This is a genomic window from Rhodococcus sp. HNM0563, from assembly GCF_012726195.1.
GTDB lineage: Bacteria > Actinomycetota > Actinomycetes > Mycobacteriales > Mycobacteriaceae > Rhodococcus.
Window position 1 is genome coordinate 1 of record NZ_JAASAF010000003.1, and the last position, 115343, is coordinate 115343.

Here is a 115343-nt window from a genome sequence, read left to right on the forward strand (position 1 = left end):
GACGACGTGATGACCGCGGCAGGGTACGACGCGGCACACAAAGAGTTCGCGGACATGCCGATGGGGTCGTACACGTTTCTGGGGTGCTCGTACGAGGGAACCATCAGTGTGCCCGGTGCCTTAGCTCGATACGACTTGAATGTCATGGCCGGCAATGTCTCCCTCGACGAGGGTTGGAGAAGAACGGCCATGTGGCGGCGGCAACCACAATCAATGGACGGTCCGCGCTAGTCGAGGTTGACCCGAACACACTTGACACGTGCAGATACGCGCTCCAAACCGATTTCGGAGTGGTCATCTTCAGCAGGATTTATCAGAAGGACCACACCGGTCCAGTACCTCAAGACAAGTGGTGTTCAGGGTTCGAGAGCTTCATCACTTCTGTTGAACCCCTGTTGAAGCGTTGAACCGAGAATTGCGGACTATCTCGCCATCGGACACAACTTCGGCGACTTCGAGTCCGCCAAGCAACTCGCCGCCGGCTACGCCCGGAAAGGCGCCGGCACACCCGAGTCCGCCCGCGAGCGCGTCGAGCAGTTCATCGACGCCCTCACCCAACTACGCGACGCATTCGCTTCAGGCGGCGAAGCGTTCCTCGGCACCGAATTCGACTGGGTACGACAGCTTCAGTCGATCGACGTCGACACGTAACCGACCCGCCCTTCCCGCGCGAAAGCCTGCTTCCCACAGCAACAACTGCTGCTGTGGGAAGCCGGAACCGTCGCGGGAATCATGTTGTGCTGAGACCTATCCGGAAGATCAGGTGTTACGACCACCGTTCACGCCGATGACCTGGCCCGTGATGTAGCCGGCCCCCTCCGAACACAGAAATGAGCACGCCGCCGCGATGTCTTCGGGCTTGCCGGGTCGCCGGACGGGGGTTCGGTCGGCGTGTTCGTCGACGCTGCCACCGAGCAGGCCATCACGTTCCGAGCCTCGTAGCATCGGGGTGTCCACGAAACCGGGCGGGATGGTGTTGACGGTGATGCCTTCCGGGCCCAGCTCCAATGCGAGCGATTTCGTGAAGCCGACGAGTCCGGCCTTCGACGCCACATAGTGCGTCATGAACTGCTGGCCGCCTTGGGCGCTGGACGACGAGATGTTGACGATCCTCCCCCACCCGGCCTTCGTCATGTCGGGCACCACGGCCTGGCACGCGTAGAACGGGCCGGACAGATTGATCGCGAGGGTGCGTTCCCACACTTCGTCGGTGATGTGTCCGAACTTCTTGAAGCCGGTGATACCTGCGTTGTTGACGAGAACCGATACCGACCCGAGGCTTTCCCCCACGCTTTCGACAGCCGCGTCCACCTGAGATCGGTCCGACACGTCGACGTCACCGAATGCTGCTGCAGTGTGGCCTTTCTCGAGAATTTCCTCCACAACCGTCTTGGCCGATGCGGCATTCAGGTCGAGGACAGCCACCGAAAAGCCATCCGCGGCGAGCCGGTGCGAGATGGCCCGGCCGATGCCGGAACCACCACCCGTCACGAGTGCAACCTTGGTGGTCATTGCACGACCTCCTCACCGACGAGTGATGTGCGGAGCATCAGACGTGCCGACTGCTCTCCGTACGGGCAGGCGCGGTGCAGCATGCCGGTGTTGTCCCAGATGACGACGTCGCCCACCCGCCACTTGCGCCGGAGTGTGAAGCGATCCTGCGTCGACCACTCCAGAAGCCGCGTCAGCAGTTCTTTGCTTTCGTCCTCCGATCTGCCGACGACCCGCTCGGCGGTGGACCCGAGCACCATGGACTTCTTCCCGGACCCTCGGGTCCAGACCAGCGGGTGCTCACGCGAGGGATTGCGGTCCCACGCCGCCCGTTCCTTCGGATCGGGATCGGGGTACACGAGCAGCTGAGATGCCGCGAAGCTGTGCACGACGCGCACACCCTCGAGCTCCGCCTTGTCATCGCTCGGCAGTTCCTCGTATGCAGCGTAGGTGTTCGCGAATTCGGTGTCGCCGGTGTCGTCGTCGGACACCTGCCGCGCCATCAGAACCGTCGCTTTGGCAGCAAAGGCGGGCCAGCAATCCGGAAGCTCGTCGAATCGAACCCGGACAACTGTATGGGTGGCGGCAGCCTCGAGGCAGGGCCCCTGACCGGTCCGGTATTGGTCGACACCGATCTCGACCACGCGCGGGTCGGTGTACGCGGGAGTGGTCGCGGTGCCGTCCGCATCAACAAGCGTGATACCTGCCATGTCAGCACCGGGAACCGTATCGACTGCCCACCGACACAGCTGCTCGAGAAACGCGGTGGTAGTGGGCTGTCCGGCGCCGAAGCGCCCTCGCAACTCATCCAGAGCTGTCGCGACGGCGTCGACTCTGGCGATCACATCGAGATCGTCAAGCGAGGAGTTCTGGGGCATCGGCGGGCTCTTTCTCGAGGGTGCATGCAGGCACACCTCACCTGCCGCGAAGGTGGCAGGTTTCTCTACCGCAGTAATCGAGCCGATCCTACCCATGTGGTCGGCTTCAGCTGATGCCGGGGCGCAGTGCTCGGGGTGGGGTCTCCAAGCACGATGAACACGTCTGCCGGGCAGTGGCACTCGCATCGTCGCCGGGTTGTGACCGCCGGCATTACACGAGAATCGTCACGGACAACCGGACCGACCGCTCGATCCCGGTTGCCGGCGGCCGACCTGATGCTCACGGCCGCGCACGGACACGACCTGAACGACGACAGTCGGCACGTGCTCCGACGACGGGCTACGCGAGGGTCGCAGAAGATGATCCCGCCTCGGCCCCGCGTCCACGGCGGGCCCTCGGCCCCAACGAATCCGACGTGCAGCCGTCCGAGTAGCGCCGACCGACTCGGTGCGGTAGAAAGGTCTCACCATCTGGTGACATGCATCACATCCCGCACCGAATGGTTTGCGCTCTGGAAGGACGATCCGATGACTCTCAACGTCGCCCTGTTGCTGCTCATTCTCCTGGGAGGACTCAGCTCCGTCGCCGTCATGCAGGTCGCGCTCCACCAACCCACCGACCGGTCCGGCCACAGGCACGGCAGAATCTGATATCGAACTGCACCCGCTTTTTCCACGACGCCTGCACCCCCACCAGCCTGCCTCTGTGAAGTTGTCGAGCAGAGTAAAGTTGTCGAACAGAATCGACATGTTCACCTTCGTTTCGCGAGCCCTCGACGGTCGCTGCGGTACTCGGATTCGACGCGGTCGGCCAGTTCACGCGAGCACCAGCAACTGGAAAAACAGCTTCGGAGTGCCCTTCAGCGTGCTTCCGGAGGCGTCCGTGTAGGTACGTCCGGCGGGGTCGAGCAGCTTCCTCACAACATCCATCAGGACCTTCCCGATCGAAGCACTTTGATGTGCGGTACCCACTGACCGCTCCGAGAGCACCTCTACTGCGCCTGCTTCCGATATGTCCGGGTGAGCTACTGCCGATCGTCGCTGAACGCGCCGGCAGATACAGCTAAGAACGCACCCCTGCGGCAGTGAGTCTCTCCCCCAGCTCAGCACACCGTGCCGCGAGTTCCGGAGGCTCGAGGACGTCGAACTCGTGTCCCAACGTGAGCACGTGCCACAGAACGATATCGAGATTGTCTGCACCACTGATCAGTTCACAGGTGTCACGATCCCGAGGTTTCACCACCGCCGCAGACGCCGAGATCTGGCGGCGCACCGTCTCGGCCGGTGCACGGACCAGGAACCGCGCTTGCTGCCGATACACCCGACTCGCGACACCTTCCTGCACGTAGGTCGCCGCGTCGGGTGCTGCGCGCGGACGGAACCGCCACGTCCGTAGCATCACCGTAGACATCCGGTCGACGCGGAAGCTACGCCAGTCGTCGCGGTCGAGGTCGTATGCGAGCAGGTACCAGCGTCGATCGGAGGCGACGAGGCGGTAGGGCTCGATCCGTCGCGGCGTCGAGCGATAATCGAATCCGATCTCCACCTCGTCGCGGCAGGCCCGCGCGAGTGTCATGAGCGCCTCGGGGTCGACGGGGTCGCGACCTCCACCGAAGGACTCCACCGACACCGACAGGGCACGCACCTCGTGTCGCAAACGGGCAGGAAGCACCTGGTCGAGCTTGGTCAGGGCTCTGAGCGCCGCGTCGCCGCCACTCGCGATCGCGCCACCCGCACCGGCGAGCAGAGCAACCGCGGTGACGATCGCTTCGTCGTCGTCGAGGAGTAACGGGGGCAGATCCTGACCGGGTCCGAGCTGGTAGCCGCCACCGATGCCCTTGCTGGCATGCACCGGGTATCCGAGGTTGCGCAGCCGCTCGACGTCGCGCCGGATGGTGCGGGGCGTGACGCCGAGCCGATCAGCGAGCTCGGGGCCGGTCCAGACCTGTCGCTGTTGCAGCAGACCGAGCAAGGTCAGTACCCGCTCGGTGGTGTCGTCCATAAGTTTCAGAGTGCCAGATGCAGCGGACCGATCCTGTCCTCTTGTGGTGCCACAGTATCTCCATGGCTACCGAATTCGACTGGAACAATTCTCTGCTCGAGCAGTGGGAGTGGCACTGGAACAATCAGATCCGCGCCCGACTCCAGGGTCTCACGGACGACGAGTACTTCTGGTCTCCAGTGCCGGACCCTTGGAATGTCCGGCCTCGGGGCGCCTCGACCGCGCCCCTGCAGGCCGGCGCAGGCGATTTCACCATCGACTTCGCCTTCCCGCAGCCGGACCCTGCACCGTTCACCACGATCGCGTGGCGGCTCGGACACGTGATCGTCGGTGTGCTGGCCGGACGCAACGCATCGCATTTCGGCGCACCTCCGGCGTCGTACGAGTCCTGGGAGTATGCGGGCACCGCACGAGAAGCGCTCGACCAACTCGAAACCCAGCTCGACGTATGGGTGAAAGGCGTCCGCAGCCTCAGCTACACCGAACTGATCGCCCCGGTCGGCGACAAGGAGCCCTACCCCGAGCTCGCGGTGGCCGACCTCGTGCTGCACATCCACCGCGAACTGATCCACCACCTGTCCGAGGTCTCGCTCCTGCGCGACCTGTACGTACACACCCCGAGAGAAGGTAAGAAATCATGATCACACTGGTCGATCCCGACGAGCTCGCCTACAGCCCCGCTTTCGCTCAGGGGGTGATCGCACCGGCCGGCAAGACGGTCTATGTCGGTGGTCAGCTCGGCACCGACGGCTCCGGAGCCATGCTCGACGGCATCGAAGCGCAAACCGTGCAAGCTATGAAGAACGTCTTAGCTGTGCTGGCCGCTGCGGGGTCGGGCCCGGATCATGTGGTCAAGCTCGACATCTACATGGTCGACGGGGTAGATGCGCAGGTCGGATACGCGGCGTCGAGGTCGGTGTGGGGTGATCGACGTACGGCCATCACCGTCGTCACTACTGCGGGGCACGCCCGGCCTGGGGCGCTGGTCGAGATCGACGCGATCGCGGTGGTCCCCGAGTAGACCGCTCGGAGCGATAGTCTGCTGCCGACGCCGATTTCGGAGGAGCAGCATGACAGATCTCGCCCGAACACTGTCCGAGTTGACGCTCGAGGAGAAAGCAGGCCTGACCAGCGGGTTGAACTTCTGGTTCACGAAACCTGTTTCGCGGGTGGGTATTCCATCGATAATGCTGACCGATGGCCCCCACGGTGTCCGCAAACAGGTCGAGGGTGGCGATCACCTCGGTCTCGCCGACTCGGTGCCCGCCACCTGCTTTCCGCCTGCCGTTGCGATGGGATGCTCGTTCGACCCCGAACTGCTCGAACGGGTCGGTGCCGCGCTCGGTGTCGAGGCCCGTGCGTCGCAGGTGAGTGTGCTGCTCGGCCCCGGAATCAACATCAAACGGTCGCCGCTGTGTGGACGCAACTTCGAGTACCTGTCCGAGGATCCGTTGTTGTCGGGTGCGCTCGGCGCCGCACTCGTTCGCGGGATCCAATCACAGGGCGTCGGGGCGTCGCTGAAGCATTTCGCAGCCAACAATCAGGAAACCGACCGGATGCGGGTCTCCGCGGATATCGACCCGCGTCCGCTTCGGGAGATCTACCTGCGCGGGTTCCAGCGCGTGGTCGAAGACGCTCAACCGTGGACGGTGATGTGCTCGTACAACCGGATCAACGGCGTGTACGCGTCGCAGAACCGCTGGCTGCTCACCGAGGTTCTGCGAGGCGAGTGGAGTTTCGACGGCGTCGTCGTCAGCGACTGGGGTGCCGTATCCGACCGCGTCGCAGCGCTGGAGGCAGGCCTCGACCTGGAGATGCCGTCCACGGGTGGACGGACCGATCAGGAAATCGTCGACGCGGTGCGGGCGGGGGAACTCGACGAGTCCGTGGTCGATATTGCCGCGGGGCGGGTGACCGATCTCGTCGGAACGGCGGCGATCGACCCCGACGCCGTATTCGATGCCGATGAACACCACGCGCTTGCCCGCCGGGTCGCCGCGGAGTGCGTGGTGCTGTTGAAGAACAACGAGGTCCTGCCGCTTGCGACCGAGACGAGGGTTGCCGTGATCGGCGAGCTGGCCCGTACCCCGCGGTATCAGGGTGCCGGGTCGTCACGGATCAACCCGACTCGCCTCGACAACGCGCTCGACGAGATCCAGGCGTTGGCCTCGGTGGATGTCGCGTTCGCTCCCGGCTATCTCGACGACGGCAAGACCACCGACGAGTTGCGCGCCGCCGCGACCGATGCGGCGCGTGCCTCCGACGTTGCCGTGGTGTTCGTCGGTGTACCCGCCGCGCTCGAATCCGAAGGTTTCGACCGCACCGATCTCGAACTGCCCTCGGAACAGACCGAGCTGCTCGACGCCGTGGCCGCGGCGAATCCGAACACCGTGGTCGTGCTGTCGAACGGCGGTGTCGTGCGCTTGTCCGGTTTCGCCGATCGCGTACCCGCGATCATCGAGGGCTGGCTGCTCGGGCAAGCCGGTGGCGGTGCGGTCGCCGACGTGCTGTATGGGCTGGCCGATCCTGCGGGCCGGCTCGCCGAGACTATTCCTGTGCGACTCGAGGACACACCGTCGTACACCGATTTTCCGGGCGAGCACGGGCACGTCCGCTACGGCGAAGGCCTGTTCGTCGGATACCGCGGTTTCGATGCCAGAGAAACCGACGTGTCGTTTCCCTTCGGACACGGTCTGTCGTATACGACATTCGAGTACTCCGACGCAACGGTGACCGTGGGTGACGACCTGACCGTGACCGTGACCGTCACCAACACCGGTGAGCGGCCGGGTTCCGACGTCGTCCAGGTGTACGTCGGGATGCCCGACTCCGCCGTAGCCCGCGCACCCCGTGAGTTGAAGGGATTCGCGAAGGTACGCCTCGATGCCGGAGAATCACGAAAGGTCGAGATACCTGTTCGCCGCACAGACCTCGCGTACTGGGATACCCGCGTCGATGGGTGGGTGGTCGAAGGTGGCACCTACCGTGTCGACATCGGTGCTTCGAGTCGCGACATCCGAGCCACATGCACCGTCGGCATCGACGGTGACGACGTTTCCGTCCCGTTGACCCTGGAGTCGTCGATCGGAGAGATTCTCTCCAACCCTGAGGCAGCAGCAGTTCTTTCGAGTATCTTTGCCGCATCCGACGGCCAGGCTCCGGCCCTCGACCCGGCGGTCCTCGAGATGGCGGCGTCGATGCCGCTCGGAAGAGTGCTGAGCTTCGGGAACTTCGGTATCGGCGTCGAGGAGATCCAGCAGCAACTGGATGTCGTGAACGGACGGTCGAAATGACCATGCGCATCGCAACATTCAACATCAATGGGATTCGCGCGGCACAACGTCGCGGGTTCGAGAAATGGTTGCGGGAGCGAGACCCCGACGTGGTGGCGTTGCAGGAGCTCCGCGCCCCCGCATCGGCGATTCCGGACGGCGTGTTCGGCGACCACCACATCACCTACGACGAGGGGACGCTGCCCGGTCGCAACGGCGTCGCAATCCTGACCCGCAAGGAACCGAGCGCGGTGCGCACCTGGAGCGGCACAGCGCTCTTACGACATCCCGGCGACGACCACATCGAGACGGTCGACGTGGAACCCACTCCCGTTGCCCGAGGTCTGCGCGAGTTCGCCGACCAGGGAAGATACGTCGAGGTCGACCTCGCGGACGCACCCATCACGGTGGCGTCGCTGTATCTGCCGAAAGGCGGCCTGCCCGCCCACCTGCAGAAACCCGGACGGATGCGGGAGGCACCGGACGGTGGCGCACGCTACGACCGCAAGATGCGCTTCCTCGACGCGTTCGCCCGTCAGCTCACGAGATCACGGCGCACAGCCCGCGCGGCTGGTCGCGAGTTGCTGTTGATGGGCGACCTCAACATCGCGCACACCCGGTACGACGTCCGGAACTGGCGGCGCAGCAATCAAGCCGAGGGCTTCCTCCCGGAGGAACGCGAGTGGTTCGATTCGATCCTCTCTCCGCGCACCCTCGTCGATGTGGTGCGCAGGCACCATCCGGACGTCGACGGCCCGTATTCGTGGTGGTCGTGGCTCGGGCAGTCCTTCGCGAACGACGTCGGCTGGCGTATCGACTACCACCTCGCCACCCCCGCGCTCGCGCGTTCCGCAGTGTCCGCGGGCACCGATCGCGATCCGGCCCCCGATCGTCGGATCAGCGATCACGCACCTGTCGTCGTCGACTACGACCTTGCTGCTTTCCACGACACCGGAAGTAAGCAGCCCTGATGTGAACCTCGCAGCCCTGGCAGTAAGCCAGCAGGGCTGCGAGGTTCACATTTGCCCTGCTAGCTTCGGCGACCCCGTTCGATCTGCTAGCGTCTCCCCCGGTATTCAGCGGATCGGGGGGTCGCGTGGGCGGGTGGAAACGTGTCGCGGGGAGCATCGCTCTCATCGCAGCAACAACGGCATGCGGGACCGACGCACCACCCGAGGAGCAACCGAGCGCAGCCGAGACCATCACCTCGACGACACGCACGCCCCGCGTCGTCGACGAGTCCGGCCGGCCGGCGATCACTTTCGACCCCTGCCTCGACATCCCCGACGACGTGCTCGTCGACGCCCGATACGACCCGAAGTCGAAGCACGCCACGCAACACCCGATGGAGTCCTACAGCTTCCTCGGCTGCCGATTCAAAGGCACAACCTCCGACTCCGGCGACGATCGACTTAGCGTCCTGGCAGGAAACGTCACGCTGGAAGAGGAATGGGACAAGAACGGCCACATTTCCAGCCATACCAGCGTCAGCGGACGAGACGCCCTCCTCCAACTCGACCCACACAACAAAAACACTTGCGCGATCACCTTGCGTGCCGACTTCGGCATCGTGATCTTCAGCCGAACCCGCTTCCCCGATGACGCGCGCAAACTACCGCTCGACGAATGGTGCGCAGGTCTCGAAAAGGCCGTTGCCCTGTTCGAGCCCCATCTGGACCGCTGAACCGCCACACCGGAGCCAGTCGAGAAAGAGAGCCCACATGAGCGAGTTCGTCCGACTCGAACCACATGTCATCGAGGAGATCGTCGCGATCTGCCAGACGGCGCTCGACGCCCTGAAGGACGCGAAAATTATCGCGAACGAACTCACCCGTACACACGGCTTCGGGGAGTTCGAGTCGGCAAAACAACTCGCCGCCGGCTACGCCCGAAAGGCAGCCGGGACCCCAGAATCGGCCCAAGAACGGGTCGACCAATTCATCGAAGCCTTCACACAACTGCAGGATGCCTTCGCCTCCGGCGGCGAAGCGTTCCTCGAGGCCGAGTTCGACTGGGTCCGCCGGCTTCAGGCGATCGATTCTGGTTCCGAGGTCTGACCGAACAGCATCGAGTCGATCACGCCCCGCGTGTCATCACCGGGGGCAATGACATTCTCGTGGCAGGCTGACCTGCATGCATGCGTACGACGAAGGGTTCGAGCCCCCGACAGCCTGCGCCGACTGGTGCCGTCTTCGCATGTACGACCTGCAGGTCCTCGATGACGGCGTGACCGTCGATCTGAAGTGGTGGAACGACCACCTCGAGGACGCCGGACACGACATTCGGCTGCGTGGACGCAATCTCGATGGGCGCGTCGTCACCAGTGGCAAGGCCGTCGTCCCCCGCAACGACCTGCGTCTGGGCAGTGAGCTCGTCCAGACCGATCACGACGGTCTGGGGCTGCTGTTCCTGTGCGCGGCCTGGCGCAGCGCGCACCCCCGCCGACGCTCGGCGCGCCGGTTCCCGAATGTCTTCGACGCCCACGCGCCGTCCGGACGCGACCCCCTCGGCAAGATCAAAGGCGTCCTCGATTACTGCGCGAAGACGAAGTCGCTGCCCGACAACTCCCGACTCACGTGGTTGGGATGGCCCGACACCCCCGGCGTGGGGGTTCCGCTGTTCGCAACATATCTGTGGGCCGTCGATGTCCATACCGATGCCGGTCCCGCGCAGTTGCTCGATCAGCACGGTGTGTCGACACTTGTGCACGAGGGCTGGTTGGAGGATCCGGCGGTCGCCGATTTCACGTTGCGCCGATATTTCCGCTACGTGGGGCTCCTCAGCGGGTGGGCCGAAAAGATCAGGACTCGGCCGGAGCTGGTGGAGATGTGGCTCGTCGAACGGTGGGATGCCCGCATGGCCGAGGTGCGCGACGGCTCGCACGCGACCCCGCGCCTGTTCTGAAGTTGTCCACAGGCGCACATTTCATCCACAGATTCGGCCACAACGCGACTTTCGATGCCACACGCGGCTCGTCGAGCGGGAGTATCCGCTCATGTACGAACCACGGGGACTCACCAGGAAATCACTCGCCGCGTCGGGTATGTCCGAGCACCACATCAGTAAGGCGTTGCGCTCGGGCGAGCTCGCCGGCATCGCTCACGGACTGTATCTGTGGCGCAAGGACTTCGATGCGCTCGGACCGGTCGGACGTCACCGCGTGCACGCGCGACACATCGCTTCCGGCCTGGACACCGACGAGGCGATCAGCCACATCTCGGCCGCGGTACTCCACGGCATCGACGTGTGGGACGTGCCGCTGCGCCGCGTCCACGTCTCGCGTCCTCCCAGCCGCAGTGGCCGTGTGACGTCCGGTCTGCACGCACACACCACGAACTGGGACGATGGAGAGATCACGCAGGTGCTCGGCGTTCCGGTGACGTCGGTTGCTCGCACCGTCGTCGACCTCGCCCGGACTCTCCCCCGCGACCAGGCCATCGCCGTCGGAGATGCGGCTTTGCGTTCCGACCCGAGCGCAGCAACACAGATACCCCGTGTGCTCGAGGCATCCCGCTGTCGCTACGGGCTGGTGTCGGCGTCGTCGGTGTTGCAATTCCTCGACGGCCGTAGCGAGAGTGTCGGTGAGTCGCTGTCGAGGATCCGGATACTCGAGTACGGCCTGCCCGCCCCCGACCTCCAACGCGAACTCGTCACTGTCGACGGTCGACGTGTTCGGGTCGATTTCTACTGGGAAGACCTCGGGGTTGTCGGAGAGTTCGACGGCCACGAGAAGTTCACCGAGCCACAAGACCTCATCGACGAGAGGCGCTGGGAGGACGGGCTGCGCGACCTGGGTCTCGAGGTCGTCCGCTGGGATCCGGAGGAGCTGAAGAACTTCGAGGTGGTTGCGCGGCGGTTCGAGCGCGCAGTCGCGCGGCACCGGATGTGGGCACTCGATCGAGCGCACTGACGCCACCGTTTCGGCCTACAGTCGAGGGGGCGACGGGAACCCGATGGATACGAGAATGATTCGCACGCGGTGGTGGCCGTTCGCGGCGACCACGGTGCTGGTCGTGCTCCTGGCCTGGACGGGAGTGATCCCCACCTGGCCGGGTCTGGTGCACCTGGTGGCGTTGCCTCCTCTGGATATGTTCGCTGATCTGCGGGTGCTGCTCGTGGCCACCGATTCGTGGCCCCAGTTCCTCTTCCTGCTCACGGTTGTCGGTGCGTGCAGGATCGCGCTGCTGGCGTGGCTGATGGGCGGAATGCACCGCTGGCGTGTCGCGATGGCCTTCTATGCGATCGCGTTCGCACCGACCGCCCTCGCTGCGTTCTCCGCCACTGCGTCGTACTCGGTGCTCTACTCGCGGATCTTCTGGCCTGCCGTCACCCTGATCGCGGCGATGGTCCTGATCGTCGGCCCGGTGCCGTGGCAGGGCGCCGACACCCTGCGGTCGTCGATGACCCTGGCATGGCGACGCGGACTGCGGGTCGAGGTGATGATTCCGTACGGCGCGGCGATCGTCCTGCTCGGAGCAGTCGCCGACACGTGGTCGGCGATCCCGCTGGTGCCTGTCTCTGCACTGGTCACAGGCATCGCGATACGCATGATGGAGCGTCCACCGGTTCGCCGGCCTCTCGTGGCGCTCGCGGCAACCGTCGCGGTGTTCGCGGCGTCGTGGACCGTCTTCGTCGCCACCCGCAGCTACGACACACCGGAGCCGGGTCCGAGGCAGGCCGGGTCGTTGCTGATTCTGTCGGGCATCAACTCGAAATCCGGGCGTGGTGCGATCCACGCGACGGACGTCCATCGGCTCGGATTCACCTGCGATCAGGTGTATTACTTCTCGTATGCCGGGCCGGGTGACGGACAACCGCAACGCGACGCGACGTGCCCGATCCGGACGGGCGCACCGTATGAGCCGGACGACACCCAGGTGGCGTTCGCACAGCAGGTCGACCTGTTCGTCGAGCAGGCCGAACCGCTGCCACGACCCCTCGTCGTCGCAGCGCATTCGCATGCGGCGTGGGTGGTGTGGGATGCCGTCGCGGCTGGACGGGTCGAGGTGGATGGACTTCTGCTCGTGGGACCGTTTGCGAGTACACCGCTCGGCTATCCGCCGCCGGGGTTGCGCGCGCCGAAAGCAGTACTCGGGGATCTGCTGCGCTGGGCCGCACCGATCACCGACCTCGTCGACTTCAACTTCGACCCGGACTCTCCTGCTGCCCGCGACCTGCTGGCGACGCCGGGGGCTGCAGAGTCGATCTTCGCGCAACAGATGGAAGCCCGTGCGTTGTCGTTGACGTCGACCACCGACCTGCCGCTCATGCCTCACGGTTGGCACTTGGACGTCGAACGCGATGGGTGCCCTGCACGGGTCGCGCACCCGTACCTGCCGAAGTCGCCGCAGTTCGAGGACGCCGCAATCCGGTTCTTGAACCACCGGGCGCCCCCACCGTGCCCGGTCTGGCGCGACTGGGGTGCGGTGCTCGCGCACTCGTTCGGACCGCCGACCGCACCCCACGCCGACATGGCAAGCGAACCCGCTACGACGAGGCCGTGAGCAACACCTTGAGCGCACCGGTCTCACCGGCACGGGAGAACACGTCGTAGGCCTCCTCGAACTGATCCAGCACGAAGCGGTGCGTGATCATCGACGACGTGTCGAGCCTGCCACTGTCCACCAGACCGATCAGGGTCGGTGTCGAGTAAGTGTCGACAAGGCCCGTGGTGATGGTGAGGTTCTTGATCCAGATGTCCTCGAGATGCAGGGTCGCGGGCTTTCCGTGCACCCCGATGTTGGCGACGTGCCCACCGGGCCGCACCAGCGCGACCGCCTGCTCGAACGTGGCCGGGATCCCGACGGCTTCCATGGTGACATCGGCACCGAGACCTCCGGTGAGGTCGCGGACGATCGCGGCGACGTCGTCGCGACCGCTGTTGACGACGACGTCGGCGCCGAACGCCTTCGCCGCGTCGAGCCTGCTGTCGGCGAGGTCGACGGCGACAATGTGACTGGGACTCATCAGCTTTGCCGCGAGGATCGCGGCGAGCCCGATGGGTCCGGCGCCGATGATGACGACGATGTCCGCCGGTTTCACCCGTCCGTTCAGCACCCCGACCTCGTAGGAGGTCGGAAGGATGTCGGCGAGCATGAGCATCTGTTCGTCGCTCACCCCGTCGGGAACGCGGTGGGTGGAGTTGTCGGCGAACGGCACGCGCACCTGCTCGGCCTGGGTGCCGTCGATGAGATGCCCGAGTATCCAGCCGCCACCGCCCAGGCACTGGCCGTAGCTGGTGTCGCGGCAGTAGCGGCAGCGTCCGCACGCGGTGACGCACGAGACCAGTACCCGGTCGCCGGGTGACAGGGTCTGCACGCCGGGGCCTACCTCGACGACCGTACCGACGGCTTCGTGGCCGAGGATGCGGCCGTCCGTCACCTCGGGGACGTCGCCACCGAGAATGTGCAGGTCGGTTCCGCAGATGGTGACAGCATCGACGCGCACGATCGCGTCGGTCGGGTCTTGGAGGTGTGGGTCGGGGACGTCTTCCCAGACTCGCTTGCCCGGTCCGTGGAACACCAGTGCCTTCATGTATCGGCCCTCCGCCGAGTAGGTCTCCGGTCCGCGGACAAGCGTTGCACGGAATCGACCGGCGCGATACCGCCGTTGGTCCCGAACCGTGCGATCCCACCCGCATGTGTCGGTGAGCTGTGCCAGCATGGGCGCGACCGCCGAGAGGAACCTTGTGGCCACAGCCGACCTACATCGACTCAATCGCCTGCAGCGTGAGCATGCGGCGTGGGCGCTGCTGCGTGCCGACAATGCGGCGCTGGTGCTGTCGCTGTTGGGTGCGCATTTCGATCACGGCACACGGCGACTCCCGGCGCCCGAACTGTTCGCGTTGCTCGACGCCGACCTGCAGTCGATTCGCGACGAAGGATTCGACGTGCCCCGCACCGGGCAGGCCTACTGCGCCGACTGGGTGCGCGGCGGGTACCTGCTCCGCCGTGCGGATACGGAGTCGCGGGAGGAAACCCTCGAGCCCAGCGAGTCGACGTTCGCCGCGCTCACGTTCGTGGCGGGCCTGACGAGTGCCACCAGTTCCGTCACCGAATCCCGCCTCACCACACTTGCGGGCCAACTCCGCGATCTCGCCCGCGACTCCGATCCACGCAGCGAAACCCGGCTCGCGGCGTTGCGCGCCGAACGCGACGCGCTGGACCGTGAGATCGCGGCCGTCGAATCGGGGGACTTCTCGGTCCTCGACGAGACTCGGGCTGTCGAGCGGATTCGCGAGATTCTCGCGTTGGCCGGGGAGATCCCCGGCGATTTCGCCCGGGTTCGCGCTGAACTCGAGGCACTCAACCGCGAGCTCCGCGCTCGCATCCTCGACGACGACGGCGATCGCGGCAACACGCTCGGCGAGGTATTTCGCGGGGTCGACCTGATCGGCAGCTCCGACGCCGGCAGGAGCTTCACCAATTTCTACGACATGATCATCGACCCCGAACGGTCGTCGCAGATCGACGAGTGGATCGAGACGGTGCTTCAGCGGTCCTTCTCGTACGACCTCGATCCCGACCAGCGGCGCCGGTTCCGCGCGTTGCTCACCGAGATGGAGCGATCGGGCAGCGAGGTTCACGCGACCATGACGTCGCTGTCGCGGTCTCTGCGGCATTTCGTGCAGTCGCGGCACTACGAGGAGCACCGTCGTCTGCAGCGGCTCCTGCGGTCCGCTCAGCAGCAGGCAGTGAAAGCCGCGCCGCTGCGCAGACCGTACGACGTTCTCGATGTGGAACTGGTTCGGATCGGTATGTCCATCGATTCCGTAGCGGCGCTGCACCTGCACAATCCCGCCGACGATCTCGTCACCGAACCGGTGCAGGCGAACGAGATCGGCGAAGTCGACCTCGCCGGCCTCCGGCGGATCGTCCGCGAATCAGAGATCGACATGGACGAACTCGCCGACAACATCACCTCCACGTTGCGTGTGCGAGGCAGCGCAACGATCGCCGACGTCCTTCGAGACCACCCCGCCACGCAGGGCCTCGCCAGCGCTGTCGGGCTACTCGTGCTCGCAGCCGAGCACGGACACCTCGTCGACGGCATCGAGGACATCGGGTGGACAGCACCGGACGGTCGGCTCCGTGTCGCGATGGTCCGTCGGCGCCGCTACGACCCCACCGACCCAGTATTCTCCACCGAGGAATCCTCATGACCGACACCGCAGGCCTGTACCCGGGCGACACCGGCGAGCTGGGCCTCGACACACGACGGGCACTCGTGCAGTTGCTGAAGGGGCCGTTGATCACCGCCGACAAGCATCCCGAAGTGTGGCGCACCGTCATCCGAGACGAAAAGGTGCTTCGCTCGCGCCTCGCCGACGTGTTCCTCGACCTCGTCGTCGACGAGGACGAACTTCTCGCATTCACCCGGCCGGCGGACACCGGCGATCACAAGACGCCGAGGGTACTGCGCACCCAGCGCCTCACGTTCATGGACACCGTGATGATCCTCGCGTTGCGGCACCGGTTGCTGCGTGCGCAACCCGGCGAACGCGTCATCGTGGGCTTCGACGAGGTCGGCGAACAACTCGAGGTGTATCGGGCAGCGACGAGCACCGATCCCGCGGGTTTCCGCAAACGCGTCAACTCGTCGTGGACCAAACTCAAGGAGTACTCGCTGCTGGTTCCCACGACCACCGAGGGCCGAATGGAGGTCTCGCCGGTGCTGCGGCAATTGTTCGACGCCGACCAGGTCGCCGCAGTGGAGGCGGAGTTCGGTAGCATCCTCGAGGAGAACCCGAGGTGAGTACGTCACCGATCCATCCGGCACAGTTCCGGCTCGCGCGCGTCCAGGTCGTCAACTGGGGAACCCTCCACGGATTCCACGATGTCCCCGTGGCACGCAAAGGTTTCCTCATCACAGGTGCGTCAGGGTCGGGAAAATCGACACTCATCGACGCGATCTCCACGGTGCTGATGCCCGGTGGCAGCGTCAGATTCAACGCAGCCGCACAGGAGTCGACGACCGGCGCGGGCCGCAACTTCGTCAGCTACATCCGCGGTGCATGGCGACGTGAGGCCGACGCCGACACCGACGCGCTCACGTCGTCCTACCTGCGGACGGGCGCAACATGGAGCGCCGTCGCCCTCACCTACCGCACCGGCGACGACACCTCGCCGGTCACCCTGATCAAACTCATGTATCTCAAACGCGGCGCGAACACGAACAGCGACGTGTCGGTACTGCATCTGATCCTCGATGCCGACGTCCGCCTCACCGAGTTCGAACCGTTCGTCTCCCGCGGCATCGATACCCGAGCGATCCGCAAGAACTGGCCCGACGCCACCGTCAACCCGAGCTACTCGCCGTTCGCACGCGCTTTCCGCAACAAGCTCGGAATCTCGTCGGAAGCCGCGCAGCATCTGCTCCACCGCACGCTGTCGGCGAAGAGTCTGGGCAGCCTCGACCAGCTCCTGCGCGACTACATGCTCGACGAACCCGGCACGTTCGACATCGCGCGGCGCGCCACCGAACAGTTCCGCGATCTGAACGAGGCCCACCGCGTGGTAATCGACGCGCGACGCCAGGTGGAGACGCTCGATCCGCTCGTCGCCCTCGCCAACACCCGCACACTCGGTCTGCACACACAGCGCGACCTGCAGGACGAAGCCGATCACCTCGACGCCGTGCACACCGAGATGACCGTGCGACTGCTCACCGAACGCGTCGAGGAGGCGACCGCACAGACCTCGCTGCTCGAGGCCGCGGCCGACAAGACCGCCGACGAGGCGAAATGCGCCTCCGAACACACCGTGGAGCTCAGGGCACGGCTCGAAGGCGCCGGAGACGGCCAACTCGCCACACTCCGGCTGCGACGCAACACCGCCGAGGAGACACGCGAGCGGATCTCTCGGCAACTCCGAACCCTCGAACAAGCGCTCACAGTGTGGGATGCGCAGACACCGACGACCGCCGCCGAATTCGCGCATCTCCGCGCCCAGATCGACACCGAACTGCGCGACCTCGACGCCCGCGCCGGCGAGCGCCGCACGCAGCTGCATTCGGTCATCGCCGACGTCTCCGAACGTCAAGCGCTGCTACGCACGCTCGTCGCCGACCGAGAGACGCTCGCGAAGCGCCGGTCGAATCTCGACACCCAATTGCTCCGTGCTCGCGAACTGATCTGCGCTGCAGCAGGACTGACCGAAGATGCACTTCCGTTCGCAGGCGAGTCGATCGAGGTACTTCCGGAACACGCCGAATGGACCGGGGCGATCGAGCGAGTGCTCGGGGGGTTCGGCCGCACCCTCCTCGTGCCCGACGAGCTACATCCGCGGGTCGCGGCCGCGATCGACGCGCAGCATCTCGGCGCGCGACTGGTGTATCGGCGGGTGCGTCTCGGCGCGACACCGAAGGATGCGCCGAGTACGTCGAACGAGTCGCTCGTTCGCAAACTCGACGTGCAGGCCGGTTCGTTCACGACGTGGATCCGGCATCATCTGGCCGACCGGTTCGACTACGCATGTGTCGACACCGCCGACGATCTGCGGCGAGTCACGCGCGGTGTCACCCGCGCGGGCCAGGTCAAACACGGTGGCGACCGGTTCGAGAAGGACGACCGGTTCCGGGTCGACGACCGGAGCCGCTGGGTGCTCGGTTTCGACAACGAGGCGAAGCTCGTGGCGTTGCGCGACCGCATCGTCGCCGTCGAATCGGAGGTCGGGGAGCTCGCGAGGCGCCGCGACCGGTTCGAGCACGACGACACGGTGATCCAGCAGCGCCGCCACGCGGCAGGCACGGTGCACGATACTGCGTGGGCAGACGTCGATATCGCCACCGCGGACGCGAGCCTCGCGACGATCGACGAACGTCTGCAGGAGTGGCTGCGCGGCAACACCGAGTATTCGGTCCTCACCGCTGCTCTCGAACGCGCCGAGACCGAGGCGCAGGGTGCGCAGGACGCTCAGGTGGCGGCTCGGTCTGCGCTCGAGTCACATCGGAACGAGCTCACCGCGCTCACCGCGCGGCTCGACGAGGTCCGCGCGGAAGTGGTCGTCGATGCACCCGCAGAAGTGGCCAGGCGCATTCGCGACCGTTTCCAGGCGGTGGCGCGCCGCGTCACCCACGACAACATCGACCGTGCCCTGCACACTGTGGGGAAGGCCATCGGAGACGAGCAGCGGCGTGCGGCCGGCGCGATCAGCGACGCCGAGCGGGACATCACCCGCATCCTCACCGCGTATCTCGCCGAATGGGAGGCGCGACGCGCCGAGATGCGCGCGGACGCCGAGTTCGTCGACGAGGCGCTGGCGGTGCTCTCGCGGCTGCGCACCGACGGTCTGCCCGCCTACGAGGACGAATTCTTCCGACTGCTCAGCGATCAGTCGCACCGCAACATCGGTGAGCTCACGCGGGCGATCCAGCGTGCGCCGGGTGAGATCCGGTCGCGTATCGATCCGGTCAACGAATCACTGCGGCACTCGCCGTTCGACACCGATCGGATACTGCGGATCGATGTGAAGGACCGCCGGTCGGCCACCGCATCCGAGTTCCTCGCCGAACTCGTCTCGCTGATGAGCGGGTCGTGGAAGGAAGAAGACCGCACCGACGCCGAGCGGCGTTTCGAACGGATGGCGGCTGTTCTCGAGCGTCTCGACTCCGGGGAGCCCGCGGACGTGCGGTGGAGACGCCTCGTGCTCGATACCCGCCTGCACGTCGGGTTCATCGGCGTCGAGGTCGATCTCGAGGGCAACGACACCAACTTCCACGATTCGAGTTCCGGACTATCGGGTGGTCAGGCACAGAAACTCGTGTTCTTCTGTCTTGCAGCAGCATTGCGATACCAGTTGGCACCGGCCGATGCGGAACTCCCGCGGTACGGCACAGTGATCCTCGACGAGGCGTTCGACCGCGCCGACCCCGCGTACACGCGCCGTGCACTGGACGTGTTCACGCAGTTCGGGTTTCACATGGTGCTCGCGACCCCACTGAAGTTGCTGCAGACGCTCGACGACTATGTGGACGGGGTTGCGGCCGTGAGTATCCGCGACAAGAAGTACTCGCAGTTGGCTCTGCTACCGATCCGTGACGGCGAGAGCGAGGATCCGACGTGAAAGCCGTGTCCTCCGCTGCGGTGGGCGACAAGGCCCGCACCGCTTACCGAAGCCGGCGAAGCCGCTGGATAAGCGACCCGGATGCCGCGTCCGTCGACACGGTGACGGTCGCGTTGCATCCACCGTCGGAGACGGCAGTCGCCGCCGACCCCGACGCGGCCGTGAGCTGGGTGCGCAGCTGGCATTCGTACGCTGGGTGCGGCTCCGTCTCCTGGGAAACTCGCAGGTGGCGCAGCTTCGGGACCCAGGACGTTCCGGTGCGCATCACATTGTCGGGCGCCGCCGAGATCGCCGCCGCCGCGGGACGCGCCGCCGAATGGCGGACGCTCATCGCCCGTCGCCAACGGCTGATCGACGAACTGGGTCCGGGCACTGCAGGACTGTCCGCGGCCGTAGCGTCCACTCACACCCGGTGGCTCGGCCTCGACGACGAGGATTTCGCGCGCCTCGTCGGGGTCGTCGGTTGGCTCGCCGCCCATCCGCGGTCGGGGCTGCTCGTACGTCAACTGCCGATACCGGGCGTCGATACGAAATGGGTGTCGCGGCATCGCGGCACGGTCGAGGCGCTGCTCGAGGGGGTGCGCGGCGATCGCGACCTCGGAGTGCGGGCCTTGCCCCGGATGTGCGAGGTGGCAGTGTGCGACCGGTTGCTGCTGCCGTCGGCTCCCCGAATCTTCGCGACGTCCATCGACGAGTTGTCCTCCCTGCCCGTGAATCCTTCGACCACATTGGTGCTGGAGAACAAGGAAGGTCTGCACGCTCTGCCCCACCTGCCGTCTGCGGTAGCAGTGCACGGAGGCGGGTACTCGGTGCACGAACTGGCCACCGTGCCGTGGCTTGCGGCCTCGGACGTGGTGTATTGGGGTGATCTCGACACGCACGGCTTCGCGATACTCGATCGCTTCCGACAACATCTGCCGCACGTACGCAGTCTGCTGATGGATGTCGACACCGCGACACAGTGGCGTGATCTGACCGTTCCGGAGCCGACGCCGGCGGGGCACGTCCCGGAGCATCTCACCACCACCGAGCGAGCCGCGTTCGAGTTCGTGCGCGACGGACGACTCCGACTCGAGCAGGAGCGTATTCCCTGGCCGTACGTGGTCGAGCACCTTTCTGCCATCTGACCTTTTCAGGTCACACGAAGCCGAACATCGGCGGAACCGCGACGACCACCAGCGTGGCCCACGCTCCGTACACGGGCAGATACTGCATCTGCCACCGTTCGACAGCACCGAATCCGCACCGCCCACGGATGAAGCGGATGCCCAGCCACGCCGCCCAGGACAGGTTGACGAGCAGGACCAGATTCAATCCGAGTGCGACTACCTTGTTCGCGGTGAAGCCGAACTCCACGATGCGAGTGAGCATGGCGACGAGCATCAGGACGTTGACGGCCAGCGCAGCCACCACGAGGACCATCTGAGCCACGTCGAACACATCGGGCTCCGTGTGGGGATCGCGGGCGGAGATGGCATACAGCAGTAGTCCCAGAACGAGGACGAGGATCAGGTCCATCAGGATGAGCAGGTCCCGGTCGACGTCGAGAACGCTCCGAGACGAGCCGAACGCGACGACGAATGCTGCGAACAGCGCGAGCAGCATGAGGATCGTCAGCGGCGTGAAGACACGGGTGAGTACGGGCGCGATGTTCTCGATCACCGCTTGCTTCGCTTCGACGAGCCACGCCGCCACCACCATCGCGCCCACCGGCGCGAACGGGAGGACCCATGCTTCGAAGAACCACTCGATGTCGATGTCCAGCGCCGCGAACGTTCCTGCGGTAAGGCCCATGAGCGCTCCCCCACCGAGCGCGAGCAGAACCATGTAGACGATCCATTCGCCGGTGAACCGGACGAAGTCCATGCGGCGGTGGTCCGAACGCCAATCGCCGCCGACGTATGCTGCACCGACCACGAGCCACAGAACGATCGGGGCGTGAATCGCCGCGATGATCTCGGTGGCTCCGCCAGTGTCGAACGGGTAGACGTTCAGCACCAGTGCGGCCAGCACGAACGGAGCTGCCAGTGCCGCGATACCCGGAAGGGTCATGCTCCGCTTCCACGCGAAGTACGCAACGAGGAACGCAGCACCAGAATGCTCAGGCTGCGCACGAGAACCTGTTCGGGAAGCCAGTCGGCCCCGGCCTTGACCACCGGACCAGCGGCAACGGCCAGAGCGAGAACCACACCGAGTTCACGCGGCCTGCGCCGGGCTCCGCCATCTGGATCGGCCGAGACCAGCACGAGCTGTTTCCACAGCCGGTCGGAGTGTTCTCGCGCGAATTCGCGGGAGATGTCGTCGACGCTACCCATCCGCCCCACCGCGACGAGGAATGCTTCACTCGACGTGAGTCCCGCAGTCGACAGATCCGAAACCTGTTCACGCAGGTGCTCTTCCAGTTCATCCACATCGGACGGCGCGATCACCCGATGCCCCGAGACATACCCTCGCCACTGCGCGATCTGAGATTCGAGTTGTGTGTCGACGTCCATCACGCCCATCCCTGCGCTGCCGGTGGACCAGGATGCCGAGATGCAGCCGGCGCGCTCGAGCCGGTGCAGCAGCGGATACAGCATTCCGTCGGTCCATTGCATGCGACCGTCCGACAGTTCGTTGACACGTTTGATGATCGCGTAGCCGTAGGACTCGCCCTCGGCGAGAATCCCGAGCACCAAGGGCGTGGCCGACGCGGCCACGAGGTCCTTGTCGATGAACATGACCCTCCTATACCTGGCACTTCTAGGGGTGGAGGTGGCCCTAGCAGATCTAGGTACATAGGTCTGCTAGGTATGTGGGTCCGGTTCAGCGCAGGCGTTCGCGACGCCCCACGGTGCTACGGAGCCCTTCGGCCGCTGCGCGCACAGCGGCGACGTGGGCCTCCGGAGTGAATCGGCCGGTCGGGCCGGTGACGCTGATCGCCGCAACCACTTCGTCGTCGATTCCGAACACCGGCGCCGCCACACACGTGATGCCCAGCGCCGATTCCTCCCGCTCGAATGCGACACCGGTTTCGACGACCCGTTCGAGTTGCATGCGCAGAATGCCGGGAGCGACGATCGTGTGCGGCGTGCGCCGGACCTTGGGCATCGTCAGTGCCTCGTGGACGAGTTCGGCGTCCGCATGGGCCAGCAACGCTTTACCGATTGCGGTGCAGTACCACGGATTTCGACCACCGGTCCGTGACGGCGACTTCGCCTGACGGTGGCCGCCCAGCTTCACCACGTAGACGACATCGAGTCCGTCGCGCACCCCCAGATGCACGGTTTCGTGAGTGCGCTCGTAGAGATCCTGCAGGAACGGCATCGCCATCTCGAGCAGGCTGCGCTCGACGGAGGCCCGCATCCCCAGTTCGAACAACCCCCCACTGAGGCGGTATCCGCCGTCGACCCGATCGAGCAATCGGTTCGCGACCAGTTCCCCGGCGAGACGGTGCACGGTCGCCTTGTGGAGTTCGGTGCGCCGGACGATCTCGGCCAGCGGGAGAACATTGTCGTCGGGGCGGAAGGCACGGAGGATCGTCACCGCCTTGCCGAGCACGGTGTCCAGATTGGGCGTCACGAGAAACAGCGTATCGCTCAGTGAGACGAACCATTGTTGCCCGCGGCCTCGACGCAGGACAGTAGAGGTCATGAGCAACCCCACGAACACCACCGCGGTCAGCGAGGCGGATATCGCCGCCGCAGCGGACCGCCTCGTGTCCGCTGCCGCGAGCGGCACCCCGACCGCCCCGATCCGCGACCTGATCGGCGAGAGCGATCTCGTCGCGGCCTACGCGGTACAGCAGCGTTTCAACGACGGCCGCACGCAGGCCGGCGCCGTCGTCGTGGGCCGCAAGATCGGCCTGACGTCGAAGGCCGTGCAGGAACAGCTCGGGGTCGGCCAGCCCGACCTCGGTGTGCTGTTCGACAGCATGGCGTTCGACAACGGCGCCGACATTCCGATGGACCTGCTGATCCAGCCGAAGGTGGAGGGGGAGGTCGGGTTCGTGCTCGGCGCCGACCTGGTCGACGGCCCGCTCGACACCGCCCAGGTGCGGGGGGCCATCGAGTACGCCGTCGCCGCTCTCGAGATTTGCGACAGCCGGATCGCCAACTGGGACATCAAGTTCGGCGACACCGTGGCCGACAACGCCTCCTCCGGCGTATACGTTCTCGGCACCGAGCGCCGCACCCTCGACGAGGTCGAACCCGTCGAGGTCACCATGTCGATGGAGATCGACGGCACCGAGGTCTCCACCGGAAACGGTGCCGCGTGCCTCGGCGACCCGATCCAAGCCGTGGTCTGGCTCGCACAGACCGCCCGCGAACTCGGCCAGCCCCTGAAGGCCGGCCAGGTGATCCTCTCGGGTGCTCTCGGCCCGATGGCGTCCGTCTCCGCAGGCAGCACCGTCTCCGTCACCGTGTCCGGCCTGGGCACCGTGACAGCCCGTTTCGTGGAAGGAAAGCAAGCATGAGCAAGACCAAGGTTGCGATCATCGGATCGGGCAACATCGGCACCGATCTCATGATCAAGGTTCTGCGCACCTCCGAGGTTCTCGAAATGGGTGCCATGGTCGGCATCGACCCCGAGTCGGACGGCCTCGCCCGGGCAGCGCGCCTGAAGGTGCCCACCACCGCAGAAGGCGTCGAAGGCCTCGTGAACCTGCCGAACTTCGACGAGATCGAGATCGTGTTCGACGCGACCTCCGCGAAGGCGCACGTCGCGAACAACGAGCGTCTCGCACCGCTGGGTAAGCGTCTGATCGACCTCACGCCCGCCGCGATCGGCCCGTTCGTGGTTCCCGCCGTCAACGGCGACGAGCACCTCGACGCGCAGAACGTGAACATGGTGACGTGCGGCGGTCAGGCCACCATCCCGATGGTCGCGGCCGTGTCCCGCGTCGTGCCGGTCGCGTATGCCGAGATCGTCGCGTCGATCGCGTCGAAGTCGGCCGGCCCCGGTACCCGCGCGAACATCGACGAGTTCACCGAGACCACGTCGTCGGCAATCGAGACGGTCGGCGGCGCCCGTCGCGGCAAGGCCATCATCATCCTGAACCCGGCCGAGCCGCCGCTGATCATGCGCGACACGGTGTTCTGCCTCGTCGACGCACCGGATCCGGCCACCCACGACGAGATTCGTCAGTCGATCGAGAAGATGGTCGGCGACGTCGCGGCGTATGTGCCGGGCTACCGCCTCAAGCAGCAGGTGCAGATCACCGAGATCCCCGAGGACCAGCCGGTCGAGACGCTGCTCGTCGACGGCAACCGCCCGACCCACCAGGTCTCGATCTTCCTCGAGGTCGAGGGCGCTGCCCACTACCTGCCCGCCTACGCAGGCAACCTGGACATCATGACCTCCGCCGGACTCCAGATCGCTGAGCGGATCGCACAGAAGAAGGACAACGCCTGATGAGCAACACCACCGTCTTCGTTCAGGACGTCACACTCCGCGACGGCATGCACGCAGTGCGTCACCGGATCACCCCCGCCGACGTCAAGCGCATCGTTTCCGCACTGGAGGACGCTGGCGTCGACGCCATCGAGGTCGCTCACGGCGACGGCCTCGCAGGCGGTTCCGTGAACTACGGCCCGGGCTCGAACACCGACTGGGAGTGGATCGAGGCCGCAGCCGAGGTGCTGCAGAACGCCCGCCTGACCACTCTGCTGCTGCCCGGTGTCGGTACCGTCCACGATCTGCAGCGCGCCTGGGATCTCGGTGTCCGCTCGGTCCGCATCGCGACGCACTGCACGGAGGCCGACGTCTCCGCGCAGCACATCGCGACCGCCCGCGAGATCGGCATGGATGTCTCGGGCTTCCTGATGATGAGCCATATGGCCCCGGCCGAGGAGCTCGCCGAGCAGGCCAAGATGATGGAATCGTATGGCGCACACTGCGTCTACGTCACCGATTCCGGCGGACGCCTCACCCTCGGCGGTGTGCGCGACCGCGTCCGTGCCTACCGCGAGATCCTGAACGAGGGCACCGAGATCGGTATCCACGCCCACGAGAATCTGTCGCTGTCGGTGGCGAACAGTGTCATCGCGGTGGAGGAGGGCGTCTACCGCGTCGATGCGTCGCTCGCCGGGCACGGCGCCGGTGCGGGCAACTGCCCGATCGAGGCGTTCATCGCGGTCGCAGACCTGTACGAGTGGAAGCACGGCTGCGACGTGTTCAAACTGCAGGACGCAGCCGACGACATCGTCCGTCCGCTGCAGGACCGCCCGGTGCGCGTCGACCGTGAAACCCTCACCCTCGGTTACGCCGGCGTGTACTCGAGCTTCCTGCGTCACGCGGAGGCGGCGTCGGCACGCTACGACATCGACGTGCGCACGCTGCTCCTCGAAGCGGGCAAGCGCAAGCTGGTCGGCGGTCAGGAAGACATGATCGTCGACATCGCGCTCAACCTCGTCGCCGAGCGCGAGGCCGCGTCCGCCTGACACTCAACACACTCGTGCGCGGTTCCGGTGATCCTGACCACCGGAACCGCGCACGAAGTTGTCTGCGGGCTACACCGACAGCGGGACCTTGACCGGCTCGGTCACGGGAACGGTCGGGTCCGGAGCCGGGTGCGGCATCCTGCGGCGCACCATCGCAACACCCACGTACACCAACAGCGAGACGATCACGGCGAGGAACGTCGTCCACCCATCGACGTCGGCCGTCACGAGATCGTTCGGGATGTACAGCAGGGTGTTGTCGACGCCGTAGATCGTGGGCGTGAGGACGAAGAACCCGACGCGCACCCCGATACCGGCGACCGCGGCGGCGGCGACGGCAACGCCGTCACCGCGCGTCCAGAACAGACCCAGGATGAACGGCACCACCAGCGACGCAAGCAGCAGGTCGAAGGTGAGGGTGAGCAGAATGCCGGTCTGCGGGACCCGCAGTGCGACGATCGCACCGAGCGCCGCCATCGGGAGCATCGCCCAGCGAGTCGCCTTCATGACGTCCGACGACATCCCGGCGTGCTCACCACCGACCCGGAAGATGTTGCGCACCAGCACGGTCGCGGTGGACAGCAGGATTCCGCTGATCGTCGTCAGCGACGCGGTGACGAGACCCGACAGAACGAGGATCGACAGCCACTGCGGCGTGTACTGGCCGAGCAGCACGTACAGGATCGGGGCGTCGGCGGCGCTGTCCCCCACGATGGAGACCGCGGCGAGTGCGACGAACGACAACGGGACGCACAGCAGCAGGATGCCCGTCGCTGCGGAGAAACACGCGCGTTGTGCGGCATGCGGGGACTTGGCGGAGAACACGCGCTGCATCAGGTCGATCGCGACGAGGTTGCCGAGTCCGAGCGCGACGATCGTCGCCCAGTTGATCGCCGCGCCCTGCGCGGGGTCGGTGAGCTGACCCAGGTTTCCGATGCCGAGCCCCTCGGGGCTGGAGAACCCGGGTCCGGCCGCGACCCACAGGAGGAGCGAGATGATCCCGACCACCATGACGCCGAACTGCACCATGCCGGTGTAGACGCTGGCGAACATCCCACCGGCCATGGTGTAGGCGAGCACGAACGGGATGATCACCAGCACTGCCATCGTGTAGTTCAGGCCCAGGAAGTATTCGAGCAGGTAGCCCAGCGCGACCAGGTTGCCCGCGAGCAGGATCCCGAAGCTCACCACCGTAAGGACCGACGCGGTGATCTCGGTGCCTCGCCCGAACCGCTGCCCGAAGTATTCGGGAAGGGTCACCACTCCGGTAGCGCGTAGCTTCTTCGCGAAGAACAGGCCCACGAGGAGCACGCTCACTGCAATACCCAGTGGCATCGCAGCGCCGGCCCAGAAACCGAATGCGGCGGACAGGTCTGCGCTGCCGAGGGTCGCGTTGGAGTCGATGACCTGCGACATGAGCAGGACCGCGATGACGGGCGCGCCCAGTGAGCGGCCGGCCAAGAGGAAGTTCCCGGTATCTCCGCGAACTTTGCGAGTGGAATAGAAACCGGCCCCGAGCAGAACTACGAGGCACACGGCGACACCGGTGATGATCATGACAGCTCCATCGAGAGGGTCAGACGGCAGGAGCGCTGCGTTGGGCTTCGCGTCCGAGCGAGTAGAGAGGGCGTGCATTGTCAGGAAGAGCGATCTCACCATCAGCGAGACGGCGACGGAGATAGACGAAACTCTGGGCGGTCTGCGCGAACAGGTGCTCGCCCGCTCTTACACCGTCGTACAGCGGACCGTCTCCACCGACGAATCGATCCAGGGGTTCGACCCACGTGTCGTAGTCGACATTGAAGAAGAGCGGGAACGAGTAACGCTCTTCGGCTACCTTACGCACCCGATGTGACGTCGCTGTAAATATCCCGTTGGTCCAAATCTCCAGTAGGTCACCGATGTTCAGTACGAATGCGTCGTCGCGGTACGGAACGTCGATCCAGGTGCCCTCGGCGTTGACGACCTGGAGTCCCGGCGCCGTGGGCAACAGGAGCGTAAACACCTCGTAGTCGGTGTGGGCACCGATACCCGGCCGGTCGTCGGCACTCGGGTCGTGCGGATAGTGGATCATCCTCAGCTGTGCGGGTGGGGTGGTGACATATCGATCGAAGAGATCCGCCGGCTCACCCAAAGTTTCGGCGAAGGCGCGCAGGATGACTCGGCCGAGACCGAAGATCGCGTCGTAGTAGGCGGTGACGGGGCCGGCGAAGTTGTCGAGCGCGGGCCACTGGTTGGGTCCGAGCAACGGATTGCCCGCAAGATAATCCGGGTCGTCGGCCGGGAGATCGATCGAGAGGTCGTAGGCCTCTTTGTGGTCGGGGGTGGCTCCCGCGAACACCTCCTCCCCTGCCGGGACATATCCACGATGATTGGTGGAATTGCCGATGTACACGGACATTTTCGTGTCGTCCGGTTCTGCGAAGAATCGCTCGGCTGCGCCCTTCAGCTCGTCGATCAGGGTGCGATCGATTCCGTGACCGATGATCTGAGCGAAGCCCACCTCGCGGGCTGCTCGGCCGAGTTCGTCGACGACGGCGTCGCGTTCCTCCGCGCCGACGATGAGAGCGGTGACGTCGATGACCGGAATACTGGTGAAGGTCACGGGATTCTCCTGGAGTCGGGGTCGAGTCGCTGCCAGTTCCGCACGACGGGATTCCCGTCGAGGTCGTGGTCGCGAGTGCCGACCCGGTCGCCGAACACCGGATTCAGGTGTGCACCGACCCGATACGGGAGGCTGGAGGCGGTGATGATCCACTGCTCGTCGCGCACAACGCCGAGCGCGATCTCACAGTCCAAGAGCTCTTGTACCGCGCGCAGACCGGCGGCTCCGCGGATCTGCTCGAGCAAGGGACCGTCGAGCACGCGGGTACGGCCCCGGGCGAATGCGAAGTCACCGCCCACGCGCACGAGGACTCCGGGTGCACCGGTGTCGAGGTCCTCGAGCAGGTACTCGTCGATGTCCTGTGAGGTGGCCGCGATCCGCCAGTGTTCGATGTAGTCCTCGAACATGCCTTGCTCGACGAGGGTGCCGTGGTCGAGCGCATTCAGAGCGCCGGCGTCCGGTGTCGGGCCTGCCGGGTGCAGCGCGACCGTGCGGCCCCATTCGACGTGGTCGCCGTTGTCGAACAGTGGGCCGGCGAATCCGTCCTGCTCGGCCAGCACGAGGAGGTCGCCGACACCCAGGGCACGAAGCGCGGGTGCGTCGATCTTCGGTAGCGCAGCGGGCTGTCGAAGATCGCAGTACAATGCGCGTCCTTGCAGCCAGGTGACGCGAGTCGTCGTGTCGTCCGGATGCTCCGGTCTGCTCAGCAGGGTGCGCTCGAAACGGGTTCCCGAGAGCGACGTAGCGACTGTCACGCGCCGCCTTCCTTCCACCGTGCACGCTCCTGCGCGAACGCCACGGACTGGATTCGCCGGAAGGCGTCGATCGATTCGGTGTTGTCCACCAGGAACTTCCGGTGTTCGGCGAGAGAGAATGTGCCGGCGGTGATCTCCACTCCCCCACCGCGACCCGCGGCGAGGTCGGCGCGCAGGTCGAGCAATTCTTCGGGATCGACGGGGTACCAGGAGATCCGGTCGAAGAAGCGTAGAAGCCACGGTGTGCCGTCCTCGAACGGACCGGCCTGTTGTGGATGCCGGTGGTTCCACACCTGCGTGGTGCGTCCGACGAACTGGTAGCCGCCCGGGCCTTCCATTCCGTAGATGCACAGATATGCACCACCGATCCCGACCGCATTCTCCGGAGTCCAGGTGCGTGCGGGGTTGTACTTCGTGGTGACAAGTCGGTGCCGCGGGTCGAGCGGCGTCGCGACAGGTGCGCCGAGGTAGACGTCGCCGAGCCCGAGCACCATGTACTCGGCGGCGAAGACGGTGTCGAACACGTCGGCGACGGAGTCGAGGCCATTCATTCGGCGGATGAACTCGATGTTCCACGGGCACCACGGCGCATCGGAACGCACCCCGTGCATGTAGCGCTGAATGGCTTCACGCGTCGCGGGATCGTCCCACGACAGCGGCAGCCGCACATGCCTGCTGGGAACCTCGAGTTCATCGCTGTCGCCGAGAGTGTCCTCGACGTCCGCGAGGTGCCCGAGCAAGGCCTTGACGGGCAGCAGGTCGGGGTCGACCTTGACCTGCAGAGACCGGATGCCCGGGGTGAGTTCGAGCAGGCCGCGGGGGCGATCGGCGTCGAGTCGCTGGTGCAGTGCGTGGACGCGGGCGCGCAGACCGAGGTCGAGGGCCATGTCGCCGTATTCGACGAGCACGTTGTCGTCGCCGCTGCGCCGGTAGGTGACGGCGGTGTGGCCGTCGCGACGGGCGAGCACGCCATCGTCGCCATCTCCGCCGTTGGAGGTGACCAGCGACAACCCTGCGCGACGCGCGGTTCCGAGTGCACGGCGGGATGCGACGTGCTCCGCCCGCACCGGCACGAACCGGATCGTGTTGCCGGGGGCGAGCTGACCCAGCTTCCAACGGTCGGCGGACGCCACGGTCACCGGGCAAACGAAGCCGCCGAGGCTCGGGCCGTCGGGTCCGAGGAGGATCGGGGTGTCGCCGGTGAAGTCCAGTGCGCCGACAGAGTAGGCGTTGTCGTGGATGTTCGAGGGGTGCAGTCCGGCCTCGCCGCCGTCGGTGCGGGCCCATTCCGGTACCGGGCCGACGAGCCGGACGCCGGTGCGGTCGGAGTTGAAGTGCACCTCGTAGTCGGTGGCGTAGAGGGTGTCGATGTCGGCGCGGGTGAAGAACTCGGGTGCGCCGTGCGGGCCCTCGGTGACGGCGATCCGCCAGTGCGTCGTGAGGGCGGGGATGTGCTCGGAGGGCACTGCAGCGCTCCGTCCCGACGGAATGTCGCCGACGACCAGCACGTCTCCGTCGCGGAGTGCGCGCCCCTCGTGACCACCGAATGTCCCGAGAGTGAAGGTGGCTGTGCTGCCCAGGAATTCAGGGACATCGAGGCCGCCGGCCACCAGTACGTACACACGCAGGCCTGGCCCCTCGATCGTTCCGACGTCGAGCAGTCCGCCCGCCGGGACCGTGACGGGCCGCCACTGCGGCACGATCTCACCGTCGATGCGCACCGTGACCGGGGCGCCCGTCACGCACACCACAGCGTCCTCGGTGAATCGCAGGGCCGGACCGACCATTGCGGATTCGAGGCCGGATACGCCCTCGTCGTTTCCGAGAGCGATGTTGCCGAGGCGGAACGACAAGTCGTCCATCGGACCGGACGGCGGCACACCGATCTGCCAGTAGCCGGCGCGACCCGGGTAGTCCTGGACGGTGGTGAGCATTCCCGGGCGTTCGACGGTGATCTTCGTGGTCATGGCGAACTCACACCTCCTGTGTGCGTGTGACGATCATCCGCACGGGTGTGGGATCGAAACCGTTGCACGGGTTGTTGATCTGCGGGCAGTTGGAGACGAGCACCAACACGTCGCGGTCGGCCCGGATGGCGAGACGCTTGCCGGGTGCGGAGAGCCCGTCGACGATGCCGAGGGTGCCGTCGGCCTCGACGGGCACGTTCATGAAGAAGTTGATGTTGGAGACCAGATCCCGCTTGCCGAGGCCCCACTCGGCACCTTCGATCAGGAAGTTCTCGACACAGGCGTGCTGGTGTTTGGTGTGGTGTCCGTAGCGGAGGGTGTTGGATTCCTGCGAGCAGGCACCGCCGACGGTGTCGTGGTTGCCGACCTCGTCGCCGACCAACGTCATGAGAGGTTCGCCCTCGGCGTCGCGGAGTACCGATCCGGTGGTGAGGAACAGGTTACCCTGCCCCGCAACAGTTGCGGGCGCGCTGTACCGCGAGGTGGTGTCGTGGGCGTCGTAGATGAGGGTGTCGACGGCCTGGTTTCCATGGAGGTCGACGATGGTCAGCACGTCACCTGCGGCAACGACCGTCGACCACGGACCACGGAGTGCGACGGTGTCGTCGAGCACGACGGTTCCGGGGACGAGTGCAGCAGTATCGAGGGTTGCGGTCATGGGTCAGTTCTCCATTCCGGATTCAGCAGCGGCCCAGGCGTCTTCGGTGTTGAGCACCGCGCGGTGGTACTCGGGTTCGGTGGTATCGACCGACTCGAGTTCGCCGGGTGCGCGCCATGCGGTCACTTCGAGTGGGGTCGTGACGAACTCAGGGTGGGGATCGAGAGGGTGCGCGGTGTTGGCGATGAGCGCGATGACCGGGAGGTGGACGAGCAGATCCACATACACGCCGGCGCCGGCGGTTCCGGTGCTGGTGAGCGCACCGTCATCCTCGACGCGGATGCCGTGGAAGAACGACAGCGACGGCGGGAGGTCGCGGGGCTGCAGATCGTGCTTGGCGGCGGCGACCTTGAACAGTTCACGTCCCGCAGGGGACGACGAATGCAGCGCACCGGCGCCGTATCGCGCGGTGTTTCCTGCCGCGTGGCTCGTGCCGCACAGAGCGTCGTGGTGGCCCGAGGTGTCGGCGACGACGGTCGCGAGTACGCGTCCTTGATCCGAGAGCAGCGGATGCCCGGTGCCGAGGTAGGCCTGCCACGGCACCTTGACGGTGTCGGCGACGTTGAGCCTCTCGTGGGGTGCGTCGGCGCGGAAGAGCAGTAGATGAGCACACGCGGCGCCCTCGAGATCCCGCAGACGCAGCCGGGTGCCGCGGGCAAGTACCTTGCTCGTGTAGCGGCCGCCGGGCACGGTCTCGGCCCAGGTCATCGATACACGGCGCCCGTTGGGCGGGGTAGGCCACGCAGACGCAGGCACGACCGGCATGCCGTCGGAGACGGTTCCGGCCTGGGCACGTGCATGGGTTCGGGCGGCGTGCGTCGTGGCTGTCGCGAGGGTCTCGGTCATGGCGCTCCGATTCGTGGCGGCGGGAAACTGTCGGTTGACAGTTTTCAAGGCCCGCATCTTCGGAGGATGTCCCCGGCGTAACGAGTATGTGGCCGATGTTTCGGCTGGATGACGCAATGTTCACACTCTGATCCGGTTGGGTGGCACAGTAACTCGCTGTGCCATGGTGTTGATGTGACCAGAGCAGGGCCGGGCCGACCCCGACTGACGAACCCCAGACGTCCCGGCAACACTGCCCGCGCGGAAATCCTCGACGCCGCCGCAGAACTGTTCAGTACGCGAGGTTTCGCAACCACCACGACGCGACAGATCGCCGATGCCGTCGGAATGAGGCAGGCCTCGCTCTACAACCATTTCGCGACGAAGAACGACATCCTCGCCACGCTCCTCGATGCCACGATTGCTCCGACCGTCGAGTTCGACGAGAGCCTCGACGACTCCACGCCGGCCGCAGTGCTGTTGTGCGCACTCGCATGGTTCGACGCCGCGCAGCTGTGCGCTGGACGGTGGAATCTCGGCGCGCTGTACATGCTTCCGGAGGTCCGCAGCGAATCGTTCGAGACCTTCCGGCAGAGCCGTCTACGACTTGCACGTCGCTATCGCGACCTCGCCGTCGAGGTGCTGGGCGGAGGAGCTGACGCTGCCTGCGATCCACGCGTCGAGCTACCGTTCCGGCTCGTGGAGTCGATCATCGACATCCGCGCCGACCGGCAGGTCGACACGGCGATCGACGCGCAGCTTCCCGAAACTCTGGCGACCGCCGCACTGACCGTGCTCGGGCAGCCCACTGAGGACGTGATGGATCAGGCGTGGGCGCTCATGATCGGCGGCGATTCCGACTCGTTCGGCACGTGGGGCGTCCGGTAATAACTCAATGCCGGTCGTACGAGGCGTCGGGCGGTGTGCGATCGGCGCCCTCGAGCACCGCCACGTTGTGTTTGTGCGAACCCGGACCGACATGGGACTCCGCCCGCATCCGATCCGACATGTGCGGGTAGTGCAGTTCGAACGCCGGGCGTTCCGACCGGATACGCGGTAGTTCCGTGAAGTTGTGGCGCGGCGGCGGGCACGTCGTGGCCCATTCGAGTGAATTGCCGTAACCCCACGGGTCGTCGACGGTGACGACCTGCCCGTAGCGGTAGCTCTTGAACACGTTCCACACGAACGGCAGCGTCGACGCACCGAGGACGAATGCGCCGATTGTGGAGATCGTGTTGAGTGTCGTGAACCCGTCGGACGGTAGGTAATCGGCGTACCTGCGGGGCATGCCCTCGTTACCGAGCCAGTGCTGCACCAGGAAGGTGGTGTGGAAGCCGATGAACGTCAGCCAGAAGTGCCACTTACCGAGCCGCTCGTCCATCATCCGGCCCGTCATCTTCGGGAACCAGAAGTAGATACCGGCATACGTCGCGAACACGATGGTGCCGAACAGCACGTAGTGGAAGTGCGCCACCACGAAGTAGGTGTCGTGGACGTGGAAATCGAGCGGTGGGCTTGCAAGGATGACGCCGGTCAGGCCTCCGAACAGGAACGTGATGAGGAAGCCCACGGAGAACAACATGGGAGTCTCGAAGGTGACCTGACCTTTCCACATCGTGCCGATCCAGTTGAAGAACTTCACGCCGGTGGGGATCGCGATCAGGAACGTCATGAACGAGAAGAACGGCAGCAGCACCGCGCCGGTCGCGTACATGTGGTGGGCCCACACCGCAGACGACAGCGCGGCGATCGCGATCGTCGCATAGACCAGGCCCGAGTATCCGAAGACCGGTTTACGGCTGAAGACCGGGAAGATCTCCGAGACGATCCCGAAGAACGGAATGGCGACGACATACACCTCGGGATGCCCGAAGAACCAGAACAGGTGCTGGTAGAGCAGCACACCGCCGGTCGCGGGGTCGTAGACGTGCGCGCCGAGGATGCGGTCGGCCAATGCCCCCATGAATGCGGCCGCGAGCAGCGGGAACACCAACAGCACCAGGATCATGGTGATGAAGATGTTCCAGGTGAAGATAGGCATCCGGAACATCGTCATGCCGGGGGCCCGCATACAGACGACGGTGGTGATCATGTTGACACCACCGAGGATCGTGCCGAGACCTGCGATCACAAGACCGGCGAACCACAGATTTGCACCGATCCCGGGTGCATGGATCGCATTGGCGAGCGGCATATAGGAGGTCCAGCCGAAGTCGGCACCTCCACCCGGTGTGATCAGGCTGGACAGGACAATCAGTCCGCCGAACAGGAACAGCCAGTAACTGAACGCATTCAGCCGCGGGAAAGCAACGTCGGGAGCCCCGATCTGCAGCGGAAGTATGTAGTTGGCGAAGCCGAACACGATGGGCGTCGCGTAGAGCAGCAACATCACGCCGCCGTGCATGGTGAAAAGCTGGTTGTACTGCTCGTTCGACAGGAACTGCATGCCCGGCAACGCGAGCTCGGTGCGCATCAGCATCGCCATCAGCCCACCCGCCATGAAGAAGGTGAACGCCGTGACGATGTACATGATCCCGAGCGTTTTCGGGTCGGTCGTCGTGATGAGTTTGTAGAGCACCGCCCCCTTGCGGGCGCGGCGCTCGGGATATGGCCTTACTGCTCGAGCCTCCACCACCACCGGATTCATGGACGAACCTCCGAGACGACCGCGGCGCCGACGTGCGGCATTTCCCCGGCACCCGCCCTCGGCACGCCTGGTTCTCCGGGACAGGCCGGTAGCCACGAGCGTAGACCTCGCTGCCGGAACTGGGGTGGGAATGATGGTTGGTGGTCGACATTTCGATACACCAACCATCCTCTCGGGCAACGACGTCAGGCGTGCTCGAATCCCGGGAGGCGCGACGGCGTCTCGACCACCGAGTACTCCGACGCGTCCCACTGCACTACGCGACTCCCGGTTCCGTCGACCCCCACCGGCAAGTCGCCCGCGAGCGTGATGCGGTGCAGGCGACGGGTGTGATCGCCGAAGTCGGCGATTCCGTAGTGCTGCGTGGCACGGTTGTCCCAGATCGCGACATCGCCCGGAGACCAGGCCCAGCGGAAGGTGTTCTCGAGTTTCGTAACTCGTGCTTGCAAGAGCTGCAGGAGTGCGGCCGTCTCGGATGACTTCAACCCCACGAACTCCTTGACGAAGTGTCCGAGGAGCAACGAGCGTTCCCCGGTCTGCGGGTGGACACGGACGACGGGATGGATCGTCTCGTAGGTGTTGCGCCGGAACTCCTCCTGATACCGGCTGCGCTCATCGACAGGTGTCGAACTTCCGGCGTCGAATTTCTCCGCATAGTCGTACAGGTTTGTGTGCAGTGCCCACAGATTGTCGACCAGCGACCTGAGAGCGTCAGGAAGCTGTTCGTAGGCGGCGGTCGTCGACGCCCACGTCGTTGCACCTCCGTACGGCGGGATGGTGACAGCTCTCAGGATCGAGGCCTTCGGGATTCGATCGACGAAGCTGACGTCGGTATGCCAACTGTTCGCGGCGCCTTCGATGGGGAGCAGGCGCGTCCCCTTCGAATGGACCGTCGGGTGCGACTGCGTCTGTGTGCCGAGGAGTCCCGCGAATGCCCACTGGGACTCGTCGTCGAGATGTTGCTGCTCCTGGAAGACGATCGTTTTGTTCGCGGCCAGTGCGTACCGGATGGCCTCGACCGTTTCCGGCGACAGGGCGCCGGAAAGTTTCACGCCATCGATCCGGGCGCCGATGTGCTCTCCGAGCTTGGTGACCACGATGCCGCCCGCGCTGTAGGTTCTCGGATTCGGTGTCAGTTTCTCAATTTCATGTCAGTCGCCTGTCAGCGGCGTGTCGGTTTCTCAAATTCGTGTCAGTAGCGGGACCCTGAAAAAGTGCCCCGGACCAGCGAGGTTGAGGTCAGGTACGTGCAGGAATCAGGTGATCCTGTCGCGACGACCCTCGCTGCGGCAGATCCCTATCGGATGATCCTGGGCCTGCCGGTACGGAAAGTCCGCAGTCACCCCCATCAGCGCCACTATTCCGGGATGTTCTGGTCGGCCACCAACCGTGGCCACGTCCTCTACGAGAGCCGACTCGAACTGGACCGGTTGTGGCTGGCGGACTACGCACCGGAAGTGGTGCGGATCGCCGCACAGCCGATGTGGCTGTGCGGCCCGGACGGGAAGACCATGCGTCGGCATGCGCCCGATCTGCTGCTCCAACGCACAGACGGCGGATTCACGGTCGTCGACGTCAAACCCGCCGAGTTCGCCCGTCGCGACGCAGTTGCGCAGGTGTTCGCCTGGACCGAACGACTGTGTTCGAGTCGGGGCTGGTCGTATGAAGTGTGGACCGGTGCAAACCCAGTAGTGCTGGCGAACCTCCGAATCCTCGGGGGCGCTCGTCGTAGCGAGTGGATCGACCCCGCGGTGATGAGGGCACTCGACAGCGTCGCAGTGCCCGGGATGACCCTCGACGACCTCGCCGCATCGGTGAACAGGCCCGGCTCGCGAATCGCGGTGCTGGCGAAGCTGTGGTCCGGTCTGTGGTCGGTGGACCTGACGGTGCCGCTGTCCGGACAGTCGCAGGTGTCCGGTGTAAGGAGCACGCCGTGACCAACATCGTCGAACTACGTGCAGGAATCAAGGTCTGGCTCGACGGCTGCTCATGGGAAGTCGTGGCGCTGCAGGGACACGATGTCACCCTCCGGTCCGGAGAGCGGATGCAGCGTGTCGCGGTCACCGAGATCGCGGCACGGGGAACAGCGATCTCACCGCCGGACGACACCGCCTCCGCTGACCCTGCTGCCGTAGTGCTCTCCTCGCTGACCGCAACCCAGATTCAGGAACTGGAAACACGAGCCGAACACGTCCGCGGCATCCTGACCGAGGTTGCGACCTCCGGCGCCGAACTCGAATCGGTGTTGGCCACCAGAGCGGCGGAACTTCACGTCTCTGTGCGCACCCTGTACCGCTGGATCGCCGGATACCGCGCGGCAGGAGTTGCCGGACTCACGGACAGTCGGATCCGTAGCCGCTACGCCACCAGTGTCGATCACCGGTGGGACGCAGCATGTGTGCGGGTGCTCGATAGGTACGTCACCGTCTCGACCCCGACGATCGGCGCGGTCATCGATGCCGTTGCCAAGGACCTGGAAGCAGAATTCGGGCCGGGCATGGTGCCGTTGCCCTCCCTGAGCACGGCATACCGGCGGGTGAAGACCTTGTCGAAGGGGCGGCACGCGTTCGGTAGCGCGAAAGGCCGGCGGTCGGTGGCGGACCGGCCCCGCGGTGTCCTCGGCCGACTGCGCGCGACCCGTCCGGGGGAGTACGTGGTGCTCGATACCACCGCGCTGGATGTGTTCGCGATGGAACCGGTCACCATGCGCTGGGTTGGGGTGGAGTTGACCGTGGCGATGGACCTGTTCACCCGCTGCATCCTCGGACTGCGCCTGACACCGCTATCGACGCGGTCCCAGGACGTGGCGAATGTGCTGTACCAGTGCATCACTCCCGCCCGCGACACCGACCCGACTGCGGATCAACTCTGGCCGTATCACGGGGTGCCGCGAAACCTGCTCGTCGGCACCGAGTCCCCGGACGGGATCTCCCAGCGACGCGTCGGGGATCTACCGGCATGTCTGCCCGAGGCGATCGTCGTCGATCACGGCAAGCAGTACCTGTCCTCTCATGTGATCGGAGTCTGCGCCCGACTGGGTATCACCGTTCAGCCGGCGATCCCGCACAAGCCCACCGACAAACCCACCGTCGAACGCTTCTTCCGCACCCTGCGCGAATCACTGCTACAGCACCTGCCCGCCTACAAGGGCCCGGACGTGTACTCACGGGGCAAAGACGTCGAAGACGCCGCGTTCTACTACGCCAGCGAACTCGAGCAGATCATCCGGGAATGGGTGGGCCGGGTCTATCACCACACCCGACATGACGGGCTGTGCGTGCCGGAACTGCCGCGGGTGGGGTTTTCGCCGAGCGAGATGTTCGAGATCGGGGTCGCCAAATCGGGTGGTCTGCTGTTGCCGGCGAATCCGGATCTGGCGTATGAGTTCCTCGATGTGCGTTGGCGTACGATCCAGCACTACGGCGTCGAGGTCGACGGACTGCGTTACGACGGATCCGGGCTCACCTTGTATCGCACCACCCGTTCGCCGTATGGCGGTGTGCACGCCGGCAAGTGGCCGATCTTCGTCGACAATCACGACATCCGGCACGCCTGGTTCCAGGACCCGGACAGCCACCGTTGGCATCAGTTGGTGTGGGAGCACGGCGCTTGCCTGAACCAGCCGTTCAGCAGGGACGCCGCCGACTACGCCAAACGCATCGCCGTGCGCGAGCATCGCCACTTCGATCCCGCCGCCGCGGTACGGGATCTGCTGCTCGCGTGGAGCCGAGACGACGTCGCGACACGCCGCGACCGCGCCCTGGCCCGCCGACTCAGTGCCCACCGCCCGCATCCGGAAACCGAAGGACAGCAGTCCGGTATCGACGACGAACGCGACACTGCGTCCGTGCCGGGCGTCGCCGAGCTGCTCGACGAACTCGCCACCAGTCGAACTCAACGGTTGGAGGTGGTCGACGACGTCGACGTATTCGACCGGTACTACGCGGAGCATCCCGACGAAGACGTGTTCGAGGTGTTCGACGAATGAACCCCTGGGCCACCTGGCTGGCAACGTATGGCACTGTCCGCTACCAGCTCTCCCGCAAACAGGGCTGGCACGCCTTCGTCACCGCCCCACCGCGTGAACCGTTCGAGGTCCTCTCCCGCACCGCGATGTCCCGACTGTCGCAGGAGGAGCTCGAGGACTACAACGAAGCCCGGATGGTGTGGAACGCGAACCTGCCGACGATCAAGACCAGCCAACTCGCCGCCGCCTACGGGATCTGCGATCAGGTGATGGCCTCGGCGTATCGGGACGGCGACAAGCTGCGCGGCTCGGTGGTCATCGACGCCGAACCCGGCCTCGGCAAGACCACCATCGCCACCCGCTATGCCCGCGACGTCCACCGGCGAGTTCTGCGCCGCGACGGACCCCTCACCGTGGAGGGGCATCAACGGTGGCCGGTGGCGTTCATCCCGCTCAGCGCCGGGGTCACCCTCAAAGGCCTCAATCAGCAGATCCTGCGGTTCTACGGCCATCCGGCCGTGGACCGTGCCTCCACCTCGAAACTCGGGGCCTTGGCGGTGGACTGTGTCACCTCCTGCGGTACCCGGTTGATCGTGCTCGACGATCTGCACTTCGTCGACTTCCGGCACCGCAACGGCCTGGAGGTATCGAACCATCTCAAGGGTTTGGCCAACGACATGGCCGCTACCTTCATTTACGTCGGGGTGAATCTGACCGCCAAACGCTTCTTCGACGAAGGCCTGCTCGGCGAGCACACCGTCTACGCCCAGACCAGCCGCCGCGCCACCCGCTGCCCGGTTGCCCCGTTCAGCATCGACACCGACACCGGGATGCGCGGCTGGCTCGCGCTGCTGCGCACCGCCGAAGAACACCTCACCCTCGCCGGCAGCCATGACGGGATGCTGTGCGAGCATGCTCGGCTGCTGCACCGCCGCACCCAGGGGCGGATCGCGTCGTTGACGAATCTGCTCGACCGGATCTCGTATCTCGCGATCGTCACCGGCGTCGAAGCCGTCACTGCTGAGTTGATTACGACCGCGACCGTCGACAATGCCAGCGAATCCGCCGCCCGCACCGGCTGATACCGGCTGGTCCCGCCCTGGCCGGCTCAGTGGTTGGGGAACCACTATGGCCACGATAAGAGTCGACCGGTGGCCGATCACCGTGCAACTACATCCCGCCGAGTATCTGCCGGGCTGGCTGATGCGCGTCGGCTGTCGCTACCAACTGACCCCGATCCAGATTTTGCGCGAGCTCCGTGTGCCGCGGAGCCCGACCGGATATCACCTCGTTCTCGAGCACCTGAGCCTGCACGCTCGGTGGATCGCCGCTCACCTCGGTGTCCCTGCCGGTGACCTGCGCGCCGCCCTGTGGGGCCGGCCGATCGATGCCGCCGCGGCACGGTACCTGGTGCACCACCGCCACATTCGGCCCGACCGGGGAGGATCGCGTTTCTGTGCCCGATGCCTGGCCGAACCCGATCCGTGGTGGCATGCAGGCTGGGCCAATCCGCTGCTGCCGCTCTGTGTACGCCACCAGGTGTATCTGCAGTCGACATGCGAAGGCTGCGGTCAGGTGCCGTGGACAGGAACGGCGTGGATGAGCGCTCTGGCCCCGCCGTGGCAGTGCCCGCAGCGCCATGCTCGCGAACCGCAACGCCCGGGGCGTGTGAGACCGTTCTGCCGATACGACCTGCGTGACGCTGCTGTCCTCGCTGCACCGGCGAAGCTGTGTCATGCCCAGCAGAATCTGATCGAGTTCGCTGCCCTCGCCGACCTTCAGCCGAGCCGACAGTTGCGCTACGGCACCACCGACATGCCCATCACCGAGGTGCTCGACGAGCTGTGCCGTCGATTCGTCGACACGATCGGCTCTCCCGTGCGAGGACCTGGCGACCGGCCTGGACAGTCTGAGCAAGGCGATCCTCCCGCGAGGCAGAACTGGCATGCGACCCGTTGGCCGTTCCAGGCTGGGAGCCAGCCGGCCAGTCTGTGAACGTCCCTTGAGTCGTGACGAGCCGGTCCGAGAATCCGCCAGCCGTCATCATTCGCGACCGTTGTCGGAGTCCGCACTGGCGGAGTAGAACGCGCGTTGTCCCGCTCCCTCCGCTTGATTAATCATGTTTCCTCAATATCATCGTTTTATGACGATGAATGAGCGAGCGACGACCTGCTTCGGTGAAAGTCTCGACTCTGCAGCAGCGTTGTTCCACAGTCTCTCCGACGGCACCCGCCTGGCCATCGTGCGCCGCCTCGCCGCCGGGGAATCCCGAGTAGCGGACCTGGTCGGCGAGCTGGGATTGGCGCAATCGACAGTGTCGGCGCACGTGGCATGCCTGCGGGACTGCGGCCTGGTGCAAGGCCGCCCGCAGGGCCGGCAGGTGTTCTACTCGCTGACCCGACCGGAATTGCTCGACCTGCTCGCCTCGGCCGAAACCCTGCTCGCCGCCACCGGCAACGCCGTCGCGCTGTGCCCCAACTACGGCAGCGACACCGGAGAAAAGCCATGAGTGACGCGTGCGGCTGCGGCCCCGACGAACCCCGCCCCGAGGGCGAGGACGACCACGAGCCCGACAAGTGGTGGCAGGTCACCGAGATCCGAGCCGCCGCCATCGCGGGCCTCCTGCTGATCGCAGCCCTGACCGTCCACGTGACCGGTGGGCCCGATGCTCTCGGAACGGGCCTCGAAGCGGTGGCGCTGATCGTCGCCGGCTACACCTTCGTCCCCGCCACATTGATGCGTCTGGCCCGCGGCAAGATCGGGGTCGGCACCTTGATGACGATCGCCGCAGTCGGCGCCGTGTTGCTCGGCGAGGTCGGCGAAGCCGCGATGCTCGCCTTCCTGTTCGCCATCAGCGAGGGTCTCGAAGAGTACGCGGTCGCCCGCACCCGCCGCGGCCTGCGCGCCCTGCTGAATCTGGTCCCGGACACCGCCACCGTCCTGCGCGGTGGCCGCGAACAGACCGTTCCCCCAGCGGAGTTGGTGCTCGGGGAGATCATGATCGTCAAACCCGGGGAGCGGCTCGCCACCGACGGCACCATCCGCACCGGGCGCACCGCCCTGGACACCTCCGCAATCACGGGGGAATCGGTCCCGGTCGAGGCCGGACCGGGCGCCGAGGTGTTCGCCGGCTCGATCAACGGCACCGGAGTGCTCGAGGTCGAGGTCACCGCCCGGGCGGAGGACAACTCGCTGGCCAAGATCGTGAAGATCGTCGAGGCCGAGCAGTCCCGCAAGGGCGAGGCCCAACGTCTGGCCGACAAGATCGCCACACCCCTGGTCCCGGGGGTGATGGTCGCCGCGGCGCTGATTGCCGCGATCGGCAGCGTGTTCGGTGATCCGCTGGTGTGGATCGAACGCGCCCTGGTGGTGCTGGTTGCCGCGTCCCCGTGTGCGCTGGCCATCGCGATCCCGGTGACCGTGGTCGCCGCGATCGGCGCCGCCTCCAAGCTCGGTGTCCTGGTCAAGGGCGGGGCCGCCCTCGAAGCGTTGGGCCGTATCCGCACCGTCGCGCTGGACAAGACCGGCACCCTGACCCGCAACCGACCCGAGGTCATCGACGTCGCCACCACCGGCGACGCCACCCGCGCCGACGTCATGAACGTCGCCGCCGCACTCGAGGCCCGCAGCGAACACCCCCTCGCCACAGCGATCCTCGCCGCCGTCGACGACTACACACCAGCCGAGGACGTCGATGCGGTCCCCGGCGCCGGACTGACCGGACACCTCGACGGCACCCCCGCCCGTCTGGGCCGGCCGGGGTGGATCGACCCCGGCCCCCTCGCCGCCGATATCGAGCGGATGCAGCACGCCGGAGCCACCGCGGTGCTCATCGAACGCGGCGGCACCCTGATCGGGGCGATCTCGGTGCGCGACGAACTGCGCCCCGAGGCCCGCGACGTGGTTGCTGGGCTACGCCGCGACGGTTACACCGTGGCGATGCTCACCGGCGACAACGAGCGCACCGCACGCGCGTTGGCCGCCGACGTCGGTATCGACGAGGTGCACGCGGACCTGCGTCCGGAGGACAAGGCCCGCATCGTGCACACCCTCCGCAAGACGCGGCCGACGGCGATGGTCGGCGACGGTGTCAACGACGCCCCCGCCTTGGCGACCGCCGATCTGGGGATCGCGATGGGCGCGATGGGCACCGACGTGGCCATCGAGACCGCCGACGTCGCTTTGATGGGTGAGGACCTGCGGCACCTGCCGCAAGCCCTGCAGCATGCCCGGCGGTCACGGACGATCATGTTGCAGAACGTCGGCCTCTCGCTGGCGATCATCACCGTCCTGATGCCGCTGGCGCTGTTCGGGGTACTCGGCCTGGCGGCGGTTGTCCTGGTTCACGAGGTCGCCGAGATCATCGTGATCGCCAACGGGGTCCGCGCCGGACGCGCTCGCCCCCTGACAATCTCCGGATCGGCGGCACCTGCGTCGAATCCTGGGGTACGAGAATCCTTTTCTTCCTGAAGGGCCTTCCATGAGTCCAATGCCTGCAACTGTCCGAGCCTGGTATGCCGCGGAGATGACCGCCGCTCGACACACTCACACTGCAGCCGAGCGGTGGACCCATCTCGAACGCGCGCACATCCTGTCGCAGCCCTACCCGTGGCCGCACACTCGCAATCACCTCGCCATGCTCGGTCTCGCGGTGCGTCAACGCGACCGTCGCGAAGCCCTTGGGCAGATCATCCGGATCATGGTTGCTGCCCCCGGTTCCGCGCTCGGGGGTTACCCCGAAGGCAACACCGGCCGCGTCGCTGCAGGGTTGATGACCCCCATGCCGATTCCCGCCGATCTGACCGACGTCCTCACTGGCACAGCGTGATCCGAATCGTGGCTTCAGGCATGTCTCACACGAACGACATGAGTGGACGACCCGGCCCGGTGCTGGCGGATCAACGCACCGGTGCCGGATGCCGTTCGGCCAGCTGTCCCAACGCGGTGATTCCGACCGGTTCGCTGACGGCCAGCGGAATCACCGCGCACCGATTGGCGAGTTCGTCCCGGACCGTGTCGATCTGCTCGAGTTCGGCAACCGCTCGCTGCCGCAGCAGCGGCGCGGTGGGCGCCGCCGCGGCCAGGGAATTGTTGACCACCCACCCCCACGGCTCGATACCAGCGCGCCGCAGATCATCCTGCAAACCGGCCGCCTCGAGCACCGGGGTGGTCTCGGCAAGAGTGACCAGCACAATCTTGGTCTGCGCCGGGTCCTGCAGCCGCATCAGCGGGGTGATGAAGCGCCCGCCATCGCCCATCTGCCGGGCGATCTCCCGGTGATACGAGCCGGTCGCATCGAGCAACAGCAGAGTATGCCCGGTCGGGGCGGTATCGACGACGACGAACTTGCGGCGTGATTCGTGGATGACCTTCGAAAAGGCCTGGAACACCGCGACTTCCTCGGTGCACGGGGACTGCAGATCTTCGGCGAGGGTGGCGCGGCCGGCGTCGTCGAGTTCGGCGCCCTTGGTGGCCAGGACCCGGTTGCGGTAGGTCTCGCTCGCCTCGTGCGGATCGATGCGGGAGACCTCGAGGTGATCGAGTTCCCCGGCGAGAGTGTCGGTCAGATGTGCGGCGGGGTCGGTGGTGGTCAGGTGCACGTCATGACCACGGCGGGCCAGCGCCACCGCGATCGCGGCGGCAATGGTGGTCTTGCCGACTCCACCTTTGCCCATGCACATCACCAGCCCGTGGCCATCAGCCTCGATCGCATCGACCAGATCCGCCAGTGAAGCATCGGCGACCGCGGCGACACCCGGTTCGGTGTCGTCGACACTCACAGCGGTGGTGGTGGTGGTGTCGAACAGGGTGCTCAAAGCATCGAGACCGACCATGTTGACCGGCTTGAGCTCCACCAGATCGGTGGGCAGCGCGACGATCGCGGCGCCGCGACCCGCCAATGCTGCCTGCTCACGCTGGTACACGGCGGTAGCCAGCGGGTCGGTGTCATCGGCCGGGTCGGGCAGCACGCCGTTGACGACCACATGCTGTCTCGTCATGCCGATCGCGGCGAGTTCGCTGTGGGTGCGGGCGATCTCGGCCAGAGCGGCACGGTTCGCGCGTGCCACGAGCACCAGGCGGGTACGGCCGGGATCCGACAACGCCTCGACCGCGCCGGCGTACATGGCTTTCTGCTTGTCGAGCCCGGCCAGCGGACCGAGGCAGGACGCGTCGCCCTTGCCGTGGTCGAGGAATTCGGTCCAGTTACCGGGCAGTTGCAGCAGCCGGATGGTATGGCCGGTGGGGGCGGTGTCGAACAGCACGTGATCGAACCCGGCGACCCGGTCGTCGGGATCGGTGAGCAGAGAAGTGAATTCGTCGAACGACGCGACTTCGGTGGTGCACGAGCCGGACAACTGCTCGGTGATCGACGCGATCTCCGCTGCGGGCAACAACCCGCGGACGGGACCGACGATGCGTTCGCGGTAGGCGGCGGCGGCCTCCTCGGGGTCGATCTCGAGCGCGCAGAGCCCCGCCGCCGCGGGGACCTCGGTGATCGTGTTGCCGATGCTCAGACCGAAGACCTGCCCGACATTGGAGGCGGGGTCGGTCGAGACGAGCAGCACCTTCTTTCCGGCCCGGGCCAGGCGCACCGCTGACGCGCACGCGATGGAGGTCTTACCGACCCCACCTTTACCGGTGAAGAACACGAACCGGGGCGGGTCGGTCAGAAACGTCGGGTCGGCGGCAGCCATGAAAGCAGGTACTCCTCGTCGGATGGGTATCGGCGGGCGGGGTGCGGATCTACATGGTCAGCAGCAGGTGGACTCGCCCGGGGTGCAGCAGGAGTCGCTGTCGTCCGCGAGCCCGAGCATGGTCACCCCGGACGGCGGCGCGGGTACCTCGAGGCCGGCCCAGGTGGCGAGCTCGGTGCGGGTCGGGTAGCGCCCGGTAGCGACGGTGACGTCGTCGACGAGCACGAGCGGCAGCCCGTCCGATCCGGCGAGTTCGAGGAATTTCTTGACGGTCTCGTTGTGGGCGAACGCGAGCGGGTCGTTGGCCAGGTTGTGGCGGGTGATGGCGGCGCCCTGCTCGGTCAGCGCGGCCATGTCGGCGGTGAAGGTGACCAGGTTCTGGTCGAGGTCCTCGCCGCACACGCCGGTGTTGCAGCACAGGGCCGGTTCGAAGACTGCGATGGTGCTCATAGGTATCAGGTATTCCTTCAGTGCTCGAGGGCGAACAGAGTTTCCGGGACGAACTCGGTTATCGGGCGTCGGCGTCGGAAAGCAGCCGGGTAGCGAGCTCCTCGACGCGGACAGCGATGTCATCGCGCACCAGGCGCATCCGCTCGATGCCGTCGATGCCGCGCTCGGACGGCTCATCGGTGTCCCAGTTCTCGACGACCACCCCGGCGGGCGCATCGACGTGGGCTTCGCCGCCGAGGGTGACCACCAGGTCGACTTCGGTGAGGAGTTGCGGATCGATCGGCTTGGGGCGCTCACCGTCGATGGAGGCGCCTACCTCGTGGAGGACCTGCACCGACAGAGCATTAAGGGACGCCCCTGGGGCGGTACCGGCCGAATGGACGGTGACGCGGTCGCCGGCTGTCTTGCGCATCAACGCTGCGGCCATCTGGGATTTTCCGCCGTTCTTCACACACACGAACAGCACCGAAGCAGTGGGCACGTGGAGGTCCCTTCCCGTTTGACGACTGGATTGATAACAGTCAATATAGACGCATGTCGAATCAGCTGTCGAGTGAGGCCGAACCGTGCTGCCCGCCGCTCGCCCGTGAGCCCCTGACCTCGGATTGGGCCACCGACCTGGCCCGCATGTTCAAGGCCCTCGGTGATCCGGTGCGGCTGCGCATGCTCAGCATGATCGCCAGCCACCAGGGCGGGGAGAGCTGTGTGTGCGACATCAGCCCCGCGTTCGACCTGTCGCAACCGACCATCTCGCACCACCTCAAGGTGCTGCGCGAAGCCGGACTTCTCGACTGTGAGCGCCGCGGCACCTGGGTGTACTACCGGGTGATCCCCGCCGCCCTCGAGCAACTGTCCGCGGTGCTCGCCACCGAATCCGGGGTCCTGCCCGGATCGGCCTGCACCTGCACCTGCGCCCCGACTGAAGCCCTTCAGGAGATCGTCTCGTGACCACCACTGAACACCGGTCCGTCGCCGGCAAGATGTCGGTCCTCGACCGGTTCCTGGCCGTGTGGATCGGCATCGCCATGGTCGCCGGTCTGCTGCTCGGCCGCCTCATTCCCGGGCTCGGGGACGCGTTGAGCGTCATCGAGATCGACAACATCTCTCTGCCGATCGCGCTCGGTCTGTTGATCATGATGTACCCGGTGCTTGCGAAGGTGCGCTACGACCGCCTCGACACCGTCACGGGCGATCGCAAGCTGTTGATCTCCTCGCTCATTCTCAACTGGGTGCTCGGCCCGGCGCTGATGTTCGCCCTCGCCTGGCTGCTGCTGCCCGACCTGCCCGAGTACCGCACCGGCCTGATCATCGTCGGCCTGGCTCGCTGCATCGCGATGGTCATCATCTGGAACGACCTCGCCTGCGGCGACCGCGAAGCCGCCGCAGTACTGGTTGCGATCAACTCGGTTTTCCAGGTGATCATGTTCGCTGTGCTCGGCTGGTTCTACCTGTCGATCCTGCCCGGCTGGCTCGGGCTCGAACAGACCACCCTCGATGTCTCCCCGTGGCAGATCGCCAAATCGGTGCTGATCTTCCTCGGTATCCCCCTCGTCGCCGGCTTCTTGACCCGCCATTTCGGTGAAAAAGCCAAGGGACGTGAGTGGTACGAGGACACGTTCTTGCCGAAGATCGGCCCGTGGGCGCTCTACGGGCTGCTGTTCACGATCGTGATCCTGTTCGCCCTGCAGGGCGAGCAGATCACCTCGCAGCCGTGGGACGTGGTGCGGATCGCGTTGCCGCTGCTCGCGTACTTCATCCTCATGTGGGGTGGTGGGTTCCTGTTCGGTGCGGCAGTGGGGCTCGGTTACGAGCGCACCACGACGCTGGCGTTCACCGCCGCCGGAAACAACTTCGAGCTCGCCATCGCGGTGGCGATCGGCACCTTCGGTGTCACCTCCGGCCAGGCTTTGGCCGGGGTGGTGGGTCCGCTCATCGAGGTGCCCGTCCTGGTTGCTCTGATCTACGTCTCGCTCGCCCTGCGTAAGCGTTTCACCAGTTCTCCCGCCCCCACTGTGTCGTAAGGATCGGCCACGTCAGGAGATGTCGATGTCCCAGCACGCTGCTCAGCCAGAATTACTGATGCCTCAGGCGGTGCTGCACCGCAGTGCCGAACATCTCGCCGAGAAGTACGCCGGGGTGTTCTCGGCGCAGACCGTCGAGCGGATGGTCTTCGAGTCGTATGCGGCGCTGCGGCGCACCGCCAAGATCCATACCCATTTGCCCTCGCTGGCCACCCGCTTCGCGGGCGAACGCCTCACTGCTCTGGCGCAGGCCGAGGGCGCTATACCGAAGGATGTGCCGGAGGTGCTGTTCGTGTGCGTGCGTAACAGCGGACGTTCGCAGATGGCCGCGGCACTGCTGGCTCATCACGGCGCGGGACGGGTGCACGTGCGCTCCGCCGGATCGGCTCCTGCAGCGGCGATTCATCCTGTCGTGGTCGAGGCGATGGCCGAGATCGGGCTCGATCTCGGCGGCGAATATCCCAAACCCCTGACCGACGATGTGGTGGCAGCCGCCGATGTGGTGATCACCATGGGGTGCGGTGATGCGTGCGCGGTGTATCCGGGTAAGCGCTACCTCGATTGGTCGTTGATCGATCCGGACGACGAGTCGCTGGGCACGGTGCGCGCCGTCCGCGACGATATCGACACTCGCGTGCGGGCTTTGCTGGCCGAACTCGACACCGTTTCTGCCTGAATTCTCTTCGAAAGGACGTCTGTTTTCATGACAACTGATTCCTCGACCGATCGCACACCCTCGGTGTTGTTCGTGTGTGTGCACAACGCGGGCCGTTCCCAGATGGCCGCGGGATTCCTCACTGCGCTGGCCGGCGACCGGGTCGAGGTCCGTTCCGCGGGCTCCGCTCCGGCCGAGCAGGTCAACCCGGCCGCGGTCGCGGCGATGGCCGAAGTCGGTATCGACATCTCCGCGCAGAACCCGAAGATCCTCACCATCGACGCGGTGCAGGCCTCCGATGTGGTGATCACCATGGGGTGCGGCGACACGTGCCCGGTGTTTCCGGGCACGTCGTATCGGGATTGGGTGCTCGAGGATCCGGCCGGGCAAGAGGTGGAGGCGGTGCGTCCGATCCGCGACGAGATCAAAGCCAAGGTCGAGGCGCTGATCGCCGAGCTCGTTCCAGACGGCGCCCAAGCCTGACAGGGGTGGGCGCCGATGACAACAAACATGACGGAGGCGTTCAGTCCCTCGAGTCGAGGGTCCGCGCTCGAAGGTCGTGAGTCCACGGATTGAGATGTGCCGGATACGGCAACACCGAAGCAGGCTCCGAGGTCAGACTGCAATGACGGGCAGTTCGATCGTAAAGCGTGCCCCACGGCCCGGCCCGTCACTGTGTGCTCGGATGCGCCCGTGGTGGGCTTCGACGAGGGCACGGGTGATGGTCAGGCCGATACCGCTGCCGCCGTGTCGGCGATCACGGGCTGTATCGGCGCGGTAGAACCGGTCGAAGAGGTGGTCGAGGTGCTCGGGAGCAATGCCCTCGCCGGTGTCGGCCACCGTGATCTCCACCCGATCGCGGTTCGCTCGTCTGCTGGTGACCGTGACCGTGCCGCCACAGGCGGTGTGGCGCAGGGCATTGTCGAGCAGATTGCCCAGGACCTGGCCGAGCCGGTCGGGGTCGACCGATACGACCAGGGAGTCGTCGAGACGGCTGTGCAATTCGACGCCTGTGTTCTCGTACCGTTCGCGCACCGCATCGACCGCGGCGGTGACCAAGACGCCGGTGGTGGTGGGCACCGGCCGGATGCGGGTGAGATGTTCTTCGGCGCGCGAGACCGCGGTGATGTCCTGGGCGAGACGCCCCAGCCGGTGGGTGGCATCGCGCAAAACTTGTCGGGTGTCGTCGTCGAGGGTGCGGACGCCGTCGTCGAGGGCTTCGAGATAAGAGTCGAGGGTCGCAATCGGGGTGCGCATCTCGTGGCCGAGGTCGGTGAGCATCCGGCGGCGGGTACTTTCGGTGGCGTCGAGACGGCGGGCGAGTTCGTTAACGGTGACGGCGAGCTCGTCGAATTCGCGGCCGAGACCGGGGCTGGACACGCGAGTGTCGTACCGGCCGCCTGCGATCCGGGCGGTCGAGGTGGTCACCGCGGTCAACGAGCGTTGAACACGGCGGGTGATGTACCAGCTCACCGCCAATGCCAGCAGCACCGCGACCGCGACCGCCAGACCCCATGCAAGGACGATCGACCAGGCGAACGCCTCTTCGACGTGCGCGGCCTGACTCGAGTTGTGGTCGATGCCGGCCTGGCCGAGGTGGTCATGGAAGATCCCGGGCGCGAGGGCGGAGGCGACGAGCCAGGCGCTGGCGGCGCAGCCGACCACCACCACGGTCAAGGCGAGGAACAGCCGGGTGCCGAAACTCGATCCCGCCAGTGCCTGCTGGGGCGATGCAGCTGAACCTCGTCTGCGGTGGGGGCGCCGGGCCGTCATTGTCCGGCGCCCATCTTGTAGCCGACCCCACGCACGGTGCGCACATAGCGGCCGCGGACAGCATCGTCGCCGAGTTTGCGGCGCAGATGACCGACGTGCACATCGACCAGATGCGCGTCGCCGGTCCAGCTCGGTCCCCACACCGCCTCGATCAGCTGAGCCCGGGTGAGCACCACGCCGGGATCGCGGGCCAGCGCGGCCAGGACGTCGAACTCGGTGCGGGTCAAGGCCACCGGCCTCCCGGCGACGGTGACTTCCCGGCCGTCGACATCGAGGGCCAGGTCCCCGGCGCGGCGGATCAGGCCGGTGGCGGCGGTCTCGGCCGGTCTGGGTGCGGCGACGTGGGCGCGGGGACGGCGCAGCATGGCCTGGATGCGGGCCATCAATTCGCGGGGGCTGAACGGTTTGCTCATGTAGTCATCTGCGCCGACGGACAGCCCGATGAGGGTGTCGATCTCTTCGGTGCGGGCGGTGAGCATCACGACATAGGCGTCGGAGAACGTCCGCAGTTGCCGGCACACCTCGACCCCGTCCAGATGGGGCAGGCCGAGATCGAGGACCACGACGTCGGGGTCGACCTGTCGGGCGAGGGTGACGGCGTCGGCGCCGTCACCGGTGATCGCGGTCTCGAACCCGTCGCGTTCGAGATACGAGCCGATCAGGTTCGCCAACGGTGCCTCGTCCTCGACGACCATCGCCCGCAACCCGGTCGACGGGCGCGGCGGCGCCGCAGAGTCGCTGGTCGCGGTGGGGGTGCGAGCGGAGGAGTCCATGGCGTCCATCTTCACCAGCGGACACCGCTGTCGACGAGGCGGTGTGGCTTCTTGAGCAAATCTTCATACGACCTCCACAGGAATCCACGGGTAGGCACACCAGGCTGGAAGCACGAACCGGTGAAAGGAGGCGACCATGATGGGCTGGGCAGGTGAGCTGACCTGGACCGGATGGATCGTCATGGCCGTGTGCATGTTCGCGTTCTGGGCGGTGGTGATCTATCTGATGGCCATGATGTTCCGCACCGACCGTGCGAACGGACCCGGCCGCACCAGCCAGGAGTCCGATCCGCTTCGGCTGCTCGAGACGCGTTTCGCCCGCGGTGACATCGACTCCGATGAATTCGTGGCCCGTCGGCAGGTGCTGATGCACCCCGGCGACACCACGAAGGTCGAGCACCGGCAGGGGCATGTTCATGGCTGAGCTGGTCCGTCGATCCTTCCTTCTCGGATCAATACTTGCCGGGGCCGGAGTCCTGATGGCCTGTTCCGGGTCGGGCTCACCGACCGGTGCCCCCGTGCAGGCCTCGTCGACTGCGGTGCGCCGTCTCGAACAGCAACGCCGCATCCCGGGTCAGCAGGTGGTCTCGGCGCGGTTGACGCCGCGTCCGGTCGAGGTGGACCTTGGCGGGCGCATCGTGTCGACCTGGGGGTACGACGAGCAGCTACCGGGGCCGCTGCTGCGAGCCCGCGCCGGGGATCTGCTGCGGGTGGAGGTGGACAACCAGCTGCCGGCGGAGACGAGTGTGCACTGGCACGGGCTGGCGTTGAGCAACGACATGGACGGTGTGCCCGGGCTGACCCAGGATCCGATCGTGGCCGGCGGCCGGTTCGCCTACGAGTTCACGGTCCCGGATCCGGGCACGTACTTCTACCACTCGCATTCGGGATTGCAGCTCGATCGCGGCCTGTACGGGCCGTTGGTCATCGACGATCCGAACGAGCCCGGCGACTACGACCACGAGTGGATCGTGGTGCTCGACGACTGGCTCGACGGCACCGGCCGCACCCCCGACGACGTGGCCCGCGACCTCGGCATCGGCGCCGCCACCGGTGCCAGTGGCGACGGCGGGATGGGCGGAATGGACCACGGCGCCATGGACATGGACGGAATGGACACGGGTGAGGAGACCATGCTCTCCCCGCTGCTCGGCGGCGCCGGAGACGTGAGCTACCCGCATTTCCTGGTCGGCGGGCGCGTCCCCGAGGACCCGATCGTGTTCACCGCGACACCCGGACAGCGGGCGCGGATCCGGTTCGTCAACGCCGGCGCCGACACTGCGTTCCGCGTCGCCCTCGGTGGGCACCGGATGACCGTCACCCACACCGACGGCTTCCCGGTCGTGCCGCAGGACACCGATGCGCTGCTGATCGGGATGGGCGAGCGTGTCGATGTGCTCGTCACTCTCGGCGACGGCGTGTTCCCGTTGTTCGCGCAGGCGGAAGGCAAGACCGGGCACGGGCAGGCCCTGGTGCGCACCGCCGTCGGCGAGTTGCCCGCACAGTCGCGACCCGGCGAGCTGGACCGGCAGGTACTACTGGGCACCGATCTGGCGCCTCGGGAGTATGTGCGTCTGGCCGAGAGGGAGCACGATGTGTATCACAGCGTGGATATGGGCGGGACCATGTCGCCGTACCGGTGGACTCTTAATGGCCGCGCTCATCCCGATATCCCACCGCTGAACGTGGCCGAAGGGCAGCGGGTGCGGATGCGGATGCGGAACATGTCGGACATGTTCCATCCGATGCATCTGCACGGACACACCTTCGCGCTCACCGACACCGGCCTGCGCAAGGACACTGTCACGATCGGGCCGATGCGCACCGTGGAGATCGAATTCGACACCGACAACCCGGGCCAGTGGGCGCTGCACTGCCACAACGCGTATCACCAGGAAGCCGGGATGATGACCACCGTGTCCTACCTGGCCTGATCCCCGCATGCGGACCGGCCGTGTCCGGACTTCGGTGCCATGGCGGTCTGTGACCGTTCGAGAAAGGACCACATCCCATGAACAACAAGAAGTTTCTCGCCGTCGGCGCCACCGCCCTGGCGGTGGTGTTCGCCGCGGCTGCGTGCAGCGACACCGGGACCGGCACCACCGTCGCGACCTCGCCGGCCACGACCTCGGCCACCGCCACCTCGGCAGCCGACGAGGCCGCGGCGCACAACGACGCCGACGTGATGTTCGCGCAGATGATGTTGCCGCACCACAGTCAGGCGATCGAGATGAGCGACATGCTGCTGGCCAAGCAGGACATTCCCGCGGACGTGACCGCCCTGGCCGAGCAGATCAAGGCCGCTCAAGGCCCGGAGATCGAGCAGCTCGAGTCCTGGCTCGAGCAGTGGGGTGAGCCCACCGCGATGCCCGAGACAGGCCACGACATGCCCGGCATGGACGAGGGCATGGACGGTATGGAGGGGATGGAGGGGATGGAGATGGAAGGGATGATGAGCGAGGAGGACATGCAGGCGCTGTCCGAGGCACAGGGCGCCGACGCCGCTCGCCTGTTCCTCGAGCAGATGATCGCCCACCACGAAGGCGCAGTCGACATGGCGCAGACCGAGATCGAGGACGGACAGTTCCCCGACGCGGTAGAGATGGCCCGCACCATCGGCGACACGCAGCAGCAGGAGATCGAGACCATGCGGCAGCTGCTGACCACCCTGTAACCGGGCGCCGCCCGGTTCCTCTCGGCCCGTTCGCCATCCCAGGAGGCTTTCGATGTCGCACCCGCAGCACGGACACCCCCACCCGGACCCGTCGCCCGCCGGACACAATGACGGCGCCGAGGTCCAGAGCCCGCCACCCGACGAGCATGATGCGCACGCCGGGCACGGCGAGCACCTCGCCCACGTCGGTCACGACACCCACCCTGAGCACGACGCTCATGGCGGCCATGGTGGGCACGATCGGCATGCCGGGCACGGGGCACACGGGGAGATGTTCCGCCGCCGGTTCTGGGTGTCACTGGTGCTGGCGATACCGGTGGTGTTCTTCAGCCACATGGTCGCCGACCTGCTCGGCTACACCATGCCCGACTTCCCCGGCGCCATGTGGATTCCCCCGGTACTGGGCACGGTGATCTTCGTCTACGGCGGCACCCCGTTCCTCACCGGCGGCTGGGCCGAACTACGCTCTCGCCGGCCCGGGATGATGCTGCTGATCGCCATGGCGATCACCGTTGCGTTCCTCGCGTCCTGGGTCACCACCTTGGGTCTCGGCGGGTTCGACCTGGACTTCTGGTGGGAACTCGCGCTGCTGATCGTGATCATGCTGCTCGGGCACTGGCTCGAGATGCGCGCTCTCGGCTCGGCGTCGGGCGCCCTCGACGCGCTCGCGGCGATGCTGCCGGACACCGCAGAGAAGATCACCGATACCGGCACCGCCGACGTTCCCTTGTCGGAACTGGCGCTCGGGGATCTGGTACTCGTGCGGGCCGGGGCGCGGGTGCCCGCCGACGGCACCGTCACCGACGGCCGTGCCGAGGTCGACGAATCGATGATCACCGGCGAATCCAAGGCCGTCACCCGGCAGGTAGGCGACACCGTGGTCGCCGGCACCGTCGCGACCGACAGCGCCCTGCGGGTGCAGATCACCGCCGTCGGCGAGAACACGGCCCTGGCCGGTATCCAACGGATGGTCGCCGACGCCCAGGCCTCCTCGTCCCGTGCCCAGGCGCTGGCGGACAAAGCCGCAGCGTTCCTGTTCTACTTCGCCACCGTCGCCGGCATCCTCACCTTCACGATCTGGACACTGCTCGTCGGCAACGTCGACGAAGCGGTGGTCCGCACCGTCACTGTGCTCGTCATCGCCTGCCCCCACGCACTCGGGTTGGCGATCCCGCTGGTGATCGCGATCTCCACCGAACGCGCCGCCAGATCCGGGGTGCTGGTCAAAGACCGGCTCGCGCTCGAACGCATGCGCACCGTCGACGTGGTCCTGTTCGACAAGACCGGCACCCTGACCCAGGGCCGGCACCAGGTCACCGGCATCGCCACCGCCCACCAAGTCACCGACGAGCATCTGCTGGCGCTGGCGGCGGCGGCCGAAGCCGACAGCGAGCACCCCGTCGCCCGGGCCATTGTCGCCGCCGCCGACGATCGGGTGCCGGCCAGTAAGCGGATCGTCGCCACCGATTTCCGGTCGCTGCCCGGCCGCGGGGTGCGCGCGCTCGTCGACGGCGCCGAAATCACTGTCGGCGGCCCGGCGATGCTGGCCGATCTGCGGTTGTCGGTGCCCACCGACGTCACCGCCGTGACCCAGCAGTGGGTAGCGCGCGGGGCGTCGGTGCTGCACATCGCCGAAGGCGACCGCGTCCTCGGGGCCGTGGCGCTCGAGGACGCCGTGCGCGAGGAATCCCGTCAGGCCATCGACGCCCTGCACGCCCGCGGGGTGAAGGTCGCGATGATCACCGGCGATGCGCGGCAGGTCGCCGACGCGGTAGCCGCCGACCTCGGGATCGACGAGGTCTTCGCCGAGGTACTACCCGAACACAAGGACGCCAAGGTCACCGAGCTGCAGAATCGTGGGCACACGGTCGCGATGGTCGGCGACGGTGTCAACGACGCCCCGGCTCTGGCCCGGGCTGATGTCGGTGTCGCGATCGGCGCCGGCACCGACGTCGCCATCGAATCCGCCGGGGTCGTGCTGGCGGCGAACGATCCGCGGGCGGTGCTGTCGATCATCGCGCTCTCGCACGCCAGCTACCGCAAGATGTGGCAGAACCTGGTGTGGGCCACCGGCTACAACATCATCGCCGTGCCACTCGCCGCGGGTGTGCTCGCATTCGCCGGCGTCGCGATCTCCCCGGCGGTCGCCGCGATCCTCATGTCCGTCTCGACCATCGTCGTGGCGCTCAACGCCCAGCTGTTGCGGCGCCTCGACCTCGACCCCACCCGCCTGGCTCACACCTGAGCCGGCACCCGATCGATCCGAAACGAGTTTCTGCTTCTCATGTCGAGTTTTCCCCCGCGCCGGTGGGCGCGTGTCCTGGTGCCTGTTGCTGCGGTGGCTGTGCTCGCCGCTTGTGCGACCGGTGAACAATCCACCACGACCACCGAGTCGGGGGTCGCATCGGAGGTGCCTGGCACAGCGTTGGAACCGGCCCTGGATCATCTGCACGGTCTGCACCTCGATTCCGGCGGTGTGGTGCTGGCCGGTACCCACACCGGTCTCGTCGAGATCGCCGACAGCGGGCGCACCACCCGCGTCGGCGTATCCGACGACGACTTCATGGGACTGACCGGCGCTCCGGGAACTGACCGTCTCTTCGCGTCCGGGCATCCGGGACCGTCGAGTTCGGCGCCGAATCCGTTGGGGCTGATCGACAGCACCGATGGCGGCCGCACCTGGACGCCGACATCCTTGAGCAGCGAGGTGGATTTTCACGCTCTTGCTACGGACGGTGCGCTGTTGGTCGGCTTCGATGGCGTGACCGGATTGCTGATCTCCACCGACGGTGGCAGCAGCTGGACCGCGGGCGCTCCGGTGGCTGCGGCCGCGCTCGCCGTCACCGACGCCGGGGTGTGGGCGACCACCACCGCCGGACTCCAGCACAGCACCGACGCCGGACTCACCTTCACCGTGGTGCCCGACGCCCCACCGCTGGCGTTGCTGTCCGCCGCGCAGGACGGCTCAGTGTGGGGTATCGACACCGCCGGCACCGCGTGGCGCAGCCGCACCGGCCAGGCCTGGGAGCAGCACGCGGTGGTCGGGCCGGTCGAGGCAGTGCTCGCCGTCGACTTCGACACCGCCTACGCCGCGACCGCCCAGATGCTCTATCCGCTGAACTGACCCCGGAGGAGCACTGGTCCGGATCCTGCGGAACTGCAGAGGAATCCAGTGGTGACCACGCTGTCCAGCGTGGTCCTCTCCGATTCCGATGTGTCAGGCAGCGATCGGCAGCAACTGCGGCCCCGAGACTGCGCCCAGAGTGGACTCAATTCCTTTTCCGTTCAGTAAGCGATCGCGTGGCGGGTGTGCGGGATCGGACGCGCCGAGTGGGCTGCCCGTGACAAACGGGTACGGGGTATAGCAAGCCCAAGGGCAAAGTGGTGGCCGGGACACCGGTGTGTTCGGCGAACTGGGAGATCAGCATCGTGCTCACTCCTCGACGGTAAACCTTCGAGTCGACTCGAAGGTCAAGCCGATGCCAGGTCTACCGGTGTTCGGCGTGCCGCAGCACGGTGATCAGATCGGCGGTGCTCGGAGCACCGTCGAGCCCGTCGGCGGTGCGGTAGACGCGGCAGGTCAACCCGACGCCCTCGGTGAGGCCGAACGGATCGGTCCCGTCGATGCGGATGGTCGGGGATCCGGGGAAGGCGACGCGTTCGGCGGCCTCCGGGGTCTCGATACGGCGCAGCCGGATCGGGGTACCGGCGTTGCCGGTCGCTGCCAGGGCCTCGGCGAGGCGGCCTCGCGCCTCCTCCCAGTTCGGGCAGCCGTCGAAGTACAGCAGTTCGATGTCCATCGTCACCCGCGTCGCTCTCACTCGTGCGCGGCGGCGGGAACTGTCTCGGAGCGGCGTTCGAGCAACACGGTGTCGCGCCAGATGCCGTCGAGCCGGCCGATGCGTTCGCGCACCCCCACGGTGCGGAAACCCGCCGAATGATGCAGCGCCAGGCTGGCCCGGTTCTCCGGGAAAATCGAGGTCTGCAGCGTCCACAATCCGCCCTGATCGGCGGCGATGACCTGAGTACGCAACAGCGCCTTGCCGACGCCGCGCCCGCGCATCCCGTCGCCGACATACACCGAGTTCTCGGCCACCCCGCGGTAGCACTCGCGGTTCGACACCGGGCTCAACGCTGCCCAGCCGACCACCTGACCGTCGATCTCGGCGACCCAGCGATGCTCGGGCAACCACTGGCTCTCGAGGTGGTCGCGGCTGGGGACCTCGGTGGTGAACGTCGCGGCGCCGGTGGCGATGCCGTCGGCGTAGATGCGGCGCACCGCCTCCCAATCCCGGTCGTCGAGCGGGCGCACTGCCACGTCGGCGGGGACGTCCTCGGGGCAGCACGGGCGGGCGGTGAGCACCCCCATGACCGCGTCGGCAGCACTGGGCAGGTCGCTGCAGCAGCTCGGGTTGATCCGCACCACGGTGCTGGTGCCCTGTTTGCCGGTGGTGACGAAGCCGACGTCGGCGAGTTTGCGGACGTGATGGGAGATGGTGGGCTGGCCGATCCCGAGCCTGTCGGCGAGCTCGCCGACGGTGATGCCGGACGGATGGGCGGCGACGTGGTGCAGCAGCCGCACCCGCGTGGGTTCGGCCAGGCAGGCGAACCATCCGGCGTAGGTGGCCGCGTCCTGCGGGCTCAGGGCGTCGAGGTCCACCTCCGCGCCGGGGGTCACCGTGATCGGTAGGCCGAGTGCTGTCATACCCCCACTATATCGATCAGCATCGATGGTTGCATACATCGACGACCATCGATACTCTGACAGCAGCTTAGATCGATACCCATCGATGAAAGGATCTGTCATGAGCGAGTTGCCCATCGTCGTCGTCGGAGCCGGACCGATCGGCCTGGCCGCCGCCGCCCACCTGCGCGAACGCGGCCTCGAACCGCTGGTACTCGAACGCGGCGACGTCGTCGGAGCCGCCATCACGCAATGGCACAGCGTCCGCACCTTCTCCCGCTGGGCCGAACTGATCGACCCCGCCGCCCGCCGCCTCCTCGACACCACCGGCTGGAAGGCCCCCGACGACGACGCCTACCCCACCGGCCAGGACTGGACCGGGCAGTACCTGAGCCCGCTGGCCACCGCCCTCGGCGACGCGGTCCGCCTCGATCACGAGGTCGTCGGCATCGCCCGCCGCGGCCGCGACCGCATCGTCGACGCCGGCCGCGACACCGAACCACTGTCGGTGCACATCCGCCACCGCGACGGCACCGACACCCGCCTGCTCGCCCGCGCCGTCATCGATGCCTCCGGCACCTGGAGCACTCCCAACCCCCTCGGCGGCGAAGGCCTGCCCGCCCTCGGTGAACGCGCCGCAGCCGAGACCATCACCTACCGCGTCCCCGACCTGGGCGACGATGCGGTGCGCACCCGCTACGCCGGCCGCCACACCGTCATCGCCGGCAGCGGCCACTCGGCACTCAACGCAATCGTGGCGCTGGCCGAGCTCGCCCGCACCGCCTCCGGCACCCGCCTGACCTGGGCGGTGCGCCGCGGCGAGGTCGGCGCCGCGTTCGGCGGCGGCCAGGACGACCAACTGCCTGCCCGCGGCGCCCTGGGACTGCGCGCGAAAAAGGCCGTCGACGACGGGCTGCTCACCGTGGTCACCGGGTTCCGCACCGCCGCCGTCGAACCCGCCACCGACGGTCAGGTCGCGGTGGTCTCCGATACCGGAGCCCGCCTCGAGGCGGTGGACGAGATCATCGCCTCCACCGGCTTCCGGCCGGACCTGTCGTGGCTCTCGGAAATCCGTCTCGACCTCGACCCGGTGCTGCAGGCCCCGACCGCGCTCGCCCCGCTGATCGACCCGAACGTGCACTCGTGCGGGACCGTCTACCCGCACGGCGTCGCCGAGCTCACCCACCCCGAACCCGGCTTCTATGTGGTCGGGATGAAGAGCTACGGTCGGGCCCCGACGTTCCTGGCGATGACCGGCTACGAGCAGGTCCGCAGCATCGCCGCCGCCCTCGCCGGTGATCATGATGCCGCCGCCCGCGTCGAGCTGACCCTGCCCGAGACCGGAGTGTGCGGCGGCGCCGGAGTGTTCGACGACCCCGCCGCCGACACCGCCGACGCGGGTGGGTGCTGCGGCCCCGCGGAGCCGGCGTTGGTCACCCTCTCCGCCCGCGCCGGCGGATAACGCCGGTGACCGACACCTCGATCCGCCCGCAGCCCGGTGCCCTCACCGGGGCCGGGCTGCGGCGGGTGCTGGCGGTGCTGTGCCTGACCGAGATCACCAGCTGGGGCATCCTGTACTACGCGTTCCCGGTCCTGTCGGTCTCGATCTCTACCGAGACCGGCTGGTCGCCCACGGCGATCACCGCGGCGTTCTCGCTCGGTCAGCTCGCCACCGCGCTCGCGGGTATCCCGGTCGGGCGCATCCTCGACCGGGTCGGACCGCGCACGATCATGACCGCCGGCTCGGTCCTCGCCGTCCCCGCGCTGGTCCTGATCGCGCTCGCCCCCACGCTGCCGGTGTTCTACGCCGGGTGGCTGCTGGCCGGCACCGCGATGGGCGCGGTGCTCTACCCACCGGCGTTCGCGGCGCTGACCCGCTGGTACGGCGACCGCTCCGTCCACGCCCTGATGATCCTGACCCTCGCCGCGGGGTTGGCCAGCACCATCTTCGCCCCGTTGACCTCGGTCGTGGATCAGCAGTCGGACTGGCGCACCACCTACCTGGTTCTGGCGGTGATCCTCGCCGCGATCACCATCCCCGGGCATTGGTGGGGACTATGCGGATCCTGGCCCGCCGCGACCCCGCCGGCGAACGGCGCGGACCTAGGGCACCGGGAGATCGCCCGCAGCCCCGCGTTCCTCGCGCTGGTGGGCGCGTTGGCTCTCGGTGCGTTCACCGCCTTCGCCGGGGTCTTCAATCTGGTGCCGTTGCTGCTCGAACAGGGCTTCTCCCCGTCGGTGGCGGCGGTGACGCTCGGGCTCGGCGGCGCCGGACAGGTCCTCGGCCGCCTCGGCTATCTGACCCTGGTCGCCCGTACCAGCGTCCGCAGCCGCATCGTGGTGATCCTGGCCGGGACTGCGGCAACCACCGCGCTGCTCGGGGCGGTGACCACGGCCGCGGCGTTGATCGGCGCGGCGATCGGCGCGGGACTGGTGCGCGGATTGTTCACCTTGATCCAGGCCACCGCCATCACCGACCGGTGGGGCTCGACCCACTACGGGCGGCTCGGGGGGCTGATGTCCGCCCCGATCGTCCTGGTCATGGCGTTGGCGCCGTGGGCGGGAACCGCCCTGGCCGGCGCGACCGGCAGCTACGCCACCGCTTACCTCGTCCTCGCAGTCGTTGCCGTGATCGCCGCGCTCCTCGCGGTCGCGTCCGTGCCGCGGCTGACCCCCACCGACACCCTCGAAGGAACACCATGACCGACTATGACGCTCTCGTCGTCGGCGGCGGCCAGTCCGGCCTCGCCGCCGCCCACGCCCTGTCTGCTCGAGGCCTGCGCACCGGACTGCTCGAAGCCGGCGACGAGCCGGTCGGGGCCTGGCCGCACTACTACGACAGCCTGACCCTGTTCTCCCCGGCGAAATACAGCGCCCTGCCCGGCCTGGCGTTTCCCGGCGATCCGGACCGCTATCCGCGGCGCGACGAGGTGATCGACTATCTGCGCCGCTACGCCGCCGGACTCGACGTCGACATTGTGACCGGCTCCCGCGTCGAGACCGTCACCTGCGAGCGGGGCGTCTACACCGCCCACACCGCTGTCGGCGGCAGTGTCACCGCGCCGATTCTGATCGCGGCCACCGGCTATCTCGGGTCCCCGAATATCCCACCGCTGCCGGGGCTGGACACGTTCGGCGGCACGGTGCTGCACACCGGCGACTACCGCGACCCCGCTGCACTCACGGGCCAGAACGTGGTGGTGGTCGGTGCCGGTAACTCGGCGGTGCAGATCGCCACCGAACTCGCCGAGGTCGCTACTGTGACTCTGGCCAGCCGCCGACCGCCGAAGTTCCTGCCGCAGCGGATCTTCGGCCGTGATGTGCACTTCTGGCTCACGGTCACCGGAGTCGACCGCGCCCCCTTGGGGCCGTGGCTGCCTGCGTCGCCGACCCAGCAGGTCCTCGATACCGGCCGCTACCGGCGTGCCCTGGCCAGCGGCAACCCGCAGCCGCGGCCGCTGTTCACCGGCCTCGACGACCGCCGGGTGTTCTGGCCCGACGGCGCCGCCACCACCGCCGACACCGTGCTGTTGGGTACCGGTTATCGCCCGCACCTGCCCTATCTGACCGGTCTCGGCGCTCTCGACGAGACGGGCCGGCCCCGGCACCGGCAGGGTCTCTCCACCACTCATCTGGGGCTGGGGTATGTCGGTCTCGAATGGCAGCGCAGCCTGTCGTCGGCGTCGTTGCGCGGGGTCGGCCGCGACGCCGGCCGGGTCGCCGATCGTGTGGTCGCCGCCGCCCGGTCCCGCCGCGCACTGCCTATCCGTCCCTGACCGGCGCTGCGTCCATAGATGTTCACGGAAACGGTGACACCATGGACGGCACACCGCCCGTCCCCTCGGGGGCGGGTTTACCTATCTCTCGTGCGATCCGTCGCCGATTCGAGACGGTGGGCGGCATGTCTGCCGCCGCATGCCCGCATCCGCGTTTACCATCTGTCTCAATGAGAACCCGCGTCGTCGAACGGGTTCCGGCCGACACGACCGCGGGAGCGGCGCTGATGGACATGGACGAACAGTTGCACCAGCTGGCGTGGCAACTCCAGCACAACGGACACGACTGGAGTGAAGTCGCCGCCGAGCTCGGCTGCGACGAAACCGTCGCCCGGGCCATGGCCGACCGATACCTCGCCGACTCCGAGACTCGAGCACAGAAGGACCAATTCTCGCTGTTCGATCTCTGAGCGGCGCACGTCATCCCGCGCTGCTGCTGTTACGCCAGCCGTCCGGCGGTCACGACACGGCGATCCGCGCCGCGCCACTGCGGCAGGTACGTCCGACGTGGCATCCGAGGGTCGACGGGGGCGCTATATCGATTCGCGACATGAGACTGAATTCGGCCGGCAGTTGTGGAGGCCGCCCGGGAGGGGGAAGTCTGGTATCGACGGCCATCGAGTGCCGTCGGCTCCCTGGACAGGTGGTGGATCATGGGCCATTCCGAGCGGGTGGACAGGGCCGCTATCGCCGGCGAGCTCGAACGCACCCGTGTGCATCTGCACCGGCTCCTCGCCGACGCTTCCGACACCTCGTTGCGGAGTCGATCGGCGGGGACGCGGTGGACCAACGAGCAACTGTTGTTCCACATGGTCTTCGGGTACATGGTGGTGGCGGCGCTGCTGCCCTTGGTGCGGATGGTCAGCCGGCTGCCCGCCGGAGTGGAGCGTCGATTCGCCCAGGTCCTCGATGCCGGTACGCGGCCTTTTGACGTGGTGAATTACTACGGTTCATGCGCTGCAGCCCTGGTGTTTGACCGGAACCGGATGGGCACGAAAGCCGACCGGGTCATCGGTGCGCTGAGCCGCCGACTGCAACGCGAATCGGAGCAGGCGTTGGGACGGGGAATGTTCTTCCCGGTGCGCTGGGACCCGTTCTTCACCGATTACATGACCATTGGTGAGCTGTACCGATATCCCGTCAGACATTTCGATTTCCACGAACGACAGCTCACTCTCGATCGTCCGCATTGAGTCAGAACTCAGGCTTCGAGGCAGCAGACTCTTCGATTCGGTTCTCGCGGCTTGGGCACAGGACCGAAACATCGTCCGGGATGCCTGAGGATTCCGACAAGATCGTGAGAATCCCTGACTGACACGAAATTGGAAAGCCGCAGGCCCGTGCGCCGCACTACTGACACCTCCGGCGGGAACCTACACGCGCGATAGATGTCGTCCGGTGTGGCTGTCCGGCGTTCGAGTTCATTGAGGGTCATGCAGGGCTCCTGGGTTGCAGTCGAATGTCTGCGCAAAGGCTTCCAACGCAGCTGCGACAAGTCGACGGTTTCGCTCATTCGGATCCGAACCCCACCGTCGGCACCCGGTAACATCAGTGCCCATGCGAACCTCGGTGAGCGCCCTCCTCACAACCACCGCGATCATCCTGGCCCCAGCGGCAACCGCGGCGGCAGCGCCCGCACCGATCGTCGACGGCAACGGCGCCATCGTCGCTCCGAGTTCGACGACGATCTCTTTCGCACACACCCCGTCGGGTGCACGCGCAGGAACTGCGAACGAGCACGAATCCCGCGCCGGGGTCTCCATCGTCAAGTTGTATATTGCCGAATACGTTGTCCGGCACGGTGATCCGGAAGACCATGCGGATGCAGTCGAAATGATCCGCGCGTCGGACGATGCCATCGCAGACCGCCTGTACGCGAAGTATCCGCAGTCGATCTCCACAACGGTCGCCGAATTCGGTCTTGCCGATACCCATGTGCCCGGCTACTGGGGATTCGGAACGACCTCCACACACGACATGGTGACCTACCTCGAGGCGAAGAAGCGCACCGATCCCGGCTCGCCCGTCCTCGCCGCGATGGCCACTGCCCATGGGACTGCAGCCGACGGCTACCCGCAGAACTTCGGTACCGCGTTGCTCGCGGGAGTGATCGGCACAAAGTGGGGCTGGAGCGACGACCGCGCATTCCACGCCTCCGCGTCCTTCGGGCCCGATTTCTCCGTCGCCGCCTCGGTATACGGGTCGGCCGACCGGTTGACGGAGAACGTCTTCGGTGCGTTCACCGAAGGTGAGACCTCCCCCGAACACGGAACTCCGCTCGCGGACTGCCCCGCCGTCGCGTGGCTCGCAGGCGACCCGACCCTGGGCGCGCCCGCGCAAGCGCTGCTCAACACGGTGCCCCCGCAGCACATCGCCGCATTCTGCGGAGCGTGACGCCCACTCCGCCGCCCGTCCGTACGGTGGAGCGTATGAGCACCACATGGCAGAATCCTGACTCCGTCTCGCTCATGCTCGACGACTGCGCGACGTGGGCAGTGGTCGGCCTGTCGGGCGACCCCAACCGGACCGCGTACCGCATCGCGAAGCTGCTGCGCGAGCGCGGGAAGCGCGTTGTGCCCATCCACCCGGCCGCCCCGAGCGTCTTCGGCGAGCAGGGTTACGCGACCCTCGCCGACGTACCGTTTCCCATCGACGTCGTCGATGTGTTCCGCAGGTCCGACGCCGCGGGCGAATTCGCCGATCAGGCAGTCTCGATCGGCGCGAAAGGGGTGTGGTTCCAGCTGGGGGTGATCGACGAGGACGCCTTCGCGCGAACGACCGACGCCGGTGTCGCGATGGTCATGGACACCTGCCCTGCCATCGAGTGGGGCACGCAGAACAGGAACTGAGTGCGCTACCCGCTGCGCGACAGATAATTCCCGAGGGACGCACCCGACGGATCGTCGAGACGCCAGAAGGTCCAGCCGTCATACTCGGCGTCGTCGTCGCTGACGAACTTCGTGACGGCGTTCGCAGCTGTGGTCGGGTGCCCGAATCGGCGGCCCTCCATCGGGCCGCGGGTGATCTCGACGTTGCTGTTGTCCGCGTCGAAGCGCGCGTGGATCCGGTATCCGCCGAAGTCCGACACGATCGCCGTTCTGGGGTCGACGAAGTCGGGTTCCGCCACGGGCTTGACGGTCTTCGCAGGCTTGGCTCGCGTCCGCGACACCTCTTTACGATGCCGAGAATCGCGAACCCGGTTGAGATTGAGCAGATCCCATCGGTCGTGCCCGTGCGCGACGCTGCTCATCGGGATGGGATGACTGCCTGTGGGAACTCGGCCGGGACGCTCGGCGAGCCACAGTTCGACGTCGGCCGCGATCCCCGATTCCACCTCGTCGGATTCGACCATGTAGAACTGCGGAGAGTCTGTCGCGAGGTCGACGAACACCCAGTACGAAGAACCCGTCGGGTCGCTACCCGGCGTGCCGTCCTGCCTGCGTGCCATCCACTGACCCCTGCTGGTCGACCGCACCCGGACGACGCAGCTGTGCCCGTCCACCCCCTTCACCCGCACCGCACGAGAACCCTTCAGCTGTGTGGCACTTCCGCCTCGCTGAACGACATCGGCGACGAACGCCTGGACGCCCCTGTCGGCTGACTCTTCCATGGGCCAACCATACGATTACATACCGGTTGTCGGAAAGCCCCCATACCGGTCACCGAAAGGCATCGCCTTTGGTCGACAACGCCTTGACGCGGTCGACGATTCGTTCGCGCAGCTTGGACGGAGTGCGCCAACGCATCGCGAGCTTGTCGTAGTCCATGGCGTGCTCGGCAATGATGTCCTTCAATCGGTCGACATCGAGCGGAGCGAGCCGGTCGCGCAGGCCCGCTTCTCCCCCGTCACGGAACGCTTCGAAGGGGTCGAACAGACCGGGGGCACGCTTGGCTCGTCCGGCCGGGGCTTTCCGGACCGGGGCCTGCCTACGTGCCGGAGCCGCGGCCACTTCTGCGGTGACCGGCCTGAGCGCACCGGCGATGGCGTCGGCGAATCGTTGGTTACGTGCGGCTTCGTCTGCGATCACCCGAACGAGGGCGACGAGGGATTCCGCCGCGATCGGCGCAGCACCGTTGAGCCGGAGCAGCGAGGCGCTCGCCTCACCGATCCGAACCCGCAACCGGGCGTCGGACACGTCGTCACGCGAACCACGGTCGTCGTCGTGACCAGGCGAGCTCACAGGTACACCTGCGCGTTCATCAGTATCGTCTCGGTGAGCATGCGCAGGGCATCGAACTGTCCTGCACCACCGTATTTGCGCTTGAGGGTGCCGTAGGGGACGAACTCCGCGGACGCGGCGATCTGGTTCGCTTCGGGAATCCACGCGGGAACGACGCTGGCGATCGTGTCGTCGCGTTGAAGCTGCTCGATGATCGTGCGATGCAGGTTCGATGCGCTGCGGTACTTGGTGATGACCAGGCCCAGCTCACGTATCGAGTGGCCCGTACGGTCCGAGAATCTCGCCACCCGCTTCTGCAACTGCGGGATCCCGTACGTGGACAGGATGTCCGGAATCGTGGGGACGATGTAGCCGTCAGCGGCGCGGAGCCCGTTGAGTGTGAGCATCCCGAGGTTGGGCGGGCAGTCGACGAGGATGTAGTCGTAGTCGTCGGCGATCGGGTCGAGTGCGTCGCGCAAGACCTCGATGGGCCGATCGGATCGGGGATCGGCGTATTGCTGGAAGCTCAGCCCTTCCTGGATCTCCATGAGGTCCAGTGATGACGAGAGCAGGTCGACGCCGCGTACCGCTTCCACCGACGACACATCTTTTTGCAGCGACTTCTCGATATCGAAAGCGTCGGTGTCCAGCTCCACCGCACTCCGGAAGAGCGTGGCAAGGGTACGACCGAGTTCGTTGAGTTCCCGCCACCTCTCCTCCCCGACCATCATCGTCGTGAGGTTGGTCTGTGGATCGAGATCCACAAGCAGCACCTTCTGGCCGAACTCGGCCGCCATGAACTCACCCAGAGCAGCCGTCGTCGTGGTCTTGCCGACGCCGCCCTTCAGGTTGATTGTCGCGATAACCCGCGCCACCAGCGCACTCCTCCGGACCGAATTGCTACACGTCGATGCAGCAAACTACACCGGAAGACGGACAAAGGCGACGCAGAATCCGCTCAGTGCCCCTGCGACTCCACTGCGACGCGCTCGTAATCCGCAATAGCCTGGTCACGGCCCACCATCGAGTCTGCCGTCGCATATCCCGACAGCGATACCGCCGGCTTGTGGTCGATCACGGCACTTACGACCTCACCGCCCGAGGTGAACACGATAATCCCCTTGGCTTCGTCGCCGGGAAGTTCTTCCCACACCACTCCCTCGGTGCCGAGTGCGCGATTGATCTCACTCATCAGCAGTGGAGCACTGAAGTAATACATCCGGTCCCACGAGTCGCTGTCGAGCCCACCCGCCTCCGCGACCTCACCGAGGGTCCGCTGCTGCCCCGAGGTGAGAACCGAGTCGAACTCCGACTCCATTTTCGGATCATCGACCACGGTCACAGTGGATCCGGAGCCGCAACCGACCAACATCGCCGCTGCCACACCGCCGAGTGCGACCGATTTCCAACCCCTGAAAGATGTCACTTTTGCCCCTCGCGTCACTTTTGTCCCCCCATCAGACGCGACGGACGCTAACACCGAGACAAGCAGTTGATCAGTGGTGCAACTCACTATTATCGAAGGTGGATTCGACCTATATACGACACGTAATTCGCCGTTGTGGTCATTCACAATCCCCCGCGTCAATCCTTTGCAGTCAGCTCCGCAATGTCGCCGAGGAGCGCGGATTGCAGCACACCGATCGACTCTGCGGCACCCCCGAATTGATCGCCGACGAAGTTCGTATTGTGGGTCGAGAGTTCGCGCGCCCCTGAGCGCCCGATGAGGTCGTCGATCCGGTCATCGAGGCTTGCTGCACGCTGCGCAACTTCCACCATGGCCATTCTCCCGTCTGCGAACCCGAGGAGATCCCCGATCCGAGCGAGCGCCGCAACCCTGTCGAGAAGCTGCTCCCAGACCGTGCCCAGCGCCGCAATCCGGGACTCGAGCCCCGACCGCGCGGCGGGCGCAGCGCTGATCGCGTCGTCCAATTCGGTGAGCAGTCCCCGCAGTGCGATTACATCGGTGGCGATCTGGGTGAGTTCGTCGGTGAGGTTCAGCTGTGATCGCTGCACGGCGAGATGCTCCGAATGCCATGCCGGCGACGACTCGATCCGGTCGTACAGTGCCCCCGCAAGAAACAGCAGGGTGTCGTAGCGGTCGACGAAGCGATCGGCCTCGTCGGGCATCTGCCTGGCGAGTACCTCGGCCGCGCGACGCCCGACATCCGCCACGATCGCGCGGTCGGACCACCGGCCCACCCGGTCGCTTGCGACCGTGAGCACCGCATCGCGGGCCCGATCCACGCCGGTCGTCGGGATCGGGGCGGGCGTGCGCTGCAATGCCCGGAACAACGCCTCACGCTGGTCGAGCTCGAGATGAATCCCATCGCGACGTTCACGACGTACGGCACGCACCCCCTGCGCGTAGTGAGCCGGCGAATGCACGATGGACTGCCGCGCCGCGCGGATACGCTTGTCGATCTCACTCGCGCGATGCTCGAACACCATCCTGGACAGACCGGGACGCTGCGATGCAGCACGAGCGGCGGCCCTCTCCCGCTCTTCGGTGAGGCGACGAAGCTCTCCGAACCCACCGATGTCCGGAATCCGGCGCGCGAGGCTCCGACGAGCGGCGAGCACCGATCTTGCGGACTCATCGAGGTAACCGGACGCGATCGCGACAGCGGCGTCGTCGGACAAGGGGTCGTGGTGGCCTTCGATGCGGCACTGTTCGCACCACCGTCGAACCTGGGCGGCGATGCGCTCGCGGCGTTCGAGCTGGGACTCGAACTCCCCGGGAACGCTCGAGTGGTCGGGCTCGGTCATGGTGCCCCTCCTCGGAGATTGTCGACCTCCACTGTTCCAGAATTCAGCGACGCCGTCCGGCACAGCGGTATCCCCAGAGTCGACCCAGGGTGTCCGCGGGCCCGGAGAGCGGCGCGTGCGCCCACGGTGGCCGACAGAAGACGTCGATGAGCTGCGGTGATCGATGTCACACGAAGAATCTCCGAAAGGCGGGTACGTTCGCCTTCCTGCAGCCGAGCCGGAGGCCCCACCTGACCGAAATGCATTGCCCCACAAAGGCATATCCCATCCGCGCCGGTCGACATTTCGACCCGCTTCGAAGTTACCCGCCGGTGTTACCCCACGGTACAGCTCGCGACACCCCTGCGCGGAAGGCGCCGAGTCACCTCGACTGCCCCGGGAATCCGTGCCCCACAACGCCTCCCATCGGTACCGCGAGCGCAAGCAACCACTCCCGGTCACCGAACCTCAAAACGTGACAAACCCTCATGTTTCCTCCATGCTGTTATCCGGACGGATCACCCGAAGCAGGGGGGCGTTGTCACAGCGACAACCGCGGGCTTCACGCACGATCCGGCCGAACCGCCCAACGGCGCCCTGGGGCAGGGACCACGGGGCCGGGACCGACACGCATGCCCACGCCAACCACGAGGAGGCCGACCGATACATGTTCACCAGCCGCGTTATCAACCCGTGACGCGGGACGAACATTCGGTCGATACTGCTTCCTCGAACGGGGTTGAGCTTCGACGAGCGCGGTATGCGCACAACCATGGAGAACGGTGGCAACGAGTATGTTCAAACGGATCGCAGTGGTCAATCGGGGTGAGGCGGCCGTCCGCCTCATCCGGGCAGTCCGGGAGCTGAACTCCGAGCACAACTACGACATCACGACGATCGCGCTGCACACCGAGGCCGAGCGGCGCGCCATGTTCGTCCGCCAAGCCGACGAAGGTGTCACCCTCCGGCCGTCCACGACGGCCGCAACGCCCTACCTCGACTACGTCGAGCTCGAGCGCGCGCTGACCGAAGCGAAGGCCGACGCCGTGTGGGTCGGCTGGGGCTTCGTCGCCGAGGACCCCACCTTCGCCGACGTGTGCGCCCGGCTGAACATCACATTCATCGGCCCGTCTTCCGACGCGATGCGTCTGCTCGGCGACAAGGTCGAGGCAAAACTGCTCGCAGAGAAGGTCGGCGTTCCCGTCGCTCCGTGGTCGGGCGGCCCCGTCGAGAACCGCGCCGATGCGCGCCGTCACGCCCAGGCCATCGGCTACCCGCTGATCATCAAGGCCCGCTCCGGTGGCGGCGGACGCGGCATCCGCAAGGTCTACTCCGAGGACGAACTCGAACTCGCACTCGAGCGCACCCAGGGCGAGGCCGAGCGCTCGTTCGGTGACCCGGTCGTGTTCATCGAGCGTCTCGTCACCGATGCGCGCCACGTCGAGGTGCAGGTCATCGCCGACAACCACGGCAACGTCTGGGCACCCGGCGTGCGCGACTGCTCGATCCAGCGCAAGAACCAGAAGGTCATCGAGGAGTCCGCCTCTCCGCTGCTCACCAAGGCGCAGGCCGACGAGCTGCGGAAGGTGTCTGCCGACCTGGTCCGCGCCGCCGCCTACAGCGGTGCGGGCACAGTCGAGTACCTGTACCAGCCCGACCTGAAGATCTTCACCTTCCTCGAGGTCAACACCCGTCTGCAGGTCGAGCACCCGATCACCGAGGCGACCACCGGCATCGACCTGGTCAAACTGCAGATCCTGGTCGCCGCCGGCGAGAAGCTCCCCGGCGAATGCCCGCCCGAGTTCGGCCACGCTGTCGAGGCCCGGCTGAACGCCGAGGACGCCGACAACGGCTTCGCTCCCGCGCCCGGCACCGTGCAACTGCTCAAGTTCCCGCTCGGCTCGGGTCTGCGAGTCGACACCGGCATCGCCCAGGGCGACGTGATCCCGCCCGACTACGACTCGATGGTCGCCAAGATCATCGCATGGGGCCGCGACCGCGACGAAGCTCTCGCCCGGCTCCGTACGGCGCTCCGCGAGACCACCGTCGTCCTCGACGGCGGCACCACCACCAAATCGTTCCTCCTCGACCTGCTGAGCCGCGAAGAGGTCATCGAGGCCAGTGCCGATACCGGCTGGCTCGACCGAACCGGCGCAGGCACCGCCACCGGGCCGACGAAGGTCGCCGACATCGCGCTTCTCGCGACAGCGGTCGACGTGTACGACGCCGACGAGGCCCGCGCCCGCGCCGGCTTCCTCGCTTCGGCACGCGGTGGCCGTCCCCGCGCCGGCCAGACCGGAACCCGCAAGATCGAACTGAGCTACCAGGGACAGGGCTACGAGCTGCGCGTCGGGCAGATCGGTCCGCACCGGTACCGGATCGGTGCGGGCGGCTCCGAACTCGAGGTCGACATCGAGCGACTCGGCGAGTACGAAACACGTCTCACACTCGACGGAAAACGCCACAACGTCGTCTCGATCGCGGGGCCCGCACACTTCCTCGTCGAGGTCGACGGCATCAGCCACCAGATCAGTCAGGACGAAGCCGGTGTCGTGCGCACGCCTGCTCCGGCCGTCGTGGTCGCTGTGCCCGTTGCCGTGGGCGACGAGGTCGAGGCCGGTCAGACCCTGGTTGTCCTCGAATCCATGAAGATGGAGACCGCGGTCCGGGCGCCGTTTGCCGGCAAGGTCCGCGAGATCCTCGCAGTCGTCAACGGCCAGGTCGATGCCGGCGCTCCGCTGCTGCGCGTCGATCAGGTTGCCGAGGAGGCCACGACCGCGGTGGCCGAGCGGGTGGAGTTCCCCACCGCCGCGCCCGCGTTGACAGACGACGCCGTCGCCGACGCCCACGCTCGCCTCGACCGACTCGAAGCCCTGATCACCGGCTACGACGTGTCGGCCGAGCGCACCGCAACACTGCTCGGCGAGTACGAGCAGCTCACCGCGAAGGCCGCGTCCTGCGACCTGGTGCGTGCCGAACTTGCGCTGCTCACCACCTTCGCCGACGTCTGCGAACTGTCGCGCAACCGTCCGACGCAGGACGAGGAGAACAGCGACGACAAGGTCCACAGTCCTCGCGAGTTCTTCCACGGGTACCTGCAGTCGCTCGATGTCGAGGTCGGCGGGTTGCCGGAAAGCTTCCGCGGACGTCTTTCGCGGGCACTGCGTCACTACGACGTCACCGAGCTCGAGCGCACCCCCGAACTCGAAGAGGCCGTCTACCGGCTGTTCTGCGCGCAAGAACGCATCGAAGCGCAGATTCCTGTGGTTTCGGCGCTCCTCGACCGCTGGCTCGAACACGGCACGGGTGAGTCCGGTGTGTCGAGCGAACTCAACGAGGTTCTCGACCGCCTCATCGTTGCCACTCAGGTCCGCTTCCCGGTCATCGGTGACACCGCCCGCAACCTGCGCTACCGGTTCTTCGAGGAGCCCGTGATCCGCAAGGCTCGCGAGCAGGTGTACGACGGGGTGCGCGGTTCGCTCGCGTATCTCGCCGAACACGACAACTCTGCCGACTACGCGGAGCGGATCGAGGCACTGGTGGCAACGCCGGAGCCCCTCATCGATCTGCTCGCGCAGCAGATTTCGCGCCCCGAGTCGGTTCCCGGACCGCTGCTCGAGGTGATCACGCGGCGCGCGTACAAGATCCGCACTCTCGAAGACGTGGAGTCGAATGTTCGCGACGGGCGCCAGTTCGTCACCGGCAACTTCGACCTTCGCGGTACCCGGCTGTACCTGATCTCGGCCGAGGCCCAACATTCCGATCTCGCTGCGCTGCTCGATTCCGTCGAGGCGGCCGCGCAGCCGCTGCCGAGCACCGAGAACCTTGTCATCGATCTCTACCTGGCATGGGACGACGCTCCCAGCGATGCCGATGCACAGGCACAGGCACTGCACGCCGTGCTGGCCGCCAGGCCGGTCGTCTCGACCGCGCGTCGTGTGACGGTCACGGTGTGCCACACCGACAATGCCGAGGAGCACGTCTTCACGTTCAGGCCCTACGAGACGGGTTACGCGGAGGAGACCAATATCCGCGACATCCATCCGCTCACCGGTCAGCGCCTCGACCTGTGGCGCCTGAAGAACTTCGACGGTAAGCGACTCCCCGCGAACCCGGATACGTACCTGTATCACATTGTTTCGCAGGACAATCCGTCCGACGAGCGGTTCATCGCCCTTGCCGAGGTGCGGGATCTGACACCGCAGCGGGACGAGTCCGGCGCGATCGCGGGCCTGCCCGCGTTCGAGCGGGCACTCGCGAGTTCGCTCGACGGCATGCGCCGCGCGCAGGCCGCTCGCGGTGGTCGTCGTCTCGATGCCAATCGTGTCGTGCTGTTCGTCTGGCCCGTCGTGGACCTGACCTTCGACGAACTGCGCCGGACCGCACAGAATGCCGCCCCGCTCACCGTCGGTGCCGGACTCGAGGAGATCACCGTCATCGGTTGGCTCCGCGAGAACCCGGAGCAGCCCGCGCGTGAGGTGGCACTGCGATTCTCGTACCGGTCGGGTGCCGGTGTGGTCGTGGGCCTGACCGATCCGCCGAAGGAGCCGCTCAAGCCGCTCGACGAGTACACCCAGAAGGTGCAACGCTCCCGCGCCCGCAACACCGTGTACCCGTACGAGCTGATTCCGCTGCTCACCGGTAAGGGCGGCAGCTTCGTCGAGTACGACTTCGACGAGTCCGGCCGGTTCGTTCCGGTGGATCGCCCGTACGGTCGCAACAAGGCAGGACTGATCGTCGGTGTCGTGACCACCGCAACCGAGCTGTACCCGGAGGGTATGACTCGTATCGCGATGTTCGGCGACCCGACCAAGGCGCTCGGCACTGTCGCGGAGGCAGAATGCTCACGCGTCGTCGCCGCCGTCGATCTCGCCGAGGAGCTCGGTGCCCCCGTCGAGTGGTTCGCGCTGTCGTCCGGTGCGACGATTTCCATGGACTCCGGTACCGAGAACATGGACTGGGTCTCGCGGGCACTGCGCCGCATCATCACATTCACGCAGGACGGCGGCGAGATCAACGTCGTGGTCACGGGCATCAACGTCGGTGCACAGCCGTACTGGAACGCCGAGGCGACCATGCTCATGCACACCAAGGGCATCCTCGTGATGACACCCGACAGTGCGATGGTGCTCACCGGTAAGCAGTCGCTGGACTACTCCGGTGGCGTGTCCGCCGAGGACAACTTCGGTATCGGTGGCTACGACCGCGTCATGGGACCCAACGGGCAGGCGCAGTACTGGGCCCCGAACCTTTCCGCCGCGATCGAGGTGCTCTTCGGGCACTACGCTCACGCGTACATCGCGCCGGGCGAGCGGTTCCCCCGTAAGGCGGAGTCGACCGACCCGATCGACCGCGACGTGCGCGTATACCCGCACGTGCACCCGTCGAGCGACTTCACCACCGTCGGCGACATCTTCTCGTCGGAGACCAACCCGGATCGGAAGAAACCGTTCGACATCCGCACGGTGATGCGTGCCGTCGTCGACCAGGATCACGCCGTACTCGAGCGCTGGGCCGATATGGCGGATGCTGACACCTCGGTCGTGTTCGATGCCCACCTCGGTGGCCATGCCGTCTCCGTCATCGGCATCGAGTCACGGGCCATCGCTCGTAAGGGCTGGTTCCCGACGGATGGTCCGGACCAGTGGACCTCGGGCACACTGTTCCCGAAGTCGTCGAAGAAGACTGCGCGCGCGATCAACGCGGCGAGCGGTAACCGTCCGCTCGTGGTGCTCGCGAATCTGTCGGGCTTCGACGGCTCGCCGGAGTCGCTTCGCAATGTGCAGCTCGAGAACGGCGCCGAGATCGGACGGGCGATCGTCAACTTCGATGGCCCCATCGTGTTCGTCGTCGTCTCCCGCTACCACGGCGGCGCATTCGTCGTGTTCTCCGGAGCACTCAACGAGAACATGGAAGTGCTCGCGGTCGAGGGCTCGTTCGCCTCGGTACTCGGTGGTGCGCCCGCCGCGGCCGTGGTGTTCACCCGCGACGTCAACAAGCGCACGGCGAACGATTCGCGCATCGTCGAGCTCGAAGCCCAGATCGCGGCGGCGGAGGACGGCGAGAAGGCACGCCTCGGAGTCGAGCTCGCGTCTCTGCGGACCTCGGTCCGCTCCGAGAAGCTCGGTGAGGTCGCCGCAGAGTTCGAGGCCATCCACAATATCCAGCGTGCCCAGCGCGTCGGATCGGTGGATGCGATCGTGCCTGCCGCCGAGTTGCGCCCGCAGATCATCGCGGCGTTGGAGCGTGGCATTGCGCGGACCCTCGCGTAACCACCTGTAGAACCATCGAAGCCCCGCACCGGATTTCCGGTGCGGGGCTTCGTCGTAGTTCCTAATCGTCCCAGTCGTCGTCCCGGTCGTCGTGATCGTCATCCCGGTCGTCGTGATCGTCGTCGGCGAGGTCGTCGCACCGGTCCTCCCACTCGTCGTAGAAGTCCTCGACGTAATCGGGGACCGTGTCGTCCCCATCGTCGAACCACGCGTTACAGGTGCTGGTATCGATGAACGGGATTCCCGGCGGCAGAGCGCTCGCCGGCTCTGCGGAGCCTGTTCCGTGCGCAGTCGCGAGCGCGGTGCTCGATGTCGTCGACGGGATCGGTCCGGTCGAGGAGGGATCGGCGACCGTCGAGATCGTGTAGGTCGAGGTCGATGCGGAAGGTGCGGACTCGTTCGAGGTCGAAAGCACGAAACCGGCTGTTCCGGCTGCGGCCGCGGTCGTCAGTGCTGCGGCTGCCCACCAGGTGCGGCTCAGGGCCATAGTCTTCTCCTTCGCAAGGGGTGTTGTTCGGTGCACCCTTACTCTGGAGCCCCACGATGAGACGTCCATGAGGCGAAGATGACGATTTCTTCATCTTAGTCGAGGATGCGGATCCATTCGATGAGCGCGTGTGCGACCTCGTGCGGGACCTCCGGGATCAGCGCGTGACCGCTGCCGGGGATGAGGACGGTTGCAACCAGGTCGGCACCGAATTCGTCGATCAACTCCGAACGGGTCTCGGCCGGGCGGAACACATCGTCTTCCGCCTGCACGTCCAGCAACGGGGACGACGCTATCGGCCACCACGATTCCTTCTCGGTCGCTGCCATCGCGGCACGCTGGGCAACGATCGCGTCGGGCCACCAGCCATCGAGCCACACCGAGGGGTCGTGCCCCTCCGCGAAGAACACCTCACCCAGATGGACGAGGCGTTCGGCGTCGGGCAGTGCCGAGTCGGAACACTTCGCCACTCGCTCGGTGAGCGACGCGGGGAACCGGCGTGCGCCTGCAGCCAGCACGGCGACTCCTCTGACGAGATCCGGGCGATCCACTGCCAATACCCGTGCCACGTAGTGGCCGAACGCGTGTCCGGCAAGGACCGCGGGCCCCGTGTCGAGCATCGTGAGCACATCCGCCACATCACCGGCGAGGTCGTGCAGATCCAAGTCGTCCAGAGGACCGCCACTCGCGCCGACGCCCCGGGGCTGAGGACGCACGGCGCAATACCCTGCGTCCGACAGGTCTTGCGCGATCGGATCGAATTCATAGGAGTCCCGGCCGAGGGAAGGCAACAAGACCACTGCCGGACCCGCGCCGTTCACCAGCACTTCGAGTTCTGTTCGGCCTGTACGAATCATCTGAGTCTGCGTCACGCGGACATCATCTCAGTCGACCCACCCAGTCGGCAGCAAGCTGTAGTTCTTCGCCACACCGTAAACCTGCCTGTGCCCAACATCACATCGGGGCCGGAGTGGAACTCCGCTCTGTTCGGGACCCCTTGATCACGAATGCTGAAGTCGACTCCCTGACACTGAGTGCAATCAAATTGTGCACTGCATGCCATTCTGACGCATCATGCTGATTGGACCGCTATTTTGCTTCATACCAATGTGTTTCAGAAACGCGTCCGACGAAATCAAGATCGTCTGCGATGACCCCCGATCGGTCCTGACTACGAAGTAAGACTGTGCGCCACAGCAATTTCCGAATCGGCTCGCACCAGCACCGAATGGATACGCTACGGACAAACAGTCTGTTCGTACTCCCCGGTAAGTGCCGCGTTTCATCTAGAAGATGTTGCACCCCAATTGATTACATGCCACATGACGATCCGACGCCCGGAACGGCAGCAATACATTCCACATGACAATCCCGCGGAAGTGCTGCATCATTGAATGCGCAGGGAGTTAACGAGCAGGGGCGCTCGAAACGCAACGCGAAGCAGGGGAAATCTCGCAATCGCGCACTAACACAAGACCATCGGGCACACGCAGCCCCGAAGGGCACGTCGCCGTGCCTGACGCGACCGCCGCCAGTCAGAGGAGACGACAATGACCAGCACCGCCGAACCCACCGCGAAACTCGTCCAGGGCAACAAGCTCCGCGGACGCGTCGCGTTCGTCACCGGTGGAACCCGGGGCATCGGTGCCGCTATCAGCCGTAGCCTCGCCGCTCAGGGCGCGACAGTCGCGGCGGGATACGGACGCAACACCTCGCAGGCCGACCAATTCCTCGCGGAGATCAAATCCAACGGCCGCGACGACGCGAACTACTCCGTGCACAAGGGTGACGTCGCCAGCGCAGAGGATTGCCGCCGGACCATCGACGAGGTCATCGCCGAGCACGGCCGTCTCGACATCCTGATCAACAATGCCGGCATCACGATCGACCGCACGGTGCTCAAGATGGAGGACGAAGACTGGGACAAGGTCATCTCCGTCAACCTTTCCGGTGCGTTCTACCTGGCCCAGGCCGCGCTTCGCCACATGCTCGAGCGCGGCACCGGCCGTATCGTCAACGTCTCCTCGGTCATCGGCGAAACGGGCAACATCGGCCAGGCCAACTATGCAGCTTCCAAGGCCGGCCTCTTCGGCCTCACCAAGACACTCGCCAAGGAAGCGACCTTCCACCTGGGCAAAGCGGGCCTCCTGACCCCCGACAGCATCGGCGTCACCGTCAACACTGTCACCCCGGGCTTCGTCGCCACCGAAATGGTCGAATCCATCCCCGAGAAGGTCCTCGGTCGTATCACCGACAGCATCCCGGTGAAGCGTCTCGCGAATCCCCACGAGATCGCCCGCGTCGTCCATTTCCTCGCAGCCGACGACTCCTCCTACATCACCGGTCAGGTGTGGGGCGTCAACGGCGGACTCGACATGTGACCGCTCGCTCCACATCCAGCCCACATACCACTGAACGGTCTCATTTCAGATGCAGTCTTTCGAGCTCAACCGGCATGGCAAGGTCGTCTTCCCATCCAATTTCTTTCCCGATCTGGATTTCTCGGCATTCACCAGTGTCGAGCACCTCGACTCGGTGATCCGTCGTGATTTCGACACGAAGGCCCCCTCGGTCTCCGAAATCCTTTCCCGCAGTGCTCAAGGCGTCTACAAAACCAAGTTCGAACTCATGCGCGACATGGCCCTGAGCGGATTCTGGGCGAATCGGTTCGCGCTCACCATGTTCGACAAGAAGCCGACGCGCTGGTCCGATGTTCCGCGCAACCGCGACGACATCTACATGCCCACGCTGACACCGTGGCCCGATGCCGCAGAGCGTATGGCTGCCGTCCAGTCCGCCTACCGCGAACTTCCGGCCGCGTGGAACGAAGCGGCCGAGGACCTGATCTTCGCTCGCCTGTTCAACGTCTTCGGCTCGCGGCGGCACATTGCCGGATCACTGCCCACCGTCAAGCCGACGGTCGAGCAGCTTCTCACCGACCCGGACAACATGACGCTCCGGATCGGCAACCACGATCCGAACTACCCGATCTACACATACGACGAGATCCTCGACAGCAGCGAAGATGTCGCCGAACTCGAGGCCCTCGGCCGGTGGTCGATGGTGCTGCACAACCAGCACCCCTACAACCGCAACGACCTCGAGGTCGTGAAGGTCAGAGATCTGAGAGACGACGACTACGTTGTGGTCTTCATGCCCCGTGATCGTGAAGTCCAGCGTTTCATCACCCGGGCGACATCCGGCAAGACCCGCAAGGGCGTGAGCTACACGAGCCCTGCTCCCATCGCCCCGTCGAAGCCCTATCCGGCAGTGGACGTGAACGCGGAGTTCACGATCCGTCCTCGCATCGACTCCCTCGCGGTCGCGCACGGAGACATCGTCTGCACGAACGACGACCTGATCCGCAACACCGCCTACAACTGGTCGCCGATGACGGCCGAGTCCATCGCACAGAAGACCGGAATCGAGCAGCGCCGCTACACCTCCGGCACGTTCGAAGACCTCGCTCTGTCGGCAGCCAAGCAAGCCGTCGAGCATGCGAGCGTCGGTCCGGAGGACATCGGTGCCGTGATCGTGTGCACCTGCACGAGCGGACGGTTGATTCCGTCGCTCGCGACGTGGATCTCGGGCGAGCTCGGCATCGCACAGACCCACGCGTCGTTCGATCTCATCGCGGCCTGCGCGGGCATGCCCTACGGTCTTGCCGAGGCAACCCGCATCCTGCAACAGGTCAAGCGGCCCGTACTGGTGGTATGCGTCGAGAAGTTCTCCGACAAGATCGGCAACGTGCGCCCCTCGCGCATGATCTTCGGTGACGGTGCAGCGGCGATCGTCGTGTCGCCCGCCGACGACGGCGCCGAGGGCGATATCGAGTACTTCAACAGCTATGCGAGTGGACCGACGAGCGAAGTCAATTCGATCATCTGGCCCAACCCGGACTTCGACAACTTCATCACCGTCTACGGTCCCGAGGTCAAGTCGCTCGCGGGCCGCTACCTGGCGCAGATGCTCGACGAGATCAACGAGCTGCCCGCACCGGCCGGTGAGAAGGGGTCGCTCCTCGACAACATCGACCTGATCGTGCCGCACCAGGCGAACAAGACGATGATCATCGAGCTTGCTGCGAACGCGGGGCTGTCGGCGGACCGCCTGTACTTCAACATCGAGCAGGTCGGTAACGCGTCGTCGGCGAGCATCCCGCTCGCGATCCACGACGCCGTCCGCGACGGCGTCATCGACAAGCCGGTGCGCATCTTCGCACCCGGATTCGGTGCCGGTGCCGTCGCCGGATACACCGTGATGCGCATCGACCCGAAGGTGGTCGCTCCGTTCCGTTCAGCGGACGAGCACGCGGCGATCGACCCCACTCAGGGGAAACCGTCGCCATCCGATGTCGAGCTGGCATTCAACTAGAAGATCCATTTCATGCCGATCGTCCCGTTCGCAACGTTTCTTGCGGACGGGACGATACCTATTCGAGGCCACATCCATGGGTGGCCCCGAGTGATTTCGAAAGGCACAACCAATGAAGATCCGGCGTCTTACTGCCGCAGCACTGAGCTGCCTGGCGCTGACGGTCGCTGCTCCAGCGACCGCGAACGCAATCACCCTGGTCGATCTACTCCCCACCGGCGTAGCCGACCTGATCCCCAGCGGATCATGGAACCCGTTCGCACCTCCGGCACCGCCGGCTCCTCCTGCTCCCCCGGCGCCACAAACCCCGCCCGCTCCCCAGCAGCAGTCGGCACCGGCGCCCGCGCCGCGTTCGGCTCCGAGCGGTGGATTCAAGAACTGCACCGAGGCGTGGAACGCCGGTGCAGCTCCTGTCTACCGCGATGATCCGGGTTACGCACCGCGCCTGGACCGTGACAACGACGGCATCGGCTGCGAGCGGGATCCGCGCTAGCATCCGTACCCACTGACCGTCCGAGCGTGCAGTTCTCGTCGCCGTTTCGCCCTCAGCGCGACCAGAACTGCGCACTCGACGGGGCGACAACCATCAAATGATGTTCCTGTCGGTTTTCAGGCGGCGACGCAGATCCACCATCAGTGCGTGGCTGCCACCGTGCCGGATGAACTTCGGAATGAAGCGGTTGACGAACGAGACGAATACGAACAGGTGCTCGAAACGACGACGGTCCGCCTCGCTCCATTCGTAGCCGAGCTGGTCGCGGAAGTACGGCGGCAGAGTTCCGATCGTCAGGAACTTCAACAGATTCCTGAAAATCAACCGCATCGGCAAGTTGATCATCTTCAGGCCGACAAGATCATCGATGAACTTCTTGGATGCCTCATCGAAAACCACGCGTTCACACCCACGATTCCAGTACACGTCGAAGTCGGCGCGGGTCGTCGGCCACATCTCTTCCGTGACCTGCAGCGTGGTGCCGAGCTTCGACGCGGTCGCATAGAAGTCCTCGATCTGGTTCTCGTCCAGGGTTCCGTGCAACAGCTGGTAGCTGTCCTCGATGCCGACGTAGAGGCAGGCCGCGACCCACATCTGGAGTTCGCGGTTGAACGCGTTGTATTTCACGGGACTGTTCTCGTCGGAACGCACCTGCCGGTGGGCTCCGTTGACGGCCTCCCGGAACGCCATACGCTCCTCATCGGTTCCGAGGATCGCGACCGCCAGGTATTGCGTGGTGGTCCGCGCACGCTTCCACGGATGATGAACGAGAGCGCCGCTCGGCACCTTGCTCTCCATCACGCCGTAGGCGACCTCGGGCCAGCCCAACTGCATGATGACGTTCGCGGCTGCACCGGCGAACGACCAGAAGTCGATGGCGTCGGACAGGACATGCTTCTTGCGGCTCCAGCGATTCGGACCGCTGGTGATCCTGATCCGGGTACGAGCCGAGGTCAGGGCAGGTTCGGCATCCACAGCGTCGTCGAGGTAATGCGCGGGCATCTGTTCCTCCTGGTGGTTCTGGTTCGGACTGCAGCACCGAATCGGCGCCGAATGTTCTTTCCCTACTCGTCAGTTCCCTCCGCTGCCGATGCCCTGGAGCAGCATCCGCCAGAAGGTTGCAAGCTCTTCGCCGGCGGGGATGAGGATCGGATCGGCAACAACCGGGGGCCCGATGAGTGTTCCCGGTGTGGTCCGATTCGCCACACCGAGATCGTCCGGTCGCGGAGCATTCTGCGCGCCGCGCTGGCCGTGGTCCTGCCCGGGCGGACAGTAGTGTGTGAGGTCGGGTGTCACCGGCGACTCGTCGCCGAGCGGGCGACGGGGGGTGTCATAGGCACACACCGGACCCTGAGTTGCGATGAGCGCGAAGTCCGCTCGGTCGCCGTGCACGATGGATTCGAGAGCGGCCAGGCCCGCGGGAATCGAAACGAGGCCGGTCTGCAACGCCGCCGATCGGTCGGAAATCACCGGTGCCACATCGACGAGATTGGAAAGCACCGCCGCGAACGACATCTCGTTGGCGGCGAGGACACCGTCGGCCCGCCGCATGGCATCCGGGGTGGTTGTCATCATCTCGGTGATCCGGTCCTCGTTGGCAGACAAGGTGTCAGCGATCGTGTGAGCAGCTGCAACACCATCGACGAATCGGTCCGAATTACCCGCCATTGTACTGGTCAGACCAGTTGTGCGACTGAGCAGTTCGGTCAGGTCGGAGGACTGTGCTTCGAGTCGACCGGACAGATCATCGGCGTCGGTGATCAGCCGGGCCAGATCCGGGCCGAGGCCCTGGAAGGCCGCACCGAGCTCGGTTCCGACGGTGGCGACGGTCCCGGGTTCGAAGGTATCGAGCAACGACGCGGCGCTCGCAAGGGTCTCGGCGATCTGGACGGGCTGCTCCTCCGTCGGCATCTCGATCGAGTCACCGTCCACGAGATACGGGCCACGGTCGACGCGCGGGAAGATATCGACGTTGAGCATGCCGGCGAGCGTCCCCTGGGTGATCTTCGCGATCGAGTCGACCGGGATCTCGGTGCCGGATTCGAGTTCGAGCTCGAGCCTCGCACCCCCGCTCTGTGGTTCGACGTTCACTGCCGACACTGCACCCACCTGTACACCGCGGTAAGTGACGACGGTGCCTGCCGACACGCCGAGCGCATCGTCCACGTCGGCGGACAGAGTCATCCGATCGCCGACACCGCGGGGGCCGACGATGTAGTAGATGCCGTACGGGACGACGATGACCGCAGCCAACGCGAACAGGACGAGCTGGACGAGGACGATCTTCTTCATCGGTGTCCTCCTCCGAGGAGATCCTGCAGCGACGTCGGAGATGCACCGGGCGGCGTCCCGGTGAAGTATCCCCCGGTCAGAACCGTATCGATGCTCTCCGGGATCTCGAGGGCACCGTCGAACACGAGGTAGTCACCGCGCACCGACCTACCGAATGCATCCATGAATGCGTTCATGGCGGTGAGAGTTCCGCCCATCCGGTCGTTGAACGCGGCGAGAGTGGATGCGACCGTCTCTGCGTCGGTCAGGAATCCGGCGGTGCCCTGCGGTACGGCATCGGTCAGTGCCTGCATGTTGCCGGCCAGCCGCGTCGTCGAGTCGAGGAGCGCGGAGATCGAATCGCGTTGTGAGACGAGCACCTCCACCGCGCCCGCGGTGTTCGCGAGGTAGGTGTCCATCGTCTGCTCCTCGTCCGCCATGATCCGGGTGACGTCAGCGGCCAGGGCCATCGCCTCGTCGAATGCTGTCTGTTTGTCGATCGCGCGCGTCATGAGGTCGGTGGCGGTGTCGGCGAGCGACTGCACCCGATCGGATCGCCCCGTGAATGCGATGTTCAGTTCGTCGACAACCGTCGCGAGTTGGTCCATTCCGCTGCCGCTGACAACGTTGCCGAGCGACGCAAGCATCGTCTCCACACGCGGCCCCAGATCGGTGTTGTCGACGGTGATCACATCGCCGTCGGACAATCGGTCCGACGCGGCATCAGCAGGTGTGACGAGCCTCAGATACGGGCTGCCGAGGGCGGACGGAATCTCCACCGAGACCAGAACATTGCTCGGTACCTCGAGTTCGCGCTGCAGCGAGACCTGAAGGGTCGCGCCGGTTGTCGCAGTGTTCAGGGCTGCGACCCGGCCGACGATCTGCTGGCCGTATCGGACATCCGCGCCGAGGACGATGCCGTCTGCGCTCGACAGGTGCACATCCACGTCGAATGCGCCGGCACCGGCGGATCGCCCGACCGGGAGATCCTGGATGCCGCAGCCGCAGCCGGACACAACGACTGTGCTCACGAGAGCCACGGCGAGCGCGGCGAGACGCATGCGCTGCCGGGAGGGGACGAGAGGTGTCGGGGTCACGGGTTCCCTCCGGTGATGGCCGTAACGATCCCGAGCGGATCGGACGCGCTGATGGGAAACGAGATGGGGTTCGTGAACCCTGCGCCCGTGCACAGCGGCAGCGGGTGTTGCGCACACAGCGGACCGGCGGTCTCGAAGGATGTCAGGTTCGTCGACACGTTCAACCGGATGCGGCTACGCCCGTCGGGGCCGACGGTGTTCTCGAGGTTCTGCATCATCAGCGGGACGAGATCCATGAACTCGGCGAGTCCTGCCTTGTTGTCGGTCAGGGCGTAGCCGAGCCCTTCGAGGTTCGTCGAGATCGCTCCGAAGCTCTCCTGGTGCTGGGTGACGAAACTGTCGAGTTCGGCGAACACGGTCTGCAGTTCTTGGAGCGGCACGGTGATGTCGAGATCCGCGTCCTGCCACACGGTGGAGAGGGTCGACATGTCGTCGACCATGGAATCGAGCGACACCTGACGCGCATCCATCGCCTCGATGAGCATCGAGAGGTTGTCGACGAGTACTGAGAAGTCCTCGGAGGTTCCGCCGAGGACTCCGGTGGCTGCACTGAGGTCGCGGATGGCATTGTTGAACGCCTCGCCCTGGCCACCCCACGTCTCGGCGCTGCTCGCGAGCACCGAGCCGACATCGCCGCCGTCCGGTCCCATGAAGTCGACGAGGGTCGAGAGACTGCCGAGCATCCCATCGATGTCGATGGGCGAATGGGTGCGCTCGACCGGGATGGTCGATCCGTCGGGCAGTTCCGGTCCGTCGGAGAACGCAGGCCCGAGTTCGATATAGCGCTCACTGATGATCGCGGGGCTCATCACGTATGCGGAGACGTCGGCGGGCAGTGTCACCTCCTCGGGGACGGTCATCGTCACCCGCACCGACGTGCCCTGCGGTTCGATGCCGGTGACGGTTCCGACGGCGACACCGAGCACTGCAACCTTGCTGCCGGAGTAGATGCCGTTGACGTACTCGAAATCGGCGTGCACCGTGGTGACCCGGTCGGTACGGCCGAAGATGTACCAGATGGGCGCAGCGATCAGCAGAAGCGCAACCACCACAAGCGAGATGATCTTCCTTCTACCCGACGGCCTTGTCGTGCTGGGCCGCTCGCGCTCCGACATGTCCTGTATCACCGGCATTCCTGCATCACTCCGATCGCGCACAGAAGATTGTCGGGCAGGACCGCTGCGGGGGTGGTGACGTCGGCCCACGTGCCGTTGCCGGTGGCATCGGTGACGGTGCGCAACGCCGGTGGCAACTGCGTCATGAGAGAGGCGATGTTCTCGGAGTTGCGCTGCAAGGTGGCGGTGACGGCCGTCAGGTTGGCGACGAGACGGTCGGCTTCGTCCCGGTTCTCCGTGAACGTCTGCGACAGTGTGGTGATGACAGCACGCAGGTTGTTCGCGAGCCCGGTGAGCGCCTCCTTACGGACCGCCATGGTCTGCACGAGTGTGCGTGCGTCCACGGCGGTTTCGACTACCAAATCCTGTTGAGCGACTGCCATCTCCGACAGCCGACGCGACATCTCGAGTAGTTGATCGAATTGGTCGCTGTGCCGTCCGAATGCTGATGACGCGGCACTGATGCCCGTGAGGGTTCGTTCGATCTCGCCGCTGTCGGACGGCATGACCTGCGACAACGTGGTCATCATCTGTTCCATCGCGTCGAGGTCGAGTTCTTGGGAGACTCGCTGCGCACCCGCTCCGACTTCGTCGAGCGAATAGGGGACGGTGGTGCGATCGATCGGGATCGTGTTGCCGCCGTCGTCGACACCGCTGGGCCGGACATCGAGGTACCGCTTGCCGAGCACGGTTTCGAGCCGGACCGACGCCGTCGACGTGTTGCCGACCGTGCGGTCGTCGTCGAGCCGGAACTCGACGTCGACGTGACGACCGGTGAGGACGATGTTCTCGACCCGCCCCGCAGGGACGCCCGCGACATAGACGGGATCACCGACCGCAAGCCCTGCTGCGTTCGCGAATTCCGCTGTGAAAGGCTCGGTTCGGGCCTGATACCAGAAGCTCGGAATGCTGATCGCTGCGGTGAGGCCGACGATGAGGACGACGATGCCGATCGTGCCGAGTACGAGCGGCATGTGCGTGGTGTTCTGCCTTCGACCGAATCCGAAGAGGAATTCGAGCGCGCCGACGAATATGTCGATGAGTTTGACGAGGAACATCGCTTCAGCGCACCTCCCCCGTGGCCGTCTCCTCGGAGTTCGCCACGAGGACGTTCACGAGGTCGTCGATGTGCGCGACGCCGATCGCGACGATGCCGATACCGGCGCCGAGCACGACGATGACGAACACCCAGGCGAGGCTCTGCATGATCCGTCCGTTGTGACCGCCGAGGGATCGGGTACCGCGGACGATGAGGTCGATGAGTCGTGTCAGAGGGATCATCGGCACACCGGCGAATGGGTCGGACCGAAGATGTTCACTTCTGCGTCGCCTGCTTTCAGGGTGAAGTTGCACAGATAGAGGCTCACGAAGCTGCCGTACTGCCCGGTGCGGTTGATCTGGTGCGCGAAGTTCGGGAGGTTGGTCAGCATGCGCTCGAACTCGGGTGTGTTCGCGATCCAGGTGTCGGTTACAGCACCGAGGCTCGCGAGGGATCGGGTGAACGCACCGTCGGACTGCACCATGATGTCGGCGAGCTCGTCGACTGTGGCACTGCCGCTGTCGAGGAACTCGGCGAGCCGGGCGCCGTCACCGACGACGGAGTCGCCGAGCACGGACAGTCCGTCGACCAGAGAACTCAGTTCACCGGAGCGGTTGTCGAGCGTTCCGAGCAGCCGGGTCATGTTCACGACGACCTCACCGAGGATGTCTTCGCGATCTCCGAGACTTCCGGTGAGGACCGCCACCCGGTCCAGAAACTGCGCGACGGCGTCGCCGCGTCCGTTGAACGTGTCGGTGAGGTTGCGGGCGAGGACGTTGACCTCTTCGGGCGGCAGGGAGTCGAACAGCGGCCGGAACCCGTTCATCAACGCGGTCAGGTCGACGGGCGGGGTCGTCTGCGAGACCGGAACCACCGCGCCAGGGGCGAGCACGTCGGACACACCGGGTGCGTCGACGTACGGTTCGGGCAGCGTGATGGCCACGTACCGGGCTCCGAGCATGTCGCCGTAGCGCACTGTCGCGCGAACGTCGCTGGTGAGAATCTGATCGCTTTCGATCTCGACGGTCACGCGTGCCCTCGCACCGCCGCCGTCGGTGTCGGCGACGTCGATCGCATCGACCCGGCCGACCCGCACACCGGACAGCGTGACCGGATTGCCGACGCCCAGGCCTTCCACGTCGGTGAATTCGAGAACGTAGTGATCGGAGGATCCCCGGACCGGTTCGGCCAGCGTGTTGAACACCAGGGTTCCGCAGACCGCACCGACCACGCAGTAGCCTGCGAGCGACAGCACTTGGGAACGAGTCAGTTTCACGGGATCTGCACCTCGTTGCCACGGACGAACGGACCGAGAATGAACGAGGTCGCGGGGTTCAGGGCCTCGGCGACTTCATCGAGCGAGTCGGGAAGGGCCACTCCGGGAACACTCAGTGTGTCCTGGAGAAGCTGCAGCGGCTCGGCTTCGTCGCGTCCGCCGACGATCCTCGTCGGCGCACTGTAGGTGCCGTTGCCGGGACTGTTGCATTCGCGTCCGGTCATCGACCCGTAGCTCGGGCAGTCTGCCGACGTGTACGGCAGTGGGTCGGCGAACGACGGTACGGCCGTGATGTTGAATCGTCCTGTCGAGAAGACCCGTGCTCCGGCATTACCGAACGATTCGGCGCTCTCGAGCGTGCTGTACAAGCCGCTCGGGTTGGCTGCAGTCGTGGCGAGGATCGCACCGACCGAGTTGGTGACCGTGATCATCGAATCGCGGCGCTCGCCGGTGAATCCGTCGACCGACGCTGCGAGCAGGGTTGCGGCATCGAAGGTATCGGCCAGCCGATCGCGGCTCTCGACGATGGCGCCGGACACCTCGGCAGCCGATGCGACCATTCCGACGATGTCCGGGGTCGCGACGGACAGCGACCGCATGACCTCGACGAACTGTGGTGTCGCATCGAGGAAGTCGGCGGCAGCGGGAGCCATCGTGTCGCTGACGGCGGCAAATCTGTCGATCGTGCGTCCGATGGTCTGGCCGTGTCCGTCGAGCGCGCTGCTCAGCGCACTCAGAGCGACGGAGAGCTGATCCGGGCGCATGTCGTCGAGGACGCCGGCCATCTTCGTGAATACGTCGTACATCGCGACCGCTTCCGGGCCGGAGTCGACGGCAATGGTATCGACCTCCCCGAGCGTGCTGCCTGCGGTGATGGTCGTGTCGCCTTCCGGGTCGACGAGTTCGACGTAGATGTCGCCGAAGAACGTGCGGGGCACGACGCGGGCGAGAACCGCCGACGGCACGAGCTTCGCTGCAGCCGAGTCGATGGCCAGGCGCACCTGGGATTCGGTCGAGCCGGCCTCCACGGAGGCGATCCGTCCGACCTCGACGCCGTGATACCGCACGGGTGCTCCCCCGTTGACGAGCCCGGCAGCGGCGGGGACCTCAACGAAGACGTCGTCGGTGCTCTCGAAGGTTCCTGTGCCGCGGAGCACCATGCCTGCCGCAACACCCATCGCAAGGCAGAGGCTCAGCGCGCCGTAGGCGATGTATCTCGTTCTCTGACGTGAGGTGGGCCGATCCATGTCACACCCCCATTCCGGGAACTTCGGGAACCAGACCCCACAGCGCGAACGTGAGCAGCACGTCGAGCACACCGATCGACAGGATCGCGGTGCGCAGCGCACGGCCTGCCGCTGCGCCCACACCTGCGGGCCCTCCGGACGCGTAGTACCCGTAGGCGCAGTGCACGAGGCTGACGACCACAGCGAACACCATCGCCTTGATCCCCGAGTACAGGAGATCCTGCGGCGTGAGAACCAGATGGAAGAAGTAGTCGTAGGTACCTGCCGAGGCCCCGTTGAAATACACCACGACGAGGCGCGTGGACAGGTAACTGGCGAGAAGGCCGATCATGTAGATCGGGATGACACACACCATCGCGGCAAGCACGCGGGTCGCGGCGAGGAACGGAATCGACCGGATGGCCATGGAATCGAGCGCGTCGATCTCGTCGGAGATGCGCATGGCACCGATCTGTGCGGTGAAACCGACACCGACCTTCGCCGACAGTGCGATCGCGACGACGACGGGGGCGAGCTCGCGAGTGTTCGCGACGGCCGAGAGCATCCCGGACATCGTGGTCATCCCGACGAGCTCGAGACCGCGTTGGGTCTCCACCCCCAGCATCATCGCCGCGGCGAGCGACATGGCGAAGACGATGCCGATCGTTCCGCCGCCCGAGAGCAACGACTGGGTTCCGAAGCTCACCTCACTGATCTGAGCGAACACATGCTTCCGAAACTTGCTGAGAGCGTATGGAATCGAAGCGATGGTGCGGAAGTAGAACGAGACATGCATTCCGAGTGTCGCGAGGTTGTCGCCGACACGCCCCGCCGCCCGCGTCGCGCCGGCGATCGGTTCACGTGTTGCAAGGGTCATGCGAACTCACCCACAGCCGGAACGATGACCGTGTACAGGGCGGACAGCGCAGTGTTGACGATGAACACGAGCGCGAACGCAATCACGACCGCTTCGTTCACGGCATCGGCGACACCGCGCGGGCCGCCTTTCGTGTGCAGTCCCTTGAACGTCGCCACGAGGGCGGAGAGCAGACCGAAGACCGCCGATTTCACCAGTGCCATAACGAAATCTGCCGGTCGTCCGTATTCCGAGAATGTCGCCATGAATGTTCCGGCGGGTAGGTGCTGCACATAGATGTGGTACAGCCAGCATGCGGCGACACCACCGAGCGTCACCATCGAACACAGCGCGAGGGACACCACGACGGCACCGACGAGTCGCGGCGCCACGAGGCGTTCGAGGACGTCGAGGCCCATTACTTCCATCGCGTCGATCTCTTCGCGGATCTTGCGTGACCCGAGATCTGTGCAGATCGCCGATCCGGCGACACCCGCGAGCATGAGTGCACACACGAGCGCCGATGCCTGGCCGACGATGATGAAAGCGACGACCGCGCCCGAGTAACCACCGGCCCCGATCCGTCCGGCGAGTTCGCCGACCGACACAGCAATGAACACCCCGACCGGAATCATCAGCAGCAGAGACGGTCCGGTGCACACCCGTCCGATGAACAGGGTCTGCGTGACAGTTTCGTGTAGCGACAGCCGTCGTCGGATGATGGCAACCATCAGCACGACCAGCGACTGCACGGCGAATCCGATCAGGAATCCCCCCTCGGTCGCGACGTCGCGAACCGGACCGCGCGATGCAGGCAGCTCGTAGGTCATCTACTGAATCCCTTCATTTCGCACCCCCACAACCGTTCTCCGCACACGCGGATCACCCCCATCCGGTAACCGAGCCCATCGGCAGCACCACCGGAAACAGTCTTCGATATGCGGTGAAGTGTGGCACACAAGTCTCCGGCCGACAAGGCTCAAGTGAACACCCATTCTGAGTGCTGGATCCTGTCGTCCTACGCCCCGCGCCTCCGCACAGCACTGCAGATCGGGCATCGAAATATGCTCGAGTACAGCCTGTTCTACTCTCGTCCGCTGCCCATCACTCGCAGATGCCGAACGAATAAGAGATGCGGTTGCGAGCCACAGGAGAACAGCGGTACAACGAGTGAACCGCGCCCCCTGAACGCACGGCGGGTTCGCGGTTCACGTCATGCACACGTCGGAGAACGCCAGAACGGGCCAGCACACGATCGAACCCAGGAACGAGATCACCAGATCGACACCTTCCATATCCGCAAGGTGCGAGGTGTGGGTGAGAGTCCAGATCACCCCGATCAAGCCGTACGGAATGGCAATCAGAATGACCAGACCGATGAATTCGGCTACGGACATCTCGTAGGACAGAACCCTGCGTGCAGTGTCGAACACCGGACGGGCCTCCAGCAATCAGTAGGGACAAGGATCCGGATCGCGGAAAGCACCTCGACGCAGGGTGCTCGCCGGGAACGCTACCACCGCCGCAGTCGAAACAATAGAGTTTTGTGAACGGTCATTCCGAAGGGGCATCCATCGAGTACGAGAACCACAACCCCTCCCTGACCTAGGGTTATTCTGCCATTCTCGCTTTTCTGCACACATATGACAGCAAACAATGGTTCACATGTGCATGATGGTTCACCGGCGGAAGCAGCGTATGCTCGCCCGAAGAGAGATGCCCGCCGCATCGCAGCCAGGGCAGCCCGAGCAACAGAAGTAGGTGCGCGTGGTCGGCAAGACTCCCTCCACTCAGGCCGAGCGCAGATCGCGGCCGAAGAACCGGCGAGACCAGATCGCCACCGCGGCCGCGATCGCCTTCAGCGAACGTGGCTACCACGGCGTGAGCGTCGAAGACATCGCCGAGGAGGTGGGAATCACCAAATCCGCTCTGTACCGGCACTTTCCGGGGAAGTACGCACTCTTCCGCAACTCTGCTCTCATACTTCTGGACGCCCTGGAGACAGCCCTGGAGAGCTCACCGACGGGTCACGTCGAATCGCCCGCGGACGAACTCCGCTCGCATCTCTGCGCCATCATCGGCACCACGATCGCCAACCGGCGCACCGCAGGTATCTACCGCTGGGAACGCCGGTACCTACGACCAGAGGATCGCTCTCCTATCCGTCGGCGGGCATGGGAGGTCAACCGCAGGATCGGCGAATGTGTGAGCCTCATCCGCCCGGGTATTTCCAGCACGGACACGTTCGTGCTCGTTGCCGCGATGCTCAGCGCAATCGGCAGTATCACTGCGCACAGCCTCACTCTGGCGCCGCGCCGCATCGAGCACATCCTCGTCGATGCATGTATGGCACTGTCCCGGGCGGATCTCTCTTCGGAAGAACCTATTTCGTCGATACCCACCGCTGTCAGCCACCGGCCGTCGGCGAACAACATGCGCGAGGATCTTCTGCAATCGGCGATCGAACTCTTCCATCGGGAGGGATACGCGGAAATCGGAGTGGAGGAGATCGCCTCGACCGTAGGCCTGCCCGCGTCGGGCGTCTACCGATACTTCCCGTCGAAGGCCGATATCCTCGCAGCCGCTTTCTACCGCGCGATCGACCGTCTCGAGACCTCGATCGAGTCGGCACTTCAGCAGACCTCGAGCCCACGAGACGGCCTCGAAGCACTTGCCGCGGTGTATATCGAACTCTGCATCTCGCAGCGGGAGTTGATGTCCGTGTATTTTGCGGAGCTGATCAATGTGCCTCCCGGACCGCGGGCAGATCTACGGATGCGCCAGCGACTCGACGTCGAACAGTGGGCCACCCTCCTCAACGAGGTACGCCCCGAACTCTCGAGCGTCGAATCACGCTTCCTCCTGTACGCAGCGCTCAACCTCGTTCCCGATCTGGGTGTGTTCCTCGGCCCCAACGCCGTGCGGCAACAGGCGCCACGGATCCATGCGGTGATGATGTCGGTACTACTCGGCTCCGCGCCCGGACAGCCTGCGTCCTCCGAACACAGTCCGCATGCGCCGAAGTCGAGCGCTGCCACGTCACTGTCTGCACACACTCCGTCCCCTCGAGGTCGCCGTCGCCGGAGCAGCACCGTCTGAAGCGTCCCGAGCCTGCCCGCCTTCTTCGCGCGCGGATATCGGAAGGAAGGCATGCTGGGAGACGCACCCGATCCCCGGACACAAGGAGCACTCGACATGGCACGCATCGCACTCTTCGGCGGACACGGCAAGGTCGCGCTGCACCTCGAGCAGCTGCTCGCCGAAGCCGGCCACGAGACCAGTGCGTTCATTCGCAATCCGGACCACGCCGACGACGTGCGAGCCGCAGGCGGCACGCCGGTGGTGGCCGACGTCGAACAACTCGACATCACGGCGCTGACCGAACTGTTGCAGGGTCATGACGCGGTGGTGTGGTCGGCGGGCGCCGGTGGCGGGAACCCGGCCCGCACCTACGCCGTGGACCGCGACGCGGCGATCTCATCGATGACGGCCGCGCAGGAAGCCGGTGTGCGCCGGTACGTGATGGTGTCGTACTTCGGAGCGCGCACGGACCACGGAGTGCCCGAGGACAACAGCTTCTACCCCTACGCGGAGGCGAAGGCCGCCGCCGATGCGCATCTGCGCGGCACCGACCTCGAATGGACGATCCTGGGGCCGAGCGCCCTCACGCTGGATCCGCCGACCGGACGAGTCGAGGTCGCCGGGCAGGGTGCGCGCGACAAGGGGCAGGTGTCACGCGCCGATGTCGCTGCCGTCGTCGCGGCGGTGCTCGAGCGCCCCGAGACTGCGGGTCGCATGATCGAATTCAACAACGGCGACACACCGATCGCGGAGGCGCTCGACGCGCTCGAGTAGCACTCCGTACGTCGGAAGTCGTACGGAAACCCACGCAGCTGATCGGACGACGGCGGCGAGCCCGGAAACTAGCGTCGACGGCATGTTGCCGCCGCATTCCTTCCCGATTCGGACCGCGATCACTGTGGCCTACAGTTGGGTCACGCTCATTGCGTTCGGGGGGATTCTCGCCGAAACGATCATCCTCTATCCCAACATCTTTCACGACCCTCCTGCATCCCTCGAACTGTCCGTCGAGTTCTTCTCGCAGACGGGCCCCTCGGATTTCTTCCCACCGCTCGGCGCGATCACGGTTGCTCTCTCGATGGTGACGTTGTTCCTTCTTCGTCGTCACAGTGAGGCGCGACCGTGGGCGGCAGCAAGCCTCGCTACGCTGGTTGTCGGCGAGTTCGCCTTCTCCGCACTCTATTTCTGGCCTCGGAACACGATCATGTTCGACGAGGGCCCTGCCCTGCATTCCGCCGAAACGCTACGCCGGACCGCATTCGAGTTCGAGATGGGGCACTGGGTCCGACTGGCGATGAGCGCTGTCACCGCGACGCTCGCATTCGTCGCGCTGTTCCGGGTGCTCACCGCGCGCGCCGGCGAACCTGCGCGGCCCGAGGCCGAGGTCGCATCGTGACATCCGCCGCACATCCGAATCCCGGCATGCATCGGATGACGATCGTCGGCCTTGCCATGCTGGGGGTACCGCGGGTCGTCGCGCACGACCTCGGGATCGCCGGGCCTGGCGTGAATGCAGTACTCGTATTCGCTCCACCCGCCATCTGGCTCGCCGTCCTGCTTGCGAAGCGGACTCCCCGGCCCTTCCGCACAGCGCTTCGGATCGGTCTCGCTTACGGGATCTTCGTCGCTGTCGGACACCAGGTGATGTGGGACGCAGCATTCGGGCCGAACGCACCCGTGATGGGCGGTAGTCTCGCCGATGTGATGCCGACCTGGGTGGAGTCGGTGATCATGCGGGGCTTCGCCGTCATCAGCAGCGTGGCGACAGGCGCCGTCGTAGGAGCGATCGTCGGTGTCCTCGCATGGTTGCCGACTCAGGTCTGCCGTCGGATACACGCCCGGGAGAAAGGCGACGACAATCTCCGTGCGCACCATGGACCCAGTTGAAAGCACTGTCCGCCGAGAACTCATCATCGACGCCACCCTCGCAATCACGGTGTGGATGATCATCAGCGTCGCAATCGCGGCAGATCTCGGAGACGATTCGACCGGCCCGTCCCTGCTCGCGTACCTGTTCGCTGCGTCGTTCGCCGGTCCGGTGCTGTTCCGCCGCCGTCGTCCGGTCGAGGCGCTGGTATTGACCGCCGTGATGTTCGTGACGTACTACGCGCTGTCTTTCCCGCCGATCGGATTGGCACTTCCGCTCGCAATACCGTTGTATTCCGCCGCGGAGCGGGGACACCTGCGGTGGGCAACCGTCATCGCAGGTGCTCTCGTCCTGCTCTCGACCGTCGTGCGCGTCGGGCAAGGAGACGAGCTGCGCTACCTGCTCGGCTTCGAACTGGCAGGGTCCACGGGACTTCTGGCGGCAGTGATCGCACTCGGCGACAGCGTCCGTTCACGCCGCACACTTCGGGAAGAAATGGAACGTGGAGAGCGTGCCGCGGAGCTCGAACGAGAACGGGAAGCGACACGCCGCGTCGAGGACGAGCGCCTCCTCATCGCACGTGATCTGCACGACCTGCTCGCCCATACCATCACCGTGATCGCGCTCCACACCGATGTGGCCATCGAAACGATGAAGGACGATCCTCCGCTCGCGCGGCGGTCGCTGACGTCGGTGCGCGAGGCGTGTACGCGAACAGTCACCGAGTTGCACGCCACCGTCGTGGCACTCCGTTCCCCTGCAGGCACTCCATCCGAAGGCGACCGCGCACCGACCGCGGGGTTGGGGGATCTGCAACGCCTGGTCGACACCGTTTCCGAAGCAGGTGTTGCCGTCCGCATCGAGATCCACGGTACTGCTGTACCGGTTCCTGCCGTCGTCGGCGCAACTGCCTACCGCATCGTGCAGGAAGCGCTGAGCAATGTTCTGCGCCACGCCGATGCCACCGAAGCTGTTGTTGCCGTGAACTATTCCAACGACGTCGTGCAGGTGTCGATCCACGACAACGGTCGCGGCGTCTCGGGTAGTGCGACCGAGGGATGGGGATTGGCCGGCATGCGTGAGCGGGCCGGCCTGCTGGGCGGGTCGGTCGAGGCCCACCCGGTAGAAGGCGGAGGCTTCGTCGTGGACGCACGGATCCCACATGGAGGACACCCGTGATCCGAGTGGTGCTCGTCGACGATCAGGAACTCGTGCGGGAAGGCCTCCAGGTGCTCCTCGACCGCACCGACGACATCGCAGTCGTCGGGACGGCGGCGGATGGCGACGCCGGCGTTCGCGTCGTCTCCGAGACGTCACCCGACGTGGTGTTGATGGACATTCGCATGCCGGGAACTGACGGAATCGCCGCGACCCGCCGGATCGTCGGCGACCCTGCGCTGTCGGACGTTCGCGTCGTGGTTCTCACGACCTTCGATACCGACGACAACGTGCTCGCGGCCATCCGCGCAGGAGCAGTGGGCTTCCTCGTCAAGAACACGGCACCGGATGATCTCCGCGCGGCGATCCGCACAGTCGCGGGCGGGGATGCGATGCTGTCGCCGACGGTCACTCACCGCGTGATGGAGGCGGCGGCGCGCAGCCCGGCCACTCTCGACACCGGGCAACTGGACGGACTCACCGCACGGGAACGCGAAATCCTCGCCGAGGTCGGGCTGGGTCTGTCGAACGACGAAATCGGGAGCAAGCTGGTGATCAGTCCGGCAACGGTCCGCACCCACGTGACACGGATACTCGCCAAGCTCGCCGCGCGCGATCGTGCCAACCTCGTCGCGGTCGCCTTCCGGACGGGCCTGGTGGATCCGGCCGACCCACGAGACGGCCGAATGTCACCCTCATCCAATCGAACTGCATGAAGGTGACATTCGGCCGAAGTGCAGCGGGTGTCAGACCTGCGGCGCGAGCTCGTCGACCCGCACCGGGGAGGTGTCCGAGGCAGCCGCGATGGCCTCCTCGAACTGCCGGTGGTCGACCTGCGAACCGAGCATCAGGGCGAGACGCGTGAGGAAACCTTCACGATCGCTCTCGTCGACCTGGTCGAGCGCAGTCGACAGGCCCAGCCACACGTTCTCACGACGCTGCTCGTCGCCGGTGACCTGCTCGGCCGGACGGGCAGGCAACGCGTCGCCGGACGGAGCAGCGCCGGAGCGCAACGCGTCTGCGACACCCGACAGGCCTGCAACAGGCACACGGCACAGCAGAAGACCGTCTGGACGGATCACGAAGGTGTCGCCGGCCTTCGCGCCGAGCGCGTCGGCCAGGTCGGCAGCGTCGAGTACGGTCACGCCGTCCACCTCGGCACTGTCGACTGCGAGTGCGCGGACGCTCTCGGGCGACAGCGCTGCTCCGAGCTCGGTGGTGGCCGCGACGAGCGCGGCGCTGTCCGCATCGTCGAGCCCGAAGCCGAGCACCGCGAAACCGGTGCCGCGAGCGACGTTGAGTGAGGTGTCGGCCCCGCCGATACGCACGCGGCGGTCTTCGACCGGGTCACCTGGCAGCACACCTTCGGTCCCCGGAGCCACCGGCCACGTCAGCGGCGACAGTCGCGCGTGGGTGGCACTGGACTGACGCGGGTTGATCAGGTGACCGAACTCGGGGCGACCGACCGCAAGCGCGAGGACTGCGTCGCGCGTGGTGCGGTATCCGTGGCTGCCCGGGCTCATGATGAGGGTGGACTTGCCTGCGTTGGCCACATTCTGCTCCCACGCGTTGTGGCGCTCGGACGAGTACGCCTGAAGCAGGGCGGCGTCGGCGTTGCCATGGATCACGGCCGCGAGCTGCCACGCGAGGGTCTCAGCGTCCTCCATGCCGGAGTTCAGGCCGCGCACACCGAAGATCGGAACGAGATGTGCTGCGTCCCCGGCGAACAGGATCCGGTCGTGGGCGAACTCGTCGAGGGCGAGTGCGCGGGCACTGTAGAAGCCCTTCCACTCGAGGGTCCACGGCAGGTCGTTCTGCAGCCAGTCGAGGTGCTTGGCGATGCGAGCCCGGATGGCGTCTTCCTGGGTCTCGATCTCGGCATCCTCGGACGGGTCGAGTTGGTAGTCGATGCGCCAGATGTCGCCGGGCTGCTTGTGCATGATGATCGTCGAACCGGGGTTGCTCGGCGGGTCGAACCACACCATGCGCTCGGCGGGCAGAGCCGATTCCCAGTGGATGTCGGCGATGACGTAGCGGCCTTCGTAGCTGGTGCCCTGCAGGCGCAGGCCTGCGAGTTCACGCATGCGGCTGCGACCGCCGTCGGCCGCGACGACGTACCGGGCGCGCAGATGGCGCTTGCCGTCGGCGGTGTCGACTTCGAGGGTGACTTCGTCATCACCGCGAAGAATGCCCGCGATCGATGCCTGCCAGTACAGGGTGATGAGCGGATTCTGCTCGATGGTGTCGACCATGATCTGTTCGAACTCCGACTGGGAGACGTTGATCATGGGCGGACGCACGTCGAAGTCTCGCTGCGGCATCTGGAAGTGCAGGACCTGCTGGTCGCGGTAGAAGCTACGGCCGCCGGCCCACGGAAGCACGATCTTGTCGAGTTCGGCACCGAAGCCGAGACGCGCAGCGGCTTCGAGGCTGTGTCGGGAGATGCAGATCGCGCGGCTACCGAAGGACACCTGGTCGGCGGCTTCGATAATTGTGACGGGGATACCGCGCTGTGCGAGTCCGAGTGCGGTGGCCATGCCGACCGGTCCGGCACCCACGACGACGACGGGGAGCGTCTCGTCGGACGGCATCATCGACTCGAACGTCGATGCGGGGTACTTGGGAGGCTGGTAGTAGGTCGACATGGGTCAGACACCTTCCTGCGAGGGGGACTGTGCCTGCTCGGTGCCGGTGCCTGCGGAGGGCACACGCAGGAGCAGGATGCTCATGAGGCTGACCAGGGCGATCAGCACGAAGTAGCCGGTGATGGACATCGAGGTGCCGGTCGCGGCGAACAGCGAGGTCGCGATCATCGGGGCGAGACCGCCGCCGAGGATGGCACCGACCTGGTAGCCGAGGGACGCACCGCTGTAGCGGATCTTGGCGGGGAACAGTTCCGCGAACAGCGCTGACTGGGGTCCGGCGCAGCAGCCGAGGGTGAAACCCAGTGCGATCATGGACAGCAACATCACCGGCAGGATCGCGGTGTCCATCAGTGGGAAGAACAGGGCTGCGGCGACGACGAGCGCGGCCGATGCCTTGATGTAGATGGTGCGGCGGCCGACGAGGTCGGAACGCCAGGCGCTGTAGGCCATGCCGGCCATCCAGAACGGGCAGGATGCGATGAGCAGTGCCAGCATCGCGGTCTTGCTGTAGCCGAGTTCGGTTTCGCCGTACTTGAGCACGTAGACCATGTAGGCGTACGCGATGCCGTTGGTGGCGATGAACGTGCCACCGGCCAGGAGCACGGTCTTCCAGTGCTTGGTGAGCACCTCGAGGATCGGCATCTTCTCTTCGACCTCGGCGGGAGCTTCCTTGGCCGCCTTGAATTCGGCGCTCTCCTCGAGCCCGAGACGAATCCACATGGCCACGATGACGAGGACCGCCGACATGAGGAACGGCACGCGCCAGCCCCACGAGTTGAAGGCGTCTTCGCTGAGGAGCGCGGTCAACGGAAGGTAGACGAGGTTCGCGATCAGCACACCTGCGGGCACACCCAGCTGGGGCGCCGCTCCGTACAGGCCACGTTTGCCTGCGGGGGCGTTCTCGGTCGCGACGAGCACTGCACCGCCCCATTCACCGCCAACGCCGAGGCCCTGGATGAAGCGCAGAGCAACGAGGAGGATCGGAGCAGCCACGCCGATGGCGGCGTAGTTCGGCAGCAGGCCGATGGCCACAGTCGCGAAGCCCATGAGGAGCAGCGACGTAACGAGCATCGACTTGCGGCCGATCTTGTCACCGAAGTGACCCATCACCACGCCGCCGATGGGGCGGGCGATGAAGCCGACGGCGAGCGTCGCGAACGCTGCGAGGGTGCCCGCGACATCCGACGAACCCGGGAAGAACTGAGGTCCTAGGACCAGCGCCGCTGCGGTGCCGTAGATGAAGAAGTCGTACCACTCGATGGCGGTGCCGACGAAGCTGCCGAGCGCGGCTTTGCGCGCCGCTTTTGCCGACGTCTGAGGCGTCGAGTCAAGAACGGTCATGAGTACGGGTGCCCTTCGGCGAAGTGAACTGGAACGGATCCGATTAACGAGCGTTCGGACGCGGTACAGCCATCATGAGGGCGGTCACATTCATTTGAAAAGCGGATAAAGTCGGGGATCTATCCCCGAAAAACCGTCATTGGGCGCATTCGTGCAGCTCATGACGCGCTTGCACCTTGACGGGCTGCGACCACGAAGTGAACAAAAGTTTGCGCCACCCGACTGGGAAGCGCATCTTTCCGCCACGCGAGCACGACATCGACAGGATCCGGTTTCGGCTCCGCGAAGGGTCGTACCGCGATCGGAAGGCCCTCGTAGGTCACGTCCAGGGAGGGACGCTGAAGCAACAGCGACCACCCCAATCCCCGACCCACGAACGCGCGGCACGTCTCGTAGTTCTGGGTTCGGTATGCGACCACCGGCGAGAAACCTGCCTCGGCGCACACACTCACCGCGTGACCCGAACTCGGCGGCGCGTCGAGCATCACCATCGGTTCGTGGGCGAGATCCGTCAGCCGCACCGGAGCCCCCGACAGCGCCGCCGGGTGGTCGGCGGGCAGCAGCAACATCGGCTCCATGGAGTCGAGGACGGCGGACTCCAGCCCGGGCTCGAGGTCGAGGTCGTACATGAACGCCACGTCGAGGTCACGCGAGTCGAGCTGCGCCCGCAGCCGGTTCTGTGTGTCCTCCCGGAAGTCGACACGCGCTCGCGGGTGAGCCTCGGTGAACCCGGTGATCAACGACGGCAGCAGCGTAGGCCCGAGTGACGGATAGCAGCCGACCGCGACCGGTCCCGCTACGGAGCCCGCCTCGGAATGGGCGTCGTTTTCGAGTTCCGCGGCGAAATGCAACACCGTCTTGGCTCGCTCGAGGACTGCGTGCCCGGTCGGAGTGAGGCGCACTCCGCGCGCTCGCTGACGTACGAGCAACTTAACGTCGAGCGCTCGTTCGAGATCGTTGACGGCGGCGGACACCGCCGAATGCGACATGCGGAGCGCGTCCGCAGCTGCGGTGATGGTTCCCCAATCGGCAACGGCGACGAACGCCGCCAGCTGGCGGATCGTGTAGGCGGGAACATCCTCGGAACGGGCCATACGCTCACGTTAGATCGACTACGTCACGACCCGATCGGCAATGTCGGATCGCACCACCGACGGCACGCTCGCGGCGAACTTCTTCAGATACGCGAGGATCCATTCACGCTGCGAGGCCAGGAACGGAAAATCCGAGCCCACCATGTGCCGGACGGCGAGCATCGGCAGTGGGGCGTCGAGCGCCCGGAAGGCGCTGTTCCGCAGCCCGGAGACCGTGCACCCCGGGTAGAACTGGCCGAGCATCAACCCCGCCAGCACGAAGTCCGACTTTCGCTCGTTCTGCACGAGCTCGATCACGTCGTAGTCGGTGACGTCGGGGAACACCGCAACGAGCGACCTGAGCGCCGCGTCCGGTCCGGCGACAGGCGAGAAGTGCGGAAAGAGCTCGGCGAGGTCGTCGGCGATGTCCCGAATGCGCTGCGCGTCGACGGCGCCCGGGACGAAGACCGCGTAGAACAGTCCCCGTCCTATCGACGGCGCGGCGAACGGGCAGACCGGCCCGCTCCGCCCCAGATCGTCGTGCGGGCTGCACAGGAAATCGACCGCCCAGCGACGTAACTCCCCGGTACGGGGATGTTCGTCGTCGCGAACGTCGTCGAATACGCTCACCGGCTCGATGCCGGATCGGCGGCCACGGAGAACACTGGTCTGGTCGGTCATCGCTGGCCCTTCCTGAGATGGTCCAACAGGACCGGGGTGATCTGATCGAGCGCCCGCGTGCCGGTCATGTCCCGGTGTGTGACGTCGAGGTGGTGGGTCTCGATGACCCCGTCGATGTGGGGTCGCCAGACCGCGACGGGGTCGGGCATCCGAACGGCCAGGGCATCGGCGGATTCGAAGAACACGAGGTCGGTGACGAGCGGACCGGCCGGGCGGTGCGCGGTGGCGAGGGCCACCGTGTGCGCAAAACCACGGTGCAGGGCCTCGCGCCGAGCCGCGTCGGCAGTCCCGGCGGGAACCACCGCCTCGACTTCGGAGTCGACGATCTCGGCGGTGGGCGCGGGGGACGCCGCGTCCGGCAGGTGGGTGTCGAGCATCGTGAGCGTCGCAACGAGTTCTCCCCCTGCCGTGAGCTGCGCCGCGATCTCGTGGGCGATCTGCCCACCTACCGAGTAGCCGAGCAGGTGGTACGGGCCGTGCGGTTGCACCGTTCGGATGCTCTCGACGTGGACGGCCGCGAGCTCCGCGAGCGTGCCGGTGACGTACCCCGGACGGGTCAGCAGCGGCGACTGCAGCCCGTACACGGGCCGGTCGTCGATGCGTCGTGCGAGTCCCGCGAAGCACCAGGCGGTGCCCACTGCGGGATGGACACAGAACAGCGGCTCGCCCGCCCCGCTCGCACGCAACGGCAGCACTGCGTCGAACGAGTCGTCGTCCGTCTGCGAGTCGGCGACGCGCCGCGCCAGAGAACCCGCGGTGGAATGCGTGAAGAGCCACTGCACCGGCACGGGGCGTCCGAACGACTCCGACAGTGACGCCACCACGGCCGTCGCACCGAGCGATGTGCCGCCGAGGGCGAAATAGTCGTCGTCGATCCCGACTCGCGGGGTGCCGAGGTCGGCTGCGAAAGCGGTGACCACGATGCGCTCCGCGGCATCGCGTGGCGCCCGATACACGCGGCGACCCGCGTTCGAGTCGGGAGTCGGCAATGCCGCCCGGTCCAGTTTGCCGTTGGGAGTGACGGGGAGCGTATCGAGCACGGTGAGAGTCGCGGGCACCATGTGAGGGGCGAGGCGGGCTTGGGCATGAACGCGGACGTCATCGGCAACGAGGTGCCCGCCGGGAACTGCGACGACATATCCATCGAGTCGGTCGCGGCGAACGGAGACCACCGCCCGGGCCACCCCAGGGGCATCGTTCAGCACCGATTCGATCTCGCCGGGTTCGATACGGAATCCGCGGACCTTGACTTGCAGGTCACTTCGGCCGACGTAGTCGAGGGTGAGTTCGCCGTCGACCGAACGGCGCCACCGCACGAGGTCGCCTGTGCGGTACATCCGCTCCCCCGGTTCGCCGCAGGGATCGGCAACGAACCGGGACGCCGTTCCTGCGCGTCGGTTGCGGTAACCGCGTGCCACAGCTGGGCCGCTCACGTACAACTCCCCCACCACGCCGGTGGGGACGGGTCGAAGCCGATGATCGAGGACGAGTTCGGTGATTCCGCGGATGGGACCACCCAGTTCGACGAGACCATCCACGACGAGGGGTGAACCCGCGTTGGTCTGGATCGTGCTCTCGGCCGGACCGTAGGTGTTGATCATGTCGCGTCCCGGTGCCCACTGGGCCACGAGTTCGGGCGGGCACACTTCTCCCCCGACGACGACCGTGCCCAGATCCTCGAGTCCGGTGGGGTCGACGGTCGCGAGCACCGACGGTGTCAATGCGACATGCGTGACCCGTTCTCGGGCAAGTAGATCGGTGAGTTCGGTGCCGCCGTAGACGGTGGGAGATGCGACGACAAGGCATCCGCCCGACCCGAACGCCCAGAGTTGCTCGAGGATCGCCGCGTCGAAACTCGGGGAGGCGAAGTGCAGGATTCGCGATCCCGGCCCGAGTGCGAACCGCGCGCACTGCTCCTCGACGAACCCCGCAAGACCCATGTGGGTGACCACGACACCTTTGGGAGTTCCTGTCGATCCCGAGGTGTAGACGACGTAGGCCGCGTGCTGGGGGCGCAGCGGTGCACGACGGTCGGAATCGGCGATCGCCCGGTCGGAACAGGATGCGATCGCGTCACTTTCGGCGGGGTCGTCGAGCAGCACCCATCGTCGGGGCGGCAGGTCCCCGTGTACGTTCTCGACGGTGACGCCGATCGTCACGTCGGAATCCTCGATCATGTGCGCGATCCGCGCGGCCGGGTACTTCGGATCGACCGCAACGAAGGCAGCGCCGGTCTTCGCGACCGCCCACAGCGCCAGCACCGACCGGGCCGAGCGTGTCAACGCGACGGCAACTACAGTTTCGGGACCGGCTCCGAGTTCGATCAGTCTGCGCGCCAGACGATTCGAACGCGAGTCGAGGTCGAGATAGGTGAGGTGGTCGTCGCCACATACCACCGCGACGTCGTCGCCCCCGATGGTCGCACCACGCTCCAGCAGTCGAGGGAGGGTGAGCGCGGGTTCCCTCCGGCCGCCCGAGACCGGTACGAGATCGGCGCGTTCGGCCGAGTCCAGGATGTCGATCGCGCCGACCTCCCGGCCAGGCCGAGTGACGACCGCGTCCAGGACTCGCGTGAACTCCGCGGCGAATCGCTGCACTGTCGGCTCGTCGAAAATATCGGTGGCGTACCCGAACTCGGCTGTCATCGCACCTCCGTCCCGCGGTTCCTCCACCGCGAGGTAGAGATCGCATTTGGCAACCGGCGGCGCCGCGTCGACAGTGTCGATCAGGAGGCCGGGCAGTTCGACGCGTGTGGGTGAAATATTTCGGAACTCGAGTAGCACCTGGAACAGCGGGGTGTACGAGGTCGATCGTGCGGGATCGACGGCCTTCACGACCTGGTCGAACGGCACGTCCGCGTGGTCGAAGGCATCGAGGTCTCGGTCGCGGGTGCGGTCGAGGAGTTCGTGGAACGACGCAGTCGCATCGATGTCGGAGCGGAGCACGACGGTGTTGACGAACATCCCGACCATGTCATCGAGTTCGGCCGCGCCCCGGCCGGCCACGGGAGTGCCGACAGCCGATGTCGTCGCCCCGGTGAGGCGTTCGAGCAGGACCGCGAATGCCGCATGCATCACCATGAACAACGTCGTGTCGTGCGCGCGGGCCAGGCGGGCAGCACCCGAGGCCAGTGCAGCGGGAATCTCGAACGGCACCGTACGGCCGTGGTGGGTGCGCAGCGCGGGGCGGGGCCTGTCGACGGGAAGGTCGAGGAGTTCGGGGACGCCTTCGAATGTCTCCCGCCAGAAGTCGAGCTGCCGCGACACTGAGGATTGTGGATCGGTGGCGTCGCCGAGTCGTCCGAGTTGCCGCAGCGCGTGGTCGGTGTAGCGCGTGGGCAGCGGGGCCCACTCGGGGCTGTGCCCGTGCGCCCGGGAGGTGTAGGCGAGCATCGTGTCGCGAGCGAGGGGCAGCGTCGACGCACCGTCGGCCGCGATGTGGTGCACGACCAACACCACCACGTGCTCGGCTGCTCCGGTCTGCAGCAGCGCAACGCGCACCGGAATTTCGCGGCTCACGTCGAACCCCTCGGACGCGAGTTCGCGGAGTGCGTCGAGCATGCCGTCTTCACCGGGTACGGGCACGGGTGTGAAATCGAACGCCGCGTGGTCGAGAACCTCCTGGTAGGGGCCGGAATCCGACACCGGGTAGCGGGTGCGCAGCGGTTCGTGTCGCGCGACGACGTCCGCGAAGGCCGCGTTCAGTGCGTCGAGATCGAGCTCACCGGTCACGCGCAACGCGATGGGAACGTTGTACACGGGCGACGCGGTGTCGACCTGGTTGACGATCCACATGCGCTGCTGAGCCGGTGCGAGCGGGATTCGCTCGGGGCGGGGCACGGCCGAGGCGGTCTCGGTGTCAGGCACAGCGGTGTCAGGCACAACGGTGTCTGCGCGGGCTGCGAGTTCTGCGACAACCGGTGCGCCGAACAGGTCGCGGACCCCGAACCGGACACCGAGCGCGGCATCGATCCGGGCGACCGCGCGGGTCGCGCTCAGCGAATTACCCCCGAGGTCGAAGAAATGGTCGTGACGACCCACCTGCACCAGACCGAGGACCTCGGCGAACACCTCCGCGACCGCGCGTTCGGTGCATCCCACCGGTGCGACGAACTCGGTGGTCCCGATACCGAACACAGGTTCCGGGAGGGCGTCGCGGTCGAGTTTCCCGACGGGGGTGACCGGAAGCGCGTCGAGCAGAACGATCGCGGCAGGCACCAGATGCGCCGGCACGCAGCCGCGCAGGTACGCGGTGAGCTCACGAACGTCGGGCTCACCCGCGGTCGGAACGACGTACGAGACCGGAACGACATCACCGGAAGGATCGGGACGCCCCACCGTCACGGCCGCGGCAACGCCGGGATGGCGGAGCAGCGCTGCGTCGATCTCACCGAGTTCGACCCGAATACCCCGGATCTTGATCTGGAAGTCGGAGCGGCCCACGTAGTCGAGCACGAGCGTGTCGTCGGGCAGTCGCCGCCAGCGCACCACGTCGCCGGTCCGGTACATGCGTGCGCCGTGGGGTGCTGCGACGAACCGTGTCGCGGTGAGCGCCTCGCGGTTGCGGTAGCAGCGTGCGAGCGCCGGACCCGCCACGTAGAGTTCCCCGGCAACCCCGACGGGGACAGGTTGCAGGTGGTCGTCCAGGACGGTTTCGGTGGATCCGCGGACCGGTCCGCCGATCGTCACTGGCGCATCGGCAGCGAGTGTCGCGGCGTTCGACATGACGGTCGATTCCGTGGGCCCGTAGCCGTTGATCAGAGTGCGGCCGGGGGCCAGGCGTTCGACGAGTTCGTCCGGGCAGGCTTCGCCCGCCACGGCCAGCGTGTGCAGGGAGCTCGGGAGTCGCGGCACCGTCGACAACACCGTCGGCGTGAGCACGGCGTGCGTGACATTGTGTCGCTGCAGAATCGCTCCGAGTTCGTCGCCGCCCATCACGGTAGCCGGCACCACGACCAGCCGCGCCGCGCTCCCTGTCGCCCAAAGGATTTCGAACACGGACGCATCGAAGCTCGGAGAGGCGCAGTGCAGGACACGGGCGTCGAGGCGCCCACCGAAGCGGTCGCGCTGCTCGGCGACCAGGTCTGCGATGCCGCGATGGGTGACGGTGACGCCCTTGGGAATCCCGGTCGAGCCGGATGTGTAGATCTGGTACGCCGCTGCGTCGGCGTGCACCGCCACAGGTGCGGGCGCAGTGAGTTCCGTGGTGGGTAAGCCGTCCCGGAGTTCGAGCCATCGAACCCCGTCCGGCAGCGACGCGCGGAACTCCGGTGTCGTCAGGCCCACCGCCACAGCCGAATCGGTGAGCATGTGTTCGATCCGTTCGGTGGGGTACGAGGGGTCGACGGGCACGAACGCTGCGCCGCTCTTGACCACCGACCACACTGCCACCACCGATTCGATCGACCGAGCGATCGCGACGGCCACGACCGTCTCCGGCCCTGCCCCCGAAACTCGAAGTGCGTGGGCGATCCGGTCCGAGGCAGCGTCGAGTTCGGCATAGGTGATCGTGCGGTCCTCACACTGCACCGCGACACCCAGCGGATTCGCGGCGACGGCAGACGCGAGGACCTCGGGCATCGTCATTCCGGGCTCCCCCGCTGCGCCGCGGACAGCACCGGGCACGTCGATCGCCCCGATGCCGGTCAGCGGCGTATCCGACGACGCGGACACGAACGCACCGATGAGCTCGACGAGCCGCGCATGGTGTGCTTCGACTTCGTCGTCGGTGTAGCGGCCGGGGTTGGCGCGGACCTCGACGATCGTCCGCGGCGGATGGCCGGAGCGGTAGATATTGACCATGATGTCCGGCACCGGCCCCGCGGTGAGGATGTGGAAGTCGGCCACGGCGGGCCCGAATCGCCATTCCCGGTCGAAGAGCATCACATTGACGACAGGCGACGAGATCCTGCGGGCAGCGGCGTCCGCGCCCAGCTCTCGAAGGATGTCCTCGACGTTTCCTCGCTGGTGCCGCAGCGCGCCGGTGAGTTCGAGCCGGATCCGGCCGACGAGAGTGCCCACGGTGTCATCCGCGCGAACCGACGCGAGCACGGGGACGACGTTGGCGAGCATGCCTCCGGACCGTCGCAACACCGCGGTGGTGCGCGCGGACACGGGGATGTCGACCAGCACTTCCTTTCGCCCCGTGGTACGCGCGAGGTGGCACGCGAATGCCGCGACGATCCGCGCGGCAGCGTCGGATCCGGACGCACCCAGCCGATCGGCCGTCTCCTCGGTGAGCGCTGCACGGACGACCCTGCTGCGGACCGAGGGCGCTGCAACCTTGCCGGTGAGCGTGACTGCGGCCGAACGCGTATGGAGGCGCTCCGCCCAGTGGGCGCGGTCCTGCTGGTGCCGGCTGGAGGCGTGGTACTCATTGTCGATCTGTTGCAGGGTGCGCAGGTCAGCGGCGCGATTCATCGGGGCTTCGCGGTTTTCGATCGCAGCGGTGTACAACTCGGCGACCCGATCGACCATGGTCGCGGCGCCATGCCCGTCGAGCGCGATGTGGTGGATGCGGGTGTACCAGAAGTACCGGTCGTCCGCGACCTGAAGCAGAGCGGCTTCGGCGAGCGGACCTCCGTTCAGATCGATTCCGGCAGTGTGGTTCTGGTCCATCCACTTGTGTGCGGCCGCTGCCGGGTCGGGCGCCGCACGAAAATCGTGCACGTCCGATTCGGCATCGGGAGGCGGTGCGACCACCTGATGGGGCTCGCCGTCGATCTCGACAACGCGGAGGAACACCGATTGGAACTCGTGCGCGGCGACGAGCGAGACCCGCCGGAACACCTCGACGTCGAGCGACCCACGGATGTCGACGTACTGTGCGATGCAGATCGGCACCTGGGGCGCAAGCTGTTGAGCGAACCACAGCCCACGCTGGGCGGGCGACAACGGAAATGGTTCGTGGACAACGGCAGTGGCGAGAGCCATGAAATCACACCCAGGGTAGCGGCGAGGCGGCGTCCATTCCATCCGGACGGCCGAGGTATCGGCCCCACTACTGTCCCGCGCGCACGACCACGCAGATACGCACCCTAGGTGTCGGCCTCCGCCACCTGATCCTGTTCGACGGCGGGCCTCTCGGATTCGCCGTCGTCACCGTCCGCGCCGTCGCCTCCGCCGCGGTGGCGCGCGTCGGACACTTTCGCCAGGCCCCGGCCGAGGACGCCGCCCACCGATTTGAGCGGGCTGTCGATCGAATCGAGTGCGTCGGCGATCTCAGGGTCCTCGTCGACGAGCCATCCCGCCGCATCGGCACGGCATGCAGTACGGAAGTCTTCGAGGTCGTCTCGCAATCCGGCAAGTGTGCGTGTGGTTCGGGGCGAGGACAAACGCCTGACGACGTCGAGCGGGGTGCCCTCGGCGAGACGGGCGAGTGCACGACGGCCCCGGCGGAGCAGTTCTCCGTCCTGCTCGAAGTGCTCGGCGAGCAAGGTGCGTGCAGCATCGAGCACTTCGCTCGGCCGGTCCGGCTCAGCGGTACGGGCGCGTTCGATGCTCAGACGCTGCCACATCGTCTCGGCGTCCTCGACCAGCACGAGCAGTTGCAAGGCCTCCCCGAATCGACCTTCGTCGGCGAGGTCGAGCAGTAACGCGACGTGCGCCGAGAGGGATATCTCGGACTCGACCCGGTCGAGGTGCGCCACGGCGTATGCGCGGAGCCGCTGGACCGCGACGGACAGCAGCGGACCGAGTTCCGCGATCGCGGACCATTCTTCCTCGGGAAGCGATCCACGATGATCGGCGATCGCGATCGCACGTGTCAGCGCATTGTGGTGGACGACGACGTCACCGAGATCGGGGGCTCCGGCAGCCGCCAGGACCTTCTCGACGATGTCGGGGTCGGCATCCTCGCCTCTGAGCCGGACGATCGCGGCTTCGACCGATCCGATGGCACCCGCCAGCGCACGCACGATCGCATCCGCAGGGATCACGCCGGAAGAGTCGGGATTCGGCAGGTCGTTCATGTGCACCATCGTCCTACGAGGTACCCCCGATGCACCACCCGGCCTCACACCTCACGACCCGGGACGATCCTGGCCGCTGGGTATCCGTACCCACGCGCTCTCGAGCAGCGAGACCACCTCGGCTTCGTGACGCGCACGGTAGGCGCTGAGGATACGGCGGGGGCGCGTCTCACCGGTGAGCCCGATCGCCGTCGCGAACGCCGCCGCAATGCCCTCCTCGGGCACGACCTCCGGCGTTGTGTAACCGATGAGCGCAAGTGCTTTACGGAGCGGATCGGCATTCGAGGCGAACGTGCGCAGCGGCAGAACGTCGAACCGGCCGTCCGAGCGGAACTCGAAGAACAACTCGCCGTACTCGTCGATACCGATCTCGTCCAGGTACCGGCGCACCGACGCAAGTTGCGGAATCGGGCCGGTCCACCGCAGGATCTGGGGGCCGAGCCTCGACTTCAACACCTTCTCGGCACCGGGATCGCAGCCGACGATACCCGCGACGGCAGACGGAATCGGTACCTCCGCGCCGCGCATGTGGTCGCGGGTGACGGGAATCCGCAGTCGCCAGTGTTCGTCCAGGCGGTACAGGCGTTTGGTGCGCTCCGGAGGCAGTGCAGGTACATGGGTGCGGCGCCGACGGCGGACACACTCGTCGACGACTTCGAAATCCCCGCTCGCCGCGAATATCCGCGCGGACGCACCGGAGATCGAAAACCGCTGGACCAGCGCTTCGGCCACCTTGTCGAGCTCGATCGAGCCGGCCGCTCCGTCGACGAGTCGTGCGATGCGCCTCCCGACGGCGGTGACAGGATCGGTCTCCCATTCGAGTAGGCCCCACAGTCCGTCGTCTTCGGTGACGGTGAACCGGTCGTCGTCGGAGAGTTCTTCGACAACGCTGTGAATATCGATGTTCGCGTCCATGCGGGCGACCAGCGTTTCGACGGAGAGCGGGTCGCCGACCACCTCGAGGATCTGCGCAGCGCGCCCGGCGACGGTGTCCTGGGGTGTGAGAATCCGGCCGTCGAACATGGTGGCTCCGCAGTGCGTCAACCACGATTCGAACTCGTCGGTGGGCAAGTGCCAGATCGCTGTGACCTCTGCGGGTTGCACCACTGCGTTGGCGGATTCGAACTCGCCGAGCAACGCCCGGGTCTGCTTCTGCGCTTCGGCGAGGTCGGGCACGGCGATCCATCCGTCGGCGACGGTGCAGCGGTCGTCGAGCCGGTCGAGGACCTTCCACAGCGGCGCGTCGAACCCCGGGACCACCTGCGCGAGCACGGGGCGATCGCGCACGATGCGGTCGAACGAGGCCACCGGTCGGACGTCGGTGCGCAGCACCGCCAGGAAGTCACCCGCCGCGGTGCCGAACGGGAACGTCGACGGCTGGGACACATCGACGTCGCCCTCATCGTGGATGCGACGCCGCAAGGTCTCGCGTTCGGCGGCGGGCAACGACGCAACATAGTCGGCGAGTTCGGCCACCGGGTCGGCAGGCACCCCCACCGGGAGATCTCGGGCGGCGACCGCCCCGATGCGTGCGACCGCCTCCTGGATCTCTTCCGGAGCACCCGCGCCGAGACCGACGCTGAGCAACGGTCGATCCCGCTGTCCGCACAGCGTCTGCCACCGGGCGACGGCAGCGAGGTCGTCGACGAGAAGTGCAAGCGCAGGAACAGGTGCTGCCGATTCTTCGGGAACGAGGGTTGCAGGGTCGCGAAGCACCGTGAGTACGAGAGCCGCGCAGACGATTTCGTAGACTGCGTCGCTGTCGGCGCCGCGTACGTCGAACAGATCGGCGGGACTGCGGCTGAACAGCTCCGCGGTGGTGGGAGCATGCGGTAGACGCGCAACGATCGTCGCAGCCGACATCCCGAGATCGAGAGCGTCCACGACTACCTCGACGGTGCGGATCAGCCCGTCCGCGAACCGCAGTTCGGGGTGGTCGGTGACGTAGATCCGGGACAACTCCGCGCACAGCTCCGGGATCCGGGTTTCGGCGGCGGTCTGCGCCGGTGACTGCGATTCCCACCAGGCCGGTGTCGGTGCGAGCGCAGTCAATGCCGCGGTGCGCGCAGAGCCGTAGCGATCGAGCCAGGGCATGAGCTCGAGCCAGGTTCGGTCGTCGAGTTCTTCGACCGAGAACGCACGTGACCACAGCGACACGAACCGATGCTCCTCTTCGACGTCCTGCGGGAACCGTCGCGGGTCCCTCCGTGCGGGACGTCCGTGAGGACGCCCGACCGCTCAGCATACCGATCGGAACCGCACTCTCGCAGACGAGCGCACGGACGCGTAACCGTGATCGAGCCCCGTGCGATGTGCCCCGCGACGCCGGGTCGATGTCAGGTCACCGCCGCGTCGTGGGGGGCTTCGTCGCCGGGCTCTCCTTCCATCACGTCCGCACGCAGACGTAATAGCACGAGCCCCGCGACCGAGGCGACGATGAGCGAGCCCACCGCCCAGTTCACGTGCAAGGCGTATACGGCGATCCCGGATCCGATCAGCCCGGCCAGCAGCGCACACCACAGCAACGCTTTCCCGAAGAACGCTCCCATTTCTCAAATACCTTCCGGCAAGTCCCCATCCAGGTCGCAACGATAGTGTCACCTGTCACAAAATCGGCAACACCCGGGCGGTGTGTCCCCAATTGGTGTAGCAATCGCGGCGCGAGGATACTCGGCACGACAGGCGAGGAATGAGAGGCACGACGTGGATACACCCCCGAGCGGGCACGATGTGATCCTGCGGGATGTGACGCTGCGCGACGGACTGCAGCTCACCGGCAAACTGCTCCCGACACAGCGCAAGGTCGAGATCGTGCGCGCTCTCGTCGCCGCGGGGATACCCGAGCTCGAAATCGGGTCGCTGGCACGCGCCGATCTGGTGCCGCCGATGGCGAACACTCTCGAGCTGGTCGCGGCGCTCACCGAGGAAGAACTGGACCGCTGCTGGATCTGGGTGGCCACCCCACGCCACGTGGAGAAGGCACTCGCTACAGGAGCACGACGGTTTCAGTACTGCTTCTCGGTGTCCGATTCCCACAACCGCGCGAACATCGGCCGCGACACCGAAGACAGCCTCGCGGCGATGCCCGCCGCCGTGGAACTGGCCCACGACGCGGGCGGCAGCATCCAGCTTTGTCTGGCGACATCGTTCACCTGCCCCTTCGACGGGCCCATCGACCCCGACCGCGTCCTCGAGATCGCGTGCGACCCGCGGGCCGACGGCTCAGCCGACATCGTGGTCGCGGACACTCTCGGCCAAGCCGTCCCGCAGCAGGTCAGCGCGCTCGTCTCGCGTATCCGCGCGGAGTCGCCGGACCGTCGGATCGTCTACCACGGCCACGACACGTGGGGCCTGGGCGTCGCGAACAGCCTCGCCGCTGCCGAAGCGGGTGCGAGCGTCGTCGACGGGGCACTGGGAGGACTCGGCGGTTGCCCGTTCGCGCCCGGAGCAAGCGGCAACACCGCGAGCGAGGATCTGCTCTTCGCGACCCGCCCGTCGTGGCTCTCACCGGAGGTGTTCGCAGATATCGTCCGGCTCGGCGAGAACATCGTCGCCGAACTGGACGAACCCAATCGGTCCCGGGCCCGGCAGGGTGCGCGGTCGGAGGCCGAGGCGTTCGAGTGGGTCGTCCGCGCGTGAAGATCCTGATCGCACCCGACAGCTTCAAGGGCACCTACACCGCTGCCGAGGTGGCCGACTCGATCGCCGCGGGAGCGGTATCCGCAGGCCACGAGACGGTCTGCATGCCCCTCGCCGACGGCGGTGAGGGAACCCTCGACGTCCTCACGGTTCCGCTCGGTCTCGAACGTGTCGTCGTCGACGCAGTCAACCCGTGGCGGGTGCCGTGCCACGGATTCTTCGGTCTGTCCTCCGACGGCACCGCCATCGTCGAACTCGCCACGGTCAGTGGAATCACCACCGAGCACAACGGTGTTCGCGATGCCGTTACGGCAGACACGTACGGCACCGGGATGATCATGGCCGCGGCGGCGAAGCGCGGCGCGCGACAGATCGTCGTGGCCGCGGGTGGATCTGCCACCACCGACGGTGGCCTCGGGGCGCTCGCCGCGATCGACGACGCCGGTGGACTCGACTCCGCCTCCGTCGTCGTACTCACGGATGTCACCACCCGATACACCGACGCCGCACGGGTCTTCGGCCCGCAGAAGGGCGCCGATCCCGCAACCGTCGAGCTCCTGACGAGGCGACTGCACGAGGCCGCCGAGGCGTTGCCTCGCGATCCACGAAGAGTGGATGGGACAGGCGCTGCCGGCGGGTTCTCGGGAGGCATGTGGGCGGGTGTCGACGCAACACTGCGGCCCGGTGCCGACTATGTGCTCGACGTCGTGGGATTCGACGAGTCGCTCGCAACCGCCGACCTCGTGGTGGTCGGTGAGGGACGACTCGACGGACAATCCCGCGCAGGAAAGATCATCTCGGCCGTCCTGGCGCGCAGCGGTTCGGTGCCCGTCGTCGCGGTAGTGGGATCGGTCGGTGACGATCTCGGCGACTACCGGACGCGGTTCGCGGAGGTGATGGTTGCCTCCGATGCGGAGGCGATGCGAGCTGCGGGGGCCGCACTCGGCCCGCCCACACCGAAGAGTCGCGCGAGCCGCGCATCGGACGCGTAGAGCGCATCGACGTCGAAGGTGGATGCCGAACTCAGCACCTCGGCCGCGCCTGTCTCCTCGACGAGTTTCTCGATCCGTTCGGCGACCTGGTCCTCGGTACCGACGATCGCCGAGGCAGCTGTGTCGTCGAGGATCCGCTGCCGGCGCACGGTGACGGGGAGGTCGCGCAGTGACTCGAGCTGCATCAGCGGCGGGAAGTAGCCACGCTCGCGGGAGAGCGCCATCGCCCACCCTTCCGGCAACAACAGATCCACGGCATCCGCTTCGCTGTCGGCTATGAGAATGTCGGCGCCGATCACCAAGTACGGCTCGGGATTTGCTGCGCTGGGTCGATAGTCGGCGCGATAACGTTCGAACGGTGCGGGCCCCTGCGTCAGGATCGGGCCCGCGACGACGGCCGGTAGCCCGAGGCGCGCTGCCACCTGGAGGCC

101 protein-coding genes and 2 pseudogenes (1 of these 103 running past the window's edge) are annotated in these 115343 nt (G+C 66.3%); 53 read left to right on the plus strand and 50 right to left on the minus strand.

Features of this window, described 5'->3' with window-relative positions; genetic code table 11:
- Positions 1–759: 759 nt before the first annotated feature.
- Both HCA61_RS06980 and HCA61_RS06985 read right to left on the minus strand, forming a co-directional pair.
- Positions 760–1512, minus strand: coding sequence for an SDR family NAD(P)-dependent oxidoreductase (locus HCA61_RS06980; RefSeq protein ID WP_169687490.1), 753 nt, complete (start codon positions 1510–1512; stop codon positions 760–762).
- Positions 1509–2369, minus strand: coding sequence for a TauD/TfdA family dioxygenase (locus HCA61_RS06985; protein WP_240959034.1), 861 nt, complete (start codon positions 2367–2369; stop codon positions 1509–1511). The genes HCA61_RS06980 and HCA61_RS06985 overlap by 4 nt, the downstream gene beginning before the upstream one ends.
- Positions 2370–2897: 528 nt before the next feature.
- Between HCA61_RS06985 and HCA61_RS26570 the strand changes: the two genes are divergently transcribed.
- Positions 2898–3020 (plus strand): hypothetical protein, encoded by a 123-nt coding sequence (locus HCA61_RS26570; RefSeq protein WP_277351996.1) that lies wholly within the window; start codon positions 2898–2900, stop codon positions 3018–3020.
- Positions 3021–3432: 412 nt separating this feature from the next.
- Here the strand turns inward: HCA61_RS26570 and HCA61_RS06990 are convergent, their stop codons facing one another.
- On the minus strand, positions 3433–4371 hold the full coding sequence (locus HCA61_RS06990) for a WYL domain-containing protein (RefSeq protein ID WP_169687491.1): 939 nt from the start codon (positions 4369–4371) through the stop codon (positions 3433–3435).
- A gap of 62 nt (positions 4372–4433) precedes the next feature.
- Here HCA61_RS06990 and HCA61_RS06995 point away from each other — a divergent pair, with 62 nt between their 5' ends.
- The 9 genes from HCA61_RS06995 (at position 4434) to HCA61_RS07035 (ending at position 13147) form a co-directional block, all read left to right on the plus strand.
- Positions 4434–5012, plus strand: coding sequence for a DinB family protein (locus HCA61_RS06995; protein WP_169687492.1), 579 nt, complete (start codon positions 4434–4436; stop codon positions 5010–5012).
- Positions 5009–5392 (plus strand): RidA family protein, encoded by a 384-nt coding sequence (locus HCA61_RS07000; protein ID WP_169687493.1) that lies wholly within the window; start codon positions 5009–5011, stop codon positions 5390–5392. The genes HCA61_RS06995 and HCA61_RS07000 overlap by 4 nt, the downstream gene beginning before the upstream one ends.
- A 49-nt stretch (positions 5393–5441) precedes the next feature.
- Positions 5442–7664, plus strand: a complete 2223-nt coding sequence (locus HCA61_RS07005) for a glycoside hydrolase family 3 C-terminal domain-containing protein (RefSeq protein ID WP_169687494.1) — start codon at positions 5442–5444, stop codon at positions 7662–7664.
- Between the two features lie 2 nt (positions 7665–7666).
- A complete protein-coding gene (locus HCA61_RS07010) occupies positions 7667–8614 on the plus strand; it encodes an exodeoxyribonuclease III (RefSeq protein WP_169687937.1) in 948 nt (315 codons plus the stop codon).
- Between the two features lie 125 nt (positions 8615–8739).
- Positions 8740–9327, plus strand: coding sequence for a DUF3558 domain-containing protein (locus tag HCA61_RS07015; protein ID WP_169687495.1), 588 nt, complete (start codon positions 8740–8742; stop codon positions 9325–9327).
- Positions 9328–9364: 37 nt separating this feature from the next.
- The gene (locus HCA61_RS07020) at positions 9365–9700 is read left to right on the plus strand and encodes a hypothetical protein (protein WP_169687496.1); all 336 of its coding nucleotides are present in this window, start codon (positions 9365–9367) and stop codon (positions 9698–9700) included.
- A 76-nt stretch (positions 9701–9776) separates the two neighbouring features.
- Positions 9777–10547, plus strand: a complete 771-nt coding sequence (locus tag HCA61_RS07025; protein WP_169687497.1) for a hypothetical protein — start codon at positions 9777–9779, stop codon at positions 10545–10547.
- A gap of 91 nt (positions 10548–10638) precedes the next feature.
- Positions 10639–11553 carry a type IV toxin-antitoxin system AbiEi family antitoxin domain-containing protein gene (locus HCA61_RS07030; protein ID WP_169687498.1) on the plus strand — a complete coding sequence of 305 codons (915 nt, stop codon included), beginning with the start codon at positions 10639–10641 and terminating at the stop codon, positions 11551–11553.
- 55 nt (positions 11554–11608) lie between these two features.
- Positions 11609–13147: a hypothetical protein gene (locus HCA61_RS07035; protein WP_169687499.1), complete on the plus strand. Its 1539-nt coding sequence runs from the start codon at positions 11609–11611 to the stop codon at positions 13145–13147.
- On the opposite strand, the gene HCA61_RS07040 is transcribed toward HCA61_RS07035, so the two are convergent.
- Entirely contained in the window at positions 13131–14177 is a 1047-nt protein-coding gene (locus tag HCA61_RS07040; protein WP_169687938.1) for a zinc-dependent alcohol dehydrogenase family protein, read from the minus strand. The two genes, HCA61_RS07035 and HCA61_RS07040, sit on opposite strands and share 17 nt — an antisense overlap.
- Before the next feature lie 127 nt (positions 14178–14304).
- Between HCA61_RS07040 and HCA61_RS07045 the strand changes: the two genes are divergently transcribed.
- Genes HCA61_RS07045 through HCA61_RS07060 form a run of 4 tightly spaced genes read left to right on the plus strand, consistent with a single transcriptional unit; the run spans position 14305 to position 20832 of the window.
- The gene (locus tag HCA61_RS07045) at positions 14305–15804 is read left to right on the plus strand and encodes a DUF3375 domain-containing protein (RefSeq protein ID WP_206039777.1); all 1500 of its coding nucleotides are present in this window, start codon (positions 14305–14307) and stop codon (positions 15802–15804) included.
- Positions 15801–16397: a DUF4194 domain-containing protein gene (locus HCA61_RS07050; RefSeq protein WP_169687501.1), complete on the plus strand. Its 597-nt coding sequence runs from the start codon at positions 15801–15803 to the stop codon at positions 16395–16397. The genes HCA61_RS07045 and HCA61_RS07050 overlap by 4 nt, the downstream gene beginning before the upstream one ends.
- Entirely contained in the window at positions 16394–19705 is a 3312-nt protein-coding gene (locus HCA61_RS07055; protein ID WP_169687502.1) for an ATP-binding protein, read from the plus strand. The genes HCA61_RS07050 and HCA61_RS07055 overlap by 4 nt, the downstream gene beginning before the upstream one ends.
- The gene (locus HCA61_RS07060; RefSeq protein WP_346777505.1) at positions 19702–20832 is read left to right on the plus strand and encodes a Wadjet anti-phage system protein JetD domain-containing protein; all 1131 of its coding nucleotides are present in this window, start codon (positions 19702–19704) and stop codon (positions 20830–20832) included. Before HCA61_RS07055 ends, HCA61_RS07060 begins: the two co-directional genes overlap by 4 nt.
- A gap of 10 nt (positions 20833–20842) precedes the next feature.
- On the opposite strand, the gene HCA61_RS26770 is transcribed toward HCA61_RS07060, so the two are convergent.
- The 4 genes and pseudogenes from HCA61_RS26770 to HCA61_RS07070 all read right to left on the minus strand — a co-directional run bounded on the left by HCA61_RS26770 (position 20843) and on the right by HCA61_RS07070 (position 23266).
- Positions 20843–21757 (minus strand): hypothetical protein, encoded by a 915-nt coding sequence (locus tag HCA61_RS26770; protein WP_346777506.1) that lies wholly within the window; start codon positions 21755–21757, stop codon positions 20843–20845.
- Entirely contained in the window at positions 21754–22209 is a 456-nt protein-coding gene (locus HCA61_RS26775) for a permease prefix domain 1-containing protein (RefSeq protein WP_346777530.1), read from the minus strand. The genes HCA61_RS26770 and HCA61_RS26775 overlap by 4 nt, the downstream gene beginning before the upstream one ends.
- Before the next feature lie 18 nt (positions 22210–22227).
- Positions 22228–22425: pseudogene (locus HCA61_RS26780) on the minus strand (PadR family transcriptional regulator); the annotation flags it as partial.
- Positions 22426–22510: 85 nt separating this feature from the next.
- Entirely contained in the window at positions 22511–23266 is a 756-nt protein-coding gene (locus tag HCA61_RS07070; RefSeq protein ID WP_346777507.1) for an IclR family transcriptional regulator, read from the minus strand.
- 70 nt (positions 23267–23336) lie between these two features.
- On the opposite strand from HCA61_RS07070, the gene HCA61_RS07075 reads away from it, so the two are divergent.
- From HCA61_RS07075 to dmpG, 3 genes are read left to right on the plus strand one after another with little or no spacing between them, the layout of a single operon-like run.
- Positions 23337–24161: a fumarylacetoacetate hydrolase family protein gene (locus HCA61_RS07075; protein WP_169687504.1), complete on the plus strand. Its 825-nt coding sequence runs from the start codon at positions 23337–23339 to the stop codon at positions 24159–24161.
- Positions 24158–25099: an acetaldehyde dehydrogenase (acetylating) gene (locus HCA61_RS07080; RefSeq protein WP_169687505.1), complete on the plus strand. Its 942-nt coding sequence runs from the start codon at positions 24158–24160 to the stop codon at positions 25097–25099. The genes HCA61_RS07075 and HCA61_RS07080 overlap by 4 nt, the downstream gene beginning before the upstream one ends.
- Positions 25099–26127, plus strand: coding sequence for a 4-hydroxy-2-oxovalerate aldolase (gene dmpG / locus HCA61_RS07085; RefSeq protein ID WP_169687506.1), 1029 nt, complete (start codon positions 25099–25101; stop codon positions 26125–26127). The genes HCA61_RS07080 and dmpG overlap by 1 nt, the downstream gene beginning before the upstream one ends.
- Positions 26128–26196: 69 nt before the next feature.
- On the opposite strand, the gene HCA61_RS07090 is transcribed toward dmpG, so the two are convergent.
- From HCA61_RS07090 to HCA61_RS07115, 6 genes are read right to left on the minus strand one after another with little or no spacing between them, the layout of a single operon-like run.
- Complete coding sequence (locus HCA61_RS07090; RefSeq protein ID WP_169687507.1) at positions 26197–27684, minus strand: sodium:solute symporter family protein; 1488 nt, start codon at positions 27682–27684, stop codon at positions 26197–26199.
- Positions 27685–27703: 19 nt separating this feature from the next.
- On the minus strand, positions 27704–28732 hold the full coding sequence (locus HCA61_RS07095; protein ID WP_169687508.1) for an isopenicillin N synthase family oxygenase: 1029 nt from the start codon (positions 28730–28732) through the stop codon (positions 27704–27706).
- A complete protein-coding gene (locus HCA61_RS07100) occupies positions 28729–29487 on the minus strand; it encodes a hypothetical protein (protein ID WP_346777508.1) in 759 nt (252 codons plus the stop codon). The genes HCA61_RS07095 and HCA61_RS07100 overlap by 4 nt, the downstream gene beginning before the upstream one ends.
- On the minus strand, positions 29484–31454 hold the full coding sequence (locus HCA61_RS07105) for a 5-oxoprolinase/urea amidolyase family protein (protein WP_169687510.1): 1971 nt from the start codon (positions 31452–31454) through the stop codon (positions 29484–29486). The genes HCA61_RS07100 and HCA61_RS07105 overlap by 4 nt, the downstream gene beginning before the upstream one ends.
- A 7-nt stretch (positions 31455–31461) precedes the next feature.
- On the minus strand, positions 31462–32112 hold the full coding sequence (locus HCA61_RS07110) for an urea amidolyase associated protein UAAP2 (protein ID WP_169687511.1): 651 nt from the start codon (positions 32110–32112) through the stop codon (positions 31462–31464).
- Between the two features lie 3 nt (positions 32113–32115).
- Positions 32116–32958, minus strand: coding sequence for an urea amidolyase associated protein UAAP1 (locus tag HCA61_RS07115; protein ID WP_169687512.1), 843 nt, complete (start codon positions 32956–32958; stop codon positions 32116–32118).
- Between the two features lie 174 nt (positions 32959–33132).
- On the opposite strand from HCA61_RS07115, the gene HCA61_RS07120 reads away from it, so the two are divergent.
- Positions 33133–33825: a TetR/AcrR family transcriptional regulator gene (locus tag HCA61_RS07120; RefSeq protein ID WP_346777509.1), complete on the plus strand. Its 693-nt coding sequence runs from the start codon at positions 33133–33135 to the stop codon at positions 33823–33825.
- Positions 33826–33829: 4 nt separating this feature from the next.
- Here the strand turns inward: HCA61_RS07120 and ctaD are convergent, their stop codons facing one another.
- Together ctaD and HCA61_RS07130 are read right to left on the minus strand one after the other, a co-directional pair.
- A complete protein-coding gene (gene ctaD / locus HCA61_RS07125) occupies positions 33830–35584 on the minus strand; it encodes a cytochrome c oxidase subunit I (RefSeq protein WP_169687514.1) in 1755 nt (584 codons plus the stop codon).
- Between the two features lie 185 nt (positions 35585–35769).
- Positions 35770–36720: a TauD/TfdA family dioxygenase gene (locus tag HCA61_RS07130; protein WP_206039815.1), complete on the minus strand. Its 951-nt coding sequence runs from the start codon at positions 36718–36720 to the stop codon at positions 35770–35772.
- A gap of 78 nt (positions 36721–36798) precedes the next feature.
- On the opposite strand from HCA61_RS07130, the gene HCA61_RS07135 reads away from it, so the two are divergent.
- From HCA61_RS07135 to HCA61_RS07165, 7 genes are all read left to right on the plus strand, one after another.
- Complete coding sequence (locus HCA61_RS07135) at positions 36799–37521, plus strand: TnsA-like heteromeric transposase endonuclease subunit (protein WP_059384187.1); 723 nt, start codon at positions 36799–36801, stop codon at positions 37519–37521.
- Positions 37518–39572: a helix-turn-helix domain-containing protein gene (locus tag HCA61_RS07140; RefSeq protein WP_172506154.1), complete on the plus strand. Its 2055-nt coding sequence runs from the start codon at positions 37518–37520 to the stop codon at positions 39570–39572. Before HCA61_RS07135 ends, HCA61_RS07140 begins: the two co-directional genes overlap by 4 nt.
- Positions 39569–40633, plus strand: coding sequence for an ATP-binding protein (locus HCA61_RS07145; protein WP_059384188.1), 1065 nt, complete (start codon positions 39569–39571; stop codon positions 40631–40633). The genes HCA61_RS07140 and HCA61_RS07145 overlap by 4 nt, the downstream gene beginning before the upstream one ends.
- A 46-nt stretch (positions 40634–40679) precedes the next feature.
- A complete protein-coding gene (locus HCA61_RS07150; protein ID WP_072738915.1) occupies positions 40680–41546 on the plus strand; it encodes a TniQ family protein in 867 nt (288 codons plus the stop codon).
- Between the two features lie 148 nt (positions 41547–41694).
- Positions 41695–42060, plus strand: coding sequence for a metalloregulator ArsR/SmtB family transcription factor (locus HCA61_RS07155; RefSeq protein WP_169687515.1), 366 nt, complete (start codon positions 41695–41697; stop codon positions 42058–42060).
- Entirely contained in the window at positions 42057–44021 is a 1965-nt protein-coding gene (locus HCA61_RS07160; RefSeq protein ID WP_169687516.1) for a cation-translocating P-type ATPase, read from the plus strand. Before HCA61_RS07155 ends, HCA61_RS07160 begins: the two co-directional genes overlap by 4 nt.
- 10 nt (positions 44022–44031) lie before the next feature.
- On the plus strand, positions 44032–44379 hold the full coding sequence (locus tag HCA61_RS07165; protein WP_054720545.1) for a DUF3703 domain-containing protein: 348 nt from the start codon (positions 44032–44034) through the stop codon (positions 44377–44379).
- Between the two features lie 70 nt (positions 44380–44449).
- On the opposite strand, the gene arsA is transcribed toward HCA61_RS07165, so the two are convergent.
- Genes arsA through HCA61_RS07180 form a run of 3 tightly spaced genes read right to left on the minus strand, consistent with a single transcriptional unit; the run spans position 44450 to position 47177 of the window.
- Positions 44450–46246 carry an arsenical pump-driving ATPase gene (gene arsA / locus HCA61_RS07170; RefSeq protein ID WP_169687517.1) on the minus strand — a complete coding sequence of 599 codons (1797 nt, stop codon included), beginning with the start codon at positions 46244–46246 and terminating at the stop codon, positions 44450–44452.
- 57 nt (positions 46247–46303) lie between these two features.
- A complete protein-coding gene (arsD, locus tag HCA61_RS07175) occupies positions 46304–46696 on the minus strand; it encodes an arsenite efflux transporter metallochaperone ArsD (RefSeq protein WP_064063745.1) in 393 nt (130 codons plus the stop codon).
- A 58-nt stretch (positions 46697–46754) separates the two neighbouring features.
- Positions 46755–47177: a low molecular weight phosphatase family protein gene (locus HCA61_RS07180; protein WP_132476081.1), complete on the minus strand. Its 423-nt coding sequence runs from the start codon at positions 47175–47177 to the stop codon at positions 46755–46757.
- 53 nt (positions 47178–47230) lie between these two features.
- On the opposite strand from HCA61_RS07180, the gene HCA61_RS07185 reads away from it, so the two are divergent.
- From HCA61_RS07185 to HCA61_RS07200, 4 genes are read left to right on the plus strand one after another with little or no spacing between them, the layout of a single operon-like run.
- Positions 47231–47644, plus strand: coding sequence for a metalloregulator ArsR/SmtB family transcription factor (locus tag HCA61_RS07185; RefSeq protein WP_132476083.1), 414 nt, complete (start codon positions 47231–47233; stop codon positions 47642–47644).
- Between the two features lie 32 nt (positions 47645–47676).
- On the plus strand, positions 47677–48717 hold the full coding sequence (gene arsB / locus HCA61_RS07190) for an ACR3 family arsenite efflux transporter (RefSeq protein ID WP_132476153.1): 1041 nt from the start codon (positions 47677–47679) through the stop codon (positions 48715–48717).
- A 25-nt stretch (positions 48718–48742) separates the two neighbouring features.
- Positions 48743–49393 carry an arsenate reductase gene (locus tag HCA61_RS07195; protein ID WP_059384770.1) on the plus strand — a complete coding sequence of 217 codons (651 nt, stop codon included), beginning with the start codon at positions 48743–48745 and terminating at the stop codon, positions 49391–49393.
- Between the two features lie 27 nt (positions 49394–49420).
- Complete coding sequence (locus HCA61_RS07200; RefSeq protein WP_132476087.1) at positions 49421–49855, plus strand: arsenate reductase ArsC; 435 nt, start codon at positions 49421–49423, stop codon at positions 49853–49855.
- A 132-nt stretch (positions 49856–49987) separates the two neighbouring features.
- Here HCA61_RS07200 and HCA61_RS07205 read toward each other — a convergent pair whose 3' ends face one another.
- Positions 49988–51145, minus strand: a complete 1158-nt coding sequence (locus HCA61_RS07205) for an ATP-binding protein (RefSeq protein WP_132476090.1) — start codon at positions 51143–51145, stop codon at positions 49988–49990.
- Complete coding sequence (locus tag HCA61_RS07210; RefSeq protein WP_132476156.1) at positions 51142–51840, minus strand: response regulator transcription factor; 699 nt, start codon at positions 51838–51840, stop codon at positions 51142–51144. Before HCA61_RS07210 ends, HCA61_RS07205 begins: the two co-directional genes overlap by 4 nt.
- Positions 51841–52054: 214 nt before the next feature.
- Between HCA61_RS07210 and HCA61_RS07215 the strand changes: the two genes are divergently transcribed.
- The 5 genes from HCA61_RS07215 (at position 52055) to HCA61_RS07235 (ending at position 57716) form a co-directional block, all read left to right on the plus strand.
- On the plus strand, positions 52055–52342 hold the full coding sequence (locus HCA61_RS07215) for an SHOCT domain-containing protein (RefSeq protein WP_132476093.1): 288 nt from the start codon (positions 52055–52057) through the stop codon (positions 52340–52342).
- Positions 52335–53852, plus strand: coding sequence for a multicopper oxidase family protein (locus HCA61_RS07220; RefSeq protein ID WP_132476096.1), 1518 nt, complete (start codon positions 52335–52337; stop codon positions 53850–53852). Before HCA61_RS07215 ends, HCA61_RS07220 begins: the two co-directional genes overlap by 8 nt.
- Before the next feature lie 77 nt (positions 53853–53929).
- On the plus strand, positions 53930–54592 hold the full coding sequence (locus HCA61_RS07225; RefSeq protein WP_169687518.1) for a DUF305 domain-containing protein: 663 nt from the start codon (positions 53930–53932) through the stop codon (positions 54590–54592).
- A 271-nt stretch (positions 54593–54863) separates the two neighbouring features.
- Positions 54864–56837, plus strand: coding sequence for a copper-translocating P-type ATPase (locus HCA61_RS07230; RefSeq protein WP_199233401.1), 1974 nt, complete (start codon positions 54864–54866; stop codon positions 56835–56837).
- Between the two features lie 39 nt (positions 56838–56876).
- Entirely contained in the window at positions 56877–57716 is an 840-nt protein-coding gene (locus HCA61_RS07235) for a F510_1955 family glycosylhydrolase (RefSeq protein WP_132476104.1), read from the plus strand.
- A 364-nt stretch (positions 57717–58080) separates the two neighbouring features.
- Here the strand turns inward: HCA61_RS07235 and HCA61_RS07240 are convergent, their stop codons facing one another.
- Positions 58081–58392 carry a thioredoxin family protein gene (locus HCA61_RS07240; RefSeq protein WP_169687941.1) on the minus strand — a complete coding sequence of 104 codons (312 nt, stop codon included), beginning with the start codon at positions 58390–58392 and terminating at the stop codon, positions 58081–58083.
- A 17-nt stretch (positions 58393–58409) separates the two neighbouring features.
- A complete protein-coding gene (locus HCA61_RS07245; protein ID WP_206039778.1) occupies positions 58410–59297 on the minus strand; it encodes a metalloregulator ArsR/SmtB family transcription factor in 888 nt (295 codons plus the stop codon).
- Between the two features lie 100 nt (positions 59298–59397).
- On the opposite strand from HCA61_RS07245, the gene HCA61_RS07250 reads away from it, so the two are divergent.
- From HCA61_RS07250 to HCA61_RS07280, 7 genes are all read left to right on the plus strand, one after another.
- A complete protein-coding gene (locus tag HCA61_RS07250) occupies positions 59398–60738 on the plus strand; it encodes an FAD-dependent oxidoreductase (RefSeq protein WP_059384774.1) in 1341 nt (446 codons plus the stop codon).
- Between the two features lie 5 nt (positions 60739–60743).
- A complete protein-coding gene (locus HCA61_RS07255) occupies positions 60744–61979 on the plus strand; it encodes an MFS transporter (RefSeq protein WP_132476109.1) in 1236 nt (411 codons plus the stop codon).
- Positions 61976–63052 carry an NAD(P)-binding domain-containing protein gene (locus tag HCA61_RS07260; RefSeq protein WP_132476112.1) on the plus strand — a complete coding sequence of 359 codons (1077 nt, stop codon included), beginning with the start codon at positions 61976–61978 and terminating at the stop codon, positions 63050–63052. The genes HCA61_RS07255 and HCA61_RS07260 overlap by 4 nt, the downstream gene beginning before the upstream one ends.
- Before the next feature lie 170 nt (positions 63053–63222).
- Positions 63223–63462 (plus strand): hypothetical protein, encoded by a 240-nt coding sequence (locus HCA61_RS07265; RefSeq protein ID WP_226435577.1) that lies wholly within the window; start codon positions 63223–63225, stop codon positions 63460–63462.
- A 243-nt stretch (positions 63463–63705) separates the two neighbouring features.
- Positions 63706–64245, plus strand: coding sequence for a DinB family protein (locus tag HCA61_RS07270; RefSeq protein WP_059384781.1), 540 nt, complete (start codon positions 63706–63708; stop codon positions 64243–64245).
- 364 nt (positions 64246–64609) lie between these two features.
- Positions 64610–65446: a hypothetical protein gene (locus tag HCA61_RS07275; protein ID WP_240959035.1), complete on the plus strand. Its 837-nt coding sequence runs from the start codon at positions 64610–64612 to the stop codon at positions 65444–65446.
- Between the two features lie 35 nt (positions 65447–65481).
- Positions 65482–65901 (plus strand): CoA-binding protein, encoded by a 420-nt coding sequence (locus HCA61_RS07280; RefSeq protein WP_169687520.1) that lies wholly within the window; start codon positions 65482–65484, stop codon positions 65899–65901.
- Between the two features lie 5 nt (positions 65902–65906).
- Here HCA61_RS07280 and HCA61_RS07285 read toward each other — a convergent pair whose 3' ends face one another.
- From HCA61_RS07285 to HCA61_RS07305, 5 genes are all read right to left on the minus strand, one after another.
- Entirely contained in the window at positions 65907–66662 is a 756-nt protein-coding gene (locus HCA61_RS07285) for a hypothetical protein (protein ID WP_169687521.1), read from the minus strand.
- Positions 66663–66711: 49 nt separating this feature from the next.
- Positions 66712–67233: a hypothetical protein gene (locus HCA61_RS07290; protein ID WP_169687522.1), complete on the minus strand. Its 522-nt coding sequence runs from the start codon at positions 67231–67233 to the stop codon at positions 66712–66714.
- Positions 67230–68087, minus strand: a complete 858-nt coding sequence (locus HCA61_RS07295) for an AAA family ATPase (protein ID WP_169687523.1) — start codon at positions 68085–68087, stop codon at positions 67230–67232. The genes HCA61_RS07290 and HCA61_RS07295 overlap by 4 nt, the downstream gene beginning before the upstream one ends.
- An 83-nt stretch (positions 68088–68170) precedes the next feature.
- Positions 68171–68638, minus strand: a complete 468-nt coding sequence (locus tag HCA61_RS07300) for a hypothetical protein (RefSeq protein WP_247273005.1) — start codon at positions 68636–68638, stop codon at positions 68171–68173.
- A 158-nt stretch (positions 68639–68796) separates the two neighbouring features.
- Positions 68797–69981 (minus strand): hypothetical protein, encoded by a 1185-nt coding sequence (locus tag HCA61_RS07305; RefSeq protein WP_169687524.1) that lies wholly within the window; start codon positions 69979–69981, stop codon positions 68797–68799.
- 773 nt (positions 69982–70754) lie between these two features.
- Here HCA61_RS07305 and HCA61_RS07310 point away from each other — a divergent pair.
- The gene (locus HCA61_RS07310) at positions 70755–76232 is read left to right on the plus strand and encodes a carboxyl transferase domain-containing protein (protein WP_169687944.1); all 5478 of its coding nucleotides are present in this window, start codon (positions 70755–70757) and stop codon (positions 76230–76232) included.
- Positions 76233–76293: 61 nt separating this feature from the next.
- Here the strand turns inward: HCA61_RS07310 and HCA61_RS07315 are convergent, their stop codons facing one another.
- Both HCA61_RS07315 and HCA61_RS07320 read right to left on the minus strand, forming a co-directional pair.
- Positions 76294–76719 carry a hypothetical protein gene (locus HCA61_RS07315; protein ID WP_169687487.1) on the minus strand — a complete coding sequence of 142 codons (426 nt, stop codon included), beginning with the start codon at positions 76717–76719 and terminating at the stop codon, positions 76294–76296.
- 95 nt (positions 76720–76814) lie between these two features.
- The gene (locus HCA61_RS07320) at positions 76815–77576 is read right to left on the minus strand and encodes an alpha/beta hydrolase (protein WP_169687945.1); all 762 of its coding nucleotides are present in this window, start codon (positions 77574–77576) and stop codon (positions 76815–76817) included.
- Between the two features lie 693 nt (positions 77577–78269).
- On the opposite strand from HCA61_RS07320, the gene HCA61_RS07325 reads away from it, so the two are divergent.
- The 3 genes from HCA61_RS07325 to HCA61_RS07335 all read left to right on the plus strand — a co-directional run bounded on the left by HCA61_RS07325 (position 78270) and on the right by HCA61_RS07335 (position 81586).
- Positions 78270–79100: a beta-ketoacyl-ACP reductase gene (locus HCA61_RS07325; protein ID WP_169687525.1), complete on the plus strand. Its 831-nt coding sequence runs from the start codon at positions 78270–78272 to the stop codon at positions 79098–79100.
- Positions 79101–79149: 49 nt separating this feature from the next.
- On the plus strand, positions 79150–81093 hold the full coding sequence (locus HCA61_RS07330; protein WP_169687526.1) for a ketoacyl-ACP synthase III: 1944 nt from the start codon (positions 79150–79152) through the stop codon (positions 81091–81093).
- A gap of 112 nt (positions 81094–81205) precedes the next feature.
- Positions 81206–81586 (plus strand): excalibur calcium-binding domain-containing protein, encoded by a 381-nt coding sequence (locus tag HCA61_RS07335; RefSeq protein WP_169687527.1) that lies wholly within the window; start codon positions 81206–81208, stop codon positions 81584–81586.
- Positions 81587–81679: 93 nt separating this feature from the next.
- Here the strand turns inward: HCA61_RS07335 and HCA61_RS07340 are convergent, their stop codons facing one another.
- The 11 genes from HCA61_RS07340 to HCA61_RS07390 all read right to left on the minus strand — a co-directional run bounded on the left by HCA61_RS07340 (position 81680) and on the right by HCA61_RS07390 (position 91863).
- Entirely contained in the window at positions 81680–82588 is a 909-nt protein-coding gene (locus tag HCA61_RS07340; RefSeq protein ID WP_169687528.1) for an oxygenase MpaB family protein, read from the minus strand.
- Positions 82589–82657: 69 nt separating this feature from the next.
- A complete protein-coding gene (locus HCA61_RS07345) occupies positions 82658–83878 on the minus strand; it encodes an MlaD family protein (RefSeq protein ID WP_169687529.1) in 1221 nt (406 codons plus the stop codon).
- Positions 83875–84954 carry an MCE family protein gene (locus tag HCA61_RS07350; protein WP_169687530.1) on the minus strand — a complete coding sequence of 360 codons (1080 nt, stop codon included), beginning with the start codon at positions 84952–84954 and terminating at the stop codon, positions 83875–83877. The genes HCA61_RS07345 and HCA61_RS07350 overlap by 4 nt, the downstream gene beginning before the upstream one ends.
- Entirely contained in the window at positions 84951–86069 is a 1119-nt protein-coding gene (locus HCA61_RS07355; protein ID WP_169687531.1) for an MCE family protein, read from the minus strand. Before HCA61_RS07355 ends, HCA61_RS07350 begins: the two co-directional genes overlap by 4 nt.
- A gap of 8 nt (positions 86070–86077) precedes the next feature.
- Entirely contained in the window at positions 86078–87127 is a 1050-nt protein-coding gene (locus HCA61_RS07360) for an MCE family protein (protein WP_169687532.1), read from the minus strand.
- A gap of 4 nt (positions 87128–87131) precedes the next feature.
- On the minus strand, positions 87132–87350 hold the full coding sequence (locus HCA61_RS07365) for a hypothetical protein (protein WP_169687533.1): 219 nt from the start codon (positions 87348–87350) through the stop codon (positions 87132–87134).
- On the minus strand, positions 87347–88384 hold the full coding sequence (locus HCA61_RS07370) for an MCE family protein (RefSeq protein WP_169687534.1): 1038 nt from the start codon (positions 88382–88384) through the stop codon (positions 87347–87349). The genes HCA61_RS07365 and HCA61_RS07370 overlap by 4 nt, the downstream gene beginning before the upstream one ends.
- The gene (locus HCA61_RS07375; RefSeq protein ID WP_169687535.1) at positions 88381–89631 is read right to left on the minus strand and encodes an MCE family protein; all 1251 of its coding nucleotides are present in this window, start codon (positions 89629–89631) and stop codon (positions 88381–88383) included. The genes HCA61_RS07370 and HCA61_RS07375 overlap by 4 nt, the downstream gene beginning before the upstream one ends.
- Before the next feature lies 1 nt (position 89632).
- Positions 89633–90487, minus strand: a complete 855-nt coding sequence (locus HCA61_RS07380) for an ABC transporter permease (RefSeq protein ID WP_169687536.1) — start codon at positions 90485–90487, stop codon at positions 89633–89635.
- Positions 90484–91296, minus strand: a complete 813-nt coding sequence (locus HCA61_RS07385; RefSeq protein WP_169687537.1) for an ABC transporter permease — start codon at positions 91294–91296, stop codon at positions 90484–90486. The genes HCA61_RS07380 and HCA61_RS07385 overlap by 4 nt, the downstream gene beginning before the upstream one ends.
- Positions 91297–91674: 378 nt before the next feature.
- Positions 91675–91863, minus strand: a complete 189-nt coding sequence (locus HCA61_RS07390; RefSeq protein ID WP_169687946.1) for a hypothetical protein — start codon at positions 91861–91863, stop codon at positions 91675–91677.
- Positions 91864–92233: 370 nt separating this feature from the next.
- Between HCA61_RS07390 and HCA61_RS26785 the strand changes: the two genes are divergently transcribed.
- From HCA61_RS26785 to HCA61_RS07420, 6 genes are all read left to right on the plus strand, one after another.
- A complete protein-coding gene (locus HCA61_RS26785; protein ID WP_169687538.1) occupies positions 92234–93565 on the plus strand; it encodes a TetR/AcrR family transcriptional regulator in 1332 nt (443 codons plus the stop codon).
- A 96-nt stretch (positions 93566–93661) separates the two neighbouring features.
- Positions 93662–94321, plus strand: coding sequence for an SDR family oxidoreductase (locus tag HCA61_RS07400; protein WP_169687539.1), 660 nt, complete (start codon positions 93662–93664; stop codon positions 94319–94321).
- 82 nt (positions 94322–94403) lie between these two features.
- Complete coding sequence (locus HCA61_RS07405; protein ID WP_169687540.1) at positions 94404–94943, plus strand: DUF1772 domain-containing protein; 540 nt, start codon at positions 94404–94406, stop codon at positions 94941–94943.
- Entirely contained in the window at positions 94940–95434 is a 495-nt protein-coding gene (locus tag HCA61_RS07410) for a hypothetical protein (protein ID WP_206039779.1), read from the plus strand. Before HCA61_RS07405 ends, HCA61_RS07410 begins: the two co-directional genes overlap by 4 nt.
- On the plus strand, positions 95421–96593 hold the full coding sequence (locus tag HCA61_RS07415; RefSeq protein WP_169687541.1) for a sensor histidine kinase: 1173 nt from the start codon (positions 95421–95423) through the stop codon (positions 96591–96593). The genes HCA61_RS07410 and HCA61_RS07415 overlap by 14 nt, the downstream gene beginning before the upstream one ends.
- Positions 96590–97288 (plus strand): response regulator transcription factor, encoded by a 699-nt coding sequence (locus HCA61_RS07420; RefSeq protein ID WP_169687542.1) that lies wholly within the window; start codon positions 96590–96592, stop codon positions 97286–97288. Before HCA61_RS07415 ends, HCA61_RS07420 begins: the two co-directional genes overlap by 4 nt.
- Positions 97289–97318: 30 nt before the next feature.
- Here HCA61_RS07420 and HCA61_RS07425 read toward each other — a convergent pair whose 3' ends face one another.
- The 8 genes from HCA61_RS07425 to HCA61_RS07460 form a co-directional block, all read right to left on the minus strand.
- Positions 97319–99217: an FAD-dependent oxidoreductase gene (locus HCA61_RS07425; RefSeq protein WP_169687543.1), complete on the minus strand. Its 1899-nt coding sequence runs from the start codon at positions 99215–99217 to the stop codon at positions 97319–97321.
- A gap of 3 nt (positions 99218–99220) precedes the next feature.
- Positions 99221–100558, minus strand: a complete 1338-nt coding sequence (locus tag HCA61_RS07430) for an MFS transporter (protein ID WP_169687544.1) — start codon at positions 100556–100558, stop codon at positions 99221–99223.
- Between the two features lie 158 nt (positions 100559–100716).
- Positions 100717–101652: a LysR family transcriptional regulator gene (locus HCA61_RS07435; protein WP_169687545.1), complete on the minus strand. Its 936-nt coding sequence runs from the start codon at positions 101650–101652 to the stop codon at positions 100717–100719.
- A gap of 18 nt (positions 101653–101670) precedes the next feature.
- Positions 101671–102312 (minus strand): DUF6875 domain-containing protein, encoded by a 642-nt coding sequence (locus HCA61_RS07440; protein WP_169687546.1) that lies wholly within the window; start codon positions 102310–102312, stop codon positions 101671–101673.
- On the minus strand, positions 102309–109244 hold the full coding sequence (locus HCA61_RS07445) for a non-ribosomal peptide synthetase (protein ID WP_169687547.1): 6936 nt from the start codon (positions 109242–109244) through the stop codon (positions 102309–102311). The genes HCA61_RS07440 and HCA61_RS07445 overlap by 4 nt, the downstream gene beginning before the upstream one ends.
- A 104-nt stretch (positions 109245–109348) precedes the next feature.
- On the minus strand, positions 109349–110281 hold the full coding sequence (locus tag HCA61_RS07450) for a hypothetical protein (protein WP_206039780.1): 933 nt from the start codon (positions 110279–110281) through the stop codon (positions 109349–109351).
- A 51-nt stretch (positions 110282–110332) separates the two neighbouring features.
- A complete protein-coding gene (locus HCA61_RS07455) occupies positions 110333–112438 on the minus strand; it encodes a hypothetical protein (protein ID WP_169687548.1) in 2106 nt (701 codons plus the stop codon).
- A 179-nt stretch (positions 112439–112617) separates the two neighbouring features.
- On the minus strand, positions 112618–112830 hold the full coding sequence (locus HCA61_RS07460; RefSeq protein WP_169687549.1) for a hypothetical protein: 213 nt from the start codon (positions 112828–112830) through the stop codon (positions 112618–112620).
- Between the two features lie 181 nt (positions 112831–113011).
- Between HCA61_RS07460 and HCA61_RS07465 the strand changes: the two genes are divergently transcribed.
- Together HCA61_RS07465 and HCA61_RS26225 are read left to right on the plus strand one after the other, a co-directional pair.
- A complete protein-coding gene (locus HCA61_RS07465) occupies positions 113012–113920 on the plus strand; it encodes a hydroxymethylglutaryl-CoA lyase (protein WP_169687949.1) in 909 nt (302 codons plus the stop codon).
- Positions 113917–114912, plus strand: a complete 996-nt coding sequence (locus HCA61_RS26225) for a glycerate kinase (RefSeq protein WP_308198762.1) — start codon at positions 113917–113919, stop codon at positions 114910–114912. The genes HCA61_RS07465 and HCA61_RS26225 overlap by 4 nt, the downstream gene beginning before the upstream one ends.
- Here HCA61_RS26225 and HCA61_RS07470 read toward each other — a convergent pair.
- A pseudogene (locus HCA61_RS07470) lies at positions 114888–115343 on the minus strand (MsnO8 family LLM class oxidoreductase) (its annotated part continues 501 nt past the right edge of the window); the annotation flags it as partial. The gene HCA61_RS26225 and the pseudogene HCA61_RS07470 overlap by 25 nt on opposite strands.

Coding starts and splice junctions, on each gene's coding strand:
- HCA61_RS06980 (WP_169687490.1), bottom strand. CDS start 1,512: ATGACCACCAAGGTTGCACTCGTGACGGGTGGTGGTTCCGGCATCGGC.
- HCA61_RS06985 (WP_240959034.1), bottom strand. CDS start 2,369: ATGCCCCAGAACTCCTCGCTTGACGATCTCGATGTGATCGCCAGAGTC.
- HCA61_RS26570 (WP_277351996.1), top strand. CDS start 2,898: ATGACTCTCAACGTCGCCCTGTTGCTGCTCATTCTCCTGGGAGGACTC.
- HCA61_RS06990 (WP_169687491.1), bottom strand. CDS start 4,371: ATGGACGACACCACCGAGCGGGTACTGACCTTGCTCGGTCTGCTGCAA.
- HCA61_RS06995 (WP_169687492.1), top strand. CDS start 4,434: ATGGCTACCGAATTCGACTGGAACAATTCTCTGCTCGAGCAGTGGGAG.
- HCA61_RS07000 (WP_169687493.1), top strand. CDS start 5,009: ATGATCACACTGGTCGATCCCGACGAGCTCGCCTACAGCCCCGCTTTC.
- HCA61_RS07005 (WP_169687494.1), top strand. CDS start 5,442: ATGACAGATCTCGCCCGAACACTGTCCGAGTTGACGCTCGAGGAGAAA.
- HCA61_RS07010 (WP_169687937.1), top strand. CDS start 7,667: ATGCGCATCGCAACATTCAACATCAATGGGATTCGCGCGGCACAACGT.
- HCA61_RS07020 (WP_169687496.1), top strand. CDS start 9,365: ATGAGCGAGTTCGTCCGACTCGAACCACATGTCATCGAGGAGATCGTC.
- HCA61_RS07025 (WP_169687497.1), top strand. CDS start 9,777: ATGCATGCGTACGACGAAGGGTTCGAGCCCCCGACAGCCTGCGCCGAC.
- HCA61_RS07030 (WP_169687498.1), top strand. CDS start 10,639: ATGTACGAACCACGGGGACTCACCAGGAAATCACTCGCCGCGTCGGGT.
- HCA61_RS07035 (WP_169687499.1), top strand. CDS start 11,609: ATGATTCGCACGCGGTGGTGGCCGTTCGCGGCGACCACGGTGCTGGTC.
- HCA61_RS07040 (WP_169687938.1), bottom strand. CDS start 14,177: ATGAAGGCACTGGTGTTCCACGGACCGGGCAAGCGAGTCTGGGAAGAC.
- HCA61_RS07045 (WP_206039777.1), top strand. CDS start 14,305: ATGGGCGCGACCGCCGAGAGGAACCTTGTGGCCACAGCCGACCTACAT.
- HCA61_RS07050 (WP_169687501.1), top strand. CDS start 15,801: ATGACCGACACCGCAGGCCTGTACCCGGGCGACACCGGCGAGCTGGGC.
- HCA61_RS26770 (WP_346777506.1), bottom strand. CDS start 21,757: ATGACCCTTCCGGGTATCGCGGCACTGGCAGCTCCGTTCGTGCTGGCC.
- HCA61_RS26775 (WP_346777530.1), bottom strand. CDS start 22,209: ATGGGCGTGATGGACGTCGACACACAACTCGAATCTCAGATCGCGCAG.
- HCA61_RS07075 (WP_169687504.1), top strand. CDS start 23,337: ATGAGCAACCCCACGAACACCACCGCGGTCAGCGAGGCGGATATCGCC.
- HCA61_RS07080 (WP_169687505.1), top strand. CDS start 24,158: ATGAGCAAGACCAAGGTTGCGATCATCGGATCGGGCAACATCGGCACC.
- dmpG (WP_169687506.1), top strand. CDS start 25,099: ATGAGCAACACCACCGTCTTCGTTCAGGACGTCACACTCCGCGACGGC.
- HCA61_RS07090 (WP_169687507.1), bottom strand. CDS start 27,684: ATGATCATCACCGGTGTCGCCGTGTGCCTCGTAGTTCTGCTCGGGGCC.
- HCA61_RS07105 (WP_169687510.1), bottom strand. CDS start 31,454: ATGACCACGAAGATCACCGTCGAACGCCCGGGAATGCTCACCACCGTC.
- HCA61_RS07110 (WP_169687511.1), bottom strand. CDS start 32,112: ATGACCGCAACCCTCGATACTGCTGCACTCGTCCCCGGAACCGTCGTG.
- HCA61_RS07115 (WP_169687512.1), bottom strand. CDS start 32,958: ATGACCGAGACCCTCGCGACAGCCACGACGCACGCCGCCCGAACCCAT.
- ctaD (WP_169687514.1), bottom strand. CDS start 35,584: ATGAATCCGGTGGTGGTGGAGGCTCGAGCAGTAAGGCCATATCCCGAG.
- HCA61_RS07145 (WP_059384188.1), top strand. CDS start 39,569: ATGAACCCCTGGGCCACCTGGCTGGCAACGTATGGCACTGTCCGCTAC.
- HCA61_RS07150 (WP_072738915.1), top strand. CDS start 40,680: ATGGCCACGATAAGAGTCGACCGGTGGCCGATCACCGTGCAACTACAT.
- HCA61_RS07155 (WP_169687515.1), top strand. CDS start 41,695: ATGACGATGAATGAGCGAGCGACGACCTGCTTCGGTGAAAGTCTCGAC.
- HCA61_RS07160 (WP_169687516.1), top strand. CDS start 42,057: ATGAGTGACGCGTGCGGCTGCGGCCCCGACGAACCCCGCCCCGAGGGC.
- HCA61_RS07165 (WP_054720545.1), top strand. CDS start 44,032: ATGAGTCCAATGCCTGCAACTGTCCGAGCCTGGTATGCCGCGGAGATG.
- arsA (WP_169687517.1), bottom strand. CDS start 46,246: ATGGCTGCCGCCGACCCGACGTTTCTGACCGACCCGCCCCGGTTCGTG.
- arsD (WP_064063745.1), bottom strand. CDS start 46,696: ATGAGCACCATCGCAGTCTTCGAACCGGCCCTGTGCTGCAACACCGGC.
- HCA61_RS07185 (WP_132476083.1), top strand. CDS start 47,231: ATGTCGAATCAGCTGTCGAGTGAGGCCGAACCGTGCTGCCCGCCGCTC.
- arsB (WP_132476153.1), top strand. CDS start 47,677: ATGTCGGTCCTCGACCGGTTCCTGGCCGTGTGGATCGGCATCGCCATG.
- HCA61_RS07195 (WP_059384770.1), top strand. CDS start 48,743: ATGTCCCAGCACGCTGCTCAGCCAGAATTACTGATGCCTCAGGCGGTG.
- HCA61_RS07200 (WP_132476087.1), top strand. CDS start 49,421: ATGACAACTGATTCCTCGACCGATCGCACACCCTCGGTGTTGTTCGTG.
- HCA61_RS07205 (WP_132476090.1), bottom strand. CDS start 51,145: ATGACGGCCCGGCGCCCCCACCGCAGACGAGGTTCAGCTGCATCGCCC.
- HCA61_RS07210 (WP_132476156.1), bottom strand. CDS start 51,840: ATGGTCGTCGAGGACGAGGCACCGTTGGCGAACCTGATCGGCTCGTAT.
- HCA61_RS07215 (WP_132476093.1), top strand. CDS start 52,055: ATGATGGGCTGGGCAGGTGAGCTGACCTGGACCGGATGGATCGTCATG.
- HCA61_RS07220 (WP_132476096.1), top strand. CDS start 52,335: ATGGCTGAGCTGGTCCGTCGATCCTTCCTTCTCGGATCAATACTTGCC.
- HCA61_RS07225 (WP_169687518.1), top strand. CDS start 53,930: ATGAACAACAAGAAGTTTCTCGCCGTCGGCGCCACCGCCCTGGCGGTG.
- HCA61_RS07230 (WP_199233401.1), top strand. CDS start 54,864: ATGTTCCGCCGCCGGTTCTGGGTGTCACTGGTGCTGGCGATACCGGTG.
- HCA61_RS07235 (WP_132476104.1), top strand. CDS start 56,877: ATGTCGAGTTTTCCCCCGCGCCGGTGGGCGCGTGTCCTGGTGCCTGTT.
- HCA61_RS07240 (WP_169687941.1), bottom strand. CDS start 58,392: ATGGACATCGAACTGCTGTACTTCGACGGCTGCCCGAACTGGGAGGAG.
- HCA61_RS07245 (WP_206039778.1), bottom strand. CDS start 59,297: ATGACAGCACTCGGCCTACCGATCACGGTGACCCCCGGCGCGGAGGTG.
- HCA61_RS07250 (WP_059384774.1), top strand. CDS start 59,398: ATGAGCGAGTTGCCCATCGTCGTCGTCGGAGCCGGACCGATCGGCCTG.
- HCA61_RS07260 (WP_132476112.1), top strand. CDS start 61,976: ATGACCGACTATGACGCTCTCGTCGTCGGCGGCGGCCAGTCCGGCCTC.
- HCA61_RS07265 (WP_226435577.1), top strand. CDS start 63,223: ATGAGAACCCGCGTCGTCGAACGGGTTCCGGCCGACACGACCGCGGGA.
- HCA61_RS07270 (WP_059384781.1), top strand. CDS start 63,706: ATGGGCCATTCCGAGCGGGTGGACAGGGCCGCTATCGCCGGCGAGCTC.
- HCA61_RS07275 (WP_240959035.1), top strand. CDS start 64,610: ATGCGAACCTCGGTGAGCGCCCTCCTCACAACCACCGCGATCATCCTG.
- HCA61_RS07280 (WP_169687520.1), top strand. CDS start 65,482: ATGAGCACCACATGGCAGAATCCTGACTCCGTCTCGCTCATGCTCGAC.
- HCA61_RS07285 (WP_169687521.1), bottom strand. CDS start 66,662: ATGGAAGAGTCAGCCGACAGGGGCGTCCAGGCGTTCGTCGCCGATGTC.
- HCA61_RS07305 (WP_169687524.1), bottom strand. CDS start 69,981: ATGACCGAGCCCGACCACTCGAGCGTTCCCGGGGAGTTCGAGTCCCAG.
- HCA61_RS07310 (WP_169687944.1), top strand. CDS start 70,755: ATGTTCAAACGGATCGCAGTGGTCAATCGGGGTGAGGCGGCCGTCCGC.
- HCA61_RS07315 (WP_169687487.1), bottom strand. CDS start 76,719: ATGGCCCTGAGCCGCACCTGGTGGGCAGCCGCAGCACTGACGACCGCG.
- HCA61_RS07320 (WP_169687945.1), bottom strand. CDS start 77,576: ATGATTCGTACAGGCCGAACAGAACTCGAAGTGCTGGTGAACGGCGCG.
- HCA61_RS07325 (WP_169687525.1), top strand. CDS start 78,270: ATGACCAGCACCGCCGAACCCACCGCGAAACTCGTCCAGGGCAACAAG.
- HCA61_RS07330 (WP_169687526.1), top strand. CDS start 79,150: ATGCAGTCTTTCGAGCTCAACCGGCATGGCAAGGTCGTCTTCCCATCC.
- HCA61_RS07335 (WP_169687527.1), top strand. CDS start 81,206: ATGAAGATCCGGCGTCTTACTGCCGCAGCACTGAGCTGCCTGGCGCTG.
- HCA61_RS07340 (WP_169687528.1), bottom strand. CDS start 82,588: ATGCCCGCGCATTACCTCGACGACGCTGTGGATGCCGAACCTGCCCTG.
- HCA61_RS07345 (WP_169687529.1), bottom strand. CDS start 83,878: ATGAAGAAGATCGTCCTCGTCCAGCTCGTCCTGTTCGCGTTGGCTGCG.
- HCA61_RS07355 (WP_169687531.1), bottom strand. CDS start 86,069: ATGTCGGAGCGCGAGCGGCCCAGCACGACAAGGCCGTCGGGTAGAAGG.
- HCA61_RS07360 (WP_169687532.1), bottom strand. CDS start 87,127: ATGTTCCTCGTCAAACTCATCGACATATTCGTCGGCGCGCTCGAATTC.
- HCA61_RS07365 (WP_169687533.1), bottom strand. CDS start 87,350: ATGATCCCTCTGACACGACTCATCGACCTCATCGTCCGCGGTACCCGA.
- HCA61_RS07375 (WP_169687535.1), bottom strand. CDS start 89,631: ATGGATCGGCCCACCTCACGTCAGAGAACGAGATACATCGCCTACGGC.
- HCA61_RS07380 (WP_169687536.1), bottom strand. CDS start 90,487: ATGACCCTTGCAACACGTGAACCGATCGCCGGCGCGACGCGGGCGGCG.
- HCA61_RS07385 (WP_169687537.1), bottom strand. CDS start 91,296: ATGACCTACGAGCTGCCTGCATCGCGCGGTCCGGTTCGCGACGTCGCG.
- HCA61_RS07390 (WP_169687946.1), bottom strand. CDS start 91,863: ATGTCCGTAGCCGAATTCATCGGTCTGGTCATTCTGATTGCCATTCCG.
- HCA61_RS07400 (WP_169687539.1), top strand. CDS start 93,662: ATGGCACGCATCGCACTCTTCGGCGGACACGGCAAGGTCGCGCTGCAC.
- HCA61_RS07405 (WP_169687540.1), top strand. CDS start 94,404: ATGTTGCCGCCGCATTCCTTCCCGATTCGGACCGCGATCACTGTGGCC.
- HCA61_RS07415 (WP_169687541.1), top strand. CDS start 95,421: ATGGACCCAGTTGAAAGCACTGTCCGCCGAGAACTCATCATCGACGCC.
- HCA61_RS07425 (WP_169687543.1), bottom strand. CDS start 99,217: ATGTCGACCTACTACCAGCCTCCCAAGTACCCCGCATCGACGTTCGAG.
- HCA61_RS07430 (WP_169687544.1), bottom strand. CDS start 100,558: ATGACCGTTCTTGACTCGACGCCTCAGACGTCGGCAAAAGCGGCGCGC.
- HCA61_RS07435 (WP_169687545.1), bottom strand. CDS start 101,652: ATGGCCCGTTCCGAGGATGTTCCCGCCTACACGATCCGCCAGCTGGCG.
- HCA61_RS07440 (WP_169687546.1), bottom strand. CDS start 102,312: ATGACCGACCAGACCAGTGTTCTCCGTGGCCGCCGATCCGGCATCGAG.
- HCA61_RS07445 (WP_169687547.1), bottom strand. CDS start 109,244: ATGGCTCTCGCCACTGCCGTTGTCCACGAACCATTTCCGTTGTCGCCC.
- HCA61_RS07450 (WP_206039780.1), bottom strand. CDS start 110,281: ATGAACGACCTGCCGAATCCCGACTCTTCCGGCGTGATCCCTGCGGAT.
- HCA61_RS07460 (WP_169687549.1), bottom strand. CDS start 112,830: ATGGGAGCGTTCTTCGGGAAAGCGTTGCTGTGGTGTGCGCTGCTGGCC.